108 protein-coding genes, 1 tRNA gene, 1 pseudogene and 6 other annotated features (2 of these 116 running past the window's edge) are annotated in these 115,343 nt (G+C 39.3%); of the genes and pseudogenes, 12 read left to right on the top strand and 98 right to left on the bottom strand.

The features are described 5' to 3' along the window. From obgE to NSS70_RS14910, 10 genes are all read right to left on the bottom strand, one after another. Positions 1-472, bottom strand: partial view of a GTPase ObgE gene (gene obgE, locus NSS70_RS14865; protein WP_063387957.1) — the start only. It extends 824 nt beyond the left edge of the window; the window shows 472 of its 1,296 coding nt (coding positions 1-472); its start codon is at positions 470-472; its stop codon lies off the left edge, out of view. 28 nt (positions 473-500) lie between these two features. Then, positions 501-1,049 carry a Spo0B C-terminal domain-containing protein gene (locus NSS70_RS14870; RefSeq protein WP_066249564.1) on the bottom strand — a complete coding sequence of 183 codons (549 nt, stop codon included), beginning with the start codon at positions 1,047-1,049 and terminating at the stop codon, positions 501-503. 120 nt (positions 1,050-1,169) lie between these two features. Next, positions 1,170-1,460, bottom strand: a complete 291-nt coding sequence (gene rpmA / locus NSS70_RS14875) for a 50S ribosomal protein L27 (protein ID WP_063387955.1) — start codon at positions 1,458-1,460, stop codon at positions 1,170-1,172. 12 nt (positions 1,461-1,472) lie between these two features. Continuing rightward, positions 1,473-1,811 (bottom strand): ribosomal-processing cysteine protease Prp, encoded by a 339-nt coding sequence (locus NSS70_RS14880; protein ID WP_063387954.1) that lies wholly within the window; start codon positions 1,809-1,811, stop codon positions 1,473-1,475. Between the two features lie 15 nt (positions 1,812-1,826). After that, the gene (gene rplU / locus NSS70_RS14885; RefSeq protein ID WP_063387953.1) at positions 1,827-2,135 is read right to left on the bottom strand and encodes a 50S ribosomal protein L21; all 309 of its coding nucleotides are present in this window, start codon (positions 2,133-2,135) and stop codon (positions 1,827-1,829) included. A 13-nt stretch (positions 2,136-2,148) separates the two neighbouring features. After that, positions 2,149-2,224: a sequence feature (ribosomal protein L21 leader region), on the bottom strand. A 51-nt stretch (positions 2,225-2,275) separates the two neighbouring features. After that, positions 2,276-3,742 carry an Rne/Rng family ribonuclease gene (locus tag NSS70_RS14890; protein WP_340881857.1) on the bottom strand — a complete coding sequence of 489 codons (1,467 nt, stop codon included), beginning with the start codon at positions 3,740-3,742 and terminating at the stop codon, positions 2,276-2,278. A 59-nt stretch (positions 3,743-3,801) separates the two neighbouring features. Then, entirely contained in the window at positions 3,802-4,668 is an 867-nt protein-coding gene (locus NSS70_RS14895) for a M50 family metallopeptidase (protein ID WP_066249570.1), read from the bottom strand. Beyond that, positions 4,661-5,455, bottom strand: a complete 795-nt coding sequence (locus NSS70_RS14900; RefSeq protein ID WP_066249572.1) for a M23 family metallopeptidase — start codon at positions 5,453-5,455, stop codon at positions 4,661-4,663. Before NSS70_RS14900 ends, NSS70_RS14895 begins: the two co-directional genes overlap by 8 nt. 334 nt (positions 5,456-5,789) lie before the next feature. After that, positions 5,790-7,028 carry an Nramp family divalent metal transporter gene (locus tag NSS70_RS14905; protein WP_066249575.1) on the bottom strand — a complete coding sequence of 413 codons (1,239 nt, stop codon included), beginning with the start codon at positions 7,026-7,028 and terminating at the stop codon, positions 5,790-5,792. Between the two features lie 340 nt (positions 7,029-7,368). After that, complete coding sequence (locus tag NSS70_RS14910; protein ID WP_340881130.1) at positions 7,369-9,036, bottom strand: IS1634 family transposase; 1,668 nt, start codon at positions 9,034-9,036, stop codon at positions 7,369-7,371. 331 nt (positions 9,037-9,367) lie between these two features. Here NSS70_RS14910 and NSS70_RS14915 point away from each other — a divergent pair, with 331 nt between their 5' ends. After that, complete coding sequence (locus tag NSS70_RS14915; protein WP_340881861.1) at positions 9,368-9,919, top strand: nitroreductase family protein; 552 nt, start codon at positions 9,368-9,370, stop codon at positions 9,917-9,919. Positions 9,920-10,103: 184 nt separating this feature from the next. On the opposite strand, the gene minD is transcribed toward NSS70_RS14915, so the two are convergent. From minD to NSS70_RS14965, 10 genes are all read right to left on the bottom strand, one after another. Further along, positions 10,104-10,907, bottom strand: coding sequence for a septum site-determining protein MinD (gene minD, locus NSS70_RS14920; protein WP_063387946.1), 804 nt, complete (start codon positions 10,905-10,907; stop codon positions 10,104-10,106). Next, on the bottom strand, positions 10,900-11,604 hold the full coding sequence (gene minC / locus NSS70_RS14925; RefSeq protein ID WP_340881863.1) for a septum site-determining protein MinC: 705 nt from the start codon (positions 11,602-11,604) through the stop codon (positions 10,900-10,902). Before minC ends, minD begins: the two co-directional genes overlap by 8 nt. Positions 11,605-11,662: 58 nt before the next feature. Further along, complete coding sequence (gene mreD / locus NSS70_RS14930; RefSeq protein ID WP_063387944.1) at positions 11,663-12,181, bottom strand: rod shape-determining protein MreD; 519 nt, start codon at positions 12,179-12,181, stop codon at positions 11,663-11,665. Further along, a complete protein-coding gene (gene mreC, locus NSS70_RS14935) occupies positions 12,178-13,062 on the bottom strand; it encodes a rod shape-determining protein MreC (protein ID WP_063387943.1) in 885 nt (294 codons plus the stop codon). The genes mreD and mreC overlap by 4 nt, the downstream gene beginning before the upstream one ends. A gap of 16 nt (positions 13,063-13,078) precedes the next feature. Then, the gene (locus NSS70_RS14940) at positions 13,079-14,101 is read right to left on the bottom strand and encodes a rod shape-determining protein (RefSeq protein WP_063387942.1); all 1,023 of its coding nucleotides are present in this window, start codon (positions 14,099-14,101) and stop codon (positions 13,079-13,081) included. 1,509 nt (positions 14,102-15,610) lie between these two features. After that, the gene (gene radC, locus NSS70_RS14945) at positions 15,611-16,288 is read right to left on the bottom strand and encodes a RadC family protein (RefSeq protein ID WP_130156096.1); all 678 of its coding nucleotides are present in this window, start codon (positions 16,286-16,288) and stop codon (positions 15,611-15,613) included. Between the two features lie 18 nt (positions 16,289-16,306). Next, positions 16,307-16,873, bottom strand: coding sequence for a Maf family protein (locus tag NSS70_RS14950; RefSeq protein WP_094246292.1), 567 nt, complete (start codon positions 16,871-16,873; stop codon positions 16,307-16,309). Positions 16,874-17,072: 199 nt separating this feature from the next. Continuing rightward, positions 17,073-18,008 (bottom strand): SPOR domain-containing protein, encoded by a 936-nt coding sequence (locus tag NSS70_RS14955; protein WP_340881866.1) that lies wholly within the window; start codon positions 18,006-18,008, stop codon positions 17,073-17,075. Positions 18,009-18,132: 124 nt separating this feature from the next. After that, positions 18,133-19,416, bottom strand: a complete 1,284-nt coding sequence (locus NSS70_RS14960) for a bifunctional folylpolyglutamate synthase/dihydrofolate synthase (RefSeq protein ID WP_066249739.1) — start codon at positions 19,414-19,416, stop codon at positions 18,133-18,135. A gap of 106 nt (positions 19,417-19,522) precedes the next feature. Continuing rightward, positions 19,523-22,165 carry a valine--tRNA ligase gene (locus NSS70_RS14965; RefSeq protein ID WP_066249741.1) on the bottom strand — a complete coding sequence of 881 codons (2,643 nt, stop codon included), beginning with the start codon at positions 22,163-22,165 and terminating at the stop codon, positions 19,523-19,525. Positions 22,166-22,218: 53 nt separating this feature from the next. Continuing rightward, positions 22,219-22,441 (bottom strand) — a binding site (T-box leader). Positions 22,442-22,587: 146 nt separating this feature from the next. On the opposite strand from NSS70_RS14965, the gene NSS70_RS14970 reads away from it, so the two are divergent. Further along, positions 22,588-22,779: a hypothetical protein gene (locus tag NSS70_RS14970; RefSeq protein WP_327847811.1), complete on the top strand. Its 192-nt coding sequence runs from the start codon at positions 22,588-22,590 to the stop codon at positions 22,777-22,779. Between the two features lie 18 nt (positions 22,780-22,797). Here NSS70_RS14970 and NSS70_RS14975 read toward each other — a convergent pair whose 3' ends face one another. The 8 genes from NSS70_RS14975 to hemA all read right to left on the bottom strand — a co-directional run bounded on the left by NSS70_RS14975 (position 22,798) and on the right by hemA (position 31,386). Further along, entirely contained in the window at positions 22,798-23,811 is a 1,014-nt protein-coding gene (locus NSS70_RS14975) for a hypothetical protein (RefSeq protein WP_339196962.1), read from the bottom strand. A 73-nt stretch (positions 23,812-23,884) separates the two neighbouring features. Next, positions 23,885-25,027 carry a stage VI sporulation protein D gene (gene spoVID / locus NSS70_RS14980; protein WP_339196965.1) on the bottom strand — a complete coding sequence of 381 codons (1,143 nt, stop codon included), beginning with the start codon at positions 25,025-25,027 and terminating at the stop codon, positions 23,885-23,887. Between the two features lie 133 nt (positions 25,028-25,160). Beyond that, positions 25,161-26,444 carry a glutamate-1-semialdehyde 2,1-aminomutase gene (gene hemL, locus NSS70_RS14985; RefSeq protein ID WP_144597683.1) on the bottom strand — a complete coding sequence of 428 codons (1,284 nt, stop codon included), beginning with the start codon at positions 26,442-26,444 and terminating at the stop codon, positions 25,161-25,163. A 16-nt stretch (positions 26,445-26,460) separates the two neighbouring features. Next, positions 26,461-27,444, bottom strand: a complete 984-nt coding sequence (gene hemB, locus NSS70_RS14990) for a porphobilinogen synthase (protein ID WP_339193177.1) — start codon at positions 27,442-27,444, stop codon at positions 26,461-26,463. A gap of 3 nt (positions 27,445-27,447) precedes the next feature. Beyond that, on the bottom strand, positions 27,448-28,245 hold the full coding sequence (locus tag NSS70_RS14995; protein ID WP_339196969.1) for a uroporphyrinogen-III synthase: 798 nt from the start codon (positions 28,243-28,245) through the stop codon (positions 27,448-27,450). After that, positions 28,242-29,183, bottom strand: a complete 942-nt coding sequence (hemC, locus tag NSS70_RS15000) for a hydroxymethylbilane synthase (RefSeq protein WP_340881872.1) — start codon at positions 29,181-29,183, stop codon at positions 28,242-28,244. Before hemC ends, NSS70_RS14995 begins: the two co-directional genes overlap by 4 nt. Positions 29,184-29,206: 23 nt before the next feature. Next, a complete protein-coding gene (locus NSS70_RS15005) occupies positions 29,207-30,028 on the bottom strand; it encodes a cytochrome c biogenesis protein (protein ID WP_063387468.1) in 822 nt (273 codons plus the stop codon). A gap of 20 nt (positions 30,029-30,048) precedes the next feature. Beyond that, complete coding sequence (gene hemA, locus NSS70_RS15010; RefSeq protein ID WP_094246302.1) at positions 30,049-31,386, bottom strand: glutamyl-tRNA reductase; 1,338 nt, start codon at positions 31,384-31,386, stop codon at positions 30,049-30,051. A 195-nt stretch (positions 31,387-31,581) separates the two neighbouring features. On the opposite strand from hemA, the gene NSS70_RS15015 reads away from it, so the two are divergent. Then, positions 31,582-32,055, top strand: a complete 474-nt coding sequence (locus tag NSS70_RS15015; RefSeq protein WP_063387466.1) for a hypothetical protein — start codon at positions 31,582-31,584, stop codon at positions 32,053-32,055. A 70-nt stretch (positions 32,056-32,125) separates the two neighbouring features. On the opposite strand, the gene yihA is transcribed toward NSS70_RS15015, so the two are convergent. The 13 genes from yihA to ilvB form a co-directional block, all read right to left on the bottom strand. Continuing rightward, positions 32,126-32,710, bottom strand: coding sequence for a ribosome biogenesis GTP-binding protein YihA/YsxC (gene yihA / locus NSS70_RS15020; RefSeq protein ID WP_063387465.1), 585 nt, complete (start codon positions 32,708-32,710; stop codon positions 32,126-32,128). Then, positions 32,707-35,031, bottom strand: coding sequence for an endopeptidase La (gene lon / locus NSS70_RS15025; protein WP_327847814.1), 2,325 nt, complete (start codon positions 35,029-35,031; stop codon positions 32,707-32,709). Before lon ends, yihA begins: the two co-directional genes overlap by 4 nt. 187 nt (positions 35,032-35,218) lie before the next feature. Continuing rightward, positions 35,219-36,877: an ATP-dependent protease LonB gene (lonB, locus tag NSS70_RS15030; protein WP_327847815.1), complete on the bottom strand. Its 1,659-nt coding sequence runs from the start codon at positions 36,875-36,877 to the stop codon at positions 35,219-35,221. A 192-nt stretch (positions 36,878-37,069) separates the two neighbouring features. Continuing rightward, positions 37,070-38,335 (bottom strand): ATP-dependent protease ATP-binding subunit ClpX, encoded by a 1,266-nt coding sequence (gene clpX, locus NSS70_RS15035; RefSeq protein WP_066249773.1) that lies wholly within the window; start codon positions 38,333-38,335, stop codon positions 37,070-37,072. A gap of 275 nt (positions 38,336-38,610) precedes the next feature. Beyond that, positions 38,611-39,897, bottom strand: coding sequence for a trigger factor (gene tig, locus NSS70_RS15040; RefSeq protein ID WP_340881875.1), 1,287 nt, complete (start codon positions 39,895-39,897; stop codon positions 38,611-38,613). 204 nt (positions 39,898-40,101) lie between these two features. After that, the gene (locus NSS70_RS15045) at positions 40,102-41,082 is read right to left on the bottom strand and encodes a tetratricopeptide repeat protein (protein WP_063387460.1); all 981 of its coding nucleotides are present in this window, start codon (positions 41,080-41,082) and stop codon (positions 40,102-40,104) included. Positions 41,083-41,172: 90 nt separating this feature from the next. Continuing rightward, the gene (leuD, locus tag NSS70_RS15050) at positions 41,173-41,766 is read right to left on the bottom strand and encodes a 3-isopropylmalate dehydratase small subunit (RefSeq protein ID WP_063387459.1); all 594 of its coding nucleotides are present in this window, start codon (positions 41,764-41,766) and stop codon (positions 41,173-41,175) included. Positions 41,767-41,782: 16 nt separating this feature from the next. Beyond that, positions 41,783-43,198, bottom strand: coding sequence for a 3-isopropylmalate dehydratase large subunit (gene leuC, locus NSS70_RS15055; protein ID WP_063387458.1), 1,416 nt, complete (start codon positions 43,196-43,198; stop codon positions 41,783-41,785). 84 nt (positions 43,199-43,282) lie between these two features. Continuing rightward, entirely contained in the window at positions 43,283-44,395 is a 1,113-nt protein-coding gene (gene leuB / locus NSS70_RS15060; protein ID WP_063387457.1) for a 3-isopropylmalate dehydrogenase, read from the bottom strand. Positions 44,396-44,418: 23 nt separating this feature from the next. Further along, positions 44,419-45,963, bottom strand: a complete 1,545-nt coding sequence (locus NSS70_RS15065; protein ID WP_063387456.1) for a 2-isopropylmalate synthase — start codon at positions 45,961-45,963, stop codon at positions 44,419-44,421. Continuing rightward, complete coding sequence (ilvC, locus tag NSS70_RS15070) at positions 45,950-47,008, bottom strand: ketol-acid reductoisomerase (RefSeq protein WP_257790183.1); 1,059 nt, start codon at positions 47,006-47,008, stop codon at positions 45,950-45,952. The genes NSS70_RS15065 and ilvC overlap by 14 nt, the downstream gene beginning before the upstream one ends. A 13-nt stretch (positions 47,009-47,021) precedes the next feature. Then, positions 47,022-47,540 (bottom strand): acetolactate synthase small subunit, encoded by a 519-nt coding sequence (ilvN, locus tag NSS70_RS15075; RefSeq protein WP_063387454.1) that lies wholly within the window; start codon positions 47,538-47,540, stop codon positions 47,022-47,024. Then, on the bottom strand, positions 47,537-49,261 hold the full coding sequence (gene ilvB, locus NSS70_RS15080) for an acetolactate synthase large subunit (protein WP_063387453.1): 1,725 nt from the start codon (positions 49,259-49,261) through the stop codon (positions 47,537-47,539). The genes ilvN and ilvB overlap by 4 nt, the downstream gene beginning before the upstream one ends. Positions 49,262-49,348: 87 nt before the next feature. Further along, positions 49,349-49,600 (bottom strand) — a binding site (T-box leader). Between the two features lie 350 nt (positions 49,601-49,950). Here ilvB and NSS70_RS15085 point away from each other — a divergent pair. Both NSS70_RS15085 and NSS70_RS15090 read left to right on the top strand, forming a co-directional pair. After that, the gene (locus tag NSS70_RS15085; protein ID WP_339196453.1) at positions 49,951-50,829 is read left to right on the top strand and encodes an IS982 family transposase; all 879 of its coding nucleotides are present in this window, start codon (positions 49,951-49,953) and stop codon (positions 50,827-50,829) included. A 318-nt stretch (positions 50,830-51,147) separates the two neighbouring features. Continuing rightward, entirely contained in the window at positions 51,148-51,546 is a 399-nt protein-coding gene (locus tag NSS70_RS15090) for an MmcQ/YjbR family DNA-binding protein (RefSeq protein ID WP_340882540.1), read from the top strand. A gap of 9 nt (positions 51,547-51,555) precedes the next feature. Here the strand turns inward: NSS70_RS15090 and NSS70_RS15095 are convergent. After that, positions 51,556-51,861 (bottom strand): annotated as a pseudogene (locus NSS70_RS15095) (tRNA-dependent cyclodipeptide synthase); the annotation flags it as partial. Positions 51,862-52,070: 209 nt separating this feature from the next. On the opposite strand from NSS70_RS15095, the gene NSS70_RS15100 reads away from it, so the two are divergent. Together NSS70_RS15100 and NSS70_RS15105 are read left to right on the top strand one after the other, a co-directional pair. Continuing rightward, complete coding sequence (locus NSS70_RS15100) at positions 52,071-52,538, top strand: MarR family transcriptional regulator (RefSeq protein ID WP_034769954.1); 468 nt, start codon at positions 52,071-52,073, stop codon at positions 52,536-52,538. Positions 52,539-52,550: 12 nt separating this feature from the next. Further along, positions 52,551-53,723, top strand: coding sequence for an MFS transporter (locus NSS70_RS15105; protein ID WP_328189306.1), 1,173 nt, complete (start codon positions 52,551-52,553; stop codon positions 53,721-53,723). A gap of 266 nt (positions 53,724-53,989) precedes the next feature. Here NSS70_RS15105 and NSS70_RS15110 read toward each other — a convergent pair. From NSS70_RS15110 to NSS70_RS15160, 11 genes are all read right to left on the bottom strand, one after another. Then, positions 53,990-54,066, bottom strand: a tRNA-Arg gene (locus tag NSS70_RS15110). A 125-nt stretch (positions 54,067-54,191) separates the two neighbouring features. Beyond that, positions 54,192-54,704 (bottom strand): metallophosphoesterase family protein, encoded by a 513-nt coding sequence (locus tag NSS70_RS15115; protein ID WP_339196985.1) that lies wholly within the window; start codon positions 54,702-54,704, stop codon positions 54,192-54,194. Then, complete coding sequence (locus NSS70_RS15120; RefSeq protein WP_339196988.1) at positions 54,685-55,299, bottom strand: XTP/dITP diphosphatase; 615 nt, start codon at positions 55,297-55,299, stop codon at positions 54,685-54,687. The genes NSS70_RS15115 and NSS70_RS15120 overlap by 20 nt, the downstream gene beginning before the upstream one ends. After that, positions 55,296-56,066: a ribonuclease PH gene (gene rph / locus NSS70_RS15125; RefSeq protein WP_063387450.1), complete on the bottom strand. Its 771-nt coding sequence runs from the start codon at positions 56,064-56,066 to the stop codon at positions 55,296-55,298. Before rph ends, NSS70_RS15120 begins: the two co-directional genes overlap by 4 nt. Before the next feature lie 104 nt (positions 56,067-56,170). Continuing rightward, positions 56,171-57,253 (bottom strand): GerMN domain-containing protein, encoded by a 1,083-nt coding sequence (locus NSS70_RS15130; RefSeq protein WP_144597666.1) that lies wholly within the window; start codon positions 57,251-57,253, stop codon positions 56,171-56,173. Positions 57,254-57,354: 101 nt separating this feature from the next. Beyond that, positions 57,355-58,173: a glutamate racemase gene (gene racE / locus NSS70_RS15135; protein WP_339196991.1), complete on the bottom strand. Its 819-nt coding sequence runs from the start codon at positions 58,171-58,173 to the stop codon at positions 57,355-57,357. Between the two features lie 10 nt (positions 58,174-58,183). Further along, complete coding sequence (locus NSS70_RS15140; RefSeq protein WP_339193195.1) at positions 58,184-58,618, bottom strand: MarR family winged helix-turn-helix transcriptional regulator; 435 nt, start codon at positions 58,616-58,618, stop codon at positions 58,184-58,186. 239 nt (positions 58,619-58,857) lie between these two features. Further along, positions 58,858-59,082 carry a helix-turn-helix domain-containing protein gene (locus NSS70_RS15145; protein WP_063387446.1) on the bottom strand — a complete coding sequence of 75 codons (225 nt, stop codon included), beginning with the start codon at positions 59,080-59,082 and terminating at the stop codon, positions 58,858-58,860. A gap of 247 nt (positions 59,083-59,329) precedes the next feature. Then, positions 59,330-60,094, bottom strand: coding sequence for a succinate dehydrogenase iron-sulfur subunit (gene sdhB, locus NSS70_RS15150; RefSeq protein WP_339196994.1), 765 nt, complete (start codon positions 60,092-60,094; stop codon positions 59,330-59,332). Positions 60,095-60,123: 29 nt separating this feature from the next. Next, the gene (sdhA, locus tag NSS70_RS15155) at positions 60,124-61,875 is read right to left on the bottom strand and encodes a succinate dehydrogenase flavoprotein subunit (RefSeq protein ID WP_066247775.1); all 1,752 of its coding nucleotides are present in this window, start codon (positions 61,873-61,875) and stop codon (positions 60,124-60,126) included. Between the two features lie 36 nt (positions 61,876-61,911). Next, positions 61,912-62,520 (bottom strand): succinate dehydrogenase cytochrome b558 subunit, encoded by a 609-nt coding sequence (locus tag NSS70_RS15160; RefSeq protein ID WP_339196997.1) that lies wholly within the window; start codon positions 62,518-62,520, stop codon positions 61,912-61,914. Between the two features lie 300 nt (positions 62,521-62,820). Here NSS70_RS15160 and NSS70_RS15165 point away from each other — a divergent pair, with 300 nt between their 5' ends. Continuing rightward, the gene (locus tag NSS70_RS15165) at positions 62,821-63,270 is read left to right on the top strand and encodes a YslB family protein (RefSeq protein ID WP_232515579.1); all 450 of its coding nucleotides are present in this window, start codon (positions 62,821-62,823) and stop codon (positions 63,268-63,270) included. A 59-nt stretch (positions 63,271-63,329) separates the two neighbouring features. Here the strand turns inward: NSS70_RS15165 and uvrC are convergent, their stop codons facing one another. The 11 genes from uvrC to zapA all read right to left on the bottom strand — a co-directional run bounded on the left by uvrC (position 63,330) and on the right by zapA (position 75,626). After that, a complete protein-coding gene (gene uvrC, locus NSS70_RS15170) occupies positions 63,330-65,102 on the bottom strand; it encodes an excinuclease ABC subunit UvrC (protein ID WP_094246311.1) in 1,773 nt (590 codons plus the stop codon). Positions 65,103-65,219: 117 nt separating this feature from the next. Further along, complete coding sequence (gene trxA, locus NSS70_RS15175; RefSeq protein WP_063387440.1) at positions 65,220-65,534, bottom strand: thioredoxin; 315 nt, start codon at positions 65,532-65,534, stop codon at positions 65,220-65,222. 182 nt (positions 65,535-65,716) lie between these two features. Continuing rightward, on the bottom strand, positions 65,717-66,697 hold the full coding sequence (locus tag NSS70_RS15180; RefSeq protein ID WP_063387439.1) for an electron transfer flavoprotein subunit alpha/FixB family protein: 981 nt from the start codon (positions 66,695-66,697) through the stop codon (positions 65,717-65,719). Between the two features lie 30 nt (positions 66,698-66,727). After that, entirely contained in the window at positions 66,728-67,501 is a 774-nt protein-coding gene (locus NSS70_RS15185; protein ID WP_063387438.1) for an electron transfer flavoprotein subunit beta/FixA family protein, read from the bottom strand. 38 nt (positions 67,502-67,539) lie between these two features. After that, a complete protein-coding gene (locus NSS70_RS15190; protein ID WP_339197000.1) occupies positions 67,540-68,130 on the bottom strand; it encodes a TetR/AcrR family transcriptional regulator in 591 nt (196 codons plus the stop codon). A 120-nt stretch (positions 68,131-68,250) separates the two neighbouring features. Beyond that, positions 68,251-69,927 (bottom strand): long-chain-fatty-acid--CoA ligase, encoded by a 1,677-nt coding sequence (locus NSS70_RS15195; RefSeq protein ID WP_094246314.1) that lies wholly within the window; start codon positions 69,925-69,927, stop codon positions 68,251-68,253. 221 nt (positions 69,928-70,148) lie between these two features. Then, positions 70,149-70,559 (bottom strand): DUF350 domain-containing protein, encoded by a 411-nt coding sequence (locus NSS70_RS15200; RefSeq protein WP_063387435.1) that lies wholly within the window; start codon positions 70,557-70,559, stop codon positions 70,149-70,151. Between the two features lie 23 nt (positions 70,560-70,582). Then, positions 70,583-72,943: an endonuclease MutS2 gene (locus NSS70_RS15205; RefSeq protein WP_340734104.1), complete on the bottom strand. Its 2,361-nt coding sequence runs from the start codon at positions 72,941-72,943 to the stop codon at positions 70,583-70,585. A 29-nt stretch (positions 72,944-72,972) separates the two neighbouring features. Beyond that, entirely contained in the window at positions 72,973-74,691 is a 1,719-nt protein-coding gene (polX, locus tag NSS70_RS15210) for a DNA polymerase/3'-5' exonuclease PolX (RefSeq protein WP_339197005.1), read from the bottom strand. Between the two features lie 120 nt (positions 74,692-74,811). Further along, on the bottom strand, positions 74,812-75,360 hold the full coding sequence (locus NSS70_RS15215; RefSeq protein ID WP_063387432.1) for a CvpA family protein: 549 nt from the start codon (positions 75,358-75,360) through the stop codon (positions 74,812-74,814). An 8-nt stretch (positions 75,361-75,368) separates the two neighbouring features. Beyond that, the gene (gene zapA, locus NSS70_RS15220; protein ID WP_063387431.1) at positions 75,369-75,626 is read right to left on the bottom strand and encodes a cell division protein ZapA; all 258 of its coding nucleotides are present in this window, start codon (positions 75,624-75,626) and stop codon (positions 75,369-75,371) included. Positions 75,627-75,777: 151 nt separating this feature from the next. On the opposite strand from zapA, the gene rnhC reads away from it, so the two are divergent. Continuing rightward, positions 75,778-76,686: a ribonuclease HIII gene (rnhC, locus tag NSS70_RS15225; RefSeq protein ID WP_340881880.1), complete on the top strand. Its 909-nt coding sequence runs from the start codon at positions 75,778-75,780 to the stop codon at positions 76,684-76,686. 127 nt (positions 76,687-76,813) lie between these two features. On the opposite strand, the gene pheT is transcribed toward rnhC, so the two are convergent. From pheT to NSS70_RS15240, 3 genes are all read right to left on the bottom strand, one after another. Continuing rightward, positions 76,814-79,225 (bottom strand): phenylalanine--tRNA ligase subunit beta, encoded by a 2,412-nt coding sequence (gene pheT, locus NSS70_RS15230; protein ID WP_311066373.1) that lies wholly within the window; start codon positions 79,223-79,225, stop codon positions 76,814-76,816. 14 nt (positions 79,226-79,239) lie between these two features. Beyond that, the gene (gene pheS / locus NSS70_RS15235; RefSeq protein WP_063387428.1) at positions 79,240-80,274 is read right to left on the bottom strand and encodes a phenylalanine--tRNA ligase subunit alpha; all 1,035 of its coding nucleotides are present in this window, start codon (positions 80,272-80,274) and stop codon (positions 79,240-79,242) included. Between the two features lie 45 nt (positions 80,275-80,319). Next, positions 80,320-80,550 (bottom strand) — a binding site (T-box leader). A gap of 49 nt (positions 80,551-80,599) precedes the next feature. Continuing rightward, a complete protein-coding gene (locus NSS70_RS15240; protein ID WP_375338756.1) occupies positions 80,600-81,382 on the bottom strand; it encodes a TrmH family RNA methyltransferase in 783 nt (260 codons plus the stop codon). 67 nt (positions 81,383-81,449) lie between these two features. Between NSS70_RS15240 and sspI the strand changes: the two genes are divergently transcribed. Then, positions 81,450-81,674, top strand: a complete 225-nt coding sequence (sspI, locus tag NSS70_RS15245; protein WP_063387425.1) for a small acid-soluble spore protein SspI — start codon at positions 81,450-81,452, stop codon at positions 81,672-81,674. 14 nt (positions 81,675-81,688) lie between these two features. Here the strand turns inward: sspI and NSS70_RS15250 are convergent, their stop codons facing one another. Both NSS70_RS15250 and NSS70_RS15255 read right to left on the bottom strand, forming a co-directional pair. After that, positions 81,689-82,774: a M42 family metallopeptidase gene (locus NSS70_RS15250; RefSeq protein WP_063387424.1), complete on the bottom strand. Its 1,086-nt coding sequence runs from the start codon at positions 82,772-82,774 to the stop codon at positions 81,689-81,691. Between the two features lie 49 nt (positions 82,775-82,823). Continuing rightward, the gene (locus tag NSS70_RS15255) at positions 82,824-83,312 is read right to left on the bottom strand and encodes a dUTP diphosphatase (RefSeq protein ID WP_066247793.1); all 489 of its coding nucleotides are present in this window, start codon (positions 83,310-83,312) and stop codon (positions 82,824-82,826) included. 122 nt (positions 83,313-83,434) lie between these two features. Here NSS70_RS15255 and NSS70_RS15260 point away from each other — a divergent pair, with 122 nt between their 5' ends. After that, positions 83,435-83,845: a hypothetical protein gene (locus NSS70_RS15260; RefSeq protein WP_063387422.1), complete on the top strand. Its 411-nt coding sequence runs from the start codon at positions 83,435-83,437 to the stop codon at positions 83,843-83,845. A 277-nt stretch (positions 83,846-84,122) separates the two neighbouring features. On the opposite strand, the gene NSS70_RS15265 is transcribed toward NSS70_RS15260, so the two are convergent. The 4 genes from NSS70_RS15265 to infC all read right to left on the bottom strand — a co-directional run bounded on the left by NSS70_RS15265 (position 84,123) and on the right by infC (position 85,594). Further along, complete coding sequence (locus NSS70_RS15265; protein WP_130156128.1) at positions 84,123-84,314, bottom strand: hypothetical protein; 192 nt, start codon at positions 84,312-84,314, stop codon at positions 84,123-84,125. Between the two features lie 148 nt (positions 84,315-84,462). After that, on the bottom strand, positions 84,463-84,822 hold the full coding sequence (gene rplT, locus NSS70_RS15270; protein ID WP_063387420.1) for a 50S ribosomal protein L20: 360 nt from the start codon (positions 84,820-84,822) through the stop codon (positions 84,463-84,465). Positions 84,823-84,856: 34 nt separating this feature from the next. After that, positions 84,857-85,057 carry a 50S ribosomal protein L35 gene (gene rpmI / locus NSS70_RS15275; RefSeq protein WP_063387419.1) on the bottom strand — a complete coding sequence of 67 codons (201 nt, stop codon included), beginning with the start codon at positions 85,055-85,057 and terminating at the stop codon, positions 84,857-84,859. 15 nt (positions 85,058-85,072) lie between these two features. After that, positions 85,073-85,594 (bottom strand): translation initiation factor IF-3, encoded by a 522-nt coding sequence (gene infC, locus NSS70_RS15280; protein ID WP_222422773.1) that lies wholly within the window; start codon positions 85,592-85,594, stop codon positions 85,073-85,075. Between the two features lie 68 nt (positions 85,595-85,662). Then, positions 85,663-85,793 (bottom strand) — a sequence feature (ribosomal protein L20 leader region). 174 nt (positions 85,794-85,967) lie between these two features. Between infC and NSS70_RS15285 the strand changes: the two genes are divergently transcribed. Then, a complete protein-coding gene (locus NSS70_RS15285; protein WP_063387416.1) occupies positions 85,968-86,147 on the top strand; it encodes an H-type small acid-soluble spore protein in 180 nt (59 codons plus the stop codon). Positions 86,148-86,167: 20 nt separating this feature from the next. On the opposite strand, the gene coaW is transcribed toward NSS70_RS15285, so the two are convergent. The 25 genes from coaW to NSS70_RS15410 form a co-directional block, all read right to left on the bottom strand. Continuing rightward, positions 86,168-86,971: a type II pantothenate kinase gene (gene coaW / locus NSS70_RS15290; RefSeq protein ID WP_339197016.1), complete on the bottom strand. Its 804-nt coding sequence runs from the start codon at positions 86,969-86,971 to the stop codon at positions 86,168-86,170. Between the two features lie 56 nt (positions 86,972-87,027). Next, positions 87,028-88,959, bottom strand: a complete 1,932-nt coding sequence (thrS, locus tag NSS70_RS15295; RefSeq protein WP_340881883.1) for a threonine--tRNA ligase — start codon at positions 88,957-88,959, stop codon at positions 87,028-87,030. Positions 88,960-89,009: 50 nt separating this feature from the next. Next, positions 89,010-89,242, bottom strand: a binding site (T-box leader). A gap of 68 nt (positions 89,243-89,310) precedes the next feature. Next, positions 89,311-90,138, bottom strand: coding sequence for a putative sporulation protein YtxC (gene ytxC, locus NSS70_RS15300; RefSeq protein WP_063387414.1), 828 nt, complete (start codon positions 90,136-90,138; stop codon positions 89,311-89,313). An 86-nt stretch (positions 90,139-90,224) separates the two neighbouring features. Further along, positions 90,225-91,160 carry a primosomal protein DnaI gene (gene dnaI, locus NSS70_RS15305; protein WP_327862620.1) on the bottom strand — a complete coding sequence of 312 codons (936 nt, stop codon included), beginning with the start codon at positions 91,158-91,160 and terminating at the stop codon, positions 90,225-90,227. An 18-nt stretch (positions 91,161-91,178) separates the two neighbouring features. After that, entirely contained in the window at positions 91,179-92,573 is a 1,395-nt protein-coding gene (locus tag NSS70_RS15310) for a replication initiation and membrane attachment family protein (protein ID WP_327862619.1), read from the bottom strand. 45 nt (positions 92,574-92,618) lie between these two features. Then, the gene (nrdR, locus tag NSS70_RS15315) at positions 92,619-93,080 is read right to left on the bottom strand and encodes a transcriptional regulator NrdR (protein WP_063387411.1); all 462 of its coding nucleotides are present in this window, start codon (positions 93,078-93,080) and stop codon (positions 92,619-92,621) included. A gap of 430 nt (positions 93,081-93,510) precedes the next feature. After that, complete coding sequence (speD, locus tag NSS70_RS15320) at positions 93,511-93,891, bottom strand: adenosylmethionine decarboxylase (protein ID WP_063387410.1); 381 nt, start codon at positions 93,889-93,891, stop codon at positions 93,511-93,513. 261 nt (positions 93,892-94,152) lie between these two features. Next, positions 94,153-95,178: a glyceraldehyde-3-phosphate dehydrogenase gene (locus NSS70_RS15325; protein ID WP_063387490.1), complete on the bottom strand. Its 1,026-nt coding sequence runs from the start codon at positions 95,176-95,178 to the stop codon at positions 94,153-94,155. 152 nt (positions 95,179-95,330) lie between these two features. Beyond that, entirely contained in the window at positions 95,331-95,930 is a 600-nt protein-coding gene (gene coaE, locus NSS70_RS15330) for a dephospho-CoA kinase (RefSeq protein WP_339210197.1), read from the bottom strand. A 20-nt stretch (positions 95,931-95,950) separates the two neighbouring features. Continuing rightward, on the bottom strand, positions 95,951-96,670 hold the full coding sequence (gene ytaF / locus NSS70_RS15335; protein ID WP_261308730.1) for a sporulation membrane protein YtaF: 720 nt from the start codon (positions 96,668-96,670) through the stop codon (positions 95,951-95,953). Between the two features lie 18 nt (positions 96,671-96,688). After that, positions 96,689-97,513: a DNA-formamidopyrimidine glycosylase gene (mutM, locus tag NSS70_RS15340; RefSeq protein WP_130156137.1), complete on the bottom strand. Its 825-nt coding sequence runs from the start codon at positions 97,511-97,513 to the stop codon at positions 96,689-96,691. A gap of 63 nt (positions 97,514-97,576) precedes the next feature. Further along, positions 97,577-100,207 (bottom strand): DNA polymerase I, encoded by a 2,631-nt coding sequence (polA, locus tag NSS70_RS15345; RefSeq protein ID WP_340881886.1) that lies wholly within the window; start codon positions 100,205-100,207, stop codon positions 97,577-97,579. An 89-nt stretch (positions 100,208-100,296) separates the two neighbouring features. Continuing rightward, positions 100,297-101,211 (bottom strand): protease modulator HflC, encoded by a 915-nt coding sequence (gene hflC / locus NSS70_RS15350; protein WP_340881889.1) that lies wholly within the window; start codon positions 101,209-101,211, stop codon positions 100,297-100,299. After that, positions 101,198-102,208 (bottom strand): FtsH protease activity modulator HflK, encoded by a 1,011-nt coding sequence (hflK, locus tag NSS70_RS15355; RefSeq protein WP_066247808.1) that lies wholly within the window; start codon positions 102,206-102,208, stop codon positions 101,198-101,200. The genes hflC and hflK overlap by 14 nt, the downstream gene beginning before the upstream one ends. Positions 102,209-102,412: 204 nt before the next feature. Further along, positions 102,413-104,173: a two-component system histidine kinase PnpS gene (gene pnpS, locus NSS70_RS15360; protein ID WP_066247809.1), complete on the bottom strand. Its 1,761-nt coding sequence runs from the start codon at positions 104,171-104,173 to the stop codon at positions 102,413-102,415. Then, positions 104,166-104,888 carry a response regulator transcription factor gene (locus NSS70_RS15365; protein ID WP_340881892.1) on the bottom strand — a complete coding sequence of 241 codons (723 nt, stop codon included), beginning with the start codon at positions 104,886-104,888 and terminating at the stop codon, positions 104,166-104,168. Before NSS70_RS15365 ends, pnpS begins: the two co-directional genes overlap by 8 nt. 244 nt (positions 104,889-105,132) lie before the next feature. Further along, complete coding sequence (gene mdh / locus NSS70_RS15370) at positions 105,133-106,071, bottom strand: malate dehydrogenase (RefSeq protein ID WP_063387488.1); 939 nt, start codon at positions 106,069-106,071, stop codon at positions 105,133-105,135. Between the two features lie 95 nt (positions 106,072-106,166). Further along, positions 106,167-107,438 carry an NADP-dependent isocitrate dehydrogenase gene (gene icd / locus NSS70_RS15375; RefSeq protein WP_066247811.1) on the bottom strand — a complete coding sequence of 424 codons (1,272 nt, stop codon included), beginning with the start codon at positions 107,436-107,438 and terminating at the stop codon, positions 106,167-106,169. Positions 107,439-107,534: 96 nt separating this feature from the next. Next, a complete protein-coding gene (gene citZ / locus NSS70_RS15380) occupies positions 107,535-108,653 on the bottom strand; it encodes a citrate synthase (RefSeq protein ID WP_340881894.1) in 1,119 nt (372 codons plus the stop codon). A 300-nt stretch (positions 108,654-108,953) separates the two neighbouring features. Then, positions 108,954-109,343 (bottom strand): FxsA family protein, encoded by a 390-nt coding sequence (locus NSS70_RS15385; RefSeq protein WP_340881896.1) that lies wholly within the window; start codon positions 109,341-109,343, stop codon positions 108,954-108,956. Positions 109,344-109,479: 136 nt separating this feature from the next. Beyond that, on the bottom strand, positions 109,480-111,240 hold the full coding sequence (gene pyk, locus NSS70_RS15390; RefSeq protein ID WP_340881898.1) for a pyruvate kinase: 1,761 nt from the start codon (positions 111,238-111,240) through the stop codon (positions 109,480-109,482). Positions 111,241-111,289: 49 nt separating this feature from the next. After that, positions 111,290-112,249 carry a 6-phosphofructokinase gene (pfkA, locus tag NSS70_RS15395; RefSeq protein WP_063387397.1) on the bottom strand — a complete coding sequence of 320 codons (960 nt, stop codon included), beginning with the start codon at positions 112,247-112,249 and terminating at the stop codon, positions 111,290-111,292. Positions 112,250-112,428: 179 nt separating this feature from the next. After that, entirely contained in the window at positions 112,429-113,403 is a 975-nt protein-coding gene (accA, locus tag NSS70_RS15400) for an acetyl-CoA carboxylase carboxyl transferase subunit alpha (protein WP_340881900.1), read from the bottom strand. Then, on the bottom strand, positions 113,397-114,260 hold the full coding sequence (gene accD, locus NSS70_RS15405; RefSeq protein ID WP_066247816.1) for an acetyl-CoA carboxylase, carboxyltransferase subunit beta: 864 nt from the start codon (positions 114,258-114,260) through the stop codon (positions 113,397-113,399). The genes accA and accD overlap by 7 nt, the downstream gene beginning before the upstream one ends. A 192-nt stretch (positions 114,261-114,452) precedes the next feature. Further along, positions 114,453-115,343, bottom strand: partial view of an NAD(P)-dependent malic enzyme gene (locus tag NSS70_RS15410; protein ID WP_340881903.1) — the 3' portion only. It continues 342 nt past the right edge of the window; the window shows 891 of its 1,233 coding nt (coding positions 343-1,233); its start codon lies off the right edge, out of view; the stop codon is at positions 114,453-114,455.

Raw genomic sequence — 115,343 nt, forward strand, 5'->3', positions numbered from 1 at the left:
AAAGCTTTAATTCCAATGTTACATATCGTTCTTCGCCCGGCTCTCCTTTTTCGCATATTTCGGGCGCCGGATTCGTTGGCGAGGCAAATCGGGTGTTTCCTCTGCCGCCCCGTCCTCCTTTGGCAATCACGCTTCTTTGCCCGTGCTCGGTTAAATCTGCGATCACTTCTTTTGTATCATCATCTATTACAACAGTACCGGGAGGAACTTTCACAACAAGGGGTTCGGCATTTTTCCCGTGCTGATTTTTAGACATCCCGTTTTCGCCTTTTGGAGCTTTAAAATGTTTTTTATAGCGAAAATCCATTAACGTCCGAAGACCTTCATCCACTTCAAAAATCACATCTCCGCCCTTTCCGCCGTCTCCCCCTGCAGGGCCTCCTTTCGGAACATATTTTTCACGGCGGAAAGCAACCATGCCGTTCCCGCCATCTCCGCCCTTCACATATACCTTCACTTGATCGACAAACATTGAGCTTCAGCCTCCTTTCATTGTTTCATCACGACTTACTGACCATCAATGTAAATTCATATGTATCAAAATGTATTTGTTGAATGGTGATTGCATCTGATTGGTACTGCTCTAAAAATGTTAAAAGAGTCTTATCATCCGTTAGTATACCATTAAAATCATAAAAGAACCGGACATTGTTTTCTGTTTTAAAGAGTTCTAATGTTACGGTTATATGATTTTCTTGTTTTTTATCAATATTTTGATTAAGGATTTGAAAAAGATCTGTTGTAAAATGGAACATTTCCTCATCTAGACCAGAACAATCCATCGCTTCCCCTAGCACTTCATAATCCAAAATGAGAAGGTGTCCTTTCCAGTTATATGTTAAAAGCAGCTCTGCAAAACTGGGCATGTTTAAATTGCAAAGTTTTGATTCTTGCTTTGCTTCCACGACAATTTCATCAATAATTTCCTTCACCCGATCGTATTTTTTTAATGATAAATGACCTTTAATTAATTGCAATTTATTCATCCAATCATGTCTGGAGTGGCTTAATGCGTCAACAATACTCCATCTCTCTCTTTGATCAGCCATGGTTCCACTCCCATCAAGCTATCTTTTTAAACATGTACAAAAATTATATCAACTTTCCATTAAAAAAACACCGAAAAAGAAAACTCTAACCAAAAAGGCTAGAGTTTTTCAAGTGTTTGCTTATGCTTCTTTTGCTATCGGATACACGCTGACTTTTTTCTTGTCGCGTCCATATCGTTCAAAACGGACGATGCCGTCTACTTTCGCATAAAGCGTATCATCCCCGCCGCGGCCAACATTCAAACCAGGATAAACTTTTGTACCTCTTTGACGATAAAGAATGGAGCCGCCTGTAACAAATTGGCCGTCCGCACGTTTTGCACCTAATCGTTTTGCGATGGAATCACGTCCGTTTTTCGTGGACCCAACTCCTTTTTTCGATGCGAAAAATTGAAGATCCAATTTTAGCATGAGTGCCACCTCCTAATCTTTTTTTGTAACGATTCGAATAAACTTTCCATACCCTCGCTCGATCGTTTGTAATGAAACAAGCATTCCTTCAAGCAATAATTGGATTTTTTCAAATGAATCCGTGTCAACTTGATCAGGAACCTGTACGTGCAAAAATCCGCCTTCTTCCGATTGTTCAACATTCATATCGACATTGGCTAAAGCTTTGATCGCATTTACTGCTCCAAAAGAAACAGCTGAAGCGCCTGCACATACGATGTCCTTCCCGTGCTCTGCGAAGTCCGCATGCCCTTTCATTGTAAACGACCGGATGAATCCTTCTTTCGAACGATGGATGGTCACATGTATCATATGAAACAGCCTTTATTATGCATTAATTTTTTCAATGACAACTTTTGTGTACGGTTGGCGATGACCTTGTTTTCTACGGTAATTTTTTTTCGGTTTATATTTAAAAACGATAATTTTCTTACCTCGGCCATGCTTTTCAACTTTTGCCGTAACCGTAGCTCCTTCTACCAGCGGGTTACCTACCTTTACGTTGTCTCCTCCAACGAAAAGCACCTTGTCAAAAGTAACTGTTTCACCTTCTTGAGCGTCTAATTTTTCCACATAAATGGCTTGACCCTCTTCAACTTTCACTTGTTTCCCGCCAGTTTCAATGATTGCGTACATATTCTGCACCTCCTATTTAACTAAGACTCGCCAGATTAGGGTGTCGGATAACCGAGCTTCAAACCCAAACTGAGCGGTTGTAGCACGGGTGCTACAAAAAACAATAACAAATTGATCTTAACAAAATATGAATGTATATGTCAATACATTTTGGAGATCCGTAAAGCCACTTCCTCTTCTGTTCCCCATTGGCGAATTTCGAATCCTTTTACATGATCGGAAGGACTGAAGAAAATCTTCATGCCTATTAGTTCTTCAAGCTTTTTTAAATGTTTCTCATATTCACATGTAAAAAAATCGCAAACTTCTGGGGCCGCTTCTACAAGGACGGCTTCGTCATCTGATCCAGCATGTTCAAGAAGGGTTCTTTCAAGTTCAAAAGCAATGCTTTCAACCGTCCTTTTTCTTCCTGTTCCGCCGCATGCTGGACATGGTTCGAGCAAAAGCTCGGAAAGAGATTTTCGAGTTTTTTTCCTTGTTAATTGCAATATATTTAATTCGGTAAAACCGATGACTTTTGTGAAAATACGGTCCTTTTCCAATTCTTTTTGAAACAATCTCAAAATCCGGCTTCGATCTTCCTTCTCCATATCAATAAAATCGATCAAAATGATTCCGCTCAAATTTCTTAATCTTAACTGCCGGGCAATTTCTTTTGCCGCCTCCTCATTGGTTTTTAAAACCGTATCTCGGTACGTATTTTTCCCCGAAAATTTCCCTGTATTAACATCAATGACAATCATTGCTTCCGTTTCTTCAATTACGATAAACGCGCCGTTTTTTAACCAAACAATTTTTTTCAGCGCCTTTTCGATTTCATGTTCGATTGCATAATAAGAAAAAATATTTTCGTTTTCGGAATAAAAATCAATGGAAAATGGGAACAATTCTCCGTAATTTTTTTTCAATTCTTTTACAGTGCTTATGTCATCAATGACAATTTCATCCAATACATGCGGTGAAATTTCAGCGATAATTTGCTCTACAAAACTTTCTGAACCGAATAATAAGCTCGGCACTTTTTTGCTTTTCAGCTGTTGTTCAAAACTGCTCAGCATGTCATCAAACCATTTTTTTATTGTTTGGTCATCCGCTCTTTCCGCAGCAGTTCGGAAAACGATGCCCCCTTTGTTTGAGCATAACGTTTCCCCGAGAAGCTGCAATCTTTTTCTTTCTTCCTGGGAAATAATTTTTTTGGAAATTGCCACCGAGCGGCCAAAGGGCTGATATACAAAAAAAGGGGATCGCAATTCAATATTCATTGTGACTTTAGGGCCTTTAAATTCTCCTGATTCTTTTACAACTTGAACGATTACCTCTTCACCTTGAGAAATAAAATGCCGGACATTTTTATTTTTTAATGCCTCATTCGTTCGGGACGTCTCAAAATATGACATAATGTCATTCCGGTGAAGATAGCCGTTTCTTCCCTGACCTAAATCAACAAAAACAGCCTCCATACCAGGAAGGACTTTTGTTACTTTTCCTTTATAAATGTTGCCGACAATCGTGTTTTTTTCTTTTATCCATACTTCCGCCAGTCGTCCGTTTTCCAATAATGCAATGCGTTCATCATCCGTTTTTTTATTTATAATTAATTGTCGCAACCCAACAACCTCTTTTCATGTATTGTTTCCTATTTCAATACCATGTTTTCCTGCAGGCGTCAATAAACGTACTGTAAATCACCCATTTTTCCGTCCGTCTTTTTTTCCGAAAAAAAACTGTGCAGCAGCTCATTTTCATCAAGCTGAAAAAGTTTTTTTCCATCGTCCTCCACTATAATAGGGTGCTTGCAACCCCGCTGAAATTTCAGCAGCACGTGGTAAATCAAATCATCGCGATCAACAATGATCGGCTTTAACACTGTGAACGCTTGATGATTTCCATAATACCTTTCCATCAAGAAGCGAATATATACAAATTGTCTTTGTTTATATTCCGTATAAATGGAGTGAACGATAAAGGCTGCGATAATCCACCCGCTTAAAAGAGTAGGGTTAAAAAAAAGCAAAAAAAGGAACAAACATGAAAAAACAACTGCAGATATGCGAAGCATTTCCTTATGAGCAACTGAAAAAGGTTTTTGTTTGCTCAGCAAAATAAAAAGAAGCTTTCCTCCATCAAGGGGCCAAATGGGAACAAGATTAAAAAGGAAAATAGACATATTAAAAAAAATAAACATTTCATATGTAGAGTCGTTTATGAAATTCGCTTCCCAAAAAATCCATGCAGCTATTTGCATCCATAAATGCTGAATCGGTCCAGATATAACAACAAACAGATCTTCTTTCAAGGGACGATTTCCATGCTCCTCCATTTCCACTGCACCGCCAAAAGGAAGAAGCTGAATGGACTTGATCCTCCATGAAAAAAAACTGGCGCAAACAGCATGCCCCATTTCATGAATAAAAACTATTGAGAAAAGGATGCAAAGAGCTTTAAATTGCGCTGTCATTGCTCCGATTGCAATCAACACCCAAAAGATAGGATGAATATGTATTTTCGACAATAAGGAAAAATATTTATTCAAATGAGATCACCTGACTCGGGTCAATAAATGTGTCGCCCTTTTTTATGGCAAAATAGTATGTTCCGTGCTGGTTTTGGCTTTGCTTTACTTTGCCTACAGGTTTTCCCGTTTCGACAAAGTCATACAGCGCTACATTTAGCTCTTCCAGGTTCCCATACCAGGTTTCTATTCCATCAGCATGTTGAATCACCACAGTCAGACCAGTATCCTCCTTCTTTCCAGCTTCAATAACAATTCCTTCATTCATGGCCTCTACCGTTTTATTATTTGTTTCGATCATCACACCTTGCCCGGTATCTTTAAAGCTCTGAAGCACCTTTCCTGATGCCGGAACCGCATATTGACTTTCTTTAGATCCACTTTCCTCTTTCGATTGTTTTTTCAAAAACGCTAATGGATTCCCAAATTGCTCTTCGTACCATTTGGAAACATATGCAAAGTTAAACTCCTTTTCCATCACATGGCTGACGAAATCTCTAGCTTTCAGAAATTCTGCCCGGTCATTTTTAAAAATAATACCGATCATCAGGACGATGCAGGCAGAGATTAGCAATTTTGTTATAAAAACGTCCGAACGAAACAATGGATGAAAATTTTTACTTCCTTCTGCCTCTACATAAAGAGGGGAGTCCGCGTCAACTTGCACGTTTTCTTGTGTGATTTGATTGATAAATGGAACAGATGTATCATCACTGCTGCTTGAACTGCTCGAAAGCATGCTGTTCATTCTTTTTCGTTTACGCTTTGCTATTCGTTTTTTTATTTCTTTTGCTCGACGATTCATCATCCATCATCCTTTTGCAATTTTGTACAAGTTTATGCTCTGTCCTTACCGTTTATGACAATAAAGCCATTTTGCATTTCTTAAAGCGATATCTAGGCAAATGTTTATCTTTGACCTTGATATAGAACTTTTACCTACAACCTAGTAAGTAGGTTCTTCACTGTTTTCTGGTTCAAAGGAATACTGGATGAAGCAAAATAAAATATGGCGCTATCCGAGAAAAGCAAAATTTTGAAATCAAAAAGAAAACCACAAAATGCTTTTGTCGTCTTCTTTTTGAAATAGTAGTATATGGTGAATTAACACAAAAGCTAGACTGCCTCTTATTTGAAGCCGCTTAACGAAATAGGTTGACTAGTTCATTGATCGATAAAATGAAAAATAAAACAATATTTAAACTCAAAAGTACGTTGAAAAACCATTTATTTCGATCTTCCTTATGAGGAAGATGCTTTTTACTATTAAGCAAATAGATAAGGGTCAGCGCCAGAAAGGGCATAAATAGCGCACCAAGGGCACCATACAAAATAATGAGGCTCACAGGTTTTCCTATAAAATGCAAGAGCATTGGCGGGAATGTTAACCAAAAAACAAAAAATTTATAAGCTTTTGTCTTACTTAATTGTTCTTTATTCACATCATGTTTTTTAACAGTATAGACAAAATCAGCAAATAAATAAGAGACGCCATTCCAAACACCTAATACTGATGTAAAGGAAGCTGACCAAAAACCGATGAGAAATAAGATGCGTACAGTTGAGGACAGCTCGTTTCCTAAAATGGTAGCAAATGATACGAGACCTTGCTCACCGTTAATGTTTGTATTCGTTCCATATAGTAATGCAGCCCCTAAAATTAATAAAGAAATTGTAAAAACTGCTGTAGTAATATAGGCAATCATGGAGTCAAATCTAACGTAGCGGAGGTAGGATCGATCCTTCCAATTGTTTTCCTGCAGCCAATAGCCATAAGACGCCATGGTAATGGATCCGCCAACTCCCCCAATTAATCCGAGTGCGTAAAGCAGTGACCCTTTCGGCAACGTCGGAACAGCAGTGTCGATGATATCAGAAAGTTCCGGCAGAACAATAACAGCTGAGCCGACAACCGAAATAAACATAAGTAGAATTAAAAGATTCATAACTTTTTCAAATAGCTTATATTGCCCCATCCATGTTAATAAAAAACCTAACAAACCGCTTATAACCGCCCATACCCATAAAGGCAAGACAGGAAATAATGCAGACAGAGCCAATGCACAAGATGAAGTCGCAGCCGCTCCATAAACAAATCCCCAAATAACCGAATAAACGCCAAAATAGCTTGTTGCCCATAATCCCATAGAATGCCAGCCTTCTAAAATAGTTTTTCCAGTCAGCAAATGATATCGGCCAACACCCTCATTTAAGGCAAATTTTAAAATAGCCCCGATAATGATTGCCCATAAAAAGACAAGTCCAAAATTTGTACCGGCAACTAAGGCAGCAACTAGATCACCGGCTCCGACGCCCGTTGCTGCGACAATTAACCCCGGACCAACGGCCGGCCACTTTTTTGTGGATTTGCCATGTTCCATCACTGTCACCTTCCATCTGAGATTTGAACGTAGAAATGAGTCATCTAATATTTCTTATGAATGATCTTTCTCATTAGGGAATATAAATGTGCATGAATCAATTGCTGGATGAACATATTCTCGCATCATCCTGTTATATCTAGTTTTAGCAATTGTTCATCCATGCGAAACTTTCTCATTTATAGTTCTTATGTAAAGAATTCATATTTTATTAATTGAATATTCTGTATTTTTAAGTCGATCGTTTTCCCGAGTTCGACAGTCACTAGGCAAACAAAATGCCTCTCGCCCCTTGATACAAAAGGGATCGGAGGCATTTGGGCACACTTCGGGCGTGTATCTAGGTGCGAGGGTGGATGCCTAGAATCTTTGGAGGAGGTTCCAGCCCTAGAGCCGCAAGGAATAGCGCTTGTTTGGCCGTCAGTTCGGTTCGTTGATAAAGGTCGCCGTTTTTTGAAGAAAAATGTCCAAGCATGAGACGCTCGCATTCGTCTCTTACTTTCGGCCACGATTCATGAGTTCGGATCTCCACGATCCGAACCAGCAAGAGAGCCAGCCAACTGAGCAGCACATGCGCCCGGATACGGTCTTCCAAGCGATGATACATGGGGCGCAGCTCGAGTGTTGATTTCAACGTCCGAAAGGCCTGCTCGATATCCACCAGTTGCTTATACCCGAGCGCGACATCCTCGGCAGACAAGGTGTCATCGGAGGTTCGGATGAGATATTTGCCATCGTACTTTTCCGCTTCACGAACCGCTTGCTTGTCGATGCGAAGCGTTCCATCCTTCAATTGACGCAAGTATTTTCCGTAGGACGGATGGGAACGCAGCCGGCAGGTGGCCTTATGATGAGCTTCATTGGGGAGTTGGCGAAGCCCCTCCAACTCCTCTTTCAGCGATTCGAGCAGCTTTTCCCGTTCCTTGCGTTGGCGTTCGGCTTCGCTGGGATTGTACACGAGAACATAGCGCTGACGCGCTTCTCCGTCGCCCACGATGATTTCTTTGATATGCAAGTTCTCGCGAACTTGTTGGTAGCGCCCGCGACGGTTTAGGGCCTCTTCGACGGCGGTTTTGCCGGACCGCATTTTTTCGCCGACAATGTAGTGTCCCCCGGCCTGTTGCAAGATTCGCAAATTCTCTTCAGACGAAAATCCGCGGTCCATCACGCTGATCACACGCCCAAGCTTCCAGCCAATCAAGTCTTGTTTCACCTGTTTGATGACCGTCATATCCATCGTATTGCCAGGCCATACCCAAGCGCGAATGGGGACTCCTTCCCGGGTAACGGCCAGTCCAATGACGATTTGGACCAAATCGGGACGCTTATCTTTGGAAAACCCCTGCTTTCGAAGCGATTCTCCTTCTGGTGTTTCGGATGGATCCACTTCGAAGTACGACGAAGTCGTATCAAAGTAAATCAAATCGACTTCCAGGTTCAATAAATCGGCCACGGCATGGAACACTTGGCGTTCCAATTCCGGCTGCACAGCCAGCAGCTCATCCATCGCCCGGTACAACTGGTGGCTGGCGACTTGGGGAAGATGAGGGATATGCACGTCTTTCTCCACCCACTCCTCCATCGCCAACTTGCTTGACGGATGAAGGGCACGATTCGCCACCATGGCAAAAATCAGCCGTTCCAACGGAATCTGATGATGTCGGGAGGCAAACAAGGAGTGGAGAATCTCTCCCAATCCCAGTTGTATCCAGAGCTGATCCAAAAGCCAAGTGCCACCAAGGCGTTTGCTTGATTGAAACTGAAAGTCATCCGACACTTCTCCTGTCAACGTCTCGATTTCCCAAGCCTGCTCAGGAGAAAGGAATCGCGAAATGCTTTTGGCCAGACGCTCCAAGACAGCGCGATCCACCTCGTCTTCGCGCCCAAACGAATAAATCACCTTCGCTTTCGCATATTTGGCCTTCGGATCCCATTCGTTGTGAGCAAGCTGGAGATACGCCACGGTCGTTCCATCTTTGTTTTTGCGTGTTACTCGCCGTATGTACATGCCTATATTATAACCGATATTCAGCTGTTTTAAAAGTTAAAATAAACAAGTCGTGTGCCTATGAAATTCAGTGTTTTTTTCTAGGATCCGCATCGCGAAATCTTTGATATAACAGCATTTTGGCCATTTTCATTTGCCTAAAATGGCCTCAAAACTGTCGAACTCGGGGTTTTCATTGCTCTTGTATCAGCTGTTTGAAATGATTTCTCGCACCTGTCTCCTTCCCTTTGTAAACGATTACGACTGTAGAAATAAACATTTACATATCGCCTCAATTTTGAAATAATTCTAATTGAAAATCATTATTATTAAGGAGGCATCAGAAATACCAATGGAAACATACAAAGTAGCCAATATAATTAAAGAGCGTCGATCGATTAAAGAATTTAAGAAAGATCCAATCCCTAAAGAAGTAATATGTGAATTATTAAATACGGCTGTTTGGGCTCCTAATCATGGATTAAGAGAGCCATGGCGGTTCGTGCTGTTTATGAATGAAGGAAAAGAAAAATTAGTTGCTGCTATTGCACAAGAAACGAACAATGGAAAAAATATCGATCGATTACGAGAAAAGCTGCTGCCGATTCCAGCACATTTATTGGTAATCATGAAAGAGGATCCGCGTCAAAAGCAGTGGGAGGAGGATTTAAAAGCGACCAGTGCATTAATCCAAAATTTTCAACTAGCTGCATGGGAAAAAGGTATTGGCGTTATATGGAAAACAGGTGCTTATATTTATTCACCATCTTTCCGACAAAAAGTTGGAGTAGAACCAGGAGAAAAAATTGTCGGCCTTCTACATATTGGCTATCCTGCCTCAATCCCAGAACCAAAACAGCGGACAAACGCAGAACAAAAATTGACGATTATTGAATCATATTGAAAGGGAAAAGATTCAAGAGGAAATATTTTGTACAGCCTTCAAAAAATCTCCCACCTCAAGAGATAGAAGAAAAAAACGATCAGCAGGTGGGAGATATATCAGTGTGATGGCAGTGATTCTAATGTGTGCAAAGAAAAAAGCTAATGCCTTATTCAAGGAAGTGTGATTTTTAAATTGATTAGGATTAAGCACGTACTCCAAAAAATTTTTTGATTTTTGCGATAACACCTTTTTCAGGCTCATCTAATGATTGAAGCGGAACCGCTTCACCTAAAATTCTTCTCGCAATATTGCGGTAGGCAATGGAAGCACGATTGTCCGGGTTCATTACAATCGGTTCCCCATTATTAGACGCTTTTATTACCTCATCATCATCAATTACAATCCCCAACAAATCAATAGACAGATGGCTGACAATTTCATCGACATCCAGCATATCACCGTTTTTCATTAAATGATTTCGGATCCGATTAATAATTAATCGTGGCGGCTCAATATCTTCCTTCTCCAGCAAACCGATAATTCGATCCGCATCTCTCACAGCGGAAACTTCTGGTGTTGTCACGACAATCGCTTGATCCGCACCGGATACGGCATTTTTATATCCTTGTTCAATCCCGGCAGGACAGTCGATAATAATATAATCAAAATCTTGTTTTAGCTGGTCAATTAATTTTTTCATCTGCTCAGGTGTTACGGCAGTTTTATCGCTAGTTTGCGCTGCAGGCAGCAAATAAAGAAAATCATTAAAGCGTTTATCTTTTACGAGAGCTTGATGAATTTTGCATCGTTCTTGGACAACATCAACTAAATCATAAATAATCCTGTTTTCCAATCCCATGACAACATCGAGGTTCCGCAAGCCGATATCTGTATCTACTAGACAAACTTTCTTTCCCATAATGGCAAGGGCTGTACCAACATTTGCAGACGTTGTTGTTTTGCCGACCCCGCCCTTGCCAGAAGTGACCACAATTGCCTCACCCATTCATTATTCCCCCTTCAAGCCTAGTTAAATTGGGTCTCAGATGAGCTAATTGTTGAATCCGTTCAATAATGATTGTCCCATTTTCATCAATATATGCACATTCCATATCATTTCGAAATGATGGCTCCTTCTGATCGGGTGGCCTACTTAAAATATCGGAGATCCTCAGCTGTGTCGGCTTCATCAAGGAGGCGGCAATCACTGCATTTCGATTCCCTTCAAAACCAGCATGAGCTATGCCTTTTAAAGCCCCCATGACAAAAATATTGCCCGTTGCCATGACTGTCCCGCCAGGATTGACATCTCCTATCAGCAACAAATCCCCTCTAATTTTCAACACTTGCCCAGAACGGACGATTTTAGCAACTGAGATAACATCTGCTTCCTCTTTCCACTTCAACGCCTCTTCCTTTGAGATGACATTTGAATCAATTGCATCGACAATTAAATTTCTTTTTTTTCTTATTACGTCTTTTATTTTCTCTTCTTGTTCCTCCGTCAAAAAACGATTTCCAGCCTTTATCGTCACCCTGATCATCGGTTCATTTTCCTGAACATACTGCCTTTTGGAGAGCATCGAATCCAGTTCATTCACAATATCATGAAACGAACAGGAATCATCTAAATATAATGTCAATCCATCCTTTGTGCCTTTAATCGTTACATAATATGGTCTTTGAGCTTTCACGAAGTTCACCCCAACAAAAATCTATTTCGACAGCAATAACAAAAACTCCTCTATCAAACTTTAAAACTTAATCGTTGTGTTCACCTATTTTCAAGCCCAAAACGAATTTCTTTAAAGGATAGATTAACACACAAGCTAATACAAAATTCAGAGCAAGTGTCGGTAGCAGGCGATCAATTGTAAACAATTGCAGAGGAACAGCTGTCATCCCGATTAGTAAATAAATACCGTATGTGAAAAATTCAAGCAATGCAACGGAAAGCTCAGTTAAAAAAATTAAAACAAAAATATTGGGATTGAGCACCCGCAAAGCTTGCATCACTAAATATGCCAAGGTTGGAAATGCGAAAGCATATATGCCGATAACTTGCGTGTAAACAACATCGAACAATAAACCGAAAACAATTCCATAAATGACGGCAATTTTCCGAGAGCCGTACGCTGCCAAGATGACAATCATCAATAGTAAAAGATGGGGAACTGCCACTTGGTGATCTGAAAGAAAAGGGATCGGAACAAGATCAACGATGATGCTTTCCAATACGAAAATAAACATAACCATTACGGGGAGGAAAAACGTTCTCAAGAGTCTTCCTCCTCTTCCAATTGATTGATATCAACTGTTGGAAGAACCCGCTCGATGATCATGACACGATCTATATCATAAAAGTCAGCTGATGGGGTTATATAAGCTATCTTTGTTAATCCGTACGAATCAAGTTCGACTTTTTTTACTTTTCCGATCACTAAACCTTCAGGAAACACTCCGCCAAGGCCAGAAGTCGCTACAATTTGATTTTCTTTGATTTGAGCATTTGATTCAATGATGTTCATTTCAAGAGCATTTTCCTGCTCACTGTAGCCGACAATGAGGCCGAATACCTTTCCGTTATTCGTATGAACCATTGCTGAAATCCGGTTTTTTCTGTCGGAAGCACTTAAAAGCTGAACGGTGGACGTAAATTCAGAAGTATTTTTCACTTTCCCGATCAATCCTTTTGCCGTTATAACCGCCATGTCTTTTTTGATTCCGTGCTGTTCGCCTTTATCAATTTTGATATAATCATGCCAACGATCAGGATTTCTTGCGATGACTGTCCCTTGGATCGACTTATATTTTCTTATATCGTTATCAGCAGATAATTTTAATTCTTCTTTTAATTGTTTGTTTTCCTGTTCTAATTCCTGCAGCTTTTCCTCCAATTGAATATAATTATTCAGTTGTTTGCGAAGCAGCTCGTTTTCTTCGTATGTATTTTTTAAATGATTCAAATTCTCAAAGAAGCCCGCAATATATTGTGCGGGCTGATGAAATACCTTCTGGACTAGTCCAACCGAATCTTGAATAAACTTCTCCTGCCACGAAAGATTGCGGTCTTCCTTTAGGGAAAAACCAATCAATGCCACCAAAATAATGATCCCGACAAGGAGCACAATTAATCGTTTATTTAGAAAAAATTGTGGCATGATTTACACCTCTAACTTATCTGTGGTCTTTTGTACGATTTTTGAATAGGTGGATATGTTCAAGAGCTTTTCCTGTTCCGACCGCTACACAATCAAGAGGATTTTCCGCAATGATTACAGGCATTTTCGTTTCGTCGCTTATAACTTTGTCTAAATTGCGAAGAAGGGCGCCCCCACCCGTTAAAACAATTCCTCGATCCATAATATCCGCCGCAAGTTCAGGCGGAGTTTTTTCCAAAGTAATTTTTACAGCATCTACGATCGCATAGACAGTATCGCGTAATGCCTCTGAAATTTCTGTCGCAGTAATTTCAATCGTTTTCGGAAGGCCTGTTAACAAATCTCTTCCGCGAATTTCCATGTTTTCAACACCTTCCGGAGCGCTTGCAGAACCGATTTCAAGCTTCACCGCTTCCGCTGTCCGATCACCAATCATTAAGTTGTAGGTTTTACGGATATAGTTAATGATGGCTTCATCCATTTCATCACCGGCAACACGGATAGATTGGCTTGTCACAATTCCGCCGAGAGAAATGATGGCAACTTCCGTTGTTCCCCCGCCGATGTCTACAACCATGCTTCCGGTCGGTTCCCAAACTGGAAGGTTGGCTCCAATAGCAGCCGCAAATGGCTCTTCGATCGTATACGCATCTCTAGCGCCTGCTTGTCTCGTTGCATCAATGACCGCACGTTCTTCAACCGCAGTTATTCCCGAAGGAACACAAACCATCACATAAGGTTTTCGCGAAAAAATACCTGCATTTTTTGTTGCCTGTTTTATGTAGTATTTCATCATCGTAGCAGTCGTTTCATAATCAGCAATCACTCCGTCTTTCATTGGTCGAAGTGCTACAACATTTCCAGGCGTACGCCCGATCATATTTTTTGCATCATTACCAACTGCAACAATTTGCTTTGTATCAGTTTGCAAAGCAACAACAGATGGTTCACGCACTACAATACCTTTTCCCTTCACAAACACTAACGTATTGGCTGTCCCTAAATCTATTCCAAGGTCTCTCGTACCAATTCCAAACATAGCTGTTGTATCTCCCTTTCTTCCAAAATAAATACGTTTTTATATTCATGTAAATGTCTAATCATTATTGAAAAAACCCATAAATTATATTATAACGTAATTTTTCAAAAAAAAAAGTGCTATCAATACCCTGCGTAAAATAAAAATTTGCGAGGTATTTTTCATGAAACTTGATGAAAAGCTGATCATTGTGTTGGACGCCTCAAAAATTTTTACTAAAAAATTTTCCTAGTGGAGAATAGAGGATGAAAAATAGATGTCACAGCATATACCGCCCGTATGAAAACCTTGATTTAATTTATCCATTGAGAATAATAACTTAAAAATATTACAAGTCCATACAAAAAATATTATTTTATGTTTACAAATCCCCCCTTTGCACTCTTTATTAGCGACGGTTTAGAATGTCATAAAAAATAATGGTTTTTTCAGTTGATTGTGTTTCAATTCAAATGACTCCAATAAAGTATTACATAACAATTCTGCCGAAGTTTCAAGTTCATCTATTATTGAAAATCACTAAAATATGAGCTTTTTCTCCAACTTTGGCTCTTCTTATGTCGCAAACCCTTTGTAATGCGGACATCATTTGGAGCCCGCGAGGCCGTGCAAATGTTTTTTGAAATTCCTTTTATCATGCACTTATGCGTTGTAATAACGTCACTGCCCCGCTTCAAGCAGCTTTTTATCGTACTTTGCGAGACTGGTCAGTATGTTATATACCGTTGTGCTGTCTCCCATCTGTCCCCCTGCAAATTCAGCAAGACGGTGGTTGTTCGCATTACGTGTCTAGAAGCGCAAAAATCTGTCCGAAAAAGCGCTAGCAGTTCAGAATCCAAAGCTATTAACTGTAATACGTGTTAGGATTGATTTTAAATGAAGGCATACTTTTTCACCCATTTATAACTCGGGAAAATAAGTTTTTTAACCATATAAAGTGTGTAAAAATAACTCCTTTTTCGCAATGACAAAATTTTGGGTGAAATGTAATGATTATACATATAAGTGGTTTTCATAAAACTTTGTTGCTGGAACTGAGGTAGAATGACTAGAGTAAAATGAATTGTTATTTTTCAATAATAAGTTAGCTGGTCTGATGCAGTTGCCAAAAAAAGAACATCAATACAAATTCAAGTGCACAATCACATAGGCAGCAGTGCGACGAGGATCTTAACTTCAGAAGTCTGTAATCTTAAATGAAAACATGCTTCCTTACAATTCATTATAAAAGACAGGAGCATCATATGAGTAATATAAAATAGAACCTTATATATGAAAGTTTTCCAATAAAGTAAAGGGATGCTATTGATTATATATCAAGCCATTCTCCATCAGCAATAGATATTCAAAGATAAAAATTCATAAAACTGCTAATGTCATTTTTAAGCTTAAAAAATTGGAAGTCATTTATCAATAATTTCATAGATCTAATCTTCACACATCATAAAAAGAGGTGCACTTCATATCCAGTGCACCCCAACAATTGACATAGAACCTTTTAAAAAAACGTTATAAATATCCCTTTTCTTTTAAACTGACGTATTTACGCTCTCCGATTATGATATGATCTAAAAGTTCAATCCCGATCAGCTTTCCGCATTCGGACAAGCGCCTCGTGACTTCAATATCCTCTTTGCTTGGGGAGGGATCTCCTGATGGATGATTATGGATACAAATAAAAGATGCAGCTGAACATTTCAATGCCTCCTTGAAGACTTCTCTTGGGTGAACAATTGATGTATTTAAACTGCCAATGAAAATCGTTTGCTTATGCAGCACTTGGTTTTTTGTGTTTAAATATAAACCTACGAAATGCTCTTGTTTTAAAAAGCGCATTTCTTCCATGACATAATTGGAGGCATCTTGCGGAGAACGAATGACATACCGATCTTCGTATGCGAGCTGATGAATTCTTTTTCCCAACTCTAATGCTGCTATAATTTGCACCGCTTTTGCTTTTCCAATGCCGGGTATGCCCATAATTTCCTGAACTGACGCCTCTTTTAACATTCTAAGACCGCCGAATGTTTTTAAAAGCTTATTCGCCAGTTCAAGCACTGATTCTCCCTTTGTCCCTGTTCTCAATAAAATTGCCAGCAGTTCATGGTTGGAAAGGCCTTTTGGTCCGTTGTGTATCAATCGTTCCCTCGGTCTTTCTTCTTCTGGAAAATCTCGAATAGCGAGCATATCTTTCCCCCTTGTTTGTTACCAGTGAAATCCAAAATTTTTTAATTCTCTGTACAGTCTTGAAACAGGAAGACCGACAACTGTAAAATAATCGCCATCAATTTTTTTCACTAGCAATGAGCCGAAATGTTGAATTCCATAAGCACCCGCCTTGTCCATCGGTTCGTTTGTCTCAATGTATTCCAGGATTTCATCGTCTGAAAGCGGCCAAAAAGTAACTTTTGTTGATTCAGAAAATGTTGTATGCTTTTCACCATGAATAATCGAAACTGCTGTTAAAACAGTATGTGTTTTCCCAGAAAGTGATTTTAACATGTAATAGGCGTCACGGCGGTCTTTCGGTTTTCCTAGTATTCGATTTTCGAGGATCACCGCCGTATCTGCTCCGATGACATATGCATCTTTATACCTTTCGGCTACATGAAAGGCTTTTTGAAAGGCAAGTTTTTGAATGGCTTTTTCGGGTTCAGCTTCTTCGTCCAGCCTCTCTTCCAAATTGCTTTCAATCACAGCAAATGGTATTCCTAACAGCTTGAGGAGTTCTTTTCTTCGCGGAGAGCTTGATGCAAGTATGAGGCGTTCCATTTTTATTTCATCCTTTCAACCAATACTATCCGTATGTTATCAAAAAAGGCTTTTGCAAACAATTTTTCAAAAAAGAATTATCTAATCGCCATTAATAAAAACATTTATTCAATTTACAGAAAAAACTACATTATCTAAGGAAAACTGCTTGTGAAAATAAAAAAAGAAAACGAATGCTCGAGCAAACGCTTTCCCGTTATCAAGAAAGTTTTTCAAAAAAATCTAGCAGCGACTGCTGCAGGCTCCATAGCTGTTCATTTGCCGATTTTTCTGTTTGCAGTTTTTTTACTGCTGCCAAAATTGAATCGTCTTTTATTTGACCAGCCTCATTTAATAATGACTCTACTTTCTCTTGTTCCGGGGCGGTTCCATTCACAAAAGACGAAGACAGCTTCAGCATCTCCTCAACGACCGTTTTTGTTTTTTCGTTTTCCACCTTTCCTTCCCATTTCATCTTTTTCACAAACGTTTCAATTTGATGTGATTCAGCCATGTTTTTCAACTCTTCTGCTGTCTTTTTATCCAACGCTGCCCCAACGAATACGTAATAATCGCCGCCTTGTGAAACGATAACAGAAGGCAATCCTTTAGCCTTTATCTGCCCGCTGACGGTTTCCGCCCCTTCTTTTTTTGTAAATTTTCCGGCTTGTACCATATAAACTTCAAAAACGATGTTTTCCGCACCGCTTGGCGCTGAAGCATTGCTAACGTTCTGTCTGTGAGGAGACTTTGACACATCCCTCAATTCAGATGATACAGGCATTGAATCGTTTGAAATAAATTGCAGGGCTAAAACCCCAAAACTCAGTCCAAGAATAACAGCAAATATGATCGATATCACATAATTTTTTATTTTAGGAGGCAGCGTTCTGCTATTGTTCTTTGAGAAGGCTATTTTCGGGTTTTCTTTCTTATCCTCCTCATCATCCGGCAAAATCCAAGGAAAAGATGTCTCCTCTTCGTTCTTATCCTCTGATGCTGCCATTTCTTTTTCAGCCTTCACCTTTTCCTCCCAGCTGGATACTTTTAATTGTTTGCCAGTTTCACTTGGTTCAGCAGAAACATCCGTATCGTTGGAAAAATTGTTTTCCTGACCGTTGATTTTAATGGTTATTTTCGATGATGGCTTGTCCAAAATGATCACCGCCCTTTTTTGCTGGACAAACTTTTTTTTATGCTAACATATGTAAAATAAAAAAGAACGAGACATTTGTCGCCTCGTTCATAATTGTTGTCGTTATTTTTCGACATCCTCGTACTCATGAGCTATGTTTTATATGTTTTCTCACTTCACCGATAAAATAAAGGGAACCTGTAATAATGAGAACCGTTTCGTCATCCATTGTGTTGATAATCTTTTCATAGGCAAGCTCCCAATTGTCTTCATACTCTTTATCCTTCATGTCGCAAGCCTCGTATAATTCTTTCGCATCAGCTGCTTTCGGGAAATGAAAGGTTGTAAAAATAATTCGATTTGCCGTTTGTGCAGCCTGCTCGATCATTTCTTTATATTGCTTGTCCTTCACACACGAAAATAACATGATGATTTTCTTATCAGGGTAAAACTTTTGTACAGTTTCTTTCAACGCTGCCATTCCTTCCGGATTATGTGCTCCGTCCAAAATGACTCTCGGTTTTTCCTTTACTTCTTCAAACCGCCCTTTCCAAAAAGTGCGCTTCAATCCTTCCTGTATATGCTCCTCCTCTATGATAAACGAATAATAAACTCTTAAATAATCAAGCGTCATGACACTCAGTGCAGCATTGATCGCTTGATGGTTTCCTTTCATCTGTAATGAAAGGCTGTTATATCGTTTAAAGGGGGTTTGTACAAAAAATTCATCAAAATCTCCTGCGTGAAAATCCCTAGTGAGCCAATAATGCTTTGCTTTTTTTTCTTTTGCAACACGCTCAATGACATCAAGGGCTTCCTTTTGTTCCACAGCTGTAATGACAGGAACTCCGTTTTTAATAATGCCTGCCTTTTGCTCTGCAATCTCTTCTATCGTTGAGCCAAGGATGTTTAAATGATCATGTCCAATCATTGTAATCACTGAAAGAATAGGATTCGCAATATTCGTAGAATCCCATTTTCCCCCGAGTCCTGTTTCTAATAAAACAACATCCGGCACGTTGATTTTACCAAAATAATAAAACATCATCGCAGTAATGACTTCAAACTCTGTCGGTGCTCCAAGCTCCGTTTTCTCAAGCTCGTCAACAACCGGTTTGATCACATTGGATAGCTGCAATATTTCCTCTTCAGAAATGGGATTGCCATCTATCGTAATTCGTTCATTGAATGATTCCAAATAAGGCGAGGTGAAAGCACCTACTTTATATTCAGCGGCTTTTAACACCTCTTGCATAAAAGCAATCGTTGATCCTTTCCCGTTTGTTCCGGCTACATGAATGAAGCGGCATCTTCTTTCCGGATGATCAAGCTTTTCCATCATCCATTCCATTCGCTGGAGACCAGGCTTTATTCCAAAGGTTAGGCGGGAATGTATCCACTTGAGTGCTTCTTCATATGTTTGAAACATATAAATTCCCCTCCTTGAACTCTCGAACATTTTCAATGAATTTGAATGGCCGGATGTATCATAAACGTTTTGATGGAAGAAAATCCGGGGCATACCCGGATTTGTTTTAGCCTTTCAGCTCCTGAAGTCGTTTTAACACCGCCTGCTGTTTTTCTAAATAGTCCTTTTCTTTTGCCCGCTCTTCTTCTACGACTTCTTTCGGTGCTTTTTTAATAAATCCTTCATTGGCAAGCTTTTTCTGAACGCGCTCGACTTCTTTATTCCATTTCTCTAATTCTTTTTCAAGCCGTTTGATTTCTTCTTCCACATTAATGAGTCCTTCAAGAGGAAGAAATACTTCTGCCCCGCTCACAACAGCTGTCATAGCCTTGTCAGGAGCTTCAATGTTTGTATCAATTGTTAATGAGCTAGGATTGCAAAATCTCTCTAAATAGCTGCGGTTTTTCTCCAACTGGTTTTTAACTTCTTCACTATGAGCATGAATGATCATATCCACCTGCTTCTTCATCGGCGTGTTCACTTCAGCGCGAATATTACGGACTGAGCGAATCACATCAACTAGAAGCTTCATTTCGTTTGCAGCTTTTTCATCAGAAAGCTCCTGACGTACAACCGGCCATGAAGCAATTGTAATCGATTCTCCCTGATGTGGAAGGTGCTGCCAAATTTCTTCTGTTATAAACGGCATAAAAGGATGAAGGAGTCGCAATGTTTGATCTAACACATATGCCAAAATGGAACGAGTTGTCTTTTTCGCTTCCTCATCATTTCCGTACAGCGGAATCTTTGCCATTTCAATATACCAGTCGCAAAAATCATCCCAAATAAAATTGTACAGCACCCGACCGGCTTCGCCAAATTCATATTTTTCCGCAAGTCTTGTGACAAGCTCAATCGTTTCATTTAACCGTGTGAGAATCCATTTATCTACCACTGATTTTTTTCCGTTTAAATCAATTTCTTCATATGTTAAACCGTTCAAATTCATCAGTACAAAGCGGGAGGCGTTCCATATTTTATTGGCAAAATTCCACACGGCTTCTACTTTTTCAAAGCTGAATCTTAAATCCTGTCCTGGGCTTGAGCCGGTAGCTAAAAAGTAGCGCAAAGAGTCCGCACCGTATTTGTCAATAACATCCATCGGATCGACGCCATTGCCTAATGATTTGCTCATTTTTCTTCCTTCTGAATCGCGCACAAGTCCATGAATCAAAACATCTTTAAACGGTCTTTTCCCAGTAAACTCCAATCCTTGGAAAATCATCCGCGAAACCCAAAAGAAAATAATGTCATACCCGGTAACAAGGACATCTGTCGGATAATAGCGTTTATAATCTTTTGCCTCTTTATCAGGCCAGCCCATTGTTGAAAACGGCCATAAAGCAGAGCTGAACCATGTATCTAACACATCTGGATCCTGCTCCCAATTTTCAATATCTTTAGGCGGCTCATGATCAACATAAACTTCGCCTGTTTCCTTATGATACCAAGCTGGAATGCGATGTCCCCACCATAACTGACGGGAAATACACCAGTCGCGAATGTTTTCCAGCCAATGCAAATACGTTTTTTCAAATCGTTCAGGAATAAAATGAACTTTCCCTTCTGTTTTCTGAAGGTTCAAAGCAGCTTCGGCCAAAGGCTTCATTTTCACAAACCATTGAGTTGATAAATACGGCTCGATAACTGCTCCGCTTCGTTCACTATGGCCTACGGAATGGATATGCTCTTCAATTTTAAATAAAATTCCTTCCTCCTGCAGGTCTTTCACCAACTGCTTCCGGCATTCAAAGCGATCCATTCCTTCATATTTTCCAGCTTTTTCATTCATTGTCCCGTCTTCATTCATGACTAATATTCTTTCTAAATTGTGGCGGTTTCCGATTTCAAAGTCGTTCGGATCGTGTGCAGGAGTTATTTTTACTGCTCCTGAACCGAATTCCATATCGACATATTCATCTGCGACGATCGGAATTTCCCGTCCTGTTATTGGCAGCTTCACTGTTTTTCCGATTAAATGCTTATACCTATCATCATCAGGATGAACTGCCACTGCTGTATCCCCAAGCATCGTTTCCGGGCGAGTGGTCGCGACTTCAATATATCCGGATCCATCAGCCAGCGGATATTTTAAATGATAAAGAGCCCCTTTCACTTCTTTATAAATGACTTCGATATCGGAAAGGGCTGTTTTTGTCACCGGATCCCAGTTAATAATGTACTCTCCTCGGTAAATAAGACCTTTTTTATAAAGCGATACAAAAACCTCTCTTACAGCTTTTGAAAGACCTTCATCAAGGGTGAACCTCTCTCTTGTGTAGTCAAGACCTAGGCCTAATTTTGCCCATTGTTTGCGAATATGGTCTGCATATTCTTCCTTCCATTTCCATGTTTCTTCTACAAATTTTTCCCGCCCGAGATCATACCGACTTTTCCCTTCTTCGCGCAGTTTTGCTTCCACCTTGGCTTGTGTGGCGATTCCCGCATGATCCATCCCTGGCAGCCACAAAACATCGTACCCTTGCATTCGCTTCATTCGGGTAATAATATCTTGAAGAGTTGTATCCCATGCATGTCCAAGGTGAAGCTTACCGGTGACGTTTGGCGGAGGAATAACGATCGTGAAAGGAGTTTTCCCCTCATCATCTTTTGCTTCAAAAAATTTTCCCTCGAGCCAAAATGCATACCGATCCTCTTCAACCGTTTTCGGATCGTATTTTGGGGAAAGAGTGATTTCTGAATTCGACATATTTATGAAAACCTCCTTATTTTCATTCTAAAATATAAAAACTCCTTCCATCCTAAAAGGACGAAAGGAGATGTTTTCGCGGTACCACCTTTTTTCACAGATACGTCTGTGCACTTCTTTCAGGTAACGGCTAATGCCGGCTCCCTTTACTAAAAGCTTTCAAGGAAGCTGCTCCAGGGCGACTTTCCAACGGGATCTCCTAGGAAATCTTCCAGCTTGCGATTTCCCTCTCTGGAAGGAGTCGTTCGTTGTACTACTCCCCTTCAACACATTTTCACAAACTATATAAATTTCTATATTTAATAGTACTAAAAAATTGTTTTTTTCGTCAATATTTTCCCCATCTTCCTTAACCTTTAAACAAAAATCACAAAATGTTCTTTATTTCATAATATAAATTAACAAAGTTGAAGGTGATCAACATGAGAAAAAAAATAAAACCATACTATATTCAATCGTTTATTAAACAATTCCGATCTACTCTTGAACAGTTCATCGTTCCTTTAATGATTTTTCAGGGAATTCGAACAATCCTTTTACCAACTATGTTTGATATTATTTTATTAGCCATTTTACTATTTCTAGCAGCCGCGTTGTATATGGAACGGGGTTAAAGCTGCCAGATCCCCCATTCATTCTGATGCCAATGAATCGTTTTCTAGTTTTTCATTCCATTTTAAAGCAATGTACCCGGTATTTTTCATTTGCCAATATGCTCTTAACAGCTGTTTGCAATATTCTAATTCTCCCTTTTCGCTTTTCTTTTTTTGATATTGCCGGACAAGCTTTACTAATTTAGCTGGATAGGATAAATAGCTTACCAACAGCAATCTCTCAGTTTTTGTTAAAGGAAGCACTTTTTCGTAATCTGATATATATTGCACATTTTGATCACTAACGGTTGGTTCCGCTTCGGAGAGGTTCATAAACATTAAGAAAAGGTCGTAAATTGGAGTAGCAAATGCTGCATCTTCCATATTAATAAAATAAATTTTCCCTTTTGGATCTAACAGAAAATGAGATAAGGAGACATTTACTTTGTTCAGTGCAATTCGCATGTGAGGGGATTGCTTTATTTCGTTATACCACTCATCAAGCTTTGCTTCTGCAAATAAGATGGCTTGCCTCGTTTCAAAATAATAACTGAAGACCGCCAATTCAAAAGGCGACATATACCATTTTTTTTCGATTTGTTCCATAAATGCTTCCAGCAGGTTGAAATTTCTCTTCCACTTGTTCTGAATCTGTTGATACACATTTTCGAGCTGAACTAGAGGTATGTTGATTTCCTGTTTTGTTTTTTTATGGAGTTTCGCTAAGTGGTAAAAAAGGATTGAGGCATTTTTTTCATCAACGATTGAACCTTCCATCCAAGGCATTACATAAAACGATTGCGTTGAGTCATTAACAAACACATTTCCGTTCGTTGTCCTATAAATCGGCACGATTCCTAAAGATGGAAAGTCGTGAAAAATTGAATATAATTTTAGAATGTTTCTTTGCTTTTTAATCGTTGTTCGTTTTAAAGCATATGTTCTTTTTTCACAATGAATTTTCAAGACATTTTTTGTTTTTTTCTCTAAATAAATCGGTTTGATTGGATAATGCTGCAAAATCCTCATGGCCGTTTTCAGATCATCGCTCATCTTCCCACACGCCTTTAAAGAAAATAAAGAAAAGCTTGAGGTGGTTGGATCCCACTCAAGCCGCTTGCAAAAATTACGTTTGTTGTGTTTCAAGAACCGGGATATATAAAATGTCTCCTTCACTAATCTCTTTATCATGGTGAAATTGATTTACTCGATTGAGCTGCTGGAGCGTAATGTTGTAGCGTTCGCAAATATTTTCGAGCGAGTCTCCCTGCTGGACAATGTACATTCTTAATTTAGAAAATTCTTCTTCCTCATTTTTCGTAAACAATTTTGTTAAATATAAGGTGTTATCATTTTTCCTTACAGATTCTTTTTCTTCATCGTCTTTTTCGACATAATTGGAAATTTTATTGATCACTGGCTTTTCTTCTTCAATGCGGCCTTTCTCTTCCAAACTGACTTGATTTTTCTTCGCTTCAACAGTGAATGTATCGTAATCCGTTTCCGTTTCTTCTTCTCTCTTTAATGGCATCATAAAAACAATGTCTGCCGTCTCTTCATTGTCATCCTTTTGAACAGCATCACGATCATGTTCGATTTGCTCATTTTGATCGCGTTCGGCTGTATCGAATTCGAAATATTCATTAAGACTTTTCTGTTCATTATCTTTTTCAATATTTTCCGCTTTGTTGATTGGTTCATCATTGAAACGATTTTCTTTGAGCGTTGATTCGGTTTCATCTTCTTCCCTTTCATCAGACTGTCGATCGGATGAGATTTCCGCTTCAGCATCTATGATCTCGTCCACTTCATTTGCAGCAGTTTCTTCCGCCTGCTCTTCTCGAATTCCGTAAATGGATAGATCAGCTATAAGCTTTAAACCATTTGCTTCCGGAAAATCATAATCAAATGATTCAATCGCCACAAACACCTCTTCTAAATTGGCAATTCTTTTTTTCGGTATTGTAATATCGACCGGAAGCTCGTGTCTAAATTCCATTACACCGTCATTTCTCGCTTCTACATTTTGTATATAACGGGCGATGGAGGAGGTTTGAAGAAGTTTATCATTCTGTTGCTCCTCTCCATCGAATTTGTATTCTCCGGAAAGCTCTAGAGCACCTTTTATCGTTACATATCCATCATGTTCTTCAATTGAGATGTCAGGTTCCAGTGAAATGGACAATAGTTCAGAAGGTTGAAAATGATGGCGAAACAAGACCGATTCCTCTACCGAAAATCGTAAAACGGACGTTTCTTCAATGGACATGCGGACTTCCTCCTTTCTCCAATCAATCTAATTTATCGTGCCATTAAAGATGTATGAAGGAGGATGACAAAATATGCACGGGAAACAAAAATAAAAGGACCAGCTTCAATCAGAAGCTAGTCCTTTTAGCTCGTTATCTCAAAACCGAAAAAGCTTTTTCACATGCTTCTATTGTTTTTTCAATATCTTCATCCGAATGCTCTGTTGACAGAAACATTCCTTCAAATTGGGAAGGAGGCAAGTAAATGCCTTCATCCGCCATAACACGATAATACTTTGCAAAAAAATCAAGGTTTGATGTTTTTGCTTTTTCGTAATTGACAACATCTTCATTTGTAAAGAAAAATCCGATCATTGATCCCGCTCTATTAATTGTATGAGGGATTTCATATTTTTGAGCAGCTTTGCGCAATCCTTCCTCTAATTTATCCGCTTTTCTTTTAAATTCTTTATATGTGTCTGGTGTAAGCTGAATGAGTGTTTCATATCCGGCTGTCATCGCAAGCGGATTTCCTGAAAGTGTCCCCGCTTGATAAATAGGACCGACAGGAGCGATTTTTTCCATGATGTCCGCCCGTCCGCCATAGGCGCCGACTGGAAGTCCTCCTCCAATGACTTTTCCTAAACATGTCAAATCCGGAGTCACTCCAAAGTATCCTTGGGCGCAATGATAGTCAACGCGAAAACCGGTCATCACTTCGTCAAAAATCAGAAGCGATTCGTATTGTTTGGTGATCTCGCGCAAGCCTTCTAAAAAGCCTTCTTTAGGCGGTACAACACCCATATTTCCGGCTACTGGCTCGACGATCACGGCAGCTATGTCTTCGCCAAATTTTTCAAAAGCAAAGCGGACGCTCTCTAAATCATTATATGGAACAGTAATCGTATGCTGGGCAATTCCTTCCGGCACCCCTGGACTATCCGGAAGCCCTAATGTGGCCACTCCTGATCCAGCCTTAATGAGCAGCGAATCTCCATGGCCATGATAACATCCTTCAAATTTTAAAATTTTATTTCTTCCCGTATATCCGCGGGCAAGGCGCAATGCGCTCATTGTCGCTTCCGTACCAGAGTTCACCATCCGCACAATTTCAACGGAAGGAACCCTCTCCACAACAAGCTCCGCCAGCTTATTTTCAATCAAGGTCGGCGCCCCAAAGCTCGTTCCTTGCTCCGCTATTTTCTTTAATGCTTCAACAACTCTGTCATTGGCATGTCCTAAAATTAACGGTCCCCATGAAAGAACATAATCAATATATTCGTTGCCATCAATGTCATACACTTTAGAACCTTTTCCGCGCTCAATAAAGATCGGATTCATTTGAACGGATTTAAACGCGCGCACAGGGCTGTTGACCCCGCCGGGCATCAACGTCTTCGCTTTTTCAAATGCTTTTATCGAACGTTCATATTTCATGAAATGAGCCCCCTTTTCAATAATCAGACTGTTCATCTAACCAACGGGCAACATCTTTTGCATGGTACGTAATCATTAAATCCGCGCCGGCTCTTTTCATGCTTGTAAGCATTTCAAGGACAGTGCCTTTTTCATCAATCCATCCATTTTCAGCTGCCGCTTTAATCATTGAGTACTCGCCGCTTACATTATAAGCAACGACAGGAAGGTTAAAATGATTTTTAACATCACGGACAATGTCTAAATAAGAAAGCGCCGGTTTCACAATTAAAAAATCGCATCCTTGTTCAACATCTGCTTCTGCTTCCCTTAATGCCTCCAGCCTGTTAGCCGGATCCATCTGGTACGTCTTCCGATCACCGAATTTCGGCGTGCTTTCAGCTGCTTCCCGGAACGGACCGTAAAAAGCACTGGCATATTTGACCGCATATGACATAATTGGAATATGAACAAAGCCTTCTTCATCAAGCGCTTCCCGAATGGCTGCGACAAATCCGTCCATCATATTGGATGGAGCAATTATATCCGCCCCGGCTTTTGCCTGGCTGACAGCTGTTTTGGCTAATAATTTTAACGAAGCATCATTTACAATTTGCCCGTTTTCCACAACTCCGCAATGACCGTGATCAGTATATTCACATAGACAAGTATCTGCGATAACGACAAGATCAGAATGCTGCTGTTTAATTTGAGCGATAGCCCGCTGCACGATGCCGTGATCATGGTATGCTCCTGAACCGACTTCATCCTTTTCATGAGGAATGCCGAATAAAATAACTGATTTAATTCCCAGCTTGACAACTTCTTCAATTTCTTCATTTAACCGGTCCAATGAAACTTGAAAAACTCCCGGCATCGATTGCACTGGATTTTTTTGATTTTCCCCTTCGACAACAAAAATCGGATATATTAAATCTTCTTTATGAAGGCGGGTTTCCCTGACCATAGCCCGCAGATTAGCTGTATGCCGCAATCGTCTATGCCGTGCAAAATTCAGCATGATCTATTCCTCCCTTTTTTCTGCGTATGCACACATTTTTTCCAGCATTCCATCAATTGTATATTTTTCCGGCATAATGCAAGTACACTTTATTTTATAAGACAGCAATTTATCTCTTGTTATCGGTCCGATGCAAACAAACACAATATCCCGAACCCTGTTTTCCAGCCCGTTTCTTTTGACAATTTGCATAAATGCAGAAGCTGTGGAAGAACTCGTCAGCGTAATAAAATCAATCGTTTTATTTTCAAGCAAATGCAACACTTCTTTTTCATTTTCCAACAATTGTATTGTTTCATAAACAACAAAATCAAAGAAAAAAATCTTTTTTTCTGTTAATACTTCACGTAAATAAGTGCGTGCCAAATTCCCGCGGGCAATTACTATTTTGCTGTCTTGCCGAACATGATCGATTAATTCTTCCGCTAAGCTTTCGGCACGAAACTCTTCAGGACATAAAGAAACCTTCCATCCTATTTTCTCCGCAGCTTTTTTTGTCTTTACACCGACACAAGCAACGTTGACGTTTTTCAGATCTTCTAATTCCAATGACAAGTCTTTTACATGTTCGGAAAAATATTGAACGCCGTTTGCACTAGTAAAAACAATCCAGTCTTTAGATGTTAACTGTTTTAAAACGGGGAGGGCATTGAAATCCGTTTCTGTTTTCCTTGTTGCAATTAACGGAACTTCTATAGGACAGCCTCCCGCCGCTTGAATTTTCTTTGAGAATTCGGCAGCCTGGCTGTTCGCTCTCGTCACTAACACATTAAAACCATTCAATGGTTTTTCAGCACTCATTCATGGTTTAGCTCCTTTCTCACTTGTTCGACCAGCTCTTTGGCGCCTTGAGACGATAGAAGTGCTGCCATATCCTTTCCAAGTAAATTCGGATCTTTTCCAGTTTTCGTCTCTTTATATACCGTTTTTCCATTCGGAGATGCAACAAGTGCTGTTAACACAATTTCTTCATTTTCATCAACTTGAGCTAAACCAGCAATAGGCACTTGACAGCTTCCTTCCATATCATGCAAAAAAGCCCGCTCTGTCAAAACGGCTTTCTCCGTCCGTTCGTCATTTAGTTTTCTTAAAGCTGCAAGCAGTTCATGATCATCTTCTCGGCATTCTATCGCCAAAGCTCCCTGACCGACTGCCGGAACGCACATATCAGGCGGTAAAAAGTACGCATTTTCCAATTCGTCTTTCCAGCCCATTCGTTTAAGACCTGCTGCTGCTAAAATGATTGCATCATAATCGTTGCCTTCCCGCAGCTTCTTTAGACGCGTATCAATATTTCCGCGAATCCAACGGACGGTTACATCGGGGCGGACGGCTAAAATTTGGGCGCTCCTTCTTAAGCTGCTCGTTCCAACAACAGCGCCAGCTTTCAAATCTCTTAAAGTTTGGCAATCCTTCGAAATCAAAACATCGCGGTAATCTTCTCGTTTAGGAATGCAGCCGATCGTCAAGCCATTCGGCAAGACAGACGGCACATCCTTCATGCTGTGCACGGCCATATCAATATCACCGTTTAGCATAGCCTGCTCAATTTCTTTTACAAAAAGACCTTTCCCGCCTACTTTTGAAAGAGTGACATCAACTATTTTATCACCTTTTGTGACAATTTCTTTTATTTCGAATTCAAATGGGGCTCCAAGCTCTTTTAATCTCTCGATCACCCAATTTGTTTGGGCGATTGCTAACCGACTTCGCCTTGACCCGACAATAATTTTTCGCATAAACATCCTCCTGAGCACATGCATTAATGGAAATTCGATAAGCTTCCAAATAAAAAGAAATTAACTAACAGCACTAAAAATGAGGCAACGTTTAAAAAGGCAATTCTTTTCCATTGCCACTCTTTTACTACTCTGGCATACAAATAAAAACTGTATATGCCTAAAACAGAAAATGAACCGATCACTTTTGCATCATACCAGTTCAAATTTGGCACCTTTAAATAAGCCCATATCATTCCTAAAATGAGAGCTAATAGCAATATAGGTACACCGATCATATTTAAAACATATGTCATATAATCCAGTTTTGCCAAATCTTGAATGCGATGAAGCCTTTTCCCCCATTTTTTCTTTTTTAATAAGTTGTGCTGTATCAAATAAAGAATGGAAAAAACAAATGAAAGCGAAAACGCTCCGTATGATAGTATCGCCATCGTGATATGGATCAATAACAGTTCTGAAATTAACCTGCTGGATACTTCAGTCGATACTGCCTCTGAAGGAGCAAACGTCCGGATGGCCATAATGATAAAACCAATGACATTCGTAAAGAAGACAATAAAATCGACTCGAAGCAGCCGGTTGATCACAAGGGAAAGAGTGACCAATACCCATGCATAAAAATAAAGACCTTCCGCTATGTTTAAAACCGGAAATCTGCCCGTTTGCGCCATTTGCGAAAATAAAAAAAAGGATTGTAAAACCCAGACAATAGAAAGTAACCAGAAGGCTATTTTGTTTGCCTTCCGGTTATGATGCAAAAAATCTATAAAATATAAGAAAACGCTCAATGCATATAAAACAATCATCAATTCGTTTAATCTAATGATATTCCAATCAAACATATATTAGTTTTTCCTTTCACTTACATTTCAAGTGAAACATTTTTTGAATGCGTTTTTAATTGAACGGAAGGAGTTTGTTCTATTAATTCTTCATCTAAATCTAAATTAAAAATCTCTTTAAATAATTCCAAAGATTGTTCGCCATTTGGAAGAGCAGCCAGCTCTTTCACTTTTAAAATCGGATCTCTCAACATTTGATTGACAATGCTTTTCGTATGTTTATTTAATATTTTTCTTTCGCGTTCTGTCAAATTCGGCAGCTTCCGTTCAATACTTTTCATTGTTTCCGATTGGATAAGAAGAGCTTTTTCCCTCAATGCAGCAATAACCGGAACAACCCCTAATGTATTCAGCCATTTCGAAAACTCCAAGACCTCTCGCTCGATCATGATTTCAATTTGTTCAGCCGCTTCTTTTCTTTCCTGCAAATTCGCTTCGACAATTCCTTCCAAATCATCAATATCATATAAAAAAATGCTGTCTATTTCACTCAATGCAGGATCTAAATCGCGTGGAACCGCAATATCCACCATCAGAAACGGGCGGCCTTTTCTTAACTTTTCAACATCTAACATCATGTCTTTCGAAATCACAAAACTCTTTGCACCTGTTGAACTAATTAAAATATCTGCCTCAATAAGCGCACACTGAAGCTCAGACATCATTTTTGCTTGTCCGGAAAAACGCTTCGCCAATTCATTCGCTTTTTCAAATGTACGGTTCATAACCGTAATTTGTTTGACTCCGCTGCCATGTAAATTTTGTACGGCAAGCTCTCCCATTTTTCCTGCGCCTAAAATAAGCACATGCTTGCTCGATAGGTCGCCGAAAATTTTTTTTGCCAATTCTACGGCAGCATAGCTGACGGAAACAGCATTTGAACCGATTTCCGTTTCCGAATGGGCTTCTTTAGCCAATGTTACTGCCTGTTTAAACAGTTGATTAAAAATCGTTCCGATCGTGTTATGTTCTTGAGCTAATAAAAAGCTTGAACGGACTTGTCCTAAAATTTGCGTTTCGCCTAAAATCATAGAATCCAGGCCGCATGCCACCCGAAACAAGTGCTGAACAGCCTGTTCATTTTCAAAGTATTTTAGATACGAATCGAACTCCTCAATGTCCATATTGAACCATTCAGCTAAAAATGCTTTTATATAATAACGCCCTGTATGAAGCTGATCAACAACTGCATAGATTTCTGTCCGGTTGCAGGTGGAAACGATCACGTTTTCCAAAATGCTTTTTTCATTCTTCAACCGTTTCATTGCAGAAGCTAAATCATTGCTGCTAAAACTCAACCTTTCGCGAATTTCAACAGGGGCTGTTTTATAATTTAACCCAACAGCTAAAATATGCATCTCCGACCCCCCAAAAGCAAATACATACTGACTTTATTATAACAAAATATCGACAAAAAAATGTGAACAGTATATGAAACTGTATGATATGATGATAAAGTAAGAAACAGATATAAATTATATTAATTATTACATTAAAAATATTATCAAAAAAGAGAGCCGGAATCAAGTCATCAAAACAGAGGTGATCGTTAAGTGCGTTGGACGTTTGTTGCTATGATTATGCTGGAGATCGGGCTTTATTTCTTGTTGAAAAATTTCGATCTCTTTTTCAATATGAACATGAACACTTTGCCTTTCTTTTTCATCATGTTTGGCATCGCCTTTATGGTTCAGGCAAAAGCGGAAAAGGATGACCAAGCAATCGTTCCTGCCGTTCTGCTGCTTGGCCTTGGCATCCATTTTTTATGGGGAAAATCATTCCCGTTCTGGCCTGATGATTTAACCGCAATGATCTGGATCATTGCCCTTGCTTTCATTATTCGGTCTGCTCAAGCAAAAAGCGGGTTTGCACAAGGATTTATCCTTCTTTTGATCGGAAGTTTCCTTTACTATTTTCCTTCCGCTTTGACATCTTTTATTCAAAAGAGCGTTTCCAATTGGCAAGCCTTTTGGCCGATTCTTTTTGTTATTGCAGGTTTGTATTTATTGTTTTTCAGAAAAAAATAAAAGGAAACAGCTCGAAGCGGTTAAGCTTCTCGAGCTTTTCCTTCTGTATCCAGCCTAAAGCAATTTCATTTTATGATAGGAATGGATAAATGGCTGACCATGCATCCTCTTTTCCGTAGCCAGTTTCTGCTGAAAAAAGAATAAGCGGATCATTTTTTTCCATTTTTAGCGTTTCTTTCACTACTTTTAAGTGTTTTTGCCATTTTCCTTTAGGAATTTTATCCGCCTTTGTGGCGACAATTACAGCAGGAATTCCATGATATTTTAAAAATTCGTACATCATGACATCATCAGATGTAGGTGCATGGCGGATGTCTATGATAAGAATACATGCTTTAAGCTGTTCTCTTTTGAGCAAATACGCTTCGATCATTTTCCCCCATTTTTCCCGCTCCCTTTTCGACACTTTGGCAAATCCATATCCGGGAACATCAACGAAATAAAATTGATCGTTAATTAAATAAAAGTTTAACGTTTGCGTTTTCCCAGGCTTTGAAGAGGTTCTCGCCAAATTTTTTCTATTGATCATTTTATTAATAAACGAAGATTTCCCGACGTTAGACCTTCCTGCCAGAGCGATTTCTGGAAAATCGGTTGATGGATATTGATCAGATTTAACCGCACTTATGACAATTTCTGCTTTTGTTACCTTCATTCTTTTTCTCCTGCCAATGCATGTTTTAATACTTCATCCATATGTGAGACAAGAACAAAAGTCAATTCTTTTCTCACGCTTTCTGGTATATCATCTAAATCCTTTTCATTTTCCTTCGGCAAAATAATTTTCTTTAAACCGGCACGATGGGCGCTTAATGTTTTTTCTTTTAAACCGCCTATCGGCAGAACGCGGCCTCTTAAAGTAATTTCACCTGTCATTCCGACTTCTTTTCGAACCGGTCTTCCAGTTAATGCTGAAATAAGCGCCGTTGCCATCGTAATGCCTGCAGACGGTCCATCTTTTGGAACAGCTCCTTCAGGCACATGAATATGGATATCATATTGTTCGTGGAAATCTGGATCTATCTTTAGTTCTTTTGTTCTAGATCGAATATAGCTGAAAGCGGCTTGAGCCGATTCCTTCATGACATCTCCGAGCTTTCCGGTTAAAATCAGCTTGCCTTTACCCGGAGAGATGGACACTTCAATGGACAGCGTATCGCCGCCGACCGTCGTATATGCGAGACCGGTTGCCACACCGATTTGATCCTGCAATTCTGCCTGACCGTATCGAAACAATTTTTTGCCCAAAAAGTCTTCAAGAGTTTTAGCGGTTACAACAATTCTTTTTCTTTCACCTGTTACAATCGTTTTCGCTGCTTTTCGGCATATTGCTGCGATTTGGCGTTCTAACCCTCTTACCCCTGCTTCGCGCGTATAATAACGAATTATATTTAAAATTGCTTCTTCTCTTATTTGCAAGTGACCTTTTTTCAGTCCATGCTCTTTTAATTGTTTTGGAAGAAGATGATCTTTGGCGATATGAACTTTTTCTAATTCGGTATAACCGGCAATTGTGATAATTTCCATTCTGTCGCGCAGCGGACCTGGAATAGTTGCTAAATTATTGGCTGTCGCAATAAACATGACTTTTGATAAATCATATGGCTCTTCAATATAATGATCGCTGAAATTATGGTTTTGCTCCGGATCCAGCACTTCAAGAAGAGCAGCTGAAGGATCACCGCGAAAATCGCTGGACATTTTATCAATTTCATCCAGCAAAAATACCGGATTAATCGTTCCCGCTTTTTTCATCCCTTGAATGATCCGACCCGGCATCGCACCGACATATGTTCTTCTATGGCCTCTTATTTCCGATTCATCCCGAACGCCACCAAGAGAAATTCGAACGAACTTTCTATTTAATGATTTTGCAACAGAACGGGCAAGAGATGTTTTCCCAACGCCAGGCGGTCCCACTAAACATAAAATAGGGCCCTTAAGCGAATTTGTTAATTTTTGCACTGCTAAATATTCAAGCACCCGTTCCTTTACTTTATCTAGTCCGTAATGCTCTTCATTTAAGATCACTTCCGCCAGCTTTATATCCAGTCTGTCCTCTGTTGCCTTGTTCCACGGCAAGGAAATGAGCCAGTCTAAGTAATTGCGGATCACCGCACTTTCAGCGGATGTTGAAGGGATTTTTTCATATCGGCTGAGCTCTTTCATAGCCGTTTTATAAACATGTTCCGGCATTCCCGATTTTTCGATTTTTTCAGTCAAATCTTCTATTTCGCCCGTTTTCCCTTCCTTTTCTCCGAGCTCTTTTTGAATGGCCTTCATTTGTTCGCGCAAATAATATTCTTTTTGCGTCCGTTCCATTGATTGACGGACCCGCTGGCCTATTTTCTTTTCAAGCTGCAGGACTTCCTTCTCATTATGGAGCATTTGAATAATTTTATTTAATCTTTCTTTCACATCAAATGTTTCTAATATTTCTTGCTTATCTTTCAGCTTGATCGGCAAGTGGGAAGCAATTATATCGGCCAATCTTCCCGGTTCATCTATATCCAAAACGGTTGCAAACGTCTCACTTGAAATTTTTTTAGACATTTTTATGTATTGCTCAAAATATTCAAGCGCAGTTCGCATCAAAGCTTCTTCTTCAACATCTTTTTGAAGCGGTTCTTCATAAGTATCAACTTGTACTGAAATATATGGTTCCTTGCTTTCAAAACTTTTGATTGCGCCTCTTTTTTGTCCCTCAACTAGCACGCGAATGGTGCCGTTCGGCAGTTTGAGCATTTGCTTAATTTTCGTCAGCGTTCCAATATGGTATAAATCATCCTCTTTTGGATCATCTATTGAAACTTCCTTTTGTGTTGTTAAAAATATCATATGATCATCCATCATCGCCTTCTCAAGCGCCTGTACAGATTTATCGCGTCCTACATCTAAATGTAGCACCATCGATGGATAAACTAACAAACCTCGAAGCGGTAGGAGGGGGACGATTCTATTCTCTTTTTTCGCCATATTTTTACACCTCCATCATGTGAAAAATAGATTATACAGCGTCCTTGTTCAATTCTATCCTATTCTTTCTGCACTGTCTATTTTCAAACTTATCTTTATTGAAAGGAATAAAATAACTGCCTCAACAAAATAAAGGTTCAGTGCCACGGCCTGAACCCTGTTAGGCATTTGGAATGAAGACGCTGCTTTAAACCGATTTTTTCTCTATGATTGTCTCTGGATAAATTTGCTCCGTTGGAGGATTGATAAGCGCACAATCTAACACTTCCTGAAAGCTTCGAACAGGAATAATTTCAATGTCTTCAATCGTTTTTAAAATTGACTGCATATTCTCCTCTGGTATGATCACTTTTTTTGCACCTGCCATCTTGGCAGCTTTTATTTTTGGAATAATTCCGCCAATCGGTTTTACATTCCCATGAATGCTGATCTCTCCAGTCATCGCAACGGTATTATCAACAGGAATTTTGTGGATGGCAGAAAAAATGCCGGTTGCCATCGCTATTCCTGCACTCGGTCCATCAACAGGTACCCCGCCGGGAAAGTTTACATGAATATCATAATCATGGGCATTAACTCCCATTGATCGTAACACTGTTATGACATTTTCAACGGAGCCTTTGGCCATACTTTTTCTTTTGATGGATTTTCCGCGGTCGCCAATGTTTTCTTCTTCTACAATACCTGTAATGTTGATCGTTCCTTTTTCTTTTGCCGGAATAACCGTCACTTCCACCTCTAATAAAAAGCCGCTGTTTGGTCCGTAAACAGCAAGACCGTTCACCAGTCCAACTTTAGGTTCATTTCCAATTTTCTTTTCATATTTTGGTGTAAGCTGGCTGGAATGGACAATCCATTCAATATCTTCGACTTTCACTTCATTTCGGTCCTCAGTGATGGCAATTCCAGCAGCAATTTGCATCATATTGGCAATTTCTCTTCCATTGCGGGCATAAGAAGTTAAAATGGATATTCCTTTTTCTGAAATTTTTACATTTACTTTTTCAGCCGCTTTCCGAGCAACGACCGCGAGTTCATCGGCCGTTAAATCTCTAAAAAATACTTCAAGGCAGCGCGAGCGAATGGCGGGCGGTATTTCAGATGGTGTTCTTGTAGTTGCCCCGATCAAGCGAAAATCAGCCGGAAGACCGTTTTGGAAAATATCATGAATATGACTTGGAATTTGAGAATTTTCTTCACTATAATAGGCGCTTTCTAAAAAAACTTTTCGGTCTTCAAGTACTTTTAACAGTTTATTCATTTGAATGGGATGGAGTTCGCCAATTTCATCAATAAACAACACGCCGCCGTGTGCATGAGTCACTGCTCCTTGTTTCGGCTGTGGAATTCCGGCTTGTCCCATTGCCCCAGCACCTTGATAAATGGGATCATGAACAGAACCTATTAAAGGATCAGCTATTCCCCGTTCATCAAATCTCGCTGTTGTTGCATCCAATTCAACAAAAACAGCATTATGTTGAAAAGGAGACTTTTTATTTCTTTTCGCTTCTTCAAGAACGAGCCTTGCAGCAGCCGTTTTTCCTACACCAGGAGGTCCGTAAATAATAACATGCTGGGGATTCGGCCCGCATAAAGCTGCTTTTAATGCTTTGATGCCATCCTCCTGTCCGACGATGTCAGAAAAGCTTTTTGGACGAATTCGTTCTGAAAGCGGCTTTGATAATTGGATAGCTCTCATTTTTCTCAATTGTTCCATTTCTTTTTTCGACTCGCGGTCAATGGAAATTTTTTGCGTCCGCTGATTCCGCAATAAATTCCAAAAATAAAGACCGACAATGACTCCGAAAATTAATTGTATGAAAAGGGCAATCCCTGTCCAGTTCATCCTGAGTTTCCTCCTCAACAAATGTTTATCCCCTATTATCTCCTTTGCATATACGGATTAAACATATGTTGAGGACGGATTTTAATGAAAAGAAGGATCGAGTTGTATGAACTCGATCCTTCTTATTTTTATGAGAACAACTATCTTTTTACAAAAGCAAATTCAAGACTAAAAAGCCCGTCAAAACCTGTCTTATGCGGAAGTTTTCGTATCTTCATTTATAATGGTTCCATCATTTGCAATCAGCTTCGGAGGAATTTTTTCTCTTACAGTGTTTGCCGTGATGACACATTTTGTAATATCATCACGAGACGGCAATTCAAACATCACATCAAGCATAATGCCTTCAATGATAGAACGAAGGCCGCGCGCACCTGTTTTTCGTTCAATTGCTTTTTTCGCAATTTCTGATAATGCTTCTTCTTCAAATTCCAGCTCAACGCCATCTAGCTCGAGCATTTTTTGATATTGTTTAACAAGCGCGTTTTTCGGTTTTGTTAATATTTCGACAAGTGCTGCTTCATCAAGCGGTTCAAGGCTGGCAATGACAGGCAAACGCCCGATAAATTCCGGAATTAACCCGAATTTTAATAAATCCTCAGGTAGCACCTTTGAAAGCAGTTGCTTTTGATCAAGCTCTTTGTTTCGGCTATCTGCTCCAAATCCAATGACCTTTTGCCCTAATCTGCGCTTGATGATTTGCTCTATGCCGTCAAATGCTCCGCCGCAAATAAATAATATATTAGTCGTATCGATTTGGATAAATTCTTGATGCGGATGTTTTCTTCCGCCTTGTGGAGGAACACTTGCTACAGTTCCTTCCAAAATTTTCAGAAGTGCTTGTTGGACGCCTTCACCAGACACATCTCTTGTAATGGATGGATTTTCTGATTTTCTAGCAATTTTGTCAATCTCATCGATGTAAATAATTCCTTTTTCCGCTTTTTCCACATCGTAATCAGCAGCTTGGATTAGCTTCAGCAAAATATTTTCAACATCTTCCCCAACGTATCCAGCTTCCGTTAGCGACGTTGCGTCAGCAATTGCAAATGGAACATTCAAAATGCGTGCAAGCGTTTGTGCAAGCAGCGTTTTTCCGCTTCCTGTCGGCCCGATTAACACAATATTACTTTTGGACAGCTCAACATCATCAATTTTATTGTTTGAATTAATCCGCTTATAATGGTTGTAAACTGCAACCGCCAAAGATTTTTTTGCCTGCTCCTGCCCGATTACATATTCATCTAGGATGCTGAGAATTTCTTTCGGTTTCGGAACATCCTTAAATTCAGCCTCTTCTTCCGTGCCAAGCTCCTCTTCTACAATTTCTGTGCAAAGTTCAATACATTCATCGCATATATAGACGCCAGGACCAGCAACCAGCTTTCTCACTTGATCTTGAGTTTTTCCGCAAAACGAACATTTTAACTGTCCCTTTTCATCGTTAAACTTAAACATGATATCACCCCTTAATTTCCTTCATTGCCTCCCCACCCATATATAAACTGCACGCATGAATCGGGGAACAATGCTTTTCAAACAAAAGAAAAGTATGTATCGCATTTTATCATAAAACAAAAGAAAAGCGGTAATGAAAAGTATGTATAGTTATGTGACAATTATTATGTACAGTTTCGAACGATTTAACGCTTTTCATTTTATAAAACAAGGCACGATCAAATCGCGCCTTGTTTATCAACTTTATCAAAAATCATGATGTCCCTGTAACTATATTATGCAACATCTTTTCTATTTTCTACAAGAAAATCGACCGCTTTTTTAATTTTTAAATCTTCTTTTATTCCTTCTGTTGAACCGAGTGCTCTCTTAACGCTTTCAACTGGCATATTGTACATGTCAGCCATTTTTTGCAGCTCTTCATTTACTTCTTCTTCTGTCACATCAATGTTTTCAGCTTTCGCAATTGCTTCTAATGTTAAGTTATATTTCACGCGCTTTTCAGCGTCTTTTCTCATTTGTTCACGCAATTCTTCTTCGCTTTGGCCAGAGAATTGGTAATACAGTTCTAAGTTCAAGCCATGCAATTGCAAGCGTTGTTGAAATTCATTCATCATTCTTTCAAGTTCATTGTCAATCATCACTTGCGGAATGTCCACTTCAACATTTTCTGCAGCTTTTTCAACAAGTTCATCACGAAGTTTATTTTCAGCTTGTGTGTTCTTTTGCTCTTCTAAACGCTCTCTAATTTTCGCCTTTAATTCTTCAAGTGTTTCAACCTCATCGTTTACATCTTTTGCAAATTCATCATCCAATGCAGGGAGTTCTTTCGTTTTGATTTCATGAATTTTCACTTTAAAGACAGCCGGTTTTCCAGCAAGCTTTTCCTCATGATATTCTTCAGGGAACGTTACTTCTACATCCTTTTCTTCGCCTGCTTCAAGCCCGATCAACTGATCTTCAAAACCAGGGATAAATGTGCCGGAGCCGACTTCCAAAGAATAATTCTCAGCTTTTCCGCCTTCAAACGCTTCGCCGTCAACAAAACCTTCGAAGTCGAGGACGACTGTATCTCCCTCTTCCACTTTTCCTTCTTCTTTCACAACCAATTCAGCATGACGTTCTTGAAGCTGTTTTAATTCGTTTTCCACATCTTCATCCGTAACGGTTGTATCTTCTTTTTGGACATCCAAACCTTTATATTCGCCAAGTTTCACTTCTGGTTTGACCGTTACTTTAGCCGTAAAAATAAGCGGTTTATCTTTTTCAATTTGTTCAATATCAATTTCAGGACGGTCTACCGGTTCAATTCCAGCTTCTTCAACCGCTTTTGGGTAAACTTCTGGAAGCAAAATATCAAGCGCATCTTGATATAGTGCCTCAACACCGAATCTCTTTTCAAAAATAGGGCGCGGCACTCTTCCTTTGCGGAATCCTGGAACGGCTACATTTTTTACAACTTTTTTAAATGCTCGATCCAGCGCTTCTTTAAATGTTTGTGCATCTACTTCAACGGTTAAGACTCCTTCGTTTTTCTCTAATTTTTCCCATTTAACTGACATTTGTTTCCCTCCAACAATCTATAAATATTATTCGTGAGTACACGATAAAAATTTTTTATATGCCTTGTCCGTAAAGAAACAAGCCATAAAATAAATATGTCAAAAAAGGATAACCGGCACCAATAGCAAGAAAGGTGCATACAAAAAATATACATTTTACAACCATTTTATTATACCATAGGATACAATCCTTTCAATAGGACTCTACCATCTAATGTTTGAAATTTCTTCAATTTGTCTAATTTTATCGCAAACTGAAATAAACTCAGCACTTTTTATGTTGTAAATCCGCTCAACTTCCGTCAGCTTGATGACGATCCCAAAAATTTCGTAGCCAACGTAATGAAGCGCTGCTGCCCAAATATTTGCATTTTCCGGTTTAGGATGAAAAGGATACATGACATATAAATGACGAATCCATATATCTTTTACAGCTTCGAAAAGGGTTGGATTTTCATTTCCTAAAAAATCGTCCAAAAGATTGAGCACTTTTTTGGCAAACGTCATTTCTAATAAATCTTGAAGATGGATAGGATTTACAGCAGTAGTTTCCCCGAATTTCTCGACGGTCATTATTCGTGCTATTTCATGATCTCGCAATATTTGCAGCAGCATTGTTTTCACAACCGGATGGACCGTTTTTGACTGAAGCATCTCTTCAATCGTATGTAAATTTTTTTTAACATTATTATTATTTTTGATCGAATGTATGTAGGAAATTTGCTTGTCCAGCCTGCTGAAAAGATCATCGTCATTCGGTTCTGGACTGATTTGCTCTTCGCTCATCCTCCGGCTAAAATGAAGCAGCTTGTAAAACTGTTCTGCATGTGCTGCCGGAAGTTTATTTTCTTCCAAAACCGCTTCAATCGTCGTTTTTACCTCATCATATTGTCCAAGCTGTACTAAAATCGTTAAATACATCTGCAATATTTCAAAATAATTTCCTTTTGCTTCGTGAAGCATTTTTTTACAAATTTGTTTTGCTTCCTGATATTCTCCAAGCTCCATTAAGCATAAAGCAATTCCTATTTCAATATCAGGGTGATTTGAATTCCAAGATCTCGCCTCTAAAAAAAGGTCAAGCGCTTGTTCAAATTGTTTATTATGTAACGCATTCATTCCTTTTTCAATCAATCGTTCTTTAAGTCGGGGAAAGGGAATGATTTTTCCATTCGCTTTTTTCATTGTAGAAAACCTCTTTATGATTTTGCTACAAGTTTACCAGCTGGGCAACGAGAAAACAAGAATCAAAAGAAAAAGCGGAGGATGCAATCATCATCCCCACGCTTTTGCCTTTTGTTCAAATTGGCTGATCTGCTCTTCATATAATAATGTAAATCCTATTTCGTCGCGTCCATTTAAAAGCATTTCCTTCCAATGCTCATTAATGTCAAAATGAAACTCAAATCCTTCTTGATCAAATACTTTTTGCTGCTCTAAATCAATCGTGCATTCGTACACATTTCCTTCCGCTTTTTTGAGCAATGTTTCAAACACTTCTTCATTGACCCGTATCGGCAGGATTCCATTTTTTAAACAGTTTTGATAAAAAATATCTGCGAAGCTAGGCGCGATAATTGCGCGGAAACCAAAGTCTGCTAAAGCCCATGGAGCATGCTCTCTTGATGAACCGCAACCAAAATTTTCGCCAGCCAGCAAAATTTGTGCGCCTTTGTAGACTGGCTGATTTAACTCGAATTGTGGATTTTCCTCACCATTATCTAAATATCTCCAATCAAAAAAAGCAAATCTTCCATAACCTGTCCGTTCAATTCGTTTTAAAAATTGTTTCGGAATGATTTGGTCCGTATCCACATTTGTTCTATTTAATACTGCAATATGGCTAGTTAATGTTGTAAAAGGCTGCATGCTGCTTCTTCCCTCCTCATTTTACTGCTTCAAGCTTCTCTGTCCGAATATCAACAAACTTACCATAAATTGCTGCCACTGCTGCCATTGCAGGACTCACTAAGTGAGTTCTTGCCCCTTTCCCTTGACGTCCTTCAAAGTTGCGGTTGGAAGTAGACGCACATCGTTTTCCAGGAGGCACGACATCGTTATTCATGCTTAAACACATGCTGCATCCAGAATCTCTCCATTCAAAACCAGCATTGATGAAAATTTCATGCAATCCTTCTTGTTCTGCTGCTTGTTTTACTTTTTGGGAGCCTGGAACTACGATAGCTTTCACATTTGGAGCAACCTTTCGTCCTTTAATTACATTCGCCGCTGCACGCAAATCAGTTAGTCTTGAGTTTGTACATGATCCAATGAATACATAATCGATTTCAATGTCTTGAATGTTCGTTCCCGGTTCAAGTCCCATGTACTCATACGCCCGTTTGAAGGAAGCTGCTTCATTTTCATTGCGTGCATCCTCAAGTGTCGGAATCGAATGGTCAACAGGCAGCACCATGCTTGGATTTGTACCCCAGGTAACCATCGGTGCGATGTCTTCCCCGCGGATTTCAATCGTTTTATCAAATGTAGCTCCTGGATCAGATCTTAAAGATTTCCAGTAAGCAACTGCTTTTTCGAACTCTTCCCCTTTCGGAGCATATTTTCTTCCTTTTATATAATTAAAGGTTGTTTCATCCGGAGCTATTAAACCGGCGCGGGCACCTGCTTCGATTGACATATTGCAAATGGTCATCCGTTCATCCATTGATAAGCTTTCAATCACTTCACCCGAATATTCAATAACATAGCCTGTACCGAAATCAACACCAAATTTTCCAATAATGTAAAGGATGACGTCTTTGGCCGTGACTCCTTCTGACAAAGATCCTGTCACTTTCACTTGCAAAGTTTTCGGACGGTGCTGCCATAATGTTTGAGTGGCCAAAACGTGTTCTACTTCACTTGTTCCGATTCCAAATGCCAGCGCCCCAAAAGCGCCGTGTGTCGATGTATGGCTGTCTCCGCATACAATAGTCTTTCCTGGAAGAGTAAGCCCTAATTCCGGACCGATAACATGGACAATTCCTTGATCATCGCTGTCTAATCCTGCCAGAGTAATTCCAAATTCTTGGCAGTTTCTTTCTAAAGCACTTATTTGATTTTTAGCTACATCATCTTCAATGACAAAGCGGTTCACGGTTGGGATATTATGATCCATTGTGGCAAAGGTTAGATCAGGACGTCTCACTTTCCGTCCGTTTTGTCTCAATCCTTCAAAAGCTTGCGGTGATGTAACTTCATGTATGAGATGAAGGTCAATATAAAGCAGATCCGGTTTTCCCTCTTCCCTTACGACCACATGATCATCCCAGATTTTTTCTATTATGTTTCGAGGCTTCATTTTCTTTTTCCCCCTATTTCCTGTTTTGTATCTATTAAGAAAACGGTGAGCTTCTCCTCCCGGAAAAGCCCACACCCCCCCATTTTATTCGTAGGAATCGATAATATTTAATAGTGCATAATCGTTCGCAAGCACTTCTTTGATTTCTTCCACCATTTCAGTTGTATGAATAAATGCACCTTCATTATTTGTTAAATCTCTCGTGCACTTTCCGGAATCCAACACATGTTTAACCGCTTTTTCAATGGCTCTAGCTTCTTCATGAAGATCAAAGGAATAGCGGAGCATGAGCGCACCAGATAAGATCATTCCGACAGGGTTTGCCAGGTTTTGGCCGGCAATGTCAGGAGCTGATCCATGCACTGGTTCATATAAGTGCAATCCACTGTTTGATAAGCTTGCTGAAGGAAGCATGCCCAACGATCCAGTGATCATGGATGCTTCATCGCTTAAAATGTCACCGAACATATTTTCCGTCACAATCACATCAAACTGGCTTGGCATGCGGATCAATTGCATGGCCGCATTATCAACAAGCATATGCTCCAATGTGACATCAGGGTATTTTGAAGCCAATTCTTCAGCAATTTCACGCCAAAGCTTGCTAGTTGTAAGCACGTTTGCCTTATCAACAGACGTTACTTTTCCTCGGCGTTTTTGCGCCATTTGAAAAGCTGTTTCTAAAATGCGTTCAATTTCTTTCCGTTTATAAAAAAGCGTGTCAACCGCTGCTTCTTCTCCGTCTGAAACGATTCTTTCACTCGGTTTCCCGAAATAAAGTCCGCTTGTCAATTCGCGTACAATCACCAAGTCAACATCTTCTATTTTTTCTCCCTTTAACGGAGATATTTCTTGAAGGGCTTTATAAGTTTGAACAGGGCGGATATTTGCAAATAAGTCCAACTCTTTTCGAATGCCTAGCAATCCTTTTTCCGGACGGAGTTCAGGAAGATTTTTATCCCATTTCGGACCGCCTACAGCTCCTAATAAAACCGCATCGCTTGAACGACATAATTCAATCGTTTCTTCAGGAAGAGGTGTCCCGCACTTATCTATCGCTTCTCCGCCAATTAAGCCGAATTCAAATTCAAAATCATGTTTGTAATATTGTCCAATAGCCTTTAAAACCTCAATAGCTCCGTTCGCTACTTCTTTTCCAATGCCGTCTCCCGGCAAAACAGCGATTTTTTTCTTCATCACGTTCCACCCCTTTCATGATTTTATACAGTCGCCTGATGTTTTTCCTTCGCTGTATGTTTGAGTAATATCGCCCTGTTGACAGCATTTAGATAGGCTTTGGCAGATGCTTCAAGCACATCCTGGGCAATGCCGCGTCCTCCCATTTCAATTCCGTCCACGTTAACTTTTACATATACTTGCGCTAACGCATCGCGTCCTCCTGAATTAGATTGGATTCGGTAGTCCAGCAAAGTGACGGACTGCTTCAAACAGCGTTCTAACGTATTGTAAATAGCTTCTACGCTTCCATTTCCTGTCGCAGCCTCTTGAATTTCCTCGTTTTCTTTCGTTTTCAGCGTCACAGTGGCAGACGGGACTCCAGTCGTACCATATGTTACCTGCAGCGCCGCAAGTTCATATGTTCCTTCTTCACCTGTTAATTGTTCTTCTAATACAAGAGCTACAAGATCATCTTCCGTCAATTCTTTTTTCTTTTCAGAAAGTTCCTTAAAAGCAGTGAATAAACGATTTGTCGCTTCTTCATCCATTGTAAAGCCTAATTCCTTGAGCTTTACCCGAAATGCGTGACGACCAGAATGTTTCCCTAATACTAAACTGTTGGACTGTACCCCAACAAGTTCAGGAGATATGATCTCATATGTTGTTTTTTCTTTCAGCACACCGTCTTGATGTATGCCAGATTCATGGGCAAAAGCGTTTTTCCCGACGATCGCTTTGTTTGGCGGAACTATCATTCCTGTCAATTTGCTCACTAAATCACTTGTTCTCTTAATTTCATTTAAGCGGATGTTTGTTTCAACTTTGTAATAGTCTTTTCGAATGTACAGAGCGACAGCCACTTCCTCTAAAGCTGAATTGCCCGCACGCTCTCCAATTCCGTTAATCGTACCTTCAATTTGCCCTGCTCCATGTTCTACAGCGCTGAGAGCGTTCGCTACTGCCATTCCTAAATCGTCGTGGCAATGGGCGGACAAAATGACTTGATCAATATTTTTCACATTTTGTTTTAAATATTCAAATATTTTGCCATATTCAATCGGAGTGATATAGCCTACAGTATCAGGAATATTGATGACTTTCGCGCCGGCTTCAATCACTTTTTCAACAATTTCCGCCAAAAAATCGAGTTCAGTGCGGCAGGCATCCTCTGCAGACCATTGTATAATAGGGAAAAATTTCGCTGCATATTTGACGGATTCTACTGCACGCTCGATCACTTGCTCCTTCGTCATTTTCAATTTATATTCCCGATGAACAGGCGATGTTGCAATAAACGTATGGAGTCTTGGCTCCGCCCCGTCTTTCAACGCTTCCCACGCCGCATCGATATCTCCTTTAACAGATCTCGCCAATCCTGTAACAGAAGAATTTTTGATTGTTCTGGCAATTTCCTGTACTGAGCGAAAATCGCCTGGAGAGGAGGCAGGAAAGCCTGCCTCAATAATGTCCATTCCAACTCGTTCCAGCTGTTTTGCGATTTCTAATTTTTCTTTTAAGTTTAGGTTTACTCCAGCGGATTGCTCGCCATCTCTTAAGGTTGTGTCAAAAAAGTTAATTTTTCGCACCAGTTACCACCGCTTCCTTATTTTTAGGCTTTACAAACGGCATCATGTCTCTTAACACTCTTCCGACCTGTTCAATTTGATGCTCATTTTCACGATTGTTGATCGCGTTAAACTGCGGTCTTCCTACTTGGTTTTCCAAAATCCATTCTTTCGCAAATTTTCCAGTTTGAATATCATTCAATACAGCTTTCATGTTTTCTTTTACATGCGCATCGATTACGCGCGGTCCAGATACGAAATCACCCCATTGAGCTGTATCGGAAATGGAGTATCTCATGTTGGAAAGCCCGCCTTCATACAGTAAATCCACAATTAATTTTAGTTCATGCAAACATTCAAAATATGCAACTTCAGGCTTGTAACCTGCTTCAACAAGCGTTTCAAATCCAGCTTTCACAAGGGATGTTAACCCGCCGCAAAGAACTGCTTGCTCACCGAAAAGATCCGTTTCTGTTTCTTCTTTAAACGTTGTTTCAAGAACGCCGGCACGTGCGGATCCGATTGCTTTTGCATATGCTAAAGCCAATTCTTTCGCTTGACCTGTTACATTTTGTTCAACAGCAATCAATGCCGGAACCCCAGCTCCTTCAGTGTAAGTTCTTCGCACAAGATGACCTGGGCCTTTAGGTGCAACTAAAAATACATCCACATCGCTTGGCGGAACAATTTGATTGAAATGAACGTTAAATCCATGGGCAAATACGAGAGCATTTCCTGCTTTTAGTCCCGGCTTCACTTCATTTTCATAAAGCTCTCTTTGCTTTTCATCCGGAACAAGCACCATGATAATGTCTGCTTCTTCAACAGCTTCACGAACTGTTTTAACTTCCAATCCATCCTCTTGAGCTTTTTCAAATGATTTACCTTTTCTAACGCCAACTACTACATCTACGCCGCTTTCTTTTAAATTTAAAGCATGCGCGTGACCTTGAGAACCATATCCTAAAATCGCTACTTTCTTCCCTTCTAATACAGCTCCGTTAATATCTCCGTTATAGTATACTTTTGTCATTTGTACATCTCCCTTTCTTAAATGTTTTACTATATTTAAAAATGTATTAGACGATTGAAAAAGTTTTTTCGGACTGCTGCAGCTTTTGTGTACCGCGAGGAAAAGCTGTCAGTCCTGTTCTGGCTATTTCCTTGATGCCGTACGGTTTCAATAAGTCAATCAGCGCTTCAATTTTGTTCGGCTCACCTGTTACCTGTACGACAACGCTGTCTCTGCTAACATCAATGATCGATGCGCGAAACGGTTCGATCACACCGTATATTTCCATTCTTGTCGATGGATTTGCAACAACTTTAATTAATGCTAGTTCTCTTGCAACAATTGATTGATTTGTGATATCCATCACTTTCAACACATCAATTTGCTTATTTAATTGCTTTGTAATTTGTTCAACTTCTTTTTCTTCTTTAACATTTACAACAAATGTAATTCGCGAAACGCCTTCTATTTCCGAATGGCCGACAGAAATGCTTTCGATATTATAGTGTCTTTTCGTAAACAGGCCAGTAATTCGGTTTAAAACTCCTGATCTATTCATGACAGTCAGCGTAATGATTCGCTTCATTTCTTTATCCCCACCATTTCATTCAGTCCTTTGCCAGGAGCAATCATTGGATATACGTTTTCTTCCGGTGCTACGACGATTTCAATCAGCTCCGGCTCTCTGTTTGCAAAGCTTTTTTCCAACACTGTCTTAAGATTTTGATGATTTTGGATTCTTACTCCTTTTATTCCAAACGCTTCTGCCAATTTAATAAAATCAGGCTGCGTTTGAAAGACGGAATGAGAATAACGTTTTTCATAAAAGAGTTCTTGCCATTGGCGAACCATACCGAGCGAATTGTTGTTCAGAACGATTACTTTGATTGGCAAATTGTGCTCTTTGATTACCGCAAGCTCTTGGAAGGTCATTTGGAACCCTCCATCACCCAATATCGCGACAACCGTTCTGTTGCGGTCAGCAAACTGCGCGCCGATAGCTGAAGGGAGTCCAAAGCCCATCGTTCCAAGTCCGCCCGATGTCACCCATCTGTTTGGCGAATTAAAGCGATAATATTGCGCAGCCCACATTTGATGCTGGCCTACATCTGTTGTAACAATTGCTTCTCCTTTTGTTTGTTTATAAATTTCTTCGATCACTTCTTGAGGTTTGATTTCATTTTCAGATTTTTCATACCATAATGGATATTCTTTTTTATATTCAGCAAGATGCTGAATCCACTCTTGATGATCGCCTTTATTTCCTTCCTGCTCGATCAAAAGCTTCAATACTTGCTTCGCGTCGCCGACAATCGGAATTTGTGTGGGAACATTTTTACCAATTTCGGCAGGATCAATGTCAATATGTGCTACAGTTGCATTAGGCGCAAAATGTTTAAGATTTCCTGTTACTCTGTCATCAAAGCGGGCTCCGATGCTAATCAATAAGTCGCATTCATAAAGAGCCATGTTAGCCGCGTATGTTCCATGCATTCCTGCCATTCCTAAAAATAGAGGATGATCCGCTGGGAAACTTCCTAATCCAAGTAGAGTGTTTGTGATCGGAATTTGCTGCTGCTCAACATATTCTCTCAGTTCATTCGCAGCATTGGCATGGAGAACGCCGGCACCAGCTAAAATCACCGGTTTTTTTGCACTGCTGACCGATTCCACCAGCCTGCGGATTTGCAAGTAATTCGGCTCTAATTTCGGCTGGTAGCCAGGCAATGACAATTCCATATCATATTCGAAATTGCCTTCCGCCTGTGAAATATCTTTTGGAATATCGATCAATACAGGTCCTGGTCTTCCAGTTGTTGCGATATGAAACGCTTCTTTAACAATTCTCGGTAAATCATTTATATCCCGAACTTGATAATTATGTTTTGTAACGGGCATGGTAATTCCGATCACATCTGCTTCTTGGAAAGCATCAGAACCGATCACAGTTGTTGCTACTTGCCCTGTAAAGACGACGAGCGGCAAAGAATCAATTAATGCATCCGCAAGCCCTGTCACTAAGTTGGTTGCACCAGGTCCTGAAGTGGCAATGACGACACCCGGTTTTCCGGATATACGTGCATATCCTTCAGCAGCATGGATTCCTCCTTGCTCGTGTCTTGTTAAGACGTGAAAGACTCCAGAATTATATAGCTTATCATATATTGGCAAAACGGCTCCACCGGGATAGCCGAAAATGACTTCTACATTTTCCCTTTTTAAGGCTTCGATGAGCATTTCCGACCCCGTCATGGTTGTTGTTGTACATTTGGTTTTCAACTCATCCAACTGTACATTCGCAGTCATGAATATATCCTCCTTTTAAACAGATGTGATAGAATTTTTAGATAATGAAAAACCTTCCCGCCCCTATGAAACCCACTTATAGCAGGCCAAAGGGGCGAGAAGGTTGAATTCCCGCGGTACCACCCTTCTTCGTGATCAAATCGATCACCTCATGAACGGAATATCCGTTCTTTTCCTAACGAGTGCATTGGGATGCACCCGGCCAATCCTACTCGCTGTCCGCTTTCGAAAAGGCACTCGGAGGCGAGTTCATCCTTGGTGATAACGCCGGTTTTCAGCTCCCCCGGCTCTCTGGAGTTATCTTAACCAAAGATTACTAATCCTCTTCATCGTTTTCATCTATAAATTTTTACATTCAATCCTTATACGAAAATTTATGTTTGAGCCTTATAATACGCTGATTTTTCAAAAGTGTCAACACCATTTTTATGAATTATTTGATTATTTTTATGAAACAGTTTTTTGGCAACGTTTACAAACTTATTATTTCAACATTTTATAATACAATGAAAATTTTTTATGCTCTAAATTGAAATAAATAACGATTCCAAACCATTTGGCAAAATGTGCGTAATATTTTATGAAATACCTGTGGTGCTAGATAAAGATCACAGGATATAAAAATAGCCCTTGCATGGAAAATTCCTTTAAAATGAAAGTGCTACCAAACATTTAAAAGGAGAAGTCCCATGCAAGAGCACTTTCATTTTACAACAGACGAAGCGAAAATTCAAAAACAATATGCAGCGATTTTGTTCTTTGTATCTGGACAATTGTCTTTGATTCAGATGTATTTACAACGCCGAAATCACCATTTGTTGAAGCAAGAAGATGAAGTCATCATCGCCGTCCATGTTCTTGGAAAGTTGTTAGGTTTTACATCCGAACGAGCTTGGCACCGATTTGTGATCGGAAACTTATTTTCGAAAGATTTATTTCCTGAACGTTCTCGATATAACCGCCGTTGTCGAAATCTTGGCTTTGCCGTCAAATGGATACGATATCAACTAGCCAAACGTGGGCAACATCACGCTTATGCGGTAGTGGATAGCTTACCTATTGAACTCTGCCACCACGCACGAATGTATCGCGTCAAACGGTTTCAAGGAATCGCAGATATCGGGTATTGTGCATCCAAAAAGATGGCTTACTATGGGTTTAAGCTTCATCTCCAGATCACTGACCAAGCGCTTCCGATGGGATATGTCGTCACCGAAGCATCCTGTCACGACCGGACAGCTGCGGAAACCGTGATGGCCCAACTTCCTCATCCGTATACACTTGGTGACAAAGGATATGTGAGCCAAGACTTGCAAAAGAAGCTGTATGATGAATACAAGATCACTTTTTGGACGCCCGTTCGGAAAAACCAGAAAATCCATCAATCGAAAGCATGGAAACGATGGATGAAACGAAAACGCAAAATCGTCGAAACCGCGTTCTCGGTTTTAGTGGATTCATTTCGGATCACGAAAATTCGCGCCAATTCGATCTCTGGATTTGAAACGGCGCTTGATGCCATTTTGTTGGCCTATTCGCTCGTTGTTCTTGGGCTAGTTGAGCGTTGACGCTCAACTAGCACCATGGGTATGAAATTAATTTGAATAGCCAACGTTTTCAACAAATGCGGCAAAAGAAAAAACATCCATTTTATTCGAAATTACACCAGTTTTTCTTAAAGGCTCGGCAACCCGAACACTTCAGAAAGAGGGCTGTAATCTGTTTTAAACAGTAATGCAGCATATGTATGTTCTAAAACCTTGAACGTTATTCGATTTTAAATAAAAGCCCTTCACTTGAAACGAGCAATTTCGGAAGAAGGAAAAAAGACAAAGTATGTTGTATAAAAAATATTTGGAACAATATATGGTGGAGGAGATTATATGATGAACAAACAAAAGCTTGAATCTTTCTGTCTCAAACTTCCCGGTTCTGTTCATGATTACCAAATTGATTGGGAAGCAGACCGATATAAAGTGGGAGACAAAATATTTGCGATTATAGGATACGATTCTGAAGGAAAGCCAATCATCACATTAAAATGTGATCCGCATCATTCTGAACAATTAAGAGAAAATTACGACGGCGTCATTCCAGGCTACTATATGAACAAAAATCATTGGATCTCAATATATTTTAACACGAACATCCCGGAGGAAATTTTGGAAAACCTGATTTTTCGTTCCTACGAACTTGTTTTTCAAAAATTGCCGAAGAAAATACAAAAAGTAATAAATTACGTTTTGATAAACTTCATTATAAATTTTGTTGTTTTTAAAATCTGAAAAAGTATATATATCAATCTCTCTACCATTTTTCCTTAATACTTCTTCGCTAAAACGGAAATGACGTCTGATTTCCTTTCTGACTTTTCTTTCCGCTTTTGTTGTAGGAGTTCCGAGGGCTTCAAGTAAGTTCTTAGCTTCATCTCCAGCTAATAAAACGGTCACATTTTTGAAATTTTTTGATGACCAATCAATAAGTTGGTGAATATAGTTTTGTGAAAACTTACTGTTAAAGGGACTGATACCTAAAAGTATGTGAGTCTTATTCTTATAAATTTTCTCACAATTTCTAGATAGTGGAACAACATAGAACAAATCTTTTAATAACTTGTTGCATTAAAAAAACTCCTTTCCCTAACTATGATTAATAAGTTAACATTAAACATTTAACATAATATAACACAACTCAAAAACATTATTGAGTTATGCGAATCATTTAAATATTTTTCCTTTATTTCTTGACAACACGTAAAAATTCCCTTACCATTATTGTTAACTGGTTAACTATCGTAAGGAGGATAAAAATGGAAAGCACTAAAAAGAAAGTTCTAAAAGCATTACAAGAATTCATCACAACTAGAGAATCGATCAGAAGAACTGAATCGAGTAATAATAAGAACGTATTGTTCGGTGTTTCATGGACATTGACACAATTTCACATTGTTGCCCTTCTGAAAGAAAATGAATTAATGAATAATACAACCTTAGCTAAAGAACTTAATATATCTAAACCAGCGGTAACTAAAGCAACAAAAAAATTACTGGAGAAAGGTATTATTAAGGAAAAACAAAATGAAGGAAATAAAAAAGAAATTTTCTATGTTTTAACTGAAAAAGGGGAAACAATGGCCGCAATTCATGAGAAGCTGCATAAGGAGGCTGAAGAACAATATTTATCACTTTTAGATAACTTCAATAAGGAACAACTTGAAACAATCATATTATTTTTAAATACGCTTACTAATCATTTGAAAAATGAAAATATGAAGTAGGAGGGAAGAGCTTTGGATAAAGCCCTTCAACAAAAAAGCAAAGTTCTGGTTCTTCTCCTAAGTATTTCAGCTTTTTTTGCGTCATTAAATCAAAATATTTATTCCCCTTTGATTCCTCTTATTCGAGATACTTTTGACACAACGATTTTTTGGGTGGATTTAACAGTTAGTGGTTTTATCTTTATTATTTCTATCATGCAAGTAATATTAGGAACATTTATTGATTCTGCTAATCAAAAAAAGTTAATGATCACTAGTCTTTTGATTACAAGTATCTCAACCTTATTTTGTGCATTTACAACAAATTTTATGGTATTTTTTGTTGCACGAATGTTTCAAGCCATCGGTACAGGAATGATTCCGTTGATTGCAGTGAATGTCATTGCATATTTATTTGAAGGGGCAGAACGGGGCGATGCAATGGGAACATATCAAATCTTATTGACATTAGCCCCCGCACTTGCGCCGATCTTGGGAGGATTCATTGGACAATACTACAATTATTCAGGTGTATTTTTATTTCTATTTGTCATTTCAATGACATTGTTGATTTTTTTAGGATACAAACTTCCAACATTAAATAGTAAACAATTATCCGATAATAAAAATAAAGCTCAAACACTTCTAAAATATCAAATTTTATGGGCAAATAAAAAAGGCATGAGTGTTATCGGAATTGGTTTTTTCGTCTTTCTGGTATATTTTTCAATATTGACATATTTACCTGTTTTATTGCACGATCACTATCAAATATCTTTACAGATTATCGGATTATTATATTTGCCTTTGACAATTAGTATGATTATAGGTAGTACCCTATTTAAAAAGTTACAAAGAAGATTTAATTTAGAAAAGTTATATCGTGCAATTTTATACTTAATGCCATTTTTCATTATATTATTTGGTTTAATGATGAAAAAGAACATTATCATATTAAGTATTATTTTATTCATTTATGGTGTTTTACTAGGATTCTCTCCACCATTATTTTCAACAATCATTAGTAGTCAATATACAAATGAAAAAGGATTGGCATTAGGAATATTTAATTTTGTACGATATTGTGGAATGGCAATAGGAGCAGGAATTGTCGGAATTAGCTTTCTGAGTTCCTCTTCCTTATTTCTTATTCTAGGAATCGTGTTTTTAGTGATTTCGTTCATGATTAATCAGATTTTAAAATAAAAAATGGTTTCTTCATCCTTTATTTACAATAAAAACTGAAGGCGGATTAATCCGCCTTTTTCTTCTGCTGTTTATATCGGACCTTTTCTAAATTACTAATTGTTCTAAAGCATGTTCATTGTATTTATTAAGATCTACAATATCAAACCCGATAAAATGTTCAAACTCTTTATCAGAAAAGCAAAAATTAAAAGCTCATAAATATTGACATATCAATATTTATGAGCATTATGTAATAAATTCATCCTATTCAAAATTAACATAAATGGCGTCCCAGGAGAGATTCGAACTCCCGACCGACGGCTTAGAAGGCCGCTGCTCTATCCAGCTGAGCTACTGGGACATTGGATAATTTTTTATTATTTTTTCGAAAGACAATGTTTATTATAATTTCATGCTAAAAGTATGTCAACTACTTTTTTAAAAAAATTTTTTGAGGGAGAAAAATTCTCCCTCAAGGAAGAGTGGTTAAGCAAATTGGAATTTAGTGGACAAGTTTGAAATTTTCTCTCCATGAAGATTGTAAAAATCTACAATTGCTTGGCCATTCATCAATTCTAGTATAGCATAAGTTTTTTCATTTCTCATCCTCGGAAGGAAAATACTTCCTGGATTGATAAACAATTTCCCGTCTACAAGCTCTGCTCCGGCTATATGCGAATGGCCGAAACAAACAATGTTTGCTTGTGCTTCCTCTGCACGATATTTTAATTTCATTAAAGTCGTTTTGACAGAATATAAATGGCCATGGGTGATAAAAAAGCGATAGGATCCGATTGTTTCAATGATTTCATTCGGGAAGTTTCCAAGGAAATCGCAATTTCCTTTCACGATCAACATATCTTGAATTTGTTCCGCTCCATCATTCAGCTCTGAATCACCGCAATGGATGATTGCTTCTACTTCGTTTATATGCCTTTTCTTAATTTCCACAAGCTCATCCGTAAGACCGTGGCTATCACTAATGATTAAAACTTTCACGATTAGCCTCTCCCCAATCGCCTATTAATTTTTCTAGTTTTTTTAAAGCTTTGGCACGATGGCTGATTTCGTTTTTTTCGAACTGCTTGAGTTGAGCCATCGTTTTTTCTTTGCCTTCCACAAGAAAAATAGGGTCATATCCAAAGCCATTGTCACCGCAAGGTTCAGTTGTAATTTGTCCTTCACACACACCTTCCACCGTCATCGTTTCACGTCCTGGAGCAGCAAACGCCAAAACACATATGAACCTTGCTTTTCGATTTTCAACGCCTTCCATTTTTTTTAAAACCTTTTGAATATTTTTTTGATCATCTTTTTCATTTCCTGCATATCGGGCCGAATAAACCCCTGGTTCGCCATTTAAAGCATCAATCGAAAGCCCGGAATCATCTGCAACAACGGGTTTATGGAGCAATTGGCTGATTGTCTCCGCTTTTAGAACAGCATTTTCATAAAAAGTTTGGCCGGTTTCTTCAACATCTGGCAAATTCGGATAATCCAACAGTGACTTGACCTGTATTCCTTTTTTTTCTAACATCGCGCGAAATTCTTCGATTTTCCCTTTGTTTTTGGTGGCGATCACCAATTCTTTCATGAGCATCCCTCTTCCCGCTGATCCCTGTTATTGATAATTTTTGCAGTCCATTCCCCTAATGCTGCTTTTTGTTTTTCGATTAGTTCCAAAATTCCTTTTTCAGCATATTCCAACAGTAAGTTCAGCTCTTCTTTTGAAAACGTGGATTCTTCTCCAGTTCCCTGCAATTCAACAAAATGGCGGCTTGATGTCATAACAACATTCATATCAACTTTTGCCGCTGAGTCCTCTTCATAATTCAAATCTAAAATGACTCCGTGTTCAGGAACGATCCCTACAGACGTAGCTGCTAAAAAATCTGTTACTGGATATGTATCTAGTACACCGTCATTGAATAATTTACCGAGAGCGAGATTTATTGCAACATAAGAACCTGTTATGGAAGCCGTTCTCGTTCCCCCGTCCGCTTGAATTACATCGCAATCAATCCATAATGTTCTTTCACCCAGTTTCTCCAAATCAACCACTGCACGCAAGCTTCTTCCAATCAGCCGTTGAATTTCCATTGTCCTTCCGGAGATTTTTCCTTTTGATGCCTCCCGGACCGTTCTTTGAGCCGTTGCACGCGGAAGCATGGAATATTCTGCGGTAATCCATCCTTTCCCTTCACCTCTCATAAAAGGAGGGACACGGTCTTCTACACTTGCGCTGCATATCACTTTTGTATCTCCAACCGTTATTAAAACAGACCCTTCCGGATGCTTCAAATAATCCGTTACTATTGTGACTTCTCTTAACTCATCTTGATTTCTGCCATCAAGGCGCATTGTTTTCCCTCCTACCAACTGCAATGTACGAAAACATGAAAGAAGAGGCAGCTATCATGCTCGCCTCTAAAGTCTCATTCTTATAGTATATCAAAAATAGATGTTTAAAAACTACCTGTGTTTACATTTTCAGGTCTTGACACTGGCTCTGACAAACTTTTTCCATCTTCATTCACAAGGTCTTGCTTGCCGTTCACTTTTAGTGCTACTTTTTCTATTCCTTCCTGCTCCGTCAATGTAAGCACAAGGGAGTTTATAACATGATTGGAAACGATCTTTTTCTCCTCATCATAGCTTCCATAAATCGCTTCGTTGAAGTTTAAAGTGACTTGACCGTCTTCATATTTTGGCTTTTCAATCAGCTTCACTTCAGACTGAAACTCGCTTAATAATCCGCTTGAACGGTCTGGACCTTCAACTAATGCGTTAACAGCAGCTACGACTTCGTCTTTTTCTTCATTGCTGATCCTCTTTGTCACGGGAACATAATATACGTTATCCCCTTCTTCCCCAATATAATACACGGTTAGAGGATGAGTATCCGTAATATCAACAGCATCGCTCGTATCAATATTGATGCCGTCTTTTCTAGTCGTTCCTTCGCCGATTGGGGTTCCGTTTACTGGCATTTCTTTCAGTTCATGGCCGTTCACCCAGAGCTTTACTTTATTAATATTTTTAAATTGGGTTAATGTCCATGTAATTGCCTGCAAAATTTTTTCTTCATCTTCCGGCTTGTAGTTAGTAAATTCATTTGAGAAATCTACAATAGCCGTTCCGTCTTTAATATCTACTCCTTTAACAACTGTATCTTCCGGCAATACCGCACGGAACCCGTTCGGGAGAATGTTTGAAACGGGCCCTCCAGCCACTAAATATTCAACGGCTTGTTTGGCTACTTCCTTCGTGTTAGGCAGCTCCAATGTTTGTGGAACGACCATTCCGTTTTTGTCAATTAAATACAGAACTCTTTTCACCGTTTCCTTTGAGGATTCCTCTTTGTCGGACGTTGATTTCGCTGAGTCTAATTGTTGATCAAGCTGATCCCCGTCCTCCAAATAGGTAATATCCTGCGGCGGATCTATTTCTTGTTTTGAACTCTTGCTTCCAAATGAAGAACACCCTGAAAGCAAAACAAAAGTAGCCAAAACTGCTGCTGTCACATTCACCCATCTGTTTTTTGGCATAACAATCCCTCCTAAGGCAGTTTGTACTACTATGTATACGAGCATTGACAAAAAATAGACCAGCTCCAACCAAAAATTCAATGGACAAAAAAACAGCTTGCTCATTTAGAGCAAACTGTTTTCGTTAAAGTTATACTTTCTACATGATCAATGTGATGACCGAACCATTTTGAAGCAATCTTTTGAAACATTTGTTTCGATCCAGTAGTTAAAAATTTGTGGTTTTTATTGCCATCCTCTTGGTTTAAACAATGATGAAAGGATAAAATAGCGCTCACTTCCCGGGCTGTTTCATCTCCCGAGGTGATTATTTTTACGTCTTTCCCGATATATTTTTGAATTAAAGGCCGTAATAGAGGATAATGTGTGCATCCTAAAATAAGCGTATCAATTCTCTTTCCTTTAAAAGGAAGTAAAGATTCTGCAACAATATATTCCGCCCGTTCACCTTCAAATTCGCCGCTTTCTACTAACGGCACAAACTCAGGGCAAGCGAGACTCTCCACAATGACGGAACTATTAATCGTTTTGAGCGCACGAACGTACGCGCCGCTCGATATAGTTCCTTTTGTTCCGATCACACCAATATGGCCTGAGCGTGTAGCATTTATGGCAGCTCTTGCCCCTGGTTGAATTACACCAATCACAGGGATATCAAGTTGTTCTTGAATTTCTTTTAATACAACTGCTGTTGCAGTATTACAAGCAATGACAAGCATTTTGATATGAAAGTTTGAAATTAAATAGTTGGTCAGCTCCCATGTAAATTGTCGAATTTCCATTTTCGGCCTCGGGCCGTACGGACATCGGGCGGTATCACCCAAATAAATTAATTCTTCTTTTGGAAGCTGCCTCATCAACTCTTTAACAACAGTTAATCCACCAACACCTGAATCAATAACTCCAATTGGTCTATTCAAAAAATCGCCTCTATTCTTTCATTTCTTGTTGCAATTTTGCTAATAGCTTTTCCAATTGAACAATTTCTTGATCCGAGAAGTTTTTCAAAACTTCTCTTAAATATTCTTGCCGCTTCGCTAATGCAGCCTCGATAACGCGTTGTCCATTTTCAAGCAATTGAATCCTGACTAATCGACGATCCTTTTCGTCTTTCACCCTTTTAACAAGGTTGTTTTTTTCCATTCGATCCATTAAATCCGTGATCGTGCTGCATGCAAGATACATTTTATTTGAAAGTTCTCCAATTGTCATGTTTCCTGATTCATTCAATAACAGAAGCGCGTCAAATTGCGGAGGAGTAATCGAGTAGTTGCTTAAAATATCACGGCCCTTCTTTTTTAAAATCGCAGCTATGCAGCGGAGGGATTTTTCTATTTCTTCAACAGTATTGAAAACGTACGTCATAACGGGGAACCCTTTCTTTCAAGATTAACAAATAAGATCAAATCTATTTTCCATTTTTTTATGTAAAATTTCAAGCATAGCTGTATTTTTCCAAAATGTGGAAAGACGAATTTTTTCAAAAAGTCACAAGCCTTTTTAAGAGGCCAATGATTCATAGAAAAAGAGTAAAACAAACTCTTTCCTTATCAATCTAAAAAAGGCAGCCGACGGCGAAGTTCCACTAAGGCTGCCTCTTCTGTTTAAAGCTTTAGTTCTCCCATACGAAGAAGTTCTACGACTGCTTGTGAGCGCCCTTTCACACCTAATTTTTGCATAGCATTTGAAATATGGTTCCGCACCGTCTTTTCGCTTATGAAAAGTTCACTGGCTATTTCTCTTGTAGTCTTATCTTGCACTAATAACTCAAATACTTCTCTCTCTCTCTTTGTTAGCAGCGGCTTTGGCTGAAAATCCTTCTCATTCAAGTATTGTAACCCTCCTTGCAGATGAGAGCCAGTCGACAGGATGGATTTAAAAATTGTCACCATATAGTATGATCGCAAAAAGATGACCGTGACAAGATTCATAAAAGAAAGGTGCATTTTAGGCGAAAAGAAGCTTTTTTACGTTAAAGGGACTCGTTTGAAGGAGGAAATGTTCGAGAAAGATTCAACCGTTTCTAAAATTAGGAACACCTTGACATAGCAAGGTGTTCCTTTTTCACAATATACATCAGCTGTCAATATAGTCGCTTCCGAACATTTTACGAAATGCATGGACAGTTGTTTCTCTATTTAATGCCGCAATCGATGTTGTAAGCGGAATTCCTTTTGGACACGATTGAACGCAGTTTTGGGAATTTCCGCAGTTCGCAAGTCCGCCGTCGCCCATGATGGCTTCCAAGCGTTCTGATTTATGCATCGCGCCTGTCGGATGAGCGTTAAACAAACGCACTTGTGATAATGGCGCTGGACCGATGAAGTTCGATTTGCTGTTTACGTTTGGACAAGCTTCAAGACATACGCCGCACGTCATACATTTTGAAAGCTCATATGCCCATTGGCGTTTTTTCTCAGGCATTCTTGGTCCTGGTCCTAAGTCATACGTACCGTCAATTGGTATCCATGCTTTTACTTTTTTCAAAGAGTCGAACATGCGGCTGCGGTCTACTTGAAGATCGCGAATAACCGGGAATGTGCGCATCGGCTCGAGACGAATAGGCTGTTCCAGCTGATCAATCAGCGCTGTACATGATTGACGCGGTTTCCCGTTAATGACCATTGAACAAGCACCGCATACTTCCTCTAAACAGTTCATATCCCATGTTACTGGCGTTGTTTTTTCTCCTTTGGCATTAACAGGGTTACGGCGAATTTCCATTAAGGCCGAAATAACGTTCATATTCGGACGATATGGCACTTCAAATTCTTCTTGATATGGTTCTGTGTCTGGTCGATCCTGTCTGGTGATAATAAACCGCACTGTTTTTTCACTCATTGTTTACTCCCCCTTTTCTCCCAGCTTTTTTAATGTTTCTTCGTATAGTCACGCACACGAGGCTTAATGAGTGATACATCAACATCTTCATAGTGGAACTTAGGAGCTTCCTTCAGGCCGGCAAACGTTGCCATAGTTGTTTTGAGCCACTCTTCATCATTTCGTTCTGGAAATTCTGGTTTATAGTGAGCACCTCGGCTTTCATTACGGTTATAAGCTCCAAGCGTAATAACCCGAGCCAACACAAGCATGTTTCTCAACTGGCGAGTAAAGCTTGCGCCTTGGTTGCTCCATTTCGCAGTATCGTTAATATTAATTCTTTCCCAACGTTCCATAAGCTCTTGAATTTTTTCATCTGTTTTTAGAAGTTTATCATTGTAGCGCACGACTGTAACATTATCCGTCATCCATTCACCAAGCTCTTTATGAAGAACGTAAGCATTTTCGTTTCCATCCATTTTCAGGATTTCGTCCCATTTGCTTTGTTCTTCTTTTACGCGTGCATCATATAATGTGGATGGTAAATCGTCAGCTGATTTTTCCAATCCATTCATATATTCAACAGCTTTTGGTCCTGCAACCATACCACCGTAAATTGCAGAAAGCAATGAGTTTGCTCCAAGCCGGTTCGCACCATGCTGAGAGTAATCGCATTCACCAGCTGCAAACAAACCAGGGATGTTTGTCATTTGATCGTAATCGATCCATAGACCTCCCATAGAATAATGGACGGCAGGGAAAATTTTCATCGGCACTTTTCTTGGATCTTCACCCATGAATTTTTCATAAATTTCGATAATACCGCCTAGTTTAATATCAAGCTCTTTTGGATCTTTATGAGAAAGATCAAGATATACCATGTTTTCGCCATTAATGCCTAATTTCAAGTCTACACATACATGGAATATTTCTCTCGTTGCAATATCACGAGGAACAAGGTTTCCATATGCCGGATATTTTTCTTCAAGGAAATACCATGGTTTTCCGTCTTTATATGTCCAAATTCTTCCGCCTTCGCCGCGTGCAGACTCGCTCATTAATCGAAGCTTGTCATCTCCAGGGATGGCTGTCGGATGAATTTGTATAAATTCCCCGTTTGCATAATAAGCTCCTTGCTGATAAACGATAGAAGCAGCCGATCCCGTATTAATCACAGAGTTTGTTGATTTACCAAAGATAATTCCAGGTCCTCCTGTCGCCATTATTACGGCATTCGAACGGAAAGCTTGAATCTCCATTGATTTTAAATCTTGAGCAACGATGCCGCGGCAGCGTCCTTCATCATCTTGTATGATTCCTAAAAACTCCCAGCCTTCATATTTCGTCACAAGACCTGCTACTTCGTGACGTCGAACTTGCTCGTCCAATGCATATAAAAGCTGTTGTCCAGTTGTTGCTCCGGCAAACGCTGTCCGGTGATGCTGTGTTCCTCCAAAACGACGGAAATCCAACAATCCTTCTGGTGTACGGTTAAACATAACACCCATGCGATCTAAAAGGTTAATAATTCCCGGTGCTGCTTCACACATCGCTTTAACCGGTGGCTGGTTAGCCAAAAAGTCTCCGCCATAAATCGTATCATCAAAATGGATCCACGGAGAGTCTCCTTCTCCTTTTGTATTTACCGCCCCGTTGATCCCTCCTTGAGCACATACTGAATGGGAACGTTTTACAGGTACTAACGAGAATAAGTCAACAGACACCCCGGCTTCCGCAGCCTTTATAGTTGCCATTAAGCCAGCCAAGCCGCCGCCGACAACAATTAATTTTCCTTTACTCATTTTTTCGCCCACTCCCTTGAACGCAATTTAGTTAGATTAGACAAACGCAAAAATGGCACGAAGACCTACGATTGAAAGCAACACAAAAATACCTATTGTCACATAAGTTGAGACTAGCTGAGATTTTGGAGTAACCGTAATTCCCCAGCTGACTGCAAAAGACCATAGACCGTTGGAAAAATGGAAAATCGCTGAAAGAACGCCTACTATGTAAAGCACTAAACTAACAGGATTGCTTAAAATGGATTCCATCATATCAAAATTAACTTCAGCCCCAAACATCGCGGCAATACGAGTTTCCCATACATGCCATGCAATAAAAACAAGGGTAATAATACCAGTTACACGTTGAAGCAGGAACATCCAATTGCGGAAATAGCCAAAGCGACCTACATTGCTTTTTGCTGTGAAAGCAATATAAATCCCATAAATGGCGTGGTATAACAGAGGAAGGAAAATAACGAAAATTTCCAGAAAATAGCGGAATGGTAAATTTTCCATAAAATGCGCTGCGTTGTTAAATGCTTCTTCGCCCCTTGTGGCGAAATGGTTGACAGTCAGGTGTTGAATTAAAAATACGCCAATCGGTACAACACCTAAAAGTGAATGTAGTCTGCGGTTTGCAAATTCTCTGTTACCAGACATATGCGTTTACCCCCTAATCTTAATAAATTAAAAGATTTCTTAAAATCTCCTGCTCCCCCTGCTTGGCATGTAAAAATCCGCCGACAAAATATGACGAAATCTTAAAATAATAGGACAAATTCATTGTACTCCCATAAAGTAGTACCGTCAAGAAAACGTCTACAAAGTATTATTCAGTAAAATCATTTTTTCTGATCGGAAAATAGAATATTTCCCGTATCCGAAATTGATTTTATAAACTCTTTCATCTTATGTGAAAGCTGATATAATATAATTGTTCGCTAGAAAGAGGGGAAACGATTGAAAGAGCTGTCATATCACGATCAATTAAAAGAATTAGAAGAAATAACCTTACATCCTTTTAGCGTTTTGCTGCTTCGCGACTATTTACTTCCTGAACTTCTAGGAAAAGAGCATCATTCCATTTTGTATTGGGCAGGCAAACAGCTAGCTCGAAAAATTCAATTATCTACGTTAGAAGAACTTATATCTTTTTTTTCATCAGCCGGATGGGGCGATCTTCATATTATTCGCCAGAAAAAAAACGAAATGGAATTTGAATTAACAGGCCAATTGATCGAAAAAAGGATGAAGCTTTTCAAAGATTTATCCTTCCAACTAGAAGCAGGATTTATCGCGCAGCAAATCGAATGTATGAACGGTGTCGTCACAGAAGCGTATGAACAGATAAACAAACGCTTAAACAAAGTTATTTTCATTGTAAAATGGGATGAAAAAGATAAAATTTAACAGAATGAAAGGGCAGTAGGAGGATTTAAAAGCTTCCTCCTATTTGTTTTATTACATCGCTATTCGCTGAAATATTGTAAAATGTTTTGTGCTGTTTTTTCAGGCATTCCTGCCTGTTTTAGCTCTTCAAGCGATGCCTTTTTAATATTTTCAACGGAACCGAACGATTTTAACAGTTGTTTTTTACGCTTAGGTCCTATGCCGGGGATTTCATCTAATACAGACTTAAACGTATTCTTTTGGCGGACTTGTCGATGAAACGTAATGGCAAAGCGGTGCACTTCATCTTGAATGCGCTGAAGCAAATAAAATTCTTGGCTGCTTCTTGACAATTGAACAGCAGCTTCCCGGTTGCCGAGAAGCAAATCGCTCGTTTTGTGCTTGTCATCTTTCACAAGCCCGGCAACAGGAACGTCAAGTCCCAGTTCGTTTTCTAATACATCCATAGCTGCTTGTACCTGTCCTTTTCCTCCATCAACAATAATAAGGTCCGGCAACGGCAGCTCCTCCTTCAGCACTCTAGTATATCGCCTGCGAATTACTTCCCTCATCGATTCATAATCATCAGGCCCGCTGACTGTTTTTATTTTAAACTTTCGATACTCTTTTCTCGCAGGTTTTCCATCTATGAAAACAACCATAGCCGAAACAGCGTCCGCGCCTTGAATATTGGAATTGTCAAAAGCTTCAATCCGATGTGGTGTAGGAATATTCAACTGCTTTCCTAAATTTTCAATTGCTTTGATCGTCCTTTCTTCATCTCGTTCAATGAGTGAAAACTTCTCTTTTAACGAAATTTTTGCATTTTGATAAGCTAGCTGTACGAGATCTTTCTTTTTTCCTTTCTTTGGTTTGCTGACCTGTACTTGTACTAAAGCTCGAACCATTTCCTCATTGACATCTTCCGGAATGACTATTTCTTTCGGAAGAAAATGGTCGTTCTTTGCGTAAAATTGACCAATAAATGTTAAAAATTCCTCCTCTGGCTCTTGGTACAGAGGGAAAATGGACACATCCCGTTCTATCAGTTTTCCTTGCCTGATAAAAAATACTTGGACGCACATCCATCCTTTATCGTAATAATAAGCAAATACATCGCGATCAATAAAATCATTGAGAACCATTTTTTGCTTTTCCATTGTTGCTTCGATATGCGCGATTTGGTCCCGATATTCTTTTGCCCTTTCAAATTCAAGATTTTCTGCACATTTCAGCATTTTTTCTGTTAATTCTTTTTTGATCTCCTTATATCCGCCATTTAAAAAACGGATGATGCTTTCCACCATTTGTTTGTTCGTTTCTTCGGAAACTTCGTGAACACAAGGCGCAAGACACTGGCCCATATGATAATAGATGCAAACCCGGTCTGGAAGCGAATTGCATTTTCTCAAAGGATACATGCGGTCAAGCAGCTTTTTTGTCTCTCTCGCAGCTTGGACGTTTGCATACGGTCCAAAGTATTTTCCCTTATCTTTTTTTACTTTTCGTGTGACGATCAGCCGCGGATGGCGCTCGGAAGTAATTTTAATATACGGATAGCTTTTATCATCTTTTAGATTGACATTGTATTTCGGTTCATGTTTTTTAATTAAATTCATTTCTAATAGAAGCGCCTCAATATTCGAGGATGTTACGATATATTCAAAATCGGCAATTTCTTGAACGAGTCTTAACGTTTTTCCGTCATGTGATCCAGTAAAGTAGGAACGAACCCGGTTTTTCAATACTTTTGCCTTTCCAACATAAATGACGGTTCCGTTTTTGTCCTTCATTAAATAACAGCCAGGCTTATTCGGAAGAAGCGAAAGTTTTTCTTTTAAATGCTCATACATCGGTAAAACACTCCAACTTATTCTAATCTGTGCTGGATTTATTCAGCCGTTTTCATTTAAAAGCAAGAAGGCGCTCCAAAAGGTAACTTTCGTGAGCGCCTCTTTTTATATTTTATATTACAAATGTTTGTTAAGCAATTGCGCTAAAGCTTCTTTCGGCTGGTAACCGATCGCTTTATCCACTGCTTCACCATTTTTAAAGACGATTAACGTCGGAATGCTCATGACTCCGTATTGACCGGCAGTTTCTTGATTTTCATCCACGTTAAGCTTAACAATTTTTACTTTGTCACCAAGTTCTTGATCCAATTCTTCAAGGACTGGGGCAATCATTTTACATGGACCGCACCAAGGCGCCCAGAAATCTGCCAATACTACACCCTCGCTTGTTTCTTGGGAAAAATTCTGGTCAGTAACGTTTACAATTGCCATCTTAATTCCTCCTAATTCACTTTTTCTATGTGAAGTATACCATGTTCTTTCGCTTGAAGCGAATGTTTTGATCTGCAACTATTTTTTCATATTTTTTGTATTTTATGTACGTCGTGACCCGTCTCCACTTATACTAGGAGGAATGGATTTGTTCAAAAAAATACGAGTCCATTCAGGACACGTTAAGAGGAATGGATTTTTAATTTTTTAAATTCTTCCGTAAGCATTGGCACAACTTCAAATAAATCTCCGACAATACCGTAGTCTGCGACGTTGAAAATGTTCGCTTCCGGATCTTTATTGATTGCAACAATTACTTTAGAATTCGACATTCCCGCTAAATGCTGAATGGCTCCAGAAATTCCGCAGGCAATATATAAATCCGGTGTAACGACTTTTCCCGTTTGTCCGATTTGCAGCGAGTAGTCACAATAGTTTGCATCACAGGCACCGCGTGACGCCCCTACTGCTCCTCCGAGCACAGATGCCAATTCTTTTAACGGTTCAAACCCTTCTGCACTTTTTACCCCTCTCCCTCCGGCAACGATCACCTTTGCTTCAGATAAGTCAACGCCTTCCGCTGCATTTTGGACAACCTCACGCACGATCGTGCGCAGATCTTTTATTTCTACCGATATGGAAGCAACTTCTCCGCTCCTTGATTCATTTTTTTCGAGAGGTGGAATATTGTTCGGACGAACGGTCGCAAAAATAATCCCATCCGTAATGATTTTTTTCTCAAAAGCTTTTCCTGAATAGATCGGTCTTGTGAAAACAACGTTACCGCCCACTATTTCTACAGCGGTAGCATCAGAAATAAGACCTGCGTTTAATTTAGCCGCTATTTTTGGAGATAAATCTTTGCCTAATGCCGTATGTCCGAAAATAATAGCGTCAGGCTTTTCACTGTCAATGATCGCCATGACAGCTTGTGAATACCCGTCCGGACTATAATATTTCAATTTTTCATCTTCCACGATGACAACCCTATCCGCTCCATAATAAATCATGTCATTTGCAAGCGTTCTAACGTTCTCTCCAATTAATCCGGCGACCACCTCTCCGCCTTCGGATATTATCTTGCCGGCTGCAAGCGCTTCAAATGATACGTTCCTTAAAAATTGATCCCTTATTTCTCCCAATACGAACACTTTTCGAGCCATTTTTTCATCCCCCTGCTATATTCGTCTCCACTAAATAACTTTTGCTTCTGATCTCAATAAAGAAACAAGTTCCTTCACTTGATCCTGCAGTTCCCCTTGCAATATTTTTCCTGCTTCTTTTTTAGGCGGCAAATAAATTTCTAACGTTTTTGTTTTCGGCATGACATCTTCTTCTTCAAGATCTAAATCATCGAGCTCCAACTCTTCAAGCGGTTTTTTCTTTGCCTTCATAATTCCCGGCAAAGACGGGTATCTCGGTTCGTTTAAACCTTGTTGGGCAGTTACTAAAAGAGGGAGTGTTGTTTCAATGATTTCCGAATCCCCTTCAACATCTCTCACAATTTTCACGTTTTTTCCATCTATTTCAATATTTGTGATCGTTGTGACATACGGAATGTCAAGAAGCTCCGCCAAACGGGGGCCTACTTGGCCAGATCCTCCGTCAATGGCAACGTTTCCAGCTAATATAATGTCCGCTTCTTTATCCTTCAAAAATTCATATAGAATTTTTGCTGTTGTAAATTGATCTCCATCTTCCAAATCTTCCTCAATATTTATTAAGACAGCTTTATCGCATCCCATCGCAAGAGCCGTTCTCAGCTCTTTTTCGCTTTCTTCTGATCCTACTGTAACAACAGTTACTTCTCCGCCATGAGCCTCCTTAAGCTGCAGCGCTTCTTCAATGGCATATTCATCATAAGGGTTTATGATGAATTCTGCATCATCCTCGGAGATTGATCCATTTTCAATTAAAATTTTTTCTTCTGTGTCAAAAGTTCTTTTCATAAGGACAAAAATATTCACCTTTCCCATCCCCTTTTTAAAAATTGATCATTCTCTTTTTATGAATGATTGCTTTTAAATCCGTTGATTAACAGCTCAGGAATTTTTTCTGCAATTGTGAGGAGATCGTATTTTTGATCTTTCATTACCCACGTTGTCGCCGTTTCGTCCATCGTCCCAAAAATCATTTGTCTTGCCAGCCTTAAATCCAAATCTTGTCGAAACTCTCCCGTTTTTTTTCCGAATTCGATCACTTCGTCTATTACTTTCAAATATTCTTTAAAAATTTCATTTATGCGCCGGCGCAATTCTTTGTTTACTTGCCGCAATTCCAATTGAAGAACCACTGCCAAATTCCGATCATGAACTAGCATTTGAAAATGCTTTTCGATCAACGCAAACAATTTTTCTGCAGCAGTCTGCTTTGCATCAATGCTTTTTTTCACTTCAGCGATATGATTCATCAATCTTTCTCGAAAAAGGGAGATTAAAATATCCTCCTTGTTTTTAAAATACAAATAAATCGTTCCATCTGCTACGCCCGCCTGTTTGGCAATTTTCGAAACCTGAGCGGAATGATAGCCGTTCTCCGCAATGACGACAATAGCTGCATCAATGATTTGTTTATATTTTGCCTTTTTTTCTTTCAACGTGTATCTTCCCTTCAAAATGAATGAATGGTCATTCATTTATATGATATTTAGATTAAGCCTTTTTGTCAAGCATTGAGGGAAGTTTTTATTCTCGTTCAAAACCGATAGATGTCCGTTTTATATTTTTCTTTCTTCCTCTACTAGTTTTCTTCTTAAAATTTTTCCTACTGCTGTTTTCGGAAGCTCGTCGCGAAATTCGTATTTTTTCGGCACTTTGTACGGGGCAAGATGTTTTCGGGCGAATTGGTCAAGCTCTTGCTCCGTAAGCTGTGCTCCTCCCTTTGGTACAACATAAGCTTTCACGGTCTCGCCTCTGTAAGGATCCGGAACACCTGCAACGACAACCTCTTTAACCTTTTCATTAGCATACAACACTTCTTCTATCTCGCGGGGATAAATATTGTACCCGCCAGCAATAATCATATCTTTTTTACGATCGACAATATAAAAGAATCCGTCTTCATCCATATAGCCGATATCTCCTGTAAAAAGCCATCCGTCTTTGAAAACCGCTTCCGTTTCCTCTCGGTTGTTCCAGTAGCCTTTCATCACCTGCGGTCCTTTTACAATAAGCTCGCCGAATTCGTTGACATCTGCAAATCCTTCTTTTTCAGCCGAATAAATGGCTGCATGCGTATTGGGCCAAGGGATGCCAATGCTTCCTTTTTTCTTGACATCTGAATAAAATAAGTTTGCATGCGTAACGGGAGAAGCTTCCGAGAGTCCATATCCTTCAACAAGCTTCCCGCCTGTTTCTTTTTCAAAGCGCTCCTGAATTTCTACCGGAAGAGGAGCCGAACCGCTGATACAATATTTAACCGAGGACAAGTCGTATTTTCGCAAATCTTTATGATTTAAAAGAGCAACATAAATCGTTGGCACTCCTGGAAAAAGCGTTGGCTTTTCTTTTTCAATCGCTTTCAAAATTTCGGTTGAATCAAATTTGGGGATTAAAATCATTTTAAAACCTTCCATGATCGATAAATTCATTACAGTCGTCATGCCATATACGTGAAAAAAAGGCAAAACTCCTAGTATGGACTCTTCTCCTTTCCTGCATTTATACATCCAGGCAGCACACATTTTCGTATTGGAAATTAAGTTTTCATGCGTCAACATCACCCCTTTAGGCGTCCCTGTCGTCCCTCCTGTATATTGCAAAAGGGCAATATCTTCTTTCGGATCAATATTTACTGTCAATTCTTTAGCAGGCGATGTTTTTAAGATCTCTGTCCATACATGAACACCATTTGCTGCGTTTACCTTTATTAAAAGATTTTGCTCCTTCTTTTGAATGAGCGGGTATAGAAGATTTTTTGGGAAAGGCAAATACTCTTGGATCTTTGTTATTATGATATGTTTGATATTTGTGAGAGATTTCAATTTCGAGGCTTTTGGATAGAAAAGATCTAATGTAATGAGATGTGTAGCACTGCTGTCATTCAACTGGTACTCCAGCTCTGATTCTGTATAAAGAGGGTTCAATTGAACGACTATTCCGCCTGCCTCCAGAACTGCATAATAAGCAATAACTGCCTGTGGACAATTTGGAAGCATAATCGCTGCCCGATCCCCTTTTTCAAACCCTGTTTGCTCCAAATAATTAGCCAATTGAAGCATCTGTTCGTATAGCTTGCGGTACGTAATGTTCTTTCCAAGAAATGAAACGGCTGTATGATTCGGAAACTGATTAGCCGTATCTTGAAAATATTTGGAAAGCGGCTTATTCTCCCAAGAGATATTATGCGGAATTTCCGAGGGATAAAAATTGAGCCAAGGTTTTTGACATTCCATTTATCTCCTCTCCTTTGAAAAATAATGATGATTTTATTTCATTATATCAAAATAAAATTCAGAAATATAATTATTTTTAGAATTTTAAATAGGAAAAAGCGGAGACCTTTTCTTTTCTCCGCTTTTTCAAGCAAAAAACACCATATAAATAATACCGATCGCAATAAACAGACCGCACAAACCAAATAAAATTTTAGCCAGCGTTTCCATGTTCCCCTCTCCTAATTTGTAATTCCTGCTCCGATTACAAAGGACAAGCCTATGGATATGACCATTGAGATAAAGCCAACTGCACGGTTATCCTTTTGAATTTCATCATCAATATTAAATTTAGGAGTCAGAAATTCAAAAATAAAATATCCGATTAAGAGCAAGGCAAATCCGTAAAAGCCCCAGCCAATCATTTCAAAAAGACCGTCATGCTGTTCAATTGAGAATCGGAAAACGTTTGAAATCCCGAAAATTTTGCCGCCTGTTGCCATTGCAACAGCCACATTGCCTTTTTGGATTTCTTCCCAGTTTTTATATTTCGTCACCAATTCAAAAATGACTAAAAATAAAACCCCGCACAATATGACAACACTATAATTAGCAGCAGTTTGAACATATACGTTTTCCCAAAACAGATTCATGTTTACTCTCCTTAAAGAAAAGTTTATTTGAACTCGACAATCGTAACACCTGTTCCGCCTTCATTTGCTTCACCGAAACGGACGTTTTTAACAGCGCGGTGGTTTTGCAAAAATTCCCGCACCCCTTTTCTTAAAGCGCCCGTCCCTTTGCCATGAATAATGTGCGCCCGTGGATATCCTGCGAGAAGACAATCGTCAATATATTTTTCAAGACGGAGGAGCGCATCTTCATATCGCTCTCCCCGCAAATCAAGTTCTAATGAAACATGAAAATCCTTCCCTTTTACTGTTGCGAGCGTTTTTTCTCCCTCTTGTTTCGGGCTGCCAATATATTCAAGATCTTCTTCTTTTACTTTCATTTTCAATATTCCAATTTGTACAAGCCATTCACTTTCATTTGCTTTTTCAAGCAGATGTCCTTTTTGATTTAAGTTGATCACTTTTACCTCATCGCCGGGGCGCAGCTGCTTTTTGCTTTTTTGTTTTTCAGATTTTTGTTCAGTATTTATAAATTCAGGCGCTGCATATTCAAGCCGCTTTTTTGCTTCTATTAATTCATGCTCTTTAATAGCTGAACTGTGCTCTTTTTGCATGTTTTTCAATTTTTGAATAATCTGATCTGCTTCTTTTTGCGCTTCTTCCAGCCTTTTTTTCACCATTTCCTCAGCTTCTTGATATAGGCGGTCTTTCTGCTTATTAAATTCAATGATTTGTTCTTGTAGTTCTTTATGAAGTTTTTCTGCTTCTTTCAGCGTTTTTTCAGCTTCCATCCAATCCTCTTCAGCACGTTTTTTGCTTTCCTCAAGGGAGGCAATCATTGCATCCGTTTTGGATCTGTCAGCGCTCATGAACGATTTGGCGCGCTCAATAATTTCTTTGCTCAATCCAAGCCTTTTTGATATTTCAAACGCATTACTTCGGCCAGGTACACCGATCAACAATTTATACGTCGGCGATAATGTGTCGACATCAAACTCAACGCTTGCATTGATCACGCCCTTACGGTTAAATCCGTATGCTTTCAATTCGGGATAGTGGGTGGTTGCAACAACTTGCGCTCCTCTGTTTAAAGCTTCATCCAAAATTGCAATGGCTAGAGCAGCACCTTCTCCAGGATCTGTACCTGCCCCAAGTTCATCAAGTAGTACGAGTGAGCGATCATTAAGTTCCTGTAAAATTTTGACGATGTTCACCATATGAGAAGAAAATGTACTCAAATTTTGTTCAATTGACTGTTCATCCCCAATATCTGCGTAAACTGCCTCAAATACCGGCATTGTAGATCCTTCTTCAGCAGGTATTTGCAGACCTGATTGCGCCATTAGTGCGAGCAGTCCAATTGTCTTCAGCGTCACCGTCTTACCGCCGGTGTTTGGACCGGTAATGACAATCGATTGAAAATCTTCCCCAAGTTCAATTGTATTTGGCACAACGGTTTCAGGGTCAATAAGAGGATGGCGGGCTTTATATAGCTTCATAATGCCACGATCATTTATATTTGGCTTTGTAGCCTTTAATTTTTTAGCATACAATGCCTTGGCAAACATAAAATCGATTTCACCCATTACAGTGATATTATGAATGATTCCCTTGCTTATGTCAGCAACCATTTTCGACAATTCCGTTAAGATCCGTTCAATTTCGCGCCTTTCCTTAATCCGCGCTTCATTTAAAGAGTTGCTCGCTTCTACGATAGCCTGCGGCTCAATAAACAGAGTTGCTCCTGAGGAAGATTGATCATGGACGATTCCTCCGTAAACTCCTCTATATTCTTGTTTGACAGGAATGCAATAGCGGTCATTTCGAATCGTAATAATGGCATCCGAAAGATTTTTTTGTGCAGATGGGGAGCGAATGATCGATTCCAGCTTTTCGCGAATACGAGCCTCCAGTGTACGGATTTGACCTCTTATCGCTTTTAATTTATCGCTCGCATCATCAACAATTTCCCCGTCATCGCGTATGCAACGTTGAATTTCTTTTTCTTCTTTTAAATAAATTCCGATTTCGCTGACCAATTGTTCTAAATGAGGAAGTGAAACCTCCTCTTCTTGAGTCAACTTTTCAATAAATTGCTTCATTTGTCTTGAAGCATATAACACGGCAGAAACAGCCACAAGCTCTTGCGGACCTAAAGTTCCGCCTATTTGCGCACGCTTTACGCTCGGCCGTATGTCGCTTAATCCTCCGAAAGGGGCAGAGCCTTTCAATCGGAGCACTGTTAGTGCTTCATCTGTCTGCTCCTGCCTCTTCAGTACTTCGTTGATGTCTCCTGATGGCATAAGCTTTAACGCTTTCTCTTTTCCTAAAGAAGAAGAAGCATGCTCTTTCAGCAGTTCCCTTATTTTATTAAATTCCAAAACATGTAACACTCGTTCCTGCAACTTCTCAAAACCTCCTGACAGTTGAATGGTCAGTCTTTCCTTTTTAAAAATTGCTTTAATTGTTCAACATCCCACGTATTCACAACGTCATCCGGCTGAATGAAAGCTTTCCGCGCATACGCAACCCCTATCTCCATATGTTCTAGCATGTTTATGCTGTGGGCATCTGTATTAATCACAACCTTTACACCGTATTCCTTCGCTTTCTTCAAATGTTCTACACATAAGTCAAGCCTGTTCGGATTTGCGTTCAATTCTAAAATAGTATCTGTTTCCTTTGCAAGTTCTAAAAGCATTTCTATATCAACATCGTATCCTTCTCTTCGCCCAATTAACCTTCCAGTCGGATGAGCGATAATATCAACATGGTTATTATATAGGGCTGCTTTCAGCCTTTTCATAATTACACTCTGCGGCTGGGAAAAGTTCGAATGGATCGATGCAATAACTATATCTAGCTCTTTTAGACAATCGTCGTCATAATCAAGTGTACCGTCCGGCAAAATATCCATCTCGATTCCTCTGAAAATCGTAAAATCAGAATATTGTTCATTCAACATGTCAATTTCTTCTTTTTGTTCTTTCAGCTGCTCAGGAGTCAAGCCGTTGGCTACTTTTAAAAATTGCGAGTGATCTGTAATCGCGATGTACTTGTAGCCTTTTCTTTTAGCAGCCTCAGCCATTTCCTTGATTGAATGAGCGCCGTCGCTCCATGTTGAATGCATATGGAGATCTCCCTTTATTTCCTCGAGCGAAATAAGATTTCCTTTGTATTTTTCCACTTCCTCCCCATCTTCCCGAACCTCTGGCGGAATGTAGGGAAGCTGAAAGTGTGCATACAGCTCTTTTTCTGACTCAAATGTGAGCACTTCTCCGGTTTCTATTATTTCTACGCCGTATTCGCTTATTTTTTCTCCTCTTTCCTTCGCTAGCTGGCGCATTTTTACATTATGCTCTTTTGAGCCTGTAAAATGGTGCAAAGCCGAAATGAATTCCTTTGGGTGCACGATGCGAAAATCGACCTGAACCTTGACATCAAACTTGAGTTCAATCGATATTTTCGTATCGCCTTTCGCAATGATTTCAGTTATATTCGGCATTGTTAAAATGTAATCTCGCACAGCTTCTTTATTTTCCGCCGCAATAATAAAGTCAAGGTCTTTTATCGTTTCTTTCATTCTTCTTAAGCTTCCTGCGCGAGAAAAGCGAACTATTCCGTTTTTCTGTCCTTTTTCTAAAAATTTCTCTATTTTTTCTGCAATCGGCAGCATATAAGCAAGAGGCAGTCGGCCCGGTTTTTTATTCATTTCATCGATCGCAGCCAATATTTTTTCTTCCGTTACTTTTCCAAAACCTTGTAAACTTTGCACTTTATGTTCTTCACAAGCTTTTTTTAAAGAATCGATGTCCACAACACCTAAATCCTTGTACAATTTTGCAATCTTCTTTCCGCCCAGCCCTGGCAATTGAAGAAGAGGGATTAACCCTTCAGGAACTTCCTTTTGCAAGGTTTGCAGCGTTTTTGACTCGCCGGTTTTTATGAATTCTTCGATGACTGCACTCGTTCCTTTCCCAATCCCACTGATTAAAGTAAAATCGTGGATGTCTGATAGGCTTCTCGCATCTCTTTCAAGGGCATTGGCAGCTTTATAAAACGCGGAGATTTTAAAAGGGTTTTCGCCTTTTAACTCCATATATACCGCAATTTTCTTTAACAGGCTGACAACATCCTTTTTGTGAACCGTCATGTTTTACGTCACCTCTTGAATTTTAAACAATATAAAAATCACCTGCTATCGAACTATTTAATAGAAACAGAGAAGGACGATGGGGGTCTAAATAAAGATGTTTCCATCGTCCCTTTACGTCTAACTTCCTTTACCGAAATAGCCGATCCAAAGATCGTGAATTTTATCAGATAAGACAGGGGTATGATTGACAATTAAATCAGCCAGCAGCGATTTATCGATAAGATTTTGAATTTGCTCGGCTGGAATGAGCGCTGCCAAAAAAAGCAGAATGAATAAAATGAGGTATGTTTCCGCAAAACCTAAAACCGCACCCAGCAAGCGGTTGATTTGCTTAAGTATTGGAAGCATTGCAACAAAATCAAACATAGATCCGATGATGTGAAGCGCTATTTTTGATCCGATAAACAAAAGCACGAATGCAACTCCGCGATAGTAAGCTTCCTCCAAATGGCCCCCTGTCAATATAGATAGAGCAGCATTTGAATCTCCTATATTTGGATACGGTACCCATAATTCCAGTTTAGGAGCAAGATCGTCAAAATATGTTCTGGCAATTATGAAAGACACTATAACACTTGATAAATAAACTACTTGGAGAATAAATCCCCTTTTAAGGCCAGTGAGCAATCCGAATACTAAGAAAAATAAAATGATCAAGTCAAGCATTTTAAATTTCAATCCTTTTCCTGAAGTTGCTTTTCTAGTTCTTCAAATTTCTCCTTTAATTTGAGATAATCATGAACAGCATTTACCGCAGTTAGTACTGCCAGCTTGTTTAAATCTAGAGATGGGTTTTTTTGACTGATTTCCCGCATTTTTTCGTCAACAATTGAAGCGACAAGCTTCATATGATTTACGCTCTCATTTCCAACAATCGAATACTGCTGTCCATATATATAAACAGTCGCTTTATTTTTAGGTTGATCAGACAAAGCGAATCCTCCATCCTCTATGAAAAAATATCACAAAATGATTCAAAATCCTAATCATAATCATAACATGTTTGTCGAAAAGATGGAAAGAAGAACAAAAGAAAGGGTACAATAATATAGCATCCATTTTAGGAAAGCGAGGCGTTTTTTATTGTCCAATATCGTCATAAAAGTTGATCATGGGGGAATTCAAACTTTGAAAGATTTTTATAATCCTTTCATTATAGACAGAACCCCTCCAGGTGCCGTCTTTTCTGCCAAATTGACAAACTGTACGATCACTGCTTACAAGTCGGGAAAAGTGCTTTTTCAAGGATCTGCCGCTCAGCAGGAAGCAAACAGATGGGAAAAAATAGCAAAAACAGCCCCTTCTCAAACAGAGGATGAGCTTCAACAGCTTCAACAGATGTCAGTCATCGGCTCTGATGAAGCAGGAACGGGGGATTATTTTGGACCGATCACGGTTGCTGCAGTATTTGTCCCTAAAGAAAAAAGAAAACTGGTTCAGCAGCTTGGAGTAAAAGATTCAAAGGCTTTGACAGACAAACAAGTTTTTTCAATCGCCAACACTTTAATAGAGAAAGTTCCGTACAGCCTCTTAATTTTGCGCAATGAAAAATACAATCAATTGCAAAAATCTGGAATGAACCAAGGGAAATTGAAAGCTATCCTTCATAATCAAGCGATTCATCATTTACTCAAGAAAATTTCTCCTGATAAACCAGAAGCTGTGTTAATCGATCAGTTTGCAGAGCCGAATGTTTACTTTCAATATCTTAAAGACCGGGATGTTCCGTTTAAAGACATAACCATCTTTAAACCGAAGGCGGAGCATATACACATATCTGTCGCTGCAGCATCCATTATCGCAAGATATGCTTTTTTAAAAGAATTAAACAGCTTATCCAACGCAGCCGGATTTTATTTACCAAAAGGAGCCAGCCATACTGTTGATGAAGCTGCTGCCAAATTAATAAAGGAAAAAGGGAAAAACACACTTGGCAAAATGGCAAAGCTTCATTTTGCCAACACCGAAAAAGCTTTGAATCTATTGAATTGAAATGACGAATCCGGAAATCTTATTTTCTGAGGTTAGCAGGACCAATTTATGATTTCAATAAAAATGAAGGTGCTATCTGCACCTTCATTTGTTAGCTGGAATTATTTTAGGGATTTATCGTCCTGCGTTAGCTGCGAAGAACTGCTGAAAATTTTTCCTCTACCGCCTTAATTACTTTTTCATGAGCTTTTGCTGCTTCCTCATCCGTCAATGTTCGTTCAGGATCGTAGTAGCGGAGTGAAAATGCGATCGATTTTTTCCCTGCTCCCAAACGTTCTCCTTCATACACATCGAAAATGGAAATCTCTTTTAACAGTTTTCCGCCCGCTTCCCGGATCGTTTCTTGAAGCTCGCCAGCATGCACATGCTGATCAACGACTAAGGCGATATCCCTTGTAATAGATGGGAACCTTGGAATCGGCGTATATATGACTGGCTTAGCTTCATATTGAATGAGATCGGCTAGCTTCAGCTCAAAAACATATGTTTCATCTAAATCATACTCTTTTTCAACTTCCGGATTTAATTCGCCGACAAATCCGATGAATGATCCGTTTAAATAAATATCTGCCGTTCTGCCGGGATGCAGCCCTTCACGTTTTGCCTGTTTATACTCAATTTCATCCAACAGTCCAAGCAGATCAAATAAACCGTTTAAAATTCCTTTCACAACATAAAAATCAACTTTTGTTTTTTCCCCTTGCCATGGGTGATAAACGTAGTGACCCGTCATGACGCCTGATAAACGTTCTTTTTCCAAAGGCTTTTCTAAAGCATCGTCCGAAATGAAAACAGAACTAATTTCATAAAGATGAATATCATCGATTTGCCGCGCTTTGTTATATTTTACAGACTCAAGCAAATGAGGAAGCAGGCTTAAACGCAAAACACTCCGCTCTTCACTCATCGGCAATGCTAATTGAGTAAAGCTTGACGTCTCCAGCGTAAATTGTCCCGCCTTTTCTTTGCTCGTTAATGAATATGTGATCGCTTGATAAAGCCCGGCGCCTTCCAAAAATCTTCGCACTTTTCTTCTTTTCAATTGATAGTCTGTTAATGCTCCGGATGTTGAAGATCCTTCAGGCAATGTTGACGGAATATAGTCATATCCGTAAAGGCGGGCTACTTCTTCAATTAAATCTTCTTCAATCGCAATATCGCCTCTTCTTGTCGGAACGGTTACTGTAAAAAGACCGTTTTCTTCAACGGTTTCAAATTGCAAGCGGTCAAAAATTTCTTTTATTTCATCTACTGCAATGTTTGTCCCTAAAACGTTGTTAATTTTCTCAGCGGAAATGGTGATCACTTTTTTCTCGATTGAAAAATCATGAAATTCTGCTTCACCTTCTAAAACAGTTCCGGAGGCGTATTTTGCGATCAATTGTGCTGCCCGCTCTGCTGCAGCTTTTACCCTGTTCGGGTCAACTCCCTTTTCAAATCTCAAGCTCGCTTCACTTCTAAGTCCGAAATCCTTCGACGCTTTTCGGACAACACTGCCTTTAAAATAGGCGGCCTCAAGCAAAACGGTCGTCGTATCGTCTCTTACTTCAGAATCGGCCCCTCCCATTACACCAGCTAATGCAACAGGTACTTTGCCATTTGTGATCACAAGGTGATCGCTTGTAAGCTTTCGTTCTTGATCATCAAGGGTCACGATCGTCTCTCCGTCATGTGCGCGGCGAACGAGTATTTCCTTTGATCCGAACCGGTCATAGTCAAACGCATGAAGCGGCTGGCCGTATTCTAATAAACAATAGTTTGTAATATCGACGACGTTGTTATGCGGTCTGATTCCGGCTTTTATTAAGCGCATTTGCATCCATAAAGGGGAAGGGGCAATTTTGACATTTTTAATAATTTTAGCTATATAGAATGGATTATCTTCTTTTGCTTCAACATTCACAGTAATATAATCAGTTGCTTTTTCTTCGGCAGCCTCATAATGAACTTCCGGCTTTCGAACCTCTTTCTTTAAAATTGCTGCAACTTCATAGGCAACACCGATCATGCTTAAACAGTCAGAACGGTTTGGTGTAAGACCTAATTCAAGTACATAATCGTCCATAAACAGCTGTTCAATCGCATTTTTTCCAACTTCAGCATCACTAGGGAAAACAAAAATGCCGTCAGAAAACTCTTTTGGGACAAGCTTTCCTTCAATGCCCAGCTCTTGCAAAGAACAAATCATACCGTTAGATTCTTCACCGCGCAGCTTTGCCCGTTTAATTTTGAAATTGCCCGGCAAAACCGCACCAACTTTGGCTACCGGCACTTTTTGACCTTTTTCAACGTTTTGGGCGCCGCATATAATTTGCACTGGTTCTCCTTCACCGATGTCAACTAAACATTTGCTTAATTTTTCTGCATTTGGATGCTGTTCTTTTTCAAGCACCTGTCCAACTACAACATCTTTTATTCCTTCATTAACAGCTTGAACATTTTCAACTTCAATGCCGCTCTTCGTTATTTTTTCAGCCAGCTCCTCAGGGGAAATGTCTAGATCAACATATTCAGAGAGCCATTTGTATGAAACGAACATGAGAAAACCTCCTTTTAAGCTTGTTTAAACTGTTTCAAAAAACGCACATCGTTTGTATAAAAATGACGAATATCATCAATTCCATATTTCAACATGGCAATCCGTTCCGGTCCCATTCCAAATGCAAAACCACGGTATTTTTTCGAATCGAATCCCGCCATTTCCAAAACGTTTGGATGAACCATCCCTGCTCCTAAAATTTCAATCCAGCCTGTTCCTTTGCATACATGACAGCCTTTCATGGAGCATTTAAAACAGGATACATCGACTTCCACCGACGGTTCAGTAAACGGGAAAAAGCTCGGACGCAGACGAATTTGCCTGTCTTCACCGAACAGTTTTTTCGCAAACACTTCGAGCGTTCCTTTTAAATCGCTCATGCGAATGTTTTCATCCACAACGAGCCCTTCAATTTGCGTAAATTGATGGGAGTGCGTTGCATCATCTGTATCACGTCTGTATACTTTCCCTGGACAAATGATTTTTACAGGACCTTTCCCTTTATATTTTTCTAACGTTCTCGCCTGAACTGGAGATGTGTGTGTGCGCAGCAAAATTTCATCAGTTATGTAAAAGGAATCTTGCATATCCCTTGCCGGATGGCCTTTCGGCAAATTGAGCGCTTCAAAATTGTAATAATCTGTTTCAACTTCTGGACCTTCCTCTACTGTGTATCCCATGCCGATAAACAAATCTTCAATTTCTTCAATGACCGCTTGGAGAGGATGATGGTTTCCTGTTCGAACTGGTCTACCTGGAAGGGTAACGTCAATCGTTTCTTGCTGTAATTTTTTCTCGATTTCTGCTTTTTCGAGTTGTTCTTGCTTACTTGTTATTTCCCCGGCAATCACTTCCCGAATTTCATTTGCTAACGCACCTATTTTCGGCCGTTCTTCTTTCGAAAGCTTTCCCATTCCGCGAAGAACTTCGGTAATCGGTCCTTTTTTTCCAAGATATTGAACGCGAATATTTTGCAATTGTTTTAAATCCGTTGCTTCCCGTACCTTTTGCAACGCTTCATCGCGAAGCTTTGTTAATTCTTCCTGCATGTAAATTCCTCCTTTTTTAAAATAAATAAAAAAAACCCATCCCAAAAAAGGGACGAGTTGAATTTCGCGGTACCACCCTTATTAACAAAGAAAGAATCTTTGTTCACTTCATTATCATAACGGCACAGCCGGAGCGCCTTTACATGCTTCCGCATGGTCCTGGCGTCAACTCTGGAGGTGAATTCGTTTGCCTCTACCATAAAAATGCTTCCAGTCTACGGCATTTTCTCCCTAAATGGCGACCTGCAAACTACTCTTCTCCGTCATCGTTATTCCTTTATTCAATTGCTTTTAATTATAAAAAAAAGAAATTAAAGGCGCAACACTATTTGCGAAGATGGTACATGAAAATAGCTGAAGCAACGGCAACATTTAATGACTCCGCTTTTCCATAAATCGGAATGTGTAAATTTTGATCCGTCATATCCAGCAGCTCTTTTGAGACCCCATTTCCCTCATTTCCTACAAGGAGGGCAAATGTTTCAGATGGAGGGATCTCTTTATAGAAAACAGCATTTTTTGTTGAAGTTCCAAATACAGGAATTTTCTCTTCCTTCAATTTGTTTATAATCTGTTTTAATGACGAATTGACCACAGGCAAATGAAAAATTGATCCTTGTGTCGCCCGGATCGTTTTACTATTGTACAAATCAACCGTCCCGTCACCTAAAATCACAACATCCATTCCAGCCGCATCTGCAGTACGAATGATCGTACCGAGATTTCCTGGGTCTTGAACCGCATCTATTAACAGCCATTTTTTGGCGTTCAAATCGATTTCCCACCTAAGCTGCTTACAAACAGCCATGACACCTTGCGGGGAATCCGTTTCAGACAGAAGCGAAAACACCTCTTTGGAAACAATCGTTGTCGGAATAGTACCTTCGAAAAAATGATTTGGCAGCTTCGCTCCGTCTAAAACAATTAACTCTTGAACAATTGATTTGTATTTGAGAGCTTCCTCGATTAAATGCAAGCCTTCAATTAAAAACAGCCCGCGCTCTTCCCGTTTTTTTCTTGATTGCAGCTTTTTCCATTCTTTTACTCTTTCATTTTTAGTTGACGCAATCCGTTTCAATGATGGTGTCTCCTTCAACTGATAGTTCATTTCATATACATATTATAGAAAACAAAAGAAAAAATAAAGAAGAATGAAGAAAAACGAGGTGAAGGATATGAATTTTGATTTGCGCAATGCAGTCATTGCCAACATATCGCAAAATTCAAAAGACGAGCTGAGAGAAACGATCGTTGATGCCATCAATAGCAAGGAAGAAAAAATGCTTCCAGGGTTAGGCGTGTTATTTGAAATTATCTGGAACCATTCAAGTCAGCGTGATCAGCAGGAAATGGTTGAAACACTTGAACAAGGATTGAAAGAGACTGGAGCTGGGAAATAACCAGCTCCTGCTTTTTAGTTGTACGTAATGTTTTCAACCGTTTTTTTGTCGAGGCGTTTAATGACTTCTGTCAATAATTGAACCGTATGTTCAAAGTCTTCGCGATGAATCATCGCAGCGTGTGTATGAATGTAGCGCGTTGCAATCGTAATGGAAAGCGTTGGAACACCATTTCCTGTTAAATGAATCGATCCGGAGTCTGTACCGCCACCCGGCATAGCATCATACTGATATGGAATGCCGCATTCTTCAGCGACCCCTACGACAAAATCGCGAAGCCCTTTATGGGAGACCATAGAAGCATCATATAAAATAATTTGCGGACCTTTCCCCATTTTTCCCATCGCTTCTTTTTCGGAAATGCCTGGAGTGTCGCCGGCTATTCCGACGTCTACGCCGAAAGCAATATCAGGCTCAATATAATGGGCTGATGTGCGGGCTCCTCTTAATCCTACTTCCTCCTGAACGGTTCCTACACCGTAAACGACGTTCGGATGGTTTACCCCTTTCAGCTTTTTCAAAACTTCGATCGCTATTGCACAACCGATGCGGTTATCCCAAGCTTTCGCCAAAAGGATTTTATCATTTTTCATAACGGTGAACTCAAAATAAGGCACAATTTGGTCGCCGGGACGAACACCAAATTCCATCGCTTCTTCTCGGCTGCTGGCGCCAATATCAATAAACATGTCTTTGATCTCTACAGGCTTTTTTCGTGCTTCTGCCGGCAAAATATGCGGCGGCTTGGAACCGATGATGCCGGTCACATCTCCTTTTTGGGTGACAATCGTCACTCTTTGTGCGAGCATAACTTGATTCCACCAGCCACCAACAGGCTGAAAGCGAATGAACCCTTTATCATCAATTTGCGTAACCATAAAGCCGACCTCATCAAGATGGCCCGCGATCATAATTTTGGGTCCGCCTGATTCTCCTTCTTTTTTGGCAATTAAACTGCCGAGTCCATCCGTTTGGATATCATCCGCATAATCTTTTATGTACCCTCTCATTACTTCTCTGACTTCCCGTTCATTGCCGGCGATGCCTTTCGCGTCTGTTAAATCTTTTAACATTTTCAATGTTTCATCCCATTTCTCCACACTGAAACCTCCTTTAATTTATATTCTTCATTTTTTCCAAACGGAATTGTTAATATCCTTGATTTTGTCTAGCATGATTGACTTCATTTTTCGCCATGTATGCTGAAATAATATCTTCCTCTGAAAAGCCCAGCGCAGAGCCGAGTGTAACATAGTCGTTAAATAAATCGATATACGCTTGGACAGACAAATATTCATTGAATTTTGCCGTTTTTTGATAAACGTTTAAAAAAAGATCGGTCAGGCTTTTATCGATTTTTTTTGCTTTCATTTCCGGCAGTTTTTCAATATACAATTCATGGCCGATCGACAATAAAAAATGAAGGCCGTCTACATACTCTTCCAAAATAACCTCTCTGTCGGAAGGCGGCTTAACGCTCCAAAATTTAAAGCAGCGCGTTTCATTAGCCAATTCGCCAATTTCGACAAGCAAGGCTAAAACTTTTCTCTCGATCAGCCTTTCTTCCTCCAAACCGTGTTTCTTTTCAATTTTTTCATCCAATTCTTTTTGCATTTTATATAACTGTTCAAAATCCATTTTCTCAACCCCTAAAATATATCTAAAAAAATTATAGCAAATGTGATCATTAATGAAACCCCTTCAATTCCTTTTTCGTAATGTATATGTATGAATATGACCTTCGGGGAGGTTTAAAGTAAATGATTGTCATCCTTCTTCGTCTTTTCATAATTGCTGCGATTATTTTCCTAATTTATTCATTCATTAAATATTTATTGAACCCGAAGCGAAAGTTAGAATTGGCTCATGAGCAAAAAAAATTTTTCTTTCTTGATGATAAAGAAAATGTCCACAAAAATTTTTTGTTAACGCATAAAGGAGTTTTATTTGAAGGGGAAAAATATTTAGGCACGACTGAAACTTCTTTTGAAGTTATCTCCGTTTTTATTTGGACATCTACTCCAAATAAGTTAAGGGGGTTTACAAAAGAAGATTTTCAATTTATAGAATCGAAAATAAAAGAAGCATATCCTTACGCCAAAATCGACTGGAAAAGTCCAATTAAAGAGTTTTTGAATCGGAACGAATCGGAATTCCCGACACTATCTTAAGACAGCAAAAAAGAAAGAGCAGCTTGACATTCCCGTTCAAAATTGACAGCGTTAAAAGACTATGCGGTTCATGACTGGACGATCATGGTGTCGCTTTTTTGATCAATCTATGCAACATTTCTGATTTAAAAAGAAAATAAGCATTCTGAAGGCAGTTCCCATTGCGGGAGCTGCTGTTAGCTTCCATTTCTATTTTTATCCCATTACCTTTTCTCTTCCTCTATGAAATTTTGTAAAACAGCTCGGTAATTGATTATAATTTTTCGAAGTCTCCTTTTTAATTGGGTTTGGTCACTTTCATTATAAAACAGAGTGCTTCGTAAATGCTTTTTTCATTTTGATGATATTCTTGATCCCAACATTTAGTATAGAACCTAAATTTTTTGCATCGGCCTAAAAAACCCTTGAACTTTTGACTTTTTTCACTGTTGAGAAACGTAAAGCCATAATCGTTTACCTTTTCAGCCATATAAAAATCCCCTCCAAATAGAAGTGCAGCATCCGCGAGTCATTGCGCAGATTTTTTACACGTCTACTTAAAGGGGATCAATAATGTGCTGTTCAATTATGTCCAGCCCAAAGAGCAATGTACGTTTATAGGTGGCTTGCTTTTTCGATTACTTATTTAATTCAGCTTTAGCTGTTTCGGCGAGTTGTGCAAATCCTTTTTCATCATTTACTGCTAAGTCAGCAAGCATTTTTCTGTTTACTTCAATGCCAGCAAGCTTTAAACCGTGCATGAACCGGTTGTAGGAAAGACCGTGAATGCGCGCAGCAGCATTGATTCTCGTAATCCAAAGCTTACGGAAATCGCGTTTTCTTTGGCGACGGTCACGGTATGCATACATTAAAGATTTCATTACTTGCTGGTTAGCAACTTTATATAAACGATGTTTCGAACCGTAATAACCTTTTGCAAGCTTAATAATTTTTTTGCGGCGTCTGCGTGTCACTGTACCGCCTTTAACACGTGCCATAATGCATTCCCTCCTAAAAAATCGAAGTTAAAAATTATTTTATATTGTCAAGCATTTGATGAATACGTTTAAAGTCACCTTTGCTTACTAATGCTGGTTTGCGAAGTTTGCGTTTTTGCTTTTGAGTTTTGTTAGCGAATAAATGACTAGTAAATGCATGAGACCGTTTCAAATTTCCGTTCCCAGTTTTTTTAAATCTTTTCGCAGAGCCGCGATGAGTTTTCATTTTAGGCATAAAAGGATCCTCCTTCTATTTCTTTTCGTTTTTCGGTGCTAGCACTAGAAACATGCTGCGCCCATCCATTTTCGGCTTCGTTTCAACAGAACTGATGTCAGCGCATGCTTCAGAAAATCTTTCTAGAACTCGTTGGCCGATTTCTTTATGGGTAATCGCTCTTCCTTTAAAGCGGATCGATGCTTTCACCTTGTCACCCTTCTCCAAAAATTTCCGAGCATTGCGAAGCTTTGTATTAAAGTCATGCTCTTCAATTGTTGGGCTTAGGCGGACTTCCTTCACATTAATAACTTTCTGCTTTTTACGCGCCTCTTTTTCTTTCTTTTGCTGCTCGAAGCGGTATTTTCCGTAATCCATGATGCGAGCAACCGGCGGTTTTGCATTCGGAGCAACAAGAACGAGATCCAAATTGGCATTTGCGGCAATATCAAGCGCTTCTTGCCGTGATTTAATGCCTAACTGATTACCGTTTTGATCGACCAGTCGAACTTCACGAGCGCGGATGCCCTCGTTTACTAACATATCTTTGCTAATAATGAGCCACCTCCAAGATTTTATAAACAAAGTGCACGTTCGCCTTGACAGAGCTTATACATTCGTTTATGCAAATAAAAAACGCGTAGACGCACACTGCACCCACACGTTGAATACACGAACTTTTTGTCCAATGTATAAACCTGTCAACAGCAACAATGTGCGTCAATCAGGTGAGAAGCGGGTGCTTCTGCTTGTTCTCCTTGACTATAATATTCTACCATGGCAAAGCAGCTTTGTCAAAACAACATTTCTTCAAAAACGATACCATTTTAAACTATTCAAACAGAAAATGCAAGAGTCTATTTGAATGAACATACATAAATCGGAATGGAGTGGACATGATAATCAACATATAACTATTGGAGTGATCGAAATGGATGCAAACCGCGTAAAACAAATTTTATCCTCGCCCGCTGATATTGAAGTTCTCTATAACGGAGCTTCCGTTTGGATTGATCAGCTAAATGAAGATGGAAAAACAGCAACCGTTCATGTAAGAGGTCCGTTTAAAGAACGTACGGTTGTAGATATTTCTGAGCTTGAAGAAAAATAATTCCTCCATTGTTTTAAACATTATTGATATAAAATAGCTCCCAATGCTCCGGTAAAAGAACCGTTTGATAAAAATATGCTTTGCAGACCTGTCATGGAATCAAAGCTTTGGATGATTTGTTGTAAAGGAGGGTTTTGCGAAATTGCAGCTCCAACATAGACACACGTGTCCACTTGATGAAGCTCGGCACATTGCTTTGCCAAAAGAACGATCGTTTCACCAATCAATTGAAATAACGTTGCAAAAGCATCTTTTTTCCGGGCTCTCGATAAATCCGGATTGCCAAAATTAGCAGCGGTTACATCTCCTAAAATTGGAGGAGCCTCTTCTCCATACAAATCTTTTACCAACAAATCAACATGGCTTCGATCACCTTTTTTCGCCAAATCAACGATTTGATAAAAATTGCTCTCCTGCAAAATGAGCCGGCTTAAACCGGAAATAACACCGCCGCCGATACCGCTTCCAAGCAAACGCTCATACCGCTCGCCCTTCATAAGGAAAAAAGATGTTCCAGTTCCGATGCTGACGATTAAAAAATCGCTCTTTGGCTCCTTTCCTTCTTCTACTAAAAGCTCTCTTGTTCCTATACAAACTGAATCAAATTCTGGAATAAAGGTCACATCAGCGCCGGTCAATTTTTCTTTTACTTTTGCAGCTCTGCCTCCTGTTATTCTATAGCGGGCAGCCGGCTTCAATCTCTTCATCCAAGAAAGAGCTTGATCCATTTCATCAATTGGAAACCATTTATACCGATATCGTCCATGTTCAACATAAGCAATTTTTAATAAACTTCCCCCTGCATCAATTCCTACTATTTCCATCTGTACACCCCTCGCTTATGCTTTAAAAAAAAGGAAATCAGCAAACGCCGATTTCCTTATTTTCTCCCTTCTTTTCCAACAGATACAGCAAATGTCTCCAGCGGCATGGATTCTGATTTTTGTTCTCCATACTTTCTGACATTGACCGTCTCATTTTCTGCTTCTTGATCACCGACAACGACCATGTACGGGATTTTTTGCATTTGTGCCTCACGAATTTTATAGCCGATTTTTTCATCCCGAATATCGACTTCAACACGCAAGCCTTCTTGCTGAAGACGCTGTTCTACTGTTTTGGCATAATCAAGATGCACTTCCGGCGAAACAGGGATGACTTTCACTTGCACAGGTGCAAGCCAAGTTGGGAAGGCGCCTTTAAATTCCTCAATTAAGAAGGCAACAAACCGTTCCATCGTTGAAACAACTCCGCGGTGAATAACAACTGGCCGATGATGTTTGCCGTCTTCGCCAACATATGTTAAATCAAGCCGTTCCGGAAGGAGAAAATCTAGCTGAACAGTCGATAATGTTTCATCTTTTCCTAAAGCCGTCCGCACTTGTACATCCAATTTCGGTCCGTAAAATGCCGCTTCACCTTCCGCTTCATAATAATCCAGCCCGAGTTCGTCCATTGCGGCTTTCAGCATCGACTGGGCTTTTTCCCACATTTCATCATCATCATAATATTTTTCTTTATCCTCAGGATCGCGGTAAGATAATCGGAACGAATAATCTTTTATACCAAAATCCTCGTATACCTCTTCAATAAGGCGGACAACTCGGATGAATTCGTCTTTAATTTGATCCGGCCGAACGAAAATATGTGCATCGTTCAACGTCATCCCGCGAACACGCTGCAGCCCTGTCAATGCACCTGACATTTCGTATCTGTGCATTGTTCCAAGTTCTGCAATGCGGATCGGCAATTCCCGATAGCTGTGAATTTCATTTTTGTAAATCATCATATGATGCGGGCAATTCATCGGACGCAATACAAGCTCTTCGTTATCCATCTTCATTGGCGGAAACATATCATCTTGATAATGGTCCCAATGGCCGGAAGCTTTATAAAGATCGACGCTGCCGAGAACAGGTGTGTATACATGCTGGTATCCGAGTTTAATTTCTTTATCAACAATATAGCGTTCGATAATCCGGCGGATAGTTGCACCTTTTGGCAGCCAAAGCGGCAAGCCTTGTCCAACCTTTTGAGAAGTGGTAAACAGGTTTAATTCTTTTCCAAGCTTGCGATGATCCCGCTCTTTTGCTTCTTCAAGCATGCGGAGATGTTCTTTAAGCTCTTCTTTTGTAAAAAATGCTGTACCGTATATGCGTTGAAGCATTTTGTTTTTGCTGTCTCCACGCCAGTAGGCGCCGGCTACGCTGAGCAATTTAAATTCCTTTATTTTTCCGGTAGAAGGAACGTGGACTCCTCGGCATAGATCGAAAAATTCTCCTTGCTCATATATGGAAATGATTTCGCCTTCCGGAATATCATCGATAAGCTCAAGCTTTAAATGGTCGCCGATTTCCTCATACATTTTTTTTGCTTCATCGCGGCTTACTTCTTTACGAATAACCGGCAAATTTTCGCCGACAATTTTTTTCATTTCTTTTTCGATTTTAGGCAAATCCTCGTGAGAGATCGTTTCATCCATATCGATATCATAATAAAAACCGTTTTCAATGACGGGCCCGACTCCCAATTTTACATTTGGGTAAAGCCGTTTAATCGCTTGCGCCATTAAATGTGCTGTACTATGTCGTAAAATTTCTAACGCTTCTTTTGTATCAGGCGTCAAAATTTCAATCTGGCCGTCTTGTTCAATCGGGGTTTTTAAGTCAATAAGCTTTCCATTTATTTTACCTGCAATGGCTTTTTTCTTTAATCCAGGGCTGATGGATGCAGCGATTTCTTCCGTTGTTGTTCCGTACGGAAATTCTTTTACAGAACCGTCTGGAAAAGTAATTTTAATGGCTTCTTTCATCTTCTTTCCTCCTTTGTTTTTTCTTGCAAAAATAAACACCCGTCCCTAAAAGAAGGGACGAGTGTTGTATGTAAAACCCGTGGTTCCACCCTAGTTCCCGCTCAAAACTTTGAGCGGCTCATTTTGATAACGGAACAATCCGCCAGCTATTACTTGGCAAAAGCCGTTCACAGCTGAAGTTTAGAGGTGGTAAGAGCATTACACGAGTTAGGAAGGTTTCAGCCTGTGCCTTCCCTCTCTTTGAACTGTGATAATACTCCCGTGTCCTCATCATAACCTTTTCGTGATGAATGATTTCAACCGTATTATAGACTGATTCGCCACCAAAAATCAAGGAGTACTGAAAGAAACTTATCGTTTTTGAAAGCTAGCCCTTGAAAAAAATCGAACCCGTTCCTGAAAGATGTTTTGGATCGTTTGAATCATTGCTTCCTCCTGTTGATCGGAGTATATATAAATTTCTAAAGGAGCAATGGATACAAGCGGGGCCAGCAAATGGGAATCAATATACATCGGGTGGCGATAAATAAATTCCCGATCAATCCACTTTTTCAATTCCAGCTCTTTTATTTCGATGAACTTTTCATTAAACACTTGAAAGGAAGTATCATGCAAAATATGAATCGTTGATAATTTCGGTTTTTTATTGAGAACATATTCCCGCAAGCTTTGAATAAAATTTTGGTATTCCTGCTCCATTTTATACTCTTCAATGGAGAGACCGACATATTCCGAAAGTCTTGATAAATAATCAGACAAGCGGAATTGAATAAATGATTCTATAGAAAAAGATTGGTTTGGCCGAAGGAAATTCGTTAAAGCAGAAATAATTAAGTTTTCTCTCGGCTCAAAATGTTTGATCATTGGAATTTCCGCCCGCTCTCCTTCCAAGATCGATTGAGCAATATGTAAAATTTGCTGTTTTTCATCTTCATCCTCAAAATAAAATTGTTTTTCAATTATAAAAAGAAGGAGACGGGGCTCTTTCACATTTAGAAAAAAGTCAACAAATGATGGTACGAGCACATCAGATATAAATGTTTCCCAATCATCTGTTTCACATGTTAATACTGTGCCGTTCAGCAAGGCTGCTTGGAAATCAAAGTTTTCCTTCTCTGTATTAAGCAATTGATGCAGATAAGAAGCTTCTTTTTCCGTTTGAAAAGTTATTTCCAGCAAAAAAAGATCCCCCCCTTTATATAGCAAGTCCTGTTTCTATATATATGGGGGGATGGCATTATTTAGAAGTGTTTGCTGTCCAGCGGCTATTCTTGTCTGCGATTTTTTCCTTTCAATTCCACGGGAATGGCCAAAAAACGAATCCTTTCCATAATTCTTTTTGCCTTTAACTGTTCTATTTCGCCTTTTTGTGAATAAGTCAGGTGGTGTTCCAATTCGCTAAAATTAAAGTTGGATGTAAAAAAGGTCGGTAAATTTTCAAGCATGCGGAATTGGAGAATCGAACCTAAAATGTCGTCTCTCATCCAGCTCGACATCGATTCAGCACCAATATCATCAAGCATTAATACCGGAATTTTTTTAACCGCATCAATCTTTTCATTCAGTGAATGATCTTGAAGAGCGCTTTTTAACTCCCTGACAAACTCCGGAACATATACAAGCATGGAAGGAACGCCTTTTTCCGCCAGCTCATTCGCGATCGCTCCAAGAATAAATGTCTTTCCCACGCCGAAAGAACCGTATAAATACAATCCTTTTAACCGATCATTTTGACCGTATTGCTCAACAAAATCTTGCACGAGAGACACTGCCTTCAGACGGTTCGGTTCGTTTAAATCAATATCCTCAAGGTGTGCATTGAGGATTTCCTTTGGTACATACATGCATTTAATGAGCGATTCTTGTTTTTTTCGAGCATCATATGCTTCTTTTCTCGGGCATTTATCATATTTCAGGTCGATTGTTTTTCTTTCAATAATTAATGTAGGGTGATATCCTTTTAAAATATTTTTGCACTCATCTAAATTTCGACATTCACGGCAAAACTTGCTCTGCGTTACAAATTCATACAGTTTGCCTAAACTGCGGTCAATCATATTTTCATCGATTTGATCTTTATGCTTTTCTAAAAATAACCTGACATCTTTGTCCGATTTTATTTGCTGTTTCAAGTTCAAATACGTTTCCCGAAACCCTTTGCTGTTCATGAATTGTTTTAAATGATTTTGCAGGGATTCCATCTTCCTCCCTCCTTTCGCCTAGTCCTTCTGTTTATTTTTATATTTTTTAATCCGCTCCTGCAGCTTTTGTTTTTCTTTTTCAAACGCTTCCGGATCGATGTTTTCTACCTGTTGATTTTCGTTTTCCAAAAGCCATGAAGGGAGTTTTTCTTTTCGAACGATTTTTTTGCTGTCAGTCTTCTTATCCTTTGTTTCCGCCCAAGTTAAATATTTCTTATGTTCTTTTTTCGCCACATCCACTGCATCCTTCACAGTTTTAATTCCTAATCGAGCCCAGTGGCTGGCAATTTTCTCAACATACGCTCTTGACAATTTCATATTTGTTTTTAGCAGGACATAATAAATTAAAACGTTGACAACTCCGGGAAGCAGCTTTTGCTGAAACATGACATCTTCAATAATTTTCAAATCCGCTGCGGACGGTTCAATACCGCCTGAAATATCTTTTAGAAACTGTCTTGGAGAGATGGATTCAAGCTGTCGAATTAATTCCTTATCTTTTGACTGTTCAATTTCTTCGTCTTTCACCCGCTGATTCAAAGGCTGAAGCCTATCAACAAGCTCTGGAAGACGGTTGCCGTGATTCAGCTTATACCAATCCCTCGCCCATTTTCGCAGCTCGTCTAAATTAATTTGCTCATCATGATCCAAAGAACGGATGACCAGATTTTTCATTTCAATTGGATCAATTCCATAAACATATGCTAATTTCTCAACAGCTTCCTTAACCGCAGGCGTGATCGCTTTTTTGGGCACAATATGCTCTGATAAACCGGCATAAAACAATTGAAAATCAAAGGACTGGTTTTGAATCGAAATCGGTTCTCCAGGCGCATGATCAAAAAGCTCCTGATCGTTTTCCTCAGGTTCCATTGCAATATTGGCTGAAAGCTCAGATGGGTGGATCGATTGGTATACTTCATGAAATGATCTTGTCACATCTTTGGCGTTGCTATCAACCGATTTATCGGAAAAATAGCTTTTCAATCTTTGGTACACCGTTTTTCCAACTCTGTTATATAAATATATGTTCAACATTCCATCATAAAAAAATTGTTTGGGGGAAAGAGGTCGTTGAAGTTCATAAATATATTTTTTCGGTTCGCTTTCATCGACAAGGTATGTTTTTAAAAGACCTATTCCTTCTAATTTCAAACGGTCATGATAAATTTCATTTAATGGGGATTGAGTAACAGCCATTAAAAAATGGTGGGTCGATTCCGTCCCCCAAAGACGGTTTTGTTCAAGCTCGCTCCAAAGCGTCATGTATAAGTTTAACGTTCTTGGCCCGATTAAGGGCTGGTACAGTAATGTAAGAACTTTTCGGTCAAATTCATGAATCAAACTGCTCGTACATTTCACAACGTAGCGATCAACAGGCAGCAGCTCTTTCCAGTGATGATGTCCAATCATTTTTTCAAAACCTTCCCAAATAGCATGTCATAATCTCGCAGCTCTTTATGAACGTTCTTTTTTGATCAGTTCTTTCAATTCCTCAATAAAGACATTTATATCTTTAAATTGCCTGTAAACAGAAGCAAATCGAACGTATGCGACTTCATCAATTTCGGCTAGTCTGTCCATCACCATTTCGCCGATCGTTTCGCTTGATATTTCCGATGTACCTAGATTTCTTAGTTCTTTTTCAATATCATGCGCAGCATCTTCCAATTTTTTTAAAGAAACCGGTCTTTTCTCACAAGCTTTAATCATCCCGCGCAAAACTTTTTCCCTGCTGAACTCTTCACGTGTTCCTTCCTTTTTCACAACGATGAGCGGAATTTCTTCCACTTTTTCAAACGTTGTGAACCGATATTGACATTCCTCACATTCCCTTCGCCTCCGAATTGATCTCCCTTCATCGACTGGACGCGAATCTAAAACACGTGTTCCAAAATGGTGGCAGGAAGGGCATTTCATATCACCAGCTCCAATCTTTTTAACTAAATCAAAAAAGCTCTACCTACATCTTATTAAATAGCATTGGATCAGACAAGAAACTTTCAAGCTCTTGTATTTTTGTTATAGATAATTCGACTGAATGAAATGGATTTCTGTCAGTCCGGTCCAATCAAATGATGTTCGAACCGCCAAACAGTGATGGCAGCCATGCCAATAAAAGCTTTTTTATTTTTACATCACTACAATGAATGATTTTAAAAACATCAAAGCCTCTTTTTCATAACGGCTTTGCAGGGGGTAGAATAACTCGGTCCTTTGAAGCCACAAATAAGATGCCTCTAAATACCATTCAATATGAAATATTATTCTTTATTATAATATAAAAAGAGGTGCAGTAAAAAGCTGACACCTCTTTGCATTTCCATTCAAATTTTATTCTGTTTTCACTTTAAAGTGCTTTTGCTTGACCCTGTTTGATTTGAACAGGACCCATACCGCGAGGAATTTCAATATTTTCGCGCGTTTGAGCACCTAAAGCTTCAGAAATGTAATCCGCTGCAATATTTGGATTTAAATCACCGCAAGTGTACACATCAATGCTAGCATATCCATGCTCTGGAAAACTATGAATTGTTAGGTGTGACTCTGAAATGATCACAACTCCGCTTACACCCTGAGGCGCAAACTTATGAAACGCAACCTCCCGGATTTCAGCACCTGATTTTAATGCTGCATTTACAAACGTTTTTTCAATAAATTCCAAGTCATTCAACTTATCAAAGTCGCATCCCCACAGCTCAGAGATAACGTGACGTCCCATTGTTTCCATAGCCATGGATCCCCCTTTATAAATTTTTATGAATTCTTCGCACTCTGGTATGTTTAACTACCACGGGGGAAAGTTAGTCCAAAGAGGTCCTAACCCTTTAAGTAGCCACATTACCTTGCGTTTAAGAAGTTCACGAAAAATAGTATATATGGTTTGATTTGTTTTTGCAACATACTTTGTCAAAAATTTTGCGCTGAAAAAAGTATCCAAACAAAAAGAAGAAGAGGGTCAATCTTTGTAAAGATCAACCCTCCCATCATTTTATACAGCTGCGGCCAATTTATTCAATTTGCTTGCTACAAGTTTTGCTAAATCCACAACGCGGCAAGAGTAGCCCCATTCATTATCATACCATGCAAGCACTTTTACCTTTCTTGTTCCCATAACCATTGTCGTTAAACCGTCGACAATAGCAGAGTGCGGGTTTGTGTTGTAGTCAACCGATACGAGCGGTTCTGAAGAAAAATCTAATATCCCCTTCAGCTTTCCTTGAGAAGCTTGGATAAACGCTTCATTTACCTCTTCAACGGTCACATCGCGTTTTAGATCTACAACAAAGTCTACGAGGGAGACGTTTGGTGTAGGCACTCTTAATGCAAGACCGTGCAATTTTCCTTTTAATTGCGGTAAAACTAAACCGATCGCTTTTGCTGCACCGGTAGTTGTCGGAATGATTGATTGGGCGCACGCTCGCGCTCTTCTTAAATCTTTATGCGGATTATCAATATTTCTTTGATCGTTCGTATATGCGTGGACAGTAGTCATTAAACCATATTCAATGCCAAACTGTTCATCAAGAACTTTTGCAACAGGCGCTAGACAGTTTGTTGTGCAAGAAGCATTCGAAATAATGACATGGTTGTCAGGATCATATTGTTCTTCGTTTACACCGATAACAATCGTTACATCTTCATTTTTTCCAGGTGCTGTTAAAATAACTTTCTTCGCCCCTGCCTCAACATGCATCATCGCTTTTTCACGGGAGTTGAATTTTCCTGTCGCTTCAATCACTATGTCCACATCTAGATCTTTCCAGGGAAGTTCAATAGGATTTCGATTGTTCAAAAGAAGCACTTTATGGCCATTTACAATTAAATGATCTTCTTTTGGAATGACTTCTCCTTCAAATTTCCCATGGTTTGTATCGTATTTAATTAAATGAGCCAATGTTTCTGCTGGATAGCTTGCATTGATTGCTACGATATTCAAATCTCCTTCTAAAATTGCTTTTCTGAATACCATTCGGCCAATTCGGCCGAAACCGTTAATGGCAACCTTAGCACTCATGTGAATATCCCCTTCCGGCATTATGTTACACTTTTTATCTCCTATTCTGTTAATTAGTATATCATATTTATAAAATAACGAAACAATTATTTTAATCGTTTCTTAAAAAAATATATACTAAAAATAAAAAAACCGCTCTATTTGCGAGCGGATTAACCAATTCCCCAATTCATGAGAATGTTTTCCAATTGCTGTTCCGTTTCTTCTAATGTTCCATCATTGTTGATCACTGCATCGGCAAATTTTACTTTTTCTTTCAAAGGCATTTGTGCATTGATGCGTGATAAAGCTTCTTTCTTCGAAAAATTATTCCTTTTCATTAATCGTTCCAGTTGATTTTTTTCTCCCGTATAAACAACAATCACTTTATCCACTAAATGCTTCAAATTGCTTTCAAATAGAAGGGGAATATCAAGAACTACTGCTTTCGCACCTTCTGAGATCAATTGTTCCTGTCGCCTTTTCATTTCCAGCCTGACCTCAGGATGTACAATACTGTTTAGCTTCTCCCGCTTATCTTCGTTTTGAAATACAATGTAGCCTAATCGAGCTCGGTTGATCGTTAAGTCTTCGTTTAATATTTCCTTTCCGAAAGCATTTACGATCTCTGTATATGCTTTTTTGCCGACTTCTACCACTTCTCTTGCAATTAGATCTGCGTCAATAACTGGAATGCCTCTTTTTTTAAGCATTTCAGACACAGTGCTTTTTCCGCTTGCTATGCCTCCAGTTAATCCAATAATCATTGTCATATCATCATTCTCCTTTATCCTTACATGGCCCAAACACCGATCATTATTAATAATAAACCCGGGATAAATGAAAACTTTTCAAAAAACGAATAGGATGAAGCAAATCGGCCGGATTTCATTCCAATATAAACAAACATCGTGCTCATACAAGTGACGAAAATAGCTGTTAAAAAAGGTTCATACCCTGCTAAAGCCGCACCGATTCCTGCTCCGAATGAATCGAGCGAAAGAGCGATCCCAAGCAGCAAAGCTTCCACGCCTGTAATCTCGCCAGATCGATCCATATCAACTGCAGCAGGCTTTTTCAATATATGAATGACAATGCCTAACGATTTTAATTCCATATTTAAAATCGTTTTTTCACTCTTTTCCTCATCTTTCTCATCCTCTGATTCATTGTTGCGGAAAAAGGAATATAACACAAACATGCCAAGCAAAATAAAAATAGCTCCGCCAAGCCTATCCGTAAAATAGGGAGGAAGAACACTTTGAGCTATTTGTCCGGCCATCATCGCAGCGAGCAACACAATCGCCGAACAGCATGAAATAGTGATAATCGATTTAATTGGAATTTTTACTTTACGCAAACCGAACGCTAAGCCAACAGAAAAACTATCAAGACTGACTGCCAACGCCAATATTAAAACCGATCCGATTTCCGTCATTTTATCAAATGCCCCTTCTTTCCTTTTATTGCTAACATAGTAATATGAAAACCGCCTAAAATGTGTTCGCTTCAGAAGGTGGCATAAATCTTTCTACACTTGGCAAGATGAACAAAAATGTGTGCCTCTTCCCCCAATTTTTATTTTTTGGATAGGGCTTCCGCAAATTTTACATTGTTCTTTTTCTCTTGCATAGACAAATAAGTCCAGTTGAAACATCCCGATTTGCCCTTGTGAATTGACGTAGGATCGGACAGTACTTCCTCCTTTTTCAACTGCTTCCTTCAGCGTTTGAATAATTTCCCGATGCAATATTTTCACTTTTTCCGCTGTCAAATCTTTTGCCAGCCGCTCCGGATGAATGCCTGATCGAAACAATACTTCATCAACGTAAATGTTTCCTAATCCCGCCACTATTTTTTGGTCAAGCAAAACCGTCTTGATGTTTCTAGAGGTAGACTGAAGCTTGCTCATAAGTCTTTCAGCAGTAAATTGTTCCGAAAAAGGCTCCATCCCTAACTGGGACAAAGGAGGATGCTTCTCCTCCTCGCCCTTTTGATACAGATGCATAGTGCCAAATTTGCGAACATCCCGATATCTTAATTCCGTTTCATCTTGAAAGCGAAAAATGACATGTGTGTGAGGTTCAATGGGCTTTATTTTTGGATACAGTCCATATCTTCCTTCCATTCGTAAATGTGATACAAGAACATATCGATCTAAATAAAATTTTAAAAATTTCCCTCTTCTTCCGATTTCATTGATTGTTTCCCCTCTCAAAACGCGGCAAAACTGCTCTGCGTCTTCGGGACGTTTGATGATTTTCGGCCATGATACGATAACTTCATCGATGACTTTTCCTATGACAAGCTCCCTTAATGTTTTTCGAATCGTTTCTACTTCAGGAAGCTCAGGCATTATGTTCACCCCTTATCTCCACTCGAAAAAGGCGGGGGAGCTTCCCTTTCCGCCTTTTTCAAATTATTTCGCTTCATACCACGTAGAACCGTAAGAATAATCAACCTTTAACGGCACTTTTAGCTGAATGGCATTTTCCATTACTTCCGGAACAAGCTTTTCTAAAATTTCAATTTCATCCTTTGGCGCTTCAAACACCAATTCGTCATGAACTTGAAGCAGCAGCCTCGTTTGCAAATTTCGTTTTTCAATTTCTTGCGCCATATCGATCATCGCTTTTTTGATAATATCCGCTGCACTTCCTTGAATCGGAGTATTCATGGCTGTTCGCTCGGCAAAACTTCTGATATTGAAATTTCTGCTCGTAATTTCCGGAATATATCTCCGACGCTGCATTAGTGTCGTTACATAGCCTTTTTGCTTCGCCTCTTGGATTATGCCATCCATATATTCTTTAACACCTTTATAAATTTCAAAATATTTTTTAATAAATTCACCAGCTTCTTTTCGGGTAATTCCTAAGTTTTGCGACAATCCGTAATCGCTGATTCCGTAAACAATCCCGAAATTAACTGCTTTTGCCTGTCTTCTCATGTTGGAGGTCACTTTATCTTCTTCGACATGGAACACATCGATCGCCGTTTTTGTATGAATATCAAGATCTTGTTGAAACGCTTCAATCAATTTTTCATCTCCAGATATATGCGCAAGCACTCGCAGTTCAATCTGGGAATAGTCCGCTGCAAAAATGACCCAATCTTTTTCAGAAGGGATAAATGCTTGACGAATTTTGCGGCCTTCCTCAAGGCGAATTGGAATGTTTTGCAAATTCGGGTCTGTGGAGCTTAATCTTCCGGTTTGCGTTAATGCTTGATTAAATCGGGTGTGGATTTTATGCGTATCACGATGGACAACCTTCAGCAACCCTTCAATATACGTCGATTGAAGCTTTCCGAGCTGCCGGTAATGCAAAATTTTCTCCACAATTTCGTGTTGTCCTCTCAATTTTTCTAAAACGTCCGCAGAGGTCGAATACCCCGTTTTGGTCTTTTTCAAAACCGGTAGATTGAGCTTTTCAAATAAAATCGGCCCAAGCTGCTTCGGAGAATTAATGTTAAATGACACTCCAGCTAGACGATGAATATCCTTTTCTAATTGCTTCAGCTGTTCATCAAGCTCTTTTCCCATTTCTTTCAGACGGTTGACGTCTATCTTTACTCCTGTTGTTTCCATGTCAGATAAAATGGCTGACAGCGGAAGCTCCAATTCGCTGAATAAATGAAATTGTTCATTTTCTTCTAATTCTTGTATTAATAATTCTTCCAGCTCATAAATGGCTAACGCTTTTCTGGCAAGATGTTCGCCTAAAATGTCTTCATCAGGGATATGACGTTTAGCGCCTTTTCCGTAAATCACTTCATCCTTTTGAACTAAATGTTTATTTTTTGCCTTTGCAAGCTCGGCTATGTCGTCAATCGATTCAGACGGGTTTAAAATGTATGAGGCAATGAGAACATCAAACTCAATACCTGCTAAATCAATGTTTCGCCAGCGCAGCGCCACAATTGATTTTTTCGCATCATACACCACTTTCCGCTTTGTTTCATCCTTCACCCATTCTATGAACTCTTTTGAATGTAGCGCAATTTCGGCTGGAATATAAAAACATCCATTTTCGTTTGCGATAGAAAACCCGATGATTTCTCCAGTATGATAATTTTCATCAATGATTTCCACTAAAAGAGCTGCCTTCTCTGATAAAACCTTGTCTGACAGCTTTTCAACTTTTTCGAACTTAATCGTCGGCATTTCATCCGCTTCTTCATTCTCATGCTCTCCCATTTTGTCTAGGAGCGATTGGAAGCCTAGTTCCTTAAAAATTTTCACTACTTTTTCTTTGTCATAGCCTTTATACTCAAGGTCTTGAATTTTTATTTCGACAGGAGCTTCACAATGAATTGTCGCAAGCTGTTTGCTCATTAATGCTTGCTCTTTATAGTTTTGTAAGTTTTCCTTTAATTTTTTTCCATTTACTTCTTCAATCGAATTTAAAATATTTTCGACTGTCTCAAACTGTTTCAGCAATTTAATCGCGGTTTTCTCTCCAACGCCGGGCACACCTGGGATATTATCTGATTGATCGCCCATCAATCCTTTCAAATCAATAATTTGTGCCGGGCTTAGCCCATACTTCTCTTGAATCGATTCAGGCGTGTGCGGTTCAACATCTGTAATTCCTTTTTTCGTGATGGAAACGGTCGTTTTTTCAGTTGCCAGCTGTGTTAAATCCTTATCTCCGGAAATAATTTTCACTTCAAAATCTTGCTTCTCAGCTTGTCTCGCAACTGTTCCAATAATATCATCAGCCTCATAATTTTCGAGTTCATATGTTGTAATTTTGTAGGCATCAAGCAAATCCCGTATAAATGGTAGCTGCTCCGACAATTCAGGCGGGGTTTTTTGCCGAGTTCCTTTATATTCTTTAAAAGTTTTATGCCGGAACGTTGTTTTCCCTGCATCAAATGCAACAAGAATATGTGTCGGTTTTTCTTCCTCCAGTACTTTTAACAGCATATTTGTAAAGCCGTAAATTGCATTCGTATAAATCCCCTTATCATTATTTAAAAGCGGCAAAGCGAAAAACGCTCTGTAAGCAATACTGTTTCCATCAATTAAAACTAGCTTCTTTGTCACTACTACTAGCCTCCTTCAACTAAAAAAGCCATGCCTTCCTTCTATTCTACCATTACTTTCAGCAGAAGAAAAAACATGGCTTATCGATTTTATTCTGTTTCTCCCATTAATATTTTGGCGTATGGAGAATCGAACGGGAGAACGATGACTGTTTCACCGTCGATTGTTTTCTTGTAGGATTGAAGTGTTCTATATAATTCATAAAATTTAGGATCTTTTGAATAAGCCTGGTTATAGAGCTTCGCCGCCTCCGCCTCTCCATGACCGCGGATGGTTTCAGCTTGAGCTTCAGCTTTTGCCAGCATTTCTTTTACTTGTCTGTCCGTTTCAGCAACAATTCGATTTTTTTCTGCATCCCCCATCGATAAATATTCTTGGGCTTTTGATTCCCGCTCTGATATCATCCTAGTAAATACCGATTTTTCATTTGCTTCCGGCAAATCCGTCCGTTTAATTCTTACATCAACCACCTTAATGCCGAAATGATTTTGTTCAAGCAGGTTATTAACAATATTTGTGATTTTGTCATTAAGGCTCCCGCGGGAAGACTTTTCATCATTAATAATTTCATCATAATTCAGTTTTCCAAGCTCCGATCTCACAGTGGAAAAGATAAATTCCGACATTTTTGCCTCTACATTGACAACTGTTCTTGCATTGGCGATCATTTCTTTCGGATCTTCGATTCTCCAAACCGCATAGTTGTCAATTAATATTCGTTTTTTATCCTTTGTATTGATTTCCGCTTCCTCCACATCATACGTTAATTGATGCTTTGGAAGACTTTCAACTGTTTGTATGAAAGGAATTTTTAAATGGAGGCCGGGCTTCTCTATAATTTTTACAACTTCGCCAAATTGGCGAACGACTTTATATTCATTTTCTTTCACAACAAAAACGTTGCTGAATAATAGTAGCAAACACGCAAATAAACCGGCTATAACAGACCCTAGGCGTATGTATTTCTTCCATTCAAAATTAATTTTCTTTTCATTCTTGTCCATTGTTTTCACCTCTTTTTTGCGTGTTCTCGCTCGATTGATCAGCTTTTTGCTGACTTTGCTGATCATTAGGCAGCACTTGCTGCATAGGCTGAACAGGAAAATACTTCATTGTATTTCCATCATCCTTCATAATGTAAATTTGCGCATTTGGCAGCACGCTGTCTATCGTTTCTAAAATTAGACGTTTTTCTGTGATTTCTTTTGAATTTTTGTATTCATTGTATAAAGAATTAAATAGTGCGACTTCCCCTTTCGCTTGTTCAATCCTGGATGCTCTGTCCCCTTCAGCTTTGGAGATGATTGCATCGCGCTCTCCTTCTGCCTCTTTTGTTCGTTTATTCCTATATTTATTGGCTTCGTTTATTTTCGTATTCATCATTTCTCTTGCATCCGTAACGTTTGTAAACGCCTTTCGAACTTCTTCGTTCGGCAAATCAACATCCTGCAATTTGACCGCAATGATTGAAATGCCAATATCATACTTTTTCATCAACGAGCTTAATAATTCTTGCACTTGAGCTTCAATTTCCACTTTTCCGCTCGTTAAAGCATTGTCAATTTTTGTGCTTCCAATAATGCTTCTTAACGAAGCAGATGTTGCATCCCGCAAAATTTCCTTTGGATTTTCAGCATTGAACAAATATTTTGCCGGATTCGTTATTTTCCATTGAACGACCATATCTGCTAACACAATGTTTTCATCGCCTGTAATCATTTTTGTTTCCTTTGGAAAAGACTCAACTTTTCCATCTTTCTCTTTATATCCAAATTGTAAACTGAATGTTTCTTTGGATAGTTTTTTTACCGATTGAATCGGCCATGGCCATTTAAAATGAAGCCCAGGCTCAGTTATACCCTCTTCCACTTTTCCAAATGTAGTAATAACCGCTTGTTCCGACTCGTCTACAGTATACCAGGAAGTAATCGCAGCAAGACCGAGAATGCTGATCAGAAAAATAAATCCAATAATTGTTAATAATCTTCTTATGCTTACCATTATATCCCCCCATCTCTCTCTATTTATTATTTCATACGAAAAAAGTACGATTTTGTTTCATTTAAAAAACGCAGCCATAAAAAAAAGACGGAAACGTAATTGTTTCCATCTGCAAATGGGCTCCTTGGATGAAGGGGTTTTCGAATGCCATTTTAACAATCAAATGTTAACTTAGCATAAATTGGATGTAAATCTTATGTTAAACTATTCATTGTATCTTTGAAAAGTCACAGTAAAAGTCGTTCCAACACCAACGGTGCTTTTGACTGTCAAATTTGCTTGGTGGGCTTCTACTAAATGTTTTACGATCGCAAGCCCTAAACCAGTTCCACCTGAGTTTCTGCTTCTAGCTTTATCAACTCTATAAAAACGCTCAAAAATTCTAGGAATTTCCTCTTCTCTAATTCCAATTCCGGTGTCTTGAACAGAAATGGCTACTTCATCATGTCCAGCCTTAACAGAAAGGGTCACTTTTCCGCCAGCTGGCGTATACATAATTCCGTTGCTGGCTAAGTTTATAAAAATTTGCTTCAGCCGATGAGGATCGCCTTCAATAAAAACAGGCTCGTCTGGAACATCCAATATAAAATCAATATTTTTTTCTTTCGCTTTTCTATCTAGCAAATGATGAATTTCTTTTAAAAACTCGTTTACATTGCATTTTCTAAGCTCCAGCTGAAAGCCCTGCTGCTCGATTTTTGATAAATCTAATAAATCTTGAATTAAAGATTGCATTCGTTCGCTTTCTTTTAAAATGATGGATAAAAAAAAATGCAATGTTTGTTCATCTTTCATGGCGCCATCCAGCAATGTTTCAGAAAACCCTTTGATGGAGGTGATCGGTGTTTTTAATTCATGAGATACATTTGCTACAAAATCTTTTCGTATTTGTTCAAGCTTTTTCAATTCGGTAATATCGTGAAAAACAAGAACGACGCCTTTCCATACTTCGCTTTTTCCAATGATCGGAGCACCGTAAACTTCAAAATGCTTTCTTTCGATGTTAACAGGAAGCATAATATGCTTTCTTATATTTGATTCCGTCAAAAAAATTTCTTCGACCATTTGAATAATTTCTTTATATGCGATCGCTTCTTGGTAAGATTTATATAAATAATCCTCTTGATTAATTTGAAAAATTTCTTTAAAGGCTTTATTCATCAGGCTAATATAGCCACGTTCATCAATGAAAAGAAGACCGCTTCCCATGTTTTCAATCAATGTTTGCAGCCTTTCCTGGTGCAATTCCTGGGTTCTTGTCATGTCTTGAAGGTTGCGTGCCAAAATGTTGATGGATTTGCTCAACATACTCGTTTCGTCGCCTGATGAATTTTCATATGTTCTCGCTTTGTAATTTCCTTTTGCAAGCTCCATCGCCACTTCTGTCGCCGATTCGATCGGTTTCGTATATTGCTTCATAATGCGGGTGCCAAAAATTAAAATGATCGTTAATGCCGCAATAAGACTCCCTATAATGAAAAACCAAATTTCTTTATTCATCGCTTCGAAATATTTGATGGAAGTCCCGAAAACTAAAAATCCCTTTCGTTCATCTTGTTGAAAGATGGGAATACCGTAAAATAACAAATCAGCTTGATCGAGATCTAGGCGAAATCCTTCCTTTGCATTTCGGTGGTTGGTCAAGATCAGTTCTGATAATCTTTCGTCGCTTTGATGAAAGCTAGGACCTGTTTTAAAAACGATGTTTCCGTCCATATCCATAAAAAGAAGGAGTGAGTTTAACTTTTCGCTCATTTCCTCCATTTTATGCTTCATTTCGGTAGAACCGATCTTTTCATTCTCAATGACCAGCTTGATCAACTCGGCTTCTTTTTTAAATTGCTTCTCATAATTGATGAAGTAAAACGATTGAAATAATTGTCCTAAAATAAATCCAAAACCAAGCAGAACAGTAATAATTAATGCTGTAAACGCAAGAAGCAGTTTTGAACGGAACTTACTCATTTAGCTTTGGATCCTCCAGTTTGTAGCCTAGACCTCTGATCGTTTTAATATATTCAGGCTTTTTCGTATTCCGTTCAATTTTTTCTCTTAAATGGCTGATATGAACATCCACTATTCTTGTATCACCGGCAAAATCATAATTCCAAACAGCGCTTAATAACTGATCCCTTGTCAAAACTCGGCCTTTATGTTTTGCAAGATAAAGAAGCAGTTCAAACTCTTTCGGTGTAAAGTCAAGTCTTTCTTGTTCAAAATAAGCTTCATATCGTTCAGGCATAATTTTTAAATCACCGATAATAATGTTGTTTTCTTCCGCTTCTTTTTTTACATGCATGTGAGCATCTTCTGATCTGACACGCCGCAGGATTGCTTTTACCCGAGCGATAATTTCTCTTGGACTGAACGGTTTTGTCAAGTAATCGTCCGCCCCTAGCTCAAGCCCAAGCACCTTATCAAATTCATCATCTTTTGCCGTAAGCATTAAAATGGGCGTCATCACTTTGCGCTGTCTAAGCTGTTTACAAATTTCCATACCATCTATACTCGGGAGCATTAAATCAAGCACAATTAAATCCGGTGCATCTGTAATTGCTTTTTCAAATCCTTCGCTTCCATCCTGAGCAGTAATGACTTCATAGCCTGCTTGTTCAAGATTATACTGAAGAAGAGTGACAATCGATTGTTCATCATCCACTACTAATATTTTTTTACTCATAAAATCCTCCAATAATTTTCTCCTACTGTTCTTATTATTCTTTATTATTATTATAGTCCACGAAGCAGAAAGAACCAATACAAGAAAAGCTGCTTTCAGAAGATTTTAAAGAATCGATAGAAACATGATGGAGCGGTTTTGAAGCGGAAAATTGAAAAAGCGGACGAATTTTCTGTGCAAACTCTCTTTTTTCTTTTATAAGAAAAAGGAGGAACATAACATGTCCTCCTTTTTCTATCATGCACTATATTAATGCTTTCATAACATTTCTTACAGATTCCGCAGATTTTTCCAAAGCTGCTTTTTCTTCATCCGTCAGTTCAAGCTCAATAATTTGCTCTAAGCCATTGCCTCCAAGAATTGTTGGAACGCCTAAATAAATACCTTCAAAACCGTATTCTCCTTCTAAATATGCAATGGCAGGCAATACGCGGCGCTGATCTTTAACAATCGCTTCCACCATTTCTACAAGAGATGCGGCTGGTGCGTAGTATGCGCTTCCGTTTCCAAGCAGGTTAACAATTTCTCCCCCGCCTTTTCTAGTTCTTTCAACAATCGCATCCAAGCGCTCTTTCGGAATTAATTTTTCTAACGGAATGCCCCCTGCGTATGAATAGCGAACTAATGGCACCATATCATCTCCGTGGCCGCCTAACACAAATCCTGTAATGTCTTTGACTGATAAATTCAATTCTTGAGCAACAAATGTGCGGAATCTTGCGGTATCTAAAACTCCAGATTGACCGATGACGCGGTGTTTTGGAAATCCGGATTCTTTATAAACAGTGTAAGTCATTGCATCAACCGGATTTGTCAGCACAATGATAATGGAATTTGGGGAATATTTTACAACTTCTTTTGTGACGCTTTTCATTACTTTTTGGTTGGTCTGCACTAAATCGTCTCGACTCATTCCAGGTTTTCTTGCAATTCCTGCCGTGATCACAACAATATCGGAATCAGCCGTTTCCTCATAGTTTGATGTTCCGATAATGTTCGCATCAAATCCAAGAACAGGGCTTGATTCAAGCATGTCTAACGCTTTCCCTTTTGTCGGATTCTCTGCTTGCGGAATGTCAACGAGCACAACATCTCCCAGCTCTTTTTTTGCTAGCAAAAAAGCTGTTGTCGCACCAGTAAATCCAGCACCAATGACAGAAATTTTCTTTCTTTTAATCGCCATTTCAAGCATCCATCCTCTCTTTTATGTAAGTGATTTTTCAAAAATGAATCTAAATGGAGAGCTACTTCGTAAAGAAGCAGCTCTCAGTTCTTTGTTTAACCCATGTTTTTAATCAATTCATTGCCGAATTCAGAGCATTTTACTTCCGTAGCTCCGTCCATGAGGCGTGCAAAGTCATAGGTGACAACTTTTGAAGCGATCGTTTTTTCCATTGCTTGAATGATTAAATCAGCTGCTTCTTTCCAGCCTAAATGTTCGAGCATAAGCACTCCAGAAAGAATTACGGAAGATGGATTCACTTTATCAAGTCCGGCGTATTTTGGTGCTGTACCGTGTGTTGCTTCAAAAATCGCATGCCCTGTCTCGTAGTTAATGTTTGCTCCTGGAGCAATACCGATTCCACCTACTTGTGCAGCCAAAGCATCCGAAATGTAGTCTCCATTTAAATTCATCGTTGCTACTACATCAAACTCGCGCGGACGAGTAAGAATTTGCTGTAGGAAAATATCTGCAATTGCATCTTTAATAATAATTTTTCCAGCTTTTTCTGCTTCTTCTTGCGCTTTGTTAGCCGCTTCTTTTCCTTCTTTTTCAACAATGCGGTCATACTCAGCCCATGTGAATACTTTATCGCCAAACTCTTGCTCAGCCAATTCATATCCCCAATTTTTAAACGCACCTTCTGTAAATTTCATAATGTTCCCTTTATGAACAAGGGTGACAGATTTTCTTCCGTGTTCAATTGCATAGTTAATGGCCGCCCGGACAAGCCGTTTCGTTCCTTCTTCAGAAATAGGCTTAATGCCGATTCCAGACGTTTCAGGGAAACGGATTTTGTTTACTCCCAGCTCTTTTTGTAAAAATTCAATGACTTTTTTTACTTCTTCTGTCCCTTTTGCATACTCTATGCCGGCATAGATGTCTTCGGTATTTTCACGGAAAATTACCATGTCTGTATCTTGAGGACGTTTTACAGGGGAAGGAACTCCATTGAAATAACGGACAGGTCTTAAGCACACAAATAAATCCAGCTCTTGGCGAAGAGCAACGTTTAAAGAACGGATTCCTCCACCTACAGGAGTTGTTAACGGACCTTTGATCGCAATCATATACTCGCGTATAACATCAAGCGTTTCTTGAGGAAGCCATTCCCCAGTCTCTTTAAAAGCTTTTTCACCAGCAAGCACTTCTTTCCAAACGATTTTCTTTTCGCCATTGTATGCTTTTTCTACAGCTGCTTCCAGCACTTTTGACGCAGCTCTCCAAATATCAGGACCAGTGCCGTCTCCTTCAATAAACGGAATTATAGGATCATTTGGAACGTTTAAAGTACCATTTGTCATTGTAATTTTTTGACCTTCTGCCACAATCATTACCTCCTAAATATGTATTCTCTATTTGTGTATAAAAGCATGGCCATGCTTAACAGGGAAGAAAAAGGAATCCCTTTTCTATTTTACCTGTTAGCTGCGCTTTTCGATAGGGATAAATACTTGTTTTTCTGGTCCTGTATATTCCGCACGAGGACGAATCAATCGATTGTTTTCATATTGCTCTAAAATATGGGCTAACCATCCAGATGTGCGGCTTATTGCAAAAATCGGCGTAAATAAATCATGATCAATACCTAAGCAATGGTATACAGACGCTGAATAAAAATCAACATTCGGCGGTAAAGATTTTTCAGATGTTACGATTTCCTCAATTTTAGTTGACATTTCATACCATTTCGTTTCACCGGTGATTTCTGTTAGTCTGCGGGACATTTCTTTTAAATGTTTGGCACGAGGATCCCCTTTGCGATAAACTCGATGACCAAATCCCATAATTTTTTCTTTGTTTGCTAATTTTTCGCGAATGTAAGATTCTACATTTTCAGGTTCACCAATTTCTGTTAACATTCGCATAACGCGTTCGTTCGCACCGCCATGCAACGGTCCTTTCAATGCTCCAATTGCCGCAGTAATTCCGGAATAAATGTCCGAAAGCGTTGCCACACATACTCTTGCAGTAAATGTCGAAGCATTCAATTCATGGTCTGCATGAAGGACGAGCGCTTTGTTGAAGGCTTCAATGGAAGTTTGATCAGGTTCTTCACCTTTTAACATATATAAGAAATTAGCGGCAAAGACTAAATCTGTTCTCGGTTGAACAGGCTCCAATCCTTTGCGGATGCGGGCAAAAGCAGCGACAATTGTAGAAATTTTCGCCTGCAATCGAATTGCTTTTCGATAATTTGCCTCATCAGACATGTTGTCCGCTTCTTCGTCATACAATCCAAGCAAAGATACAGCTGTTCTCAAAGCTGCCATCGGATGTACTTTATCAATCGGATAAGTTTTAAAATGTTCTAATATTTCATTCGGTATCGACGCATTCTCAGCAAGCTGCTTTCTTAATTCCTCTAATTGCTCCTTATTCGGAAGCTTTCGATGCCAAAGCAGGTAAACAACTTCTTCAAAGCTTGCGTTTTGAGCTAAATCGTCAATATTGTAACCAACATATGTCAATGTATCATCAATAATAGAACTTATTGATGAAGTTGTGGCTACCACGCCTTCTAGTCCACGCGTTGCTGTCATGGCTATCTCCCCTTTACATAAAATTTTCAACTGCAATTCAAATAGAAATAAACGAAATTCATAAAACTTTCATTTTTTCACAAAAAGAAAATGCTTTCATTTCTTTTGTGAAATATTTTTTATCAGTGAAATGATCACCAAACATATGAATTAAAAAATACACCTCTATTATAAACAATTATCAGACTTTTGTGAATCAGATAAATAAGATATTTTTTACGGAATTCTTTTTTTTAATAAAAAAATCTTATAGAATTGAATAAGAATTACTTATTTCAGCATAATAAATCTTTTATTGAATTATGGCCGAATAATATGGATCGTATGTTTATCAATCCATTTTTTTATGAATTGAATAAGAAAAGGCTTTATCCAATTTCTTGTGATTGGAAATAAAAGAAACAAACCGACGATATCCGAAATAAATCCCGGCGTCAATAGCATGATTCCTCCGACAAAAATAGCCATTGCATCCAAAATGGCATTGCTTGGAATGCGCCCATATTGAATTTCCTTTTGAAGATTTCGCACTGCCTGAATTCCTTGTCTTTTCGCCAAATAAGCCCCAACAAAGCCTGTTAAGATAATCAATAGCACAGTCGGAAGCACCCCGATCGTCTTTCCAGATAAAAGCAAAACCCCTATTTCACAAGCCGGTGCAACAATAAAAAAAATCAATAATGTTCGCATATGCTATCTCCTCCATATATAAAATACCCGTTCCCTACTCTTTACTATACAAAAGAGAGATGTAAAATACTCGTTTCTTAATCTTTACTATACAAAAAAAGAGAAGGAACTGAAATCCTTCTCCTTTCAATCAAAATTATAGAACGCTCGCATGTCCTTTATAAATCATCCCTTGGATTGCATCCACAGTGACTTCCATACCATCCTTCAAAATTTTTGTTGCATTTTCTACCCCGACAATGACTGGAATGCCAAGGCTCAAACCGACTACGGCCGCATGGCACGTTAAGCCGCCTTCTTCCGTAACAAGTGCAGCTGCTTTTTCAATCGCTTCCATCATGTCTATGTCGGTCCCATTCGTAACGAGAATTGAACCTTTCACCATTTTCTCAACAGCTTCTTTACTATTCTTTGCAACGATAACCTTTCCAAATGCCGATGCTCGTCCAATCCCTTGACCTTTTCCTAAAACATCGCCAACAACATGGACTTTCATCAGATTTGTGGAACCTGTTTCTCCAACAGGTACTCCGGCTGTAATAATCACTCGATCTCCATGTGTAATAATTCCAGTGTTTATAGATTCACGCACAGCTATGTCAAGCATTTCATCTGTTGTTGTAGCAATTTGTCCTATTGTTGGATGCACACCCCATACAAGGGCAAGCTTACGGCATACTTTACTGCTGGATGTTACTGCAATAATCGGCGCTTTTGGCCGATATTTCGAAATCATTTTGGCCGTATAGCCGCTGACTGTTGGCGTGATAATGGCCGAAACGTCCAAATTTATCGCCGTATAAGCTACTGATTGTCCAATTGCATTTGTGATCGTTGAATCAGCAACTTTCGTATGTTTCGTTAAGGCTTGGCGATAATCTAAAGCTTGTTCAACGCGGGAAGCAATTTTATGCATCGTCTCCACTGCTTCTACCGGATATAAACCGGCAGCTGTCTCGCCTGAAAGCATAATTGCATCGGTTCCATCAAAAATAGCGTTTGCTACATCGCTGGCTTCCGCACGGGTAGGTCTTGGGTTTCGCTGCATCGAATCAAGCATTTGAGTAGCAGTGATAACAGGTTTTCCTAATTGATTGCATTTGCGAATCAGTTCCTTTTGGACAAGCGGAACATCTTCAGCGGGAATTTCCACTCCTAAATCTCCTCGAGCAACCATTAGCCCGTCGGAAACTTCCAAAATTTGATCAATATTGTCAACGCCTTCTTGATTTTCTATTTTCGGGATAATTTGAATATCGTCAGCTTGGTGTTCCTCCAGCAGTTGACGAATTTCCAATACGTCGGAAGCGCGGCGAACAAATGATGCAGCGATAAAATCGACTCCCTGCTCAATGCCAAACAAAATATCTTTTGCATCTTTCTCCGTAATTCCAGGAAGATTGACACTAACTCCAGGAACATTGACTCCTTTTTTATTTTTCAAAATTCCGCTGTTTAATACCTTCGTTTCAATTTCCTGTTTTTCTTTATCAATCTTTGTAACTTCTAATCCAATTAATCCGTCATCAAGCAATATTTTAGAACCAACGGAAACATCATTTATTAATCCTTTATATGTAACCGAAATTTTTTCTTTCGTGCCGACAACCTCTTCCATTGAAATAAGAAGGCGGGATCCTGCTTCTAATTGTATCTCCCCGTTTTCCATTGTATGCGTTCGAATCTCAGGGCCTTTTGTGTCCAATAATATTGCAACACTTTTGCCCAAACGCTTCGCTGCCTCCCGAATGTTTTGAATTCTCGCTTTATGCTCCTCATGATTTCCATGCGAAAAATTGAGCCGAGCCACATTCATGCCGGCTTTTATTAGTTTTTCCAACATTTCGATGCTCTCGCTTGCAGGACCTATTGTACAAACAATTTTCGTTTTTCGCATAAATTGGCATACCTCCTAAACATTATGAAAACGATCCCATGTTCATACTTTATATAGAAAGTTCTTTTGAAAGCTTGTACATTGACTTATCAACCGTATGAGGCTGATCCAAAATTTCTAAAATGTCATGATCCACAAGCTGATTATTTTGGATGCCTACACATCGTCCGCCTTTACCATTAAGAAGCAGTTCCACCGCATAAGCGCCTAGTCTGCTTGCCAATACTCTATCAAATGCGGTAGGCGATCCGCCGCGTTGAATGTGGCCTAATACAGAAACACGCGTTTCAAAGTTTGTCATCTCTTTGATCTTTTGGCCTATTTCGACGCCGCTTCCCACACCTTCAGCGACAATAATAATACTATGTTTTTTCCCTCTTTCATGGCCTCGTTTTAATCGATCGATGATTTCCTCTATTTTGAAATCTGCTTCCGGAATTAAAATGGTTTCCGCACCTCCGGCAAGCCCGGACCATAAAGCGATGTCACCGGCATCCCGACCCATTACTTCTATTACGTATGTACGCTCATGGGAGGTAGCTGTATCACGAATTTTATCAATTGCTTGTATCACCGTATTAAGTGCTGTATCAAAACCGATCGTATAGTCAGTTCCAGGTATGTCATTGTCGATGGTGCCCGGCACCCCAACGCATGGATATCCATGTTCAGTCAACTTTTTTGCGCCCATGTAGGAGCCGTTTCCGCCAATAACGACAAGACCTTCAATCCCGAATTTCTTCAATTGTTCAATTCCTTTTTTTTGTCCTTCGATTGTTTTAAATTCTTCGCACCGTGCCGTATAGAGCATCGTTCCACCGCGATGAATGATGTCACCTACTGAACCAAGTTCAAGCTTTTGAATTTTTCCCGAAATAAGACCTGAGTAACCATTATAAATTCCATAAACTTCTAATCCATGAAAAATTCCTTTGCGGACAACGGCACGAATTGCAGCGTTCATACCAGGAGAATCGCCGCCGCTCGTTAAAACGCCGATTTTTTTCATAATTTCACCTCTCTTGGACTGCTCAAACAAAGCTTACATAAAATAATGATCATATTATCTGATAATCGTTGAGCATAGTAAGCTTAGAATAGTTAAATTCTTTATTATTATACACAAAAAGAAGCGATGCGAAAGATAAAAATAAAAAAATAACGTGCGGCTCCATCAAGGAGTGCACGTTACTGCGTATTTGTCACTTGTTCGTCAATAACGGCCCCAATACTTTTAAATTTTTCGTACCGATGCCTGATCAGCTCTTCTCCGCTCATATTGGTCAATTCTTTTAATGAACGTTTTAAAGCCTGTTCAATGTGTTTAGCTTGCAATTGGACATCCCTATGTGCCCCGCCTTTTACTTCCGGAATGATATCATCAATGACACCAAGCTCTTTTAAATCTTGGGCAGTGATCTTCATTGTTTCTGCCGCTTTTTTAGCTAAGCCGGCATCCTTCCATAATAGGGCGGCAGCCCCTTCGGGAGAAATAACTGAATAAGTAGAATTTTCCAACATATATATATGATTTCCTACTCCTAATGCTAATGCGCCGCCGCTTCCCCCTTCTCCAATGACAATACATATAATTGGAACAGAAAAACCGGCCATTTCAAACAAATTTCTGGCAATTGCTTCACTTTGTCCCCGCTCTTCTGCAGCTTTTCCCGGGTAAGCTCCTTTTGTATCGATAAATGTAATAATAGGGCGGTTAAACTTGTTCGCCTGTTTCATAAGGCGCAATGCTTTACGGTAACCTTCAGGATGCGGCATACCAAAATTTCTTCGGATATTGTCTTTCGTATCTTTTCCTCTTTGCTGCCCGATTACCGTTACAGGGATCCCATGAAATTTTGCAACGCCTCCTACAATCGCTTCGTCATCACCAAAATACCTGTCTCCGTGGCATTCGAAAAAATTTTCAAATAACAGCTCAATATAATCAAGCGTTGTAGGGCGATTCGGATGGCGTGCGATTTGGACGCGATTCCACGGGGAGAGGTGATCATATATTTCCTTTTCTAAATTTTTTAGTCTTGTTTCCAGCTTTTCAATTTCAGCCGACAAATCTACATCCGCTGTTTTTGTAAATTCCTTTAATTCATGAATTTTTTTCTTTAATTCTATAATCGGCTTTTCAAATCCCAGTTCTCCTACCAATCTACATCCCCCTTTGCTTGGTGTATATCCAAGAGGTTGATTAACGTATCCCGCAGTTGGTGGCGGTGCAATACAGAATCAAGCTGCCCATGCTTCAGCAGAAATTCAGCAGTTTGGAAATCTTCCGGAAGCTCTTCTCTGATCGTTTGTTCTATGATTCTGCGCCCTGCAAAACCGATTAATGCACCAGGCTCGGCAAAATTGTAGTCACCTAAAGAAGCGAAGCTAGCCGATACTCCCCCTGTAGTCGGATGGGTCATAACCGAAATAATGAGTCCGCCTTCATCGCTGAATAATTTTAAAGCAGCGCTAGTTTTCGCCATCTGCATTAAACTGAGGACGCCTTCTTGCATACGAGCACCGCCTGAAGCTGTGAAAATAATAAAGGGGATGTTTTTTTTCTTCGCTTTTTCAATTGCCCTTGTAATTTTTTCTCCAACTACCGAACCCATGCTCCCCATGCGAAAACTCGCATCCATAACGGCAATCACTACTGGAAATCCGCCGATTGTTCCTTCGCCTGTCACGACAGCTTCATTTAGCTTCGTTTTCTCTTTGTCTTTTTCTAGCTTTTCTAAATACCCTTCAAAATTAAGAGGGTTTTCAGAACGCATATCGCTGTCATATTCTAAAAAGCTGCCATGATCTAAAAGGCTGGCAATTCTTTCTCTCGCTCCCATTTGAAAATGGTAGCCGCAGTTGTTGCACACTTTTAAATTTTTTTCAATTTCTTTTGAGTACATAATCTTTTTACATTTTGGACATTTTGTCATAATACCTTCAGGAACATCATATTTTGCATGTCCGGAAGGGATCGATGCATATTTTTTCTTTTTTGAAAAAATGTTTTTTATCAAAATAGAACCTCCCTTTTTGGCTGAATAATGTCTTCATTGCAAGGGATGACACCTTCAATCAATCTTAAATCTTCCGGATCTTTTTCCTATATCTTTTGAGAGGTATTCAAATATTATAAATATATCATATTTTTCTTTCTCCCAACAGCAGAGAAGAGAGGTTTCTCATTCTTTCGCCATTTGTAGCCGCTTTTATTTTCCAATAATAGCAAGCTTTCTTGTTTTTTCCGCAACTTCTTCCGGGTCTACTTTTATGCGTGCAACACCTGTTTCCATTGCCGTTTTCGCAACAGCTGCAGCAACACATGGTGCAACCCTTGGATCAAACGGCGCCGGAATAACATAATCAGGACGAAGCTCATCTTCCTTAATAAGAGAAGCAATCGCTTCAGCAGCAGCCATTTTCATCTGTTCATTTATATGTGTTGCTCTTACATCCAATGCTCCACGGAAAATCCCTGGAAATGCTAAAACGTTATTCACCTGGTTAGGGAAATCTGAACGTCCTGTTCCAATGACTTTTGCTCCAGCTTCTTTCGCATCGTCAGGCATAATTTCCGGATCAGGATTGGCCATAGCGAAAATGATCGGATTATCCGCCATTAATTTTACCATTTCTTTTGTTAGGGCTCCTGCGACTGACACACCGATAAAAACATCCGCTCCTTCGATTACATCGGCCAAAGAGCCCTCTAAGCGATCATGATTTGTATATTTAGCCACTTCAGCTTTTATGCTGTTCATTCCGTAAGGGCGTCCGTCGAAAATGGCTCCTTTTGAATCGCATAAAATAATGTCACGAACACCATAGCGATATAATAATTTTATAATAGCTATTCCAGCCGCTCCTGCTCCGTTTGCGACAACTTTAATATTTGACATCTCTTTGCCGACCAGCTTCAACGCATTTAATAAACCAGCGACAGTTACAATGGCGGTTCCGTGTTGATCGTCATGGAAAATCGGAATGTTCGTTTCCTTTTTTAAACGCTCTTCAATTTCGAAGCAATTTGGTGCGGCAATATCCTCCAAGTTTATGCCGCCAAACGTCGGCTCAAGAAGCTTTACTGTCTCAATAATTTT

Source organism: Aeribacillus sp. FSL K6-2848 (genome assembly GCF_038004325.1).
GTDB classification, from domain to species: domain Bacteria; phylum Bacillota; class Bacilli; order Bacillales; family Aeribacillaceae; genus Aeribacillus; species Aeribacillus composti.

Excerpts from the sequence above, each read along its gene's own strand:
- NSS70_RS14870 (WP_066249564.1), bottom strand. The coding sequence starts at position 1,049 with ATGGCTGATCAAAGAGAGAGATGGAGTATTGTTGACGCATTAAGCCAC.
- rpmA (WP_063387955.1), bottom strand. The coding sequence starts at position 1,460 with ATGCTAAAATTGGATCTTCAATTTTTCGCATCGAAAAAAGGAGTTGGG.
- NSS70_RS14880 (WP_063387954.1), bottom strand. The coding sequence starts at position 1,811 with ATGATACATGTGACCATCCATCGTTCGAAAGAAGGATTCATCCGGTCG.
- rplU (WP_063387953.1), bottom strand. The coding sequence starts at position 2,135 with ATGTACGCAATCATTGAAACTGGCGGGAAACAAGTGAAAGTTGAAGAG.
- NSS70_RS14900 (WP_066249572.1), bottom strand. The coding sequence starts at position 5,455 with ATGATGAATCGTCGAGCAAAAGAAATAAAAAAACGAATAGCAAAGCGT.
- NSS70_RS14905 (WP_066249575.1), bottom strand. The coding sequence starts at position 7,028 with ATGGAACATGGCAAATCCACAAAAAAGTGGCCGGCCGTTGGTCCGGGG.
- NSS70_RS14910 (WP_340881130.1), bottom strand. The coding sequence starts at position 9,036 with ATGTACATACGGCGAGTAACACGCAAAAACAAAGATGGAACGACCGTG.
- NSS70_RS14915 (WP_340881861.1), top strand. The coding sequence starts at position 9,368 with ATGGAAACATACAAAGTAGCCAATATAATTAAAGAGCGTCGATCGATT.
- minD (WP_063387946.1), bottom strand. The coding sequence starts at position 10,907 with ATGGGTGAGGCAATTGTGGTCACTTCTGGCAAGGGCGGGGTCGGCAAA.
- mreC (WP_063387943.1), bottom strand. The coding sequence starts at position 13,062 with ATGCCACAATTTTTTCTAAATAAACGATTAATTGTGCTCCTTGTCGGG.
- NSS70_RS14940 (WP_063387942.1), bottom strand. The coding sequence starts at position 14,101 with ATGTTTGGAATTGGTACGAGAGACCTTGGAATAGATTTAGGGACAGCC.
- radC (WP_130156096.1), bottom strand. The coding sequence starts at position 16,288 with ATGCTCGCTATTCGAGATTTTCCAGAAGAAGAAAGACCGAGGGAACGA.
- NSS70_RS14950 (WP_094246292.1), bottom strand. The coding sequence starts at position 16,873 with ATGGAACGCCTCATACTTGCATCAAGCTCTCCGCGAAGAAAAGAACTC.
- NSS70_RS14960 (WP_066249739.1), bottom strand. The coding sequence starts at position 19,416 with ATGTTTCAAACATATGAAGAAGCACTCAAGTGGATACATTCCCGCCTA.
- NSS70_RS14965 (WP_066249741.1), bottom strand. The coding sequence starts at position 22,165 with ATGTCGAATTCAGAAATCACTCTTTCCCCAAAATACGATCCGAAAACG.
- NSS70_RS14970 (WP_327847811.1), top strand. The coding sequence starts at position 22,588 with ATGAGAAAAAAAATAAAACCATACTATATTCAATCGTTTATTAAACAA.
- NSS70_RS14975 (WP_339196962.1), bottom strand. The coding sequence starts at position 23,811 with ATGAGCGATGATCTGAAAACGGCCATGAGGATTTTGCAGCATTATCCA.
- spoVID (WP_339196965.1), bottom strand. The coding sequence starts at position 25,027 with ATGTCCATTGAAGAAACGTCCGTTTTACGATTTTCGGTAGAGGAATCG.
- hemL (WP_144597683.1), bottom strand. The coding sequence starts at position 26,444 with ATGAAATATGAACGTTCGATAAAAGCATTTGAAAAAGCGAAGACGTTG.
- hemB (WP_339193177.1), bottom strand. The coding sequence starts at position 27,444 with ATGCTGAATTTTGCACGGCATAGACGATTGCGGCATACAGCTAATCTG.
- NSS70_RS14995 (WP_339196969.1), bottom strand. The coding sequence starts at position 28,245 with ATGAGTGCTGAAAAACCATTGAATGGTTTTAATGTGTTAGTGACGAGA.
- hemC (WP_340881872.1), bottom strand. The coding sequence starts at position 29,183 with ATGCGAAAAATTATTGTCGGGTCAAGGCGAAGTCGGTTAGCAATCGCC.
- NSS70_RS15005 (WP_063387468.1), bottom strand. The coding sequence starts at position 30,028 with ATGTTTGATTGGAATATCATTAGATTAAACGAATTGATGATTGTTTTA.
- hemA (WP_094246302.1), bottom strand. The coding sequence starts at position 31,386 with ATGCATATTTTAGCTGTTGGGTTAAATTATAAAACAGCCCCTGTTGAA.
- yihA (WP_063387465.1), bottom strand. The coding sequence starts at position 32,710 with ATGAAGGTAACAAAAGCAGAAATTGTCATAAGTGCGGTTAAATCTGAT.
- lon (WP_327847814.1), bottom strand. The coding sequence starts at position 35,031 with ATGGCGAAAAAAGAGAATAGAATCGTCCCCCTCCTACCGCTTCGAGGT.
- lonB (WP_327847815.1), bottom strand. The coding sequence starts at position 36,877 with ATGAACTGGACAGGGATTGCCCTTTTCATACAATTAATTTTCGGAGTC.
- clpX (WP_066249773.1), bottom strand. The coding sequence starts at position 38,335 with ATGTTTAAGTTTAACGATGAAAAGGGACAGTTAAAATGTTCGTTTTGC.
- tig (WP_340881875.1), bottom strand. The coding sequence starts at position 39,897 with ATGTCAGTTAAATGGGAAAAATTAGAGAAAAACGAAGGAGTCTTAACC.
- NSS70_RS15045 (WP_063387460.1), bottom strand. The coding sequence starts at position 41,082 with ATGAAAAAAGCGAATGGAAAAATCATTCCCTTTCCCCGACTTAAAGAA.
- leuD (WP_063387459.1), bottom strand. The coding sequence starts at position 41,766 with ATGCAGCCTTTTACAACATTAACTAGCCATATTGCAGTATTAAATAGA.
- leuC (WP_063387458.1), bottom strand. The coding sequence starts at position 43,198 with ATGAAGCCTCGAAACATAATAGAAAAAATCTGGGATGATCATGTGGTC.
- leuB (WP_063387457.1), bottom strand. The coding sequence starts at position 44,395 with ATGAAGAAAAAAATCGCTGTTTTGCCGGGAGACGGCATTGGAAAAGAA.
- ilvN (WP_063387454.1), bottom strand. The coding sequence starts at position 47,540 with ATGAAGCGAATCATTACGCTGACTGTCATGAATAGATCAGGAGTTTTA.
- ilvB (WP_063387453.1), bottom strand. The coding sequence starts at position 49,261 with ATGACTGCGAATGTACAGTTGGATGAGTTGAAAACCAAATGTACAACA.
- NSS70_RS15085 (WP_339196453.1), top strand. The coding sequence starts at position 49,951 with ATGCAAGAGCACTTTCATTTTACAACAGACGAAGCGAAAATTCAAAAA.
- NSS70_RS15090 (WP_340882540.1), top strand. The coding sequence starts at position 51,148 with ATGAACAAACAAAAGCTTGAATCTTTCTGTCTCAAACTTCCCGGTTCT.
- NSS70_RS15100 (WP_034769954.1), top strand. The coding sequence starts at position 52,071 with ATGGAAAGCACTAAAAAGAAAGTTCTAAAAGCATTACAAGAATTCATC.
- NSS70_RS15120 (WP_339196988.1), bottom strand. The coding sequence starts at position 55,299 with ATGAAAGAATTGGTGATCGCCACCAAAAACAAAGGGAAAATCGAAGAA.
- rph (WP_063387450.1), bottom strand. The coding sequence starts at position 56,066 with ATGCGCCTTGATGGCAGAAATCAAGATGAGTTAAGAGAAGTCACAATA.
- NSS70_RS15130 (WP_144597666.1), bottom strand. The coding sequence starts at position 57,253 with ATGCCAAAAAACAGATGGGTGAATGTGACAGCAGCAGTTTTGGCTACT.
- NSS70_RS15140 (WP_339193195.1), bottom strand. The coding sequence starts at position 58,618 with ATGACGTACGTTTTCAATACTGTTGAAGAAATAGAAAAATCCCTCCGC.
- sdhB (WP_339196994.1), bottom strand. The coding sequence starts at position 60,094 with ATGAGTGAAAAAACAGTGCGGTTTATTATCACCAGACAGGATCGACCA.
- sdhA (WP_066247775.1), bottom strand. The coding sequence starts at position 61,875 with ATGAGTAAAGGAAAATTAATTGTTGTCGGCGGCGGCTTGGCTGGCTTA.
- NSS70_RS15160 (WP_339196997.1), bottom strand. The coding sequence starts at position 62,520 with ATGTCTGGTAACAGAGAATTTGCAAACCGCAGACTACATTCACTTTTA.
- uvrC (WP_094246311.1), bottom strand. The coding sequence starts at position 65,102 with ATGTATGAGCATTTAAAAGAAAAACTTTCGCTTCTTCCGAATAAGCCT.
- trxA (WP_063387440.1), bottom strand. The coding sequence starts at position 65,534 with ATGGCAATTGTAAACGTTACTGACCAGAATTTTTCCCAAGAAACAAGC.
- NSS70_RS15180 (WP_063387439.1), bottom strand. The coding sequence starts at position 66,697 with ATGGCTCGAAAAGTGTTCGTATTGGGAGAAATAAGGGATCAATTTTTA.
- NSS70_RS15195 (WP_094246314.1), bottom strand. The coding sequence starts at position 69,927 with ATGGAATGTCAAAAACCTTGGCTCAATTTTTATCCCTCGGAAATTCCG.
- NSS70_RS15200 (WP_063387435.1), bottom strand. The coding sequence starts at position 70,559 with ATGAATCTGTTTTGGGAAAACGTATATGTTCAAACTGCTGCTAATTAT.
- polX (WP_339197005.1), bottom strand. The coding sequence starts at position 74,691 with ATGACGGTTCACAAAAAGGATGTTGTCAGCCTGTTAAAGAAAATTGCG.
- NSS70_RS15215 (WP_063387432.1), bottom strand. The coding sequence starts at position 75,360 with ATGCTTGACTTGATCATTTTATTTTTCTTAGTATTCGGATTGCTCACT.
- pheT (WP_311066373.1), bottom strand. The coding sequence starts at position 79,225 with ATGTTCGTTTCATACAAATGGCTCTCTGAATATGTTGATCTAGACATT.
- pheS (WP_063387428.1), bottom strand. The coding sequence starts at position 80,274 with ATGCAGGAAGAATTAACAAAGCTTCGCGATGAAGCGTTGCAAAAGGTA.
- NSS70_RS15240 (WP_375338756.1), bottom strand. The coding sequence starts at position 81,382 with ATGAACTATCAGTTGAAGGAGACACCATCATTGAAACGGATTGCGTCA.
- sspI (WP_063387425.1), top strand. The coding sequence starts at position 81,450 with ATGAATTTTGATTTGCGCAATGCAGTCATTGCCAACATATCGCAAAAT.
- NSS70_RS15255 (WP_066247793.1), bottom strand. The coding sequence starts at position 83,312 with ATGGATTTTGAACAGTTATATAAAATGCAAAAAGAATTGGATGAAAAA.
- NSS70_RS15260 (WP_063387422.1), top strand. The coding sequence starts at position 83,435 with ATGATTGTCATCCTTCTTCGTCTTTTCATAATTGCTGCGATTATTTTC.
- NSS70_RS15265 (WP_130156128.1), bottom strand. The coding sequence starts at position 84,314 with ATGGCTGAAAAGGTAAACGATTATGGCTTTACGTTTCTCAACAGTGAA.
- rplT (WP_063387420.1), bottom strand. The coding sequence starts at position 84,822 with ATGGCACGTGTTAAAGGCGGTACAGTGACACGCAGACGCCGCAAAAAA.
- rpmI (WP_063387419.1), bottom strand. The coding sequence starts at position 85,057 with ATGCCTAAAATGAAAACTCATCGCGGCTCTGCGAAAAGATTTAAAAAA.
- NSS70_RS15285 (WP_063387416.1), top strand. The coding sequence starts at position 85,968 with ATGGATGCAAACCGCGTAAAACAAATTTTATCCTCGCCCGCTGATATT.
- coaW (WP_339197016.1), bottom strand. The coding sequence starts at position 86,971 with ATGGAAATAGTAGGAATTGATGCAGGGGGAAGTTTATTAAAAATTGCT.
- thrS (WP_340881883.1), bottom strand. The coding sequence starts at position 88,959 with ATGAAAGAAGCCATTAAAATTACTTTTCCAGACGGTTCTGTAAAAGAA.
- dnaI (WP_327862620.1), bottom strand. The coding sequence starts at position 91,160 with ATGGAATCCCTGCAAAATCATTTAAAACAATTCATGAACAGCAAAGGG.
- NSS70_RS15310 (WP_327862619.1), bottom strand. The coding sequence starts at position 92,573 with ATGATTGGACATCATCACTGGAAAGAGCTGCTGCCTGTTGATCGCTAC.
- nrdR (WP_063387411.1), bottom strand. The coding sequence starts at position 93,080 with ATGAAATGCCCTTCCTGCCACCATTTTGGAACACGTGTTTTAGATTCG.
- speD (WP_063387410.1), bottom strand. The coding sequence starts at position 93,891 with ATGGAAACAATGGGACGTCACGTTATCTCTGAGCTGTGGGGATGCGAC.
- NSS70_RS15325 (WP_063387490.1), bottom strand. The coding sequence starts at position 95,178 with ATGAGTGCTAAGGTTGCCATTAACGGTTTCGGCCGAATTGGCCGAATG.
- coaE (WP_339210197.1), bottom strand. The coding sequence starts at position 95,930 with ATGACAATGATTATTGGATTAACTGGAGGCATAGCAAGCGGAAAAAGC.
- mutM (WP_130156137.1), bottom strand. The coding sequence starts at position 97,513 with ATGCCTGAGCTTCCTGAAGTAGAAACGATTCGAAAAACATTAAGGGAG.
- hflC (WP_340881889.1), bottom strand. The coding sequence starts at position 101,211 with ATGGACAAGAATGAAAAGAAAATTAATTTTGAATGGAAGAAATACATA.
- hflK (WP_066247808.1), bottom strand. The coding sequence starts at position 102,208 with ATGGTAAGCATAAGAAGATTATTAACAATTATTGGATTTATTTTTCTG.
- pnpS (WP_066247809.1), bottom strand. The coding sequence starts at position 104,173 with ATGAGTAAGTTCCGTTCAAAACTGCTTCTTGCGTTTACAGCATTAATT.
- NSS70_RS15365 (WP_340881892.1), bottom strand. The coding sequence starts at position 104,888 with ATGAGTAAAAAAATATTAGTAGTGGATGATGAACAATCGATTGTCACT.
- mdh (WP_063387488.1), bottom strand. The coding sequence starts at position 106,071 with ATGGCGATTAAAAGAAAGAAAATTTCTGTCATTGGTGCTGGATTTACT.
- citZ (WP_340881894.1), bottom strand. The coding sequence starts at position 108,653 with ATGACAGCAACGCGTGGACTAGAAGGCGTGGTAGCCACAACTTCATCA.
- NSS70_RS15385 (WP_340881896.1), bottom strand. The coding sequence starts at position 109,343 with ATGCGAACATTATTGATTTTTTTTATTGTTGCACCGGCTTGTGAAATA.
- pyk (WP_340881898.1), bottom strand. The coding sequence starts at position 111,240 with ATGCGAAAAACGAAAATTGTTTGTACAATAGGTCCTGCAAGCGAGAGC.
- pfkA (WP_063387397.1), bottom strand. The coding sequence starts at position 112,249 with ATGAAAAAAATCGGCGTTTTAACGAGCGGCGGCGATTCTCCTGGTATG.